115 protein-coding genes and 1 other annotated feature (1 of these 116 running past the window's edge) are annotated in these 115,343 nt (G+C 37.2%); of the genes, 87 read left to right on the plus strand and 28 right to left on the minus strand.

The window, feature by feature from the left end:
• Positions 1 to 362: 362 nt before the first annotated feature.
• Together NYE61_RS00005 and NYE61_RS00010 are read left to right on the plus strand one after the other, a co-directional pair.
• Positions 363 to 773 (plus strand): YwpF-like family protein, encoded by a 411-nt coding sequence (locus NYE61_RS00005; protein ID WP_095308407.1) that lies wholly within the window; start codon positions 363 to 365, stop codon positions 771 to 773.
• Between the two features lie 46 nt (positions 774 to 819).
• The gene (locus NYE61_RS00010; protein ID WP_303448247.1) at positions 820 to 2,178 is read left to right on the plus strand and encodes a TrkH family potassium uptake protein; all 1,359 of its coding nucleotides are present in this window, start codon (positions 820 to 822) and stop codon (positions 2,176 to 2,178) included.
• 121 nt (positions 2,179 to 2,299) lie between these two features.
• On the opposite strand, the gene NYE61_RS00015 is transcribed toward NYE61_RS00010, so the two are convergent.
• From NYE61_RS00015 to lepB, 4 genes are all read right to left on the minus strand, one after another.
• Positions 2,300 to 2,437, minus strand: coding sequence for a YjcZ family sporulation protein (locus NYE61_RS00015; RefSeq protein ID WP_095308408.1), 138 nt, complete (start codon positions 2,435 to 2,437; stop codon positions 2,300 to 2,302).
• A gap of 137 nt (positions 2,438 to 2,574) precedes the next feature.
• Complete coding sequence (locus NYE61_RS00020; protein ID WP_095308409.1) at positions 2,575 to 3,714, minus strand: trypsin-like peptidase domain-containing protein; 1,140 nt, start codon at positions 3,712 to 3,714, stop codon at positions 2,575 to 2,577.
• A 77-nt stretch (positions 3,715 to 3,791) separates the two neighbouring features.
• Positions 3,792 to 4,952: a zinc-ribbon domain-containing protein gene (locus NYE61_RS00025; protein WP_303448239.1), complete on the minus strand. Its 1,161-nt coding sequence runs from the start codon at positions 4,950 to 4,952 to the stop codon at positions 3,792 to 3,794.
• A 424-nt stretch (positions 4,953 to 5,376) separates the two neighbouring features.
• Entirely contained in the window at positions 5,377 to 5,901 is a 525-nt protein-coding gene (lepB, locus tag NYE61_RS00030; protein WP_095308412.1) for a signal peptidase I, read from the minus strand.
• 271 nt (positions 5,902 to 6,172) lie between these two features.
• Here lepB and NYE61_RS00035 point away from each other — a divergent pair, with 271 nt between their 5' ends.
• Positions 6,173 to 6,349: an aspartyl-phosphate phosphatase Spo0E family protein gene (locus NYE61_RS00035; protein ID WP_095308413.1), complete on the plus strand. Its 177-nt coding sequence runs from the start codon at positions 6,173 to 6,175 to the stop codon at positions 6,347 to 6,349.
• A gap of 38 nt (positions 6,350 to 6,387) precedes the next feature.
• Here the strand turns inward: NYE61_RS00035 and NYE61_RS00040 are convergent, their stop codons facing one another.
• Positions 6,388 to 7,551, minus strand: coding sequence for an aminotransferase A (locus tag NYE61_RS00040; RefSeq protein ID WP_303448238.1), 1,164 nt, complete (start codon positions 7,549 to 7,551; stop codon positions 6,388 to 6,390).
• A 150-nt stretch (positions 7,552 to 7,701) separates the two neighbouring features.
• Here NYE61_RS00040 and NYE61_RS00045 point away from each other — a divergent pair, with 150 nt between their 5' ends.
• Positions 7,702 to 7,863: an FbpB family small basic protein gene (locus tag NYE61_RS00045; RefSeq protein WP_095308415.1), complete on the plus strand. Its 162-nt coding sequence runs from the start codon at positions 7,702 to 7,704 to the stop codon at positions 7,861 to 7,863.
• A 330-nt stretch (positions 7,864 to 8,193) separates the two neighbouring features.
• Here the strand turns inward: NYE61_RS00045 and NYE61_RS00050 are convergent, their stop codons facing one another.
• The gene (locus NYE61_RS00050; RefSeq protein ID WP_303448237.1) at positions 8,194 to 9,105 is read right to left on the minus strand and encodes an EamA family transporter; all 912 of its coding nucleotides are present in this window, start codon (positions 9,103 to 9,105) and stop codon (positions 8,194 to 8,196) included.
• Positions 9,106 to 9,235: 130 nt separating this feature from the next.
• Here NYE61_RS00050 and NYE61_RS00055 point away from each other — a divergent pair, with 130 nt between their 5' ends.
• Positions 9,236 to 9,559, plus strand: coding sequence for a hypothetical protein (locus tag NYE61_RS00055; protein ID WP_303448236.1), 324 nt, complete (start codon positions 9,236 to 9,238; stop codon positions 9,557 to 9,559).
• 176 nt (positions 9,560 to 9,735) lie between these two features.
• On the opposite strand, the gene NYE61_RS00060 is transcribed toward NYE61_RS00055, so the two are convergent.
• The 6 genes from NYE61_RS00060 to NYE61_RS00085 form a co-directional block, all read right to left on the minus strand.
• Complete coding sequence (locus NYE61_RS00060) at positions 9,736 to 9,936, minus strand: hypothetical protein (RefSeq protein ID WP_095308419.1); 201 nt, start codon at positions 9,934 to 9,936, stop codon at positions 9,736 to 9,738.
• A 67-nt stretch (positions 9,937 to 10,003) separates the two neighbouring features.
• Positions 10,004 to 10,477, minus strand: coding sequence for a YkyB family protein (locus NYE61_RS00065; protein ID WP_095308420.1), 474 nt, complete (start codon positions 10,475 to 10,477; stop codon positions 10,004 to 10,006).
• A gap of 195 nt (positions 10,478 to 10,672) precedes the next feature.
• Complete coding sequence (locus NYE61_RS00070) at positions 10,673 to 11,242, minus strand: SCO family protein (protein ID WP_095308422.1); 570 nt, start codon at positions 11,240 to 11,242, stop codon at positions 10,673 to 10,675.
• A 293-nt stretch (positions 11,243 to 11,535) separates the two neighbouring features.
• Positions 11,536 to 12,393: a metallophosphoesterase gene (locus NYE61_RS00075; RefSeq protein WP_095308423.1), complete on the minus strand. Its 858-nt coding sequence runs from the start codon at positions 12,391 to 12,393 to the stop codon at positions 11,536 to 11,538.
• A gap of 523 nt (positions 12,394 to 12,916) precedes the next feature.
• A complete protein-coding gene (locus NYE61_RS00080; protein WP_251659084.1) occupies positions 12,917 to 13,144 on the minus strand; it encodes a hypothetical protein in 228 nt (75 codons plus the stop codon).
• A 91-nt stretch (positions 13,145 to 13,235) separates the two neighbouring features.
• Positions 13,236 to 13,355, minus strand: coding sequence for a hypothetical protein (locus NYE61_RS00085; RefSeq protein WP_240033750.1), 120 nt, complete (start codon positions 13,353 to 13,355; stop codon positions 13,236 to 13,238).
• A 351-nt stretch (positions 13,356 to 13,706) separates the two neighbouring features.
• On the opposite strand from NYE61_RS00085, the gene cbpB reads away from it, so the two are divergent.
• The 8 genes from cbpB to NYE61_RS00125 all read left to right on the plus strand — a co-directional run bounded on the left by cbpB (position 13,707) and on the right by NYE61_RS00125 (position 21,819).
• Positions 13,707 to 14,156, plus strand: coding sequence for a cyclic-di-AMP-binding protein CbpB (gene cbpB, locus NYE61_RS00090; protein ID WP_095308425.1), 450 nt, complete (start codon positions 13,707 to 13,709; stop codon positions 14,154 to 14,156).
• A gap of 130 nt (positions 14,157 to 14,286) precedes the next feature.
• Positions 14,287 to 15,003, plus strand: a complete 717-nt coding sequence (gene dapD, locus NYE61_RS00095; protein ID WP_303448234.1) for a 2,3,4,5-tetrahydropyridine-2,6-dicarboxylate N-acetyltransferase — start codon at positions 14,287 to 14,289, stop codon at positions 15,001 to 15,003.
• A 13-nt stretch (positions 15,004 to 15,016) separates the two neighbouring features.
• On the plus strand, positions 15,017 to 16,138 hold the full coding sequence (locus tag NYE61_RS00100; protein WP_303448233.1) for an N-acetyldiaminopimelate deacetylase: 1,122 nt from the start codon (positions 15,017 to 15,019) through the stop codon (positions 16,136 to 16,138).
• A gap of 66 nt (positions 16,139 to 16,204) precedes the next feature.
• A complete protein-coding gene (locus NYE61_RS00105) occupies positions 16,205 to 16,450 on the plus strand; it encodes a YkuS family protein (RefSeq protein ID WP_095308427.1) in 246 nt (81 codons plus the stop codon).
• Between the two features lie 323 nt (positions 16,451 to 16,773).
• Entirely contained in the window at positions 16,774 to 17,220 is a 447-nt protein-coding gene (locus NYE61_RS00110; RefSeq protein WP_095308428.1) for a TlpA disulfide reductase family protein, read from the plus strand.
• Positions 17,221 to 17,468: 248 nt separating this feature from the next.
• Entirely contained in the window at positions 17,469 to 19,217 is a 1,749-nt protein-coding gene (locus tag NYE61_RS00115) for an ABC transporter ATP-binding protein (protein WP_118888984.1), read from the plus strand.
• A 16-nt stretch (positions 19,218 to 19,233) separates the two neighbouring features.
• Positions 19,234 to 21,060, plus strand: coding sequence for an ABC transporter ATP-binding protein (locus NYE61_RS00120; protein ID WP_303448232.1), 1,827 nt, complete (start codon positions 19,234 to 19,236; stop codon positions 21,058 to 21,060).
• 93 nt (positions 21,061 to 21,153) lie between these two features.
• Entirely contained in the window at positions 21,154 to 21,819 is a 666-nt protein-coding gene (locus NYE61_RS00125) for a TrkA family potassium uptake protein (RefSeq protein WP_095308432.1), read from the plus strand.
• A 195-nt stretch (positions 21,820 to 22,014) separates the two neighbouring features.
• On the opposite strand, the gene rnjA is transcribed toward NYE61_RS00125, so the two are convergent.
• The 3 genes from rnjA to def all read right to left on the minus strand — a co-directional run bounded on the left by rnjA (position 22,015) and on the right by def (position 25,079).
• Complete coding sequence (gene rnjA / locus NYE61_RS00130) at positions 22,015 to 23,682, minus strand: ribonuclease J1 (protein WP_118888982.1); 1,668 nt, start codon at positions 23,680 to 23,682, stop codon at positions 22,015 to 22,017.
• 3 nt (positions 23,683 to 23,685) lie between these two features.
• Complete coding sequence (locus NYE61_RS00135) at positions 23,686 to 23,895, minus strand: DNA-directed RNA polymerase subunit epsilon (RefSeq protein ID WP_095308434.1); 210 nt, start codon at positions 23,893 to 23,895, stop codon at positions 23,686 to 23,688.
• Between the two features lie 632 nt (positions 23,896 to 24,527).
• Entirely contained in the window at positions 24,528 to 25,079 is a 552-nt protein-coding gene (gene def, locus NYE61_RS00140; protein WP_095308451.1) for a peptide deformylase, read from the minus strand.
• Positions 25,080 to 25,517: 438 nt separating this feature from the next.
• Here def and NYE61_RS00145 point away from each other — a divergent pair, with 438 nt between their 5' ends.
• From NYE61_RS00145 to lpdA, 5 genes are all read left to right on the plus strand, one after another.
• A complete protein-coding gene (locus tag NYE61_RS00145; RefSeq protein ID WP_303448231.1) occupies positions 25,518 to 26,180 on the plus strand; it encodes a YkyA family protein in 663 nt (220 codons plus the stop codon).
• An 824-nt stretch (positions 26,181 to 27,004) separates the two neighbouring features.
• A complete protein-coding gene (gene pdhA / locus NYE61_RS00150) occupies positions 27,005 to 28,048 on the plus strand; it encodes a pyruvate dehydrogenase (acetyl-transferring) E1 component subunit alpha (RefSeq protein WP_240033754.1) in 1,044 nt (347 codons plus the stop codon).
• A gap of 3 nt (positions 28,049 to 28,051) precedes the next feature.
• Positions 28,052 to 29,029 carry an alpha-ketoacid dehydrogenase subunit beta gene (locus NYE61_RS00155; RefSeq protein ID WP_095308437.1) on the plus strand — a complete coding sequence of 326 codons (978 nt, stop codon included), beginning with the start codon at positions 28,052 to 28,054 and terminating at the stop codon, positions 29,027 to 29,029.
• A gap of 23 nt (positions 29,030 to 29,052) precedes the next feature.
• Complete coding sequence (locus NYE61_RS00160) at positions 29,053 to 30,324, plus strand: dihydrolipoamide acetyltransferase family protein (protein WP_251659077.1); 1,272 nt, start codon at positions 29,053 to 29,055, stop codon at positions 30,322 to 30,324.
• Between the two features lie 3 nt (positions 30,325 to 30,327).
• A complete protein-coding gene (gene lpdA, locus NYE61_RS00165; protein ID WP_095308439.1) occupies positions 30,328 to 31,734 on the plus strand; it encodes a dihydrolipoyl dehydrogenase in 1,407 nt (468 codons plus the stop codon).
• 36 nt (positions 31,735 to 31,770) lie between these two features.
• Here lpdA and NYE61_RS00170 read toward each other — a convergent pair whose 3' ends face one another.
• A complete protein-coding gene (locus NYE61_RS00170) occupies positions 31,771 to 32,142 on the minus strand; it encodes a hypothetical protein (RefSeq protein ID WP_303448230.1) in 372 nt (123 codons plus the stop codon).
• Positions 32,143 to 32,469: 327 nt separating this feature from the next.
• On the opposite strand from NYE61_RS00170, the gene NYE61_RS00175 reads away from it, so the two are divergent.
• The 3 genes from NYE61_RS00175 (at position 32,470) to NYE61_RS00185 (ending at position 34,166) form a co-directional block, all read left to right on the plus strand.
• Positions 32,470 to 33,342, plus strand: coding sequence for a polysaccharide deacetylase family protein (locus NYE61_RS00175; RefSeq protein WP_303448229.1), 873 nt, complete (start codon positions 32,470 to 32,472; stop codon positions 33,340 to 33,342).
• A gap of 261 nt (positions 33,343 to 33,603) precedes the next feature.
• A complete protein-coding gene (locus NYE61_RS00180; RefSeq protein WP_095308443.1) occupies positions 33,604 to 33,708 on the plus strand; it encodes a GapA-binding peptide SR1P in 105 nt (34 codons plus the stop codon).
• A gap of 191 nt (positions 33,709 to 33,899) precedes the next feature.
• Positions 33,900 to 34,166 carry a UPF0223 family protein gene (locus NYE61_RS00185; protein ID WP_118888977.1) on the plus strand — a complete coding sequence of 89 codons (267 nt, stop codon included), beginning with the start codon at positions 33,900 to 33,902 and terminating at the stop codon, positions 34,164 to 34,166.
• 97 nt (positions 34,167 to 34,263) lie between these two features.
• On the opposite strand, the gene NYE61_RS00190 is transcribed toward NYE61_RS00185, so the two are convergent.
• On the minus strand, positions 34,264 to 34,884 hold the full coding sequence (locus tag NYE61_RS00190) for a DUF1054 domain-containing protein (protein ID WP_118888976.1): 621 nt from the start codon (positions 34,882 to 34,884) through the stop codon (positions 34,264 to 34,266).
• A gap of 332 nt (positions 34,885 to 35,216) precedes the next feature.
• Here NYE61_RS00190 and NYE61_RS00195 point away from each other — a divergent pair, with 332 nt between their 5' ends.
• Both NYE61_RS00195 and NYE61_RS00200 read left to right on the plus strand, forming a co-directional pair.
• On the plus strand, positions 35,217 to 35,414 hold the full coding sequence (locus tag NYE61_RS00195; RefSeq protein WP_095308446.1) for a hypothetical protein: 198 nt from the start codon (positions 35,217 to 35,219) through the stop codon (positions 35,412 to 35,414).
• A gap of 132 nt (positions 35,415 to 35,546) precedes the next feature.
• Entirely contained in the window at positions 35,547 to 36,353 is an 807-nt protein-coding gene (locus tag NYE61_RS00200) for an inositol monophosphatase family protein (protein WP_095308447.1), read from the plus strand.
• A gap of 11 nt (positions 36,354 to 36,364) precedes the next feature.
• On the opposite strand, the gene NYE61_RS00205 is transcribed toward NYE61_RS00200, so the two are convergent.
• The gene (locus NYE61_RS00205) at positions 36,365 to 36,535 is read right to left on the minus strand and encodes a DUF5325 family protein (protein ID WP_303448228.1); all 171 of its coding nucleotides are present in this window, start codon (positions 36,533 to 36,535) and stop codon (positions 36,365 to 36,367) included.
• A 155-nt stretch (positions 36,536 to 36,690) separates the two neighbouring features.
• Here NYE61_RS00205 and NYE61_RS00210 point away from each other — a divergent pair, with 155 nt between their 5' ends.
• A complete protein-coding gene (locus tag NYE61_RS00210) occupies positions 36,691 to 37,035 on the plus strand; it encodes a YlaH-like family protein (protein WP_251659071.1) in 345 nt (114 codons plus the stop codon).
• Positions 37,036 to 37,099: 64 nt separating this feature from the next.
• On the opposite strand, the gene NYE61_RS00215 is transcribed toward NYE61_RS00210, so the two are convergent.
• Positions 37,100 to 37,303: a YlaI family protein gene (locus NYE61_RS00215; protein ID WP_095308453.1), complete on the minus strand. Its 204-nt coding sequence runs from the start codon at positions 37,301 to 37,303 to the stop codon at positions 37,100 to 37,102.
• A gap of 167 nt (positions 37,304 to 37,470) precedes the next feature.
• Between NYE61_RS00215 and NYE61_RS00220 the strand changes: the two genes are divergently transcribed.
• Complete coding sequence (locus tag NYE61_RS00220) at positions 37,471 to 37,782, plus strand: hypothetical protein (RefSeq protein ID WP_095308455.1); 312 nt, start codon at positions 37,471 to 37,473, stop codon at positions 37,780 to 37,782.
• A gap of 32 nt (positions 37,783 to 37,814) precedes the next feature.
• Here NYE61_RS00220 and NYE61_RS00225 read toward each other — a convergent pair whose 3' ends face one another.
• Positions 37,815 to 38,417 (minus strand): YhcN/YlaJ family sporulation lipoprotein, encoded by a 603-nt coding sequence (locus tag NYE61_RS00225; RefSeq protein ID WP_095308456.1) that lies wholly within the window; start codon positions 38,415 to 38,417, stop codon positions 37,815 to 37,817.
• A gap of 196 nt (positions 38,418 to 38,613) precedes the next feature.
• On the minus strand, positions 38,614 to 39,105 hold the full coding sequence (locus tag NYE61_RS00230) for a hypothetical protein (protein WP_095308457.1): 492 nt from the start codon (positions 39,103 to 39,105) through the stop codon (positions 38,614 to 38,616).
• 168 nt (positions 39,106 to 39,273) lie between these two features.
• Between NYE61_RS00230 and NYE61_RS00235 the strand changes: the two genes are divergently transcribed.
• The 3 genes from NYE61_RS00235 (at position 39,274) to pyc (ending at position 44,587) form a co-directional block, all read left to right on the plus strand.
• Entirely contained in the window at positions 39,274 to 39,555 is a 282-nt protein-coding gene (locus NYE61_RS00235; protein WP_095308458.1) for a YlaN family protein, read from the plus strand.
• Positions 39,556 to 39,971: 416 nt separating this feature from the next.
• Positions 39,972 to 41,156 (plus strand): putative lipid II flippase FtsW, encoded by a 1,185-nt coding sequence (ftsW, locus tag NYE61_RS00240; protein ID WP_095308459.1) that lies wholly within the window; start codon positions 39,972 to 39,974, stop codon positions 41,154 to 41,156.
• The gene (gene pyc, locus NYE61_RS00245; RefSeq protein WP_095308460.1) at positions 41,144 to 44,587 is read left to right on the plus strand and encodes a pyruvate carboxylase; all 3,444 of its coding nucleotides are present in this window, start codon (positions 41,144 to 41,146) and stop codon (positions 44,585 to 44,587) included. The genes ftsW and pyc overlap by 13 nt, the downstream gene beginning before the upstream one ends.
• Positions 44,588 to 44,733: 146 nt before the next feature.
• Here pyc and NYE61_RS00250 read toward each other — a convergent pair whose 3' ends face one another.
• On the minus strand, positions 44,734 to 45,663 hold the full coding sequence (locus NYE61_RS00250) for a heme A synthase (protein WP_095308462.1): 930 nt from the start codon (positions 45,661 to 45,663) through the stop codon (positions 44,734 to 44,736).
• A 722-nt stretch (positions 45,664 to 46,385) separates the two neighbouring features.
• On the opposite strand from NYE61_RS00250, the gene cyoE reads away from it, so the two are divergent.
• The 7 genes from cyoE to NYE61_RS00285 all read left to right on the plus strand — a co-directional run bounded on the left by cyoE (position 46,386) and on the right by NYE61_RS00285 (position 53,208).
• The gene (gene cyoE / locus NYE61_RS00255; protein ID WP_095308463.1) at positions 46,386 to 47,327 is read left to right on the plus strand and encodes a heme o synthase; all 942 of its coding nucleotides are present in this window, start codon (positions 46,386 to 46,388) and stop codon (positions 47,325 to 47,327) included.
• 61 nt (positions 47,328 to 47,388) lie between these two features.
• On the plus strand, positions 47,389 to 48,441 hold the full coding sequence (gene coxB / locus NYE61_RS00260; RefSeq protein WP_095308464.1) for a cytochrome c oxidase subunit II: 1,053 nt from the start codon (positions 47,389 to 47,391) through the stop codon (positions 48,439 to 48,441).
• Positions 48,442 to 48,486: 45 nt separating this feature from the next.
• Positions 48,487 to 50,340 (plus strand): cytochrome c oxidase subunit I, encoded by a 1,854-nt coding sequence (gene ctaD / locus NYE61_RS00265; protein ID WP_095308465.1) that lies wholly within the window; start codon positions 48,487 to 48,489, stop codon positions 50,338 to 50,340.
• A 1-nt stretch (position 50,341) separates the two neighbouring features.
• Positions 50,342 to 50,965, plus strand: a complete 624-nt coding sequence (locus tag NYE61_RS00270) for a cytochrome (ubi)quinol oxidase subunit III (protein WP_095308466.1) — start codon at positions 50,342 to 50,344, stop codon at positions 50,963 to 50,965.
• A 3-nt stretch (positions 50,966 to 50,968) separates the two neighbouring features.
• On the plus strand, positions 50,969 to 51,289 hold the full coding sequence (gene ctaF, locus NYE61_RS00275; protein WP_095308467.1) for a cytochrome c oxidase subunit IVB: 321 nt from the start codon (positions 50,969 to 50,971) through the stop codon (positions 51,287 to 51,289).
• A gap of 476 nt (positions 51,290 to 51,765) precedes the next feature.
• A complete protein-coding gene (gene ctaG / locus NYE61_RS00280; protein WP_095308469.1) occupies positions 51,766 to 52,662 on the plus strand; it encodes a cytochrome c oxidase assembly factor CtaG in 897 nt (298 codons plus the stop codon).
• A gap of 90 nt (positions 52,663 to 52,752) precedes the next feature.
• Entirely contained in the window at positions 52,753 to 53,208 is a 456-nt protein-coding gene (locus tag NYE61_RS00285) for a DUF420 domain-containing protein (RefSeq protein WP_095308470.1), read from the plus strand.
• A gap of 71 nt (positions 53,209 to 53,279) precedes the next feature.
• Here NYE61_RS00285 and NYE61_RS00290 read toward each other — a convergent pair whose 3' ends face one another.
• Positions 53,280 to 53,645, minus strand: coding sequence for a YugN family protein (locus NYE61_RS00290; RefSeq protein WP_095308471.1), 366 nt, complete (start codon positions 53,643 to 53,645; stop codon positions 53,280 to 53,282).
• A gap of 309 nt (positions 53,646 to 53,954) precedes the next feature.
• Here NYE61_RS00290 and NYE61_RS00295 point away from each other — a divergent pair, with 309 nt between their 5' ends.
• The 7 genes from NYE61_RS00295 (at position 53,955) to coaD (ending at position 58,569) form a co-directional block, all read left to right on the plus strand.
• Positions 53,955 to 55,028, plus strand: coding sequence for a CAP domain-containing protein (locus tag NYE61_RS00295; protein WP_095308472.1), 1,074 nt, complete (start codon positions 53,955 to 53,957; stop codon positions 55,026 to 55,028).
• Between the two features lie 435 nt (positions 55,029 to 55,463).
• Entirely contained in the window at positions 55,464 to 55,853 is a 390-nt protein-coding gene (gene ylbD / locus NYE61_RS00300; RefSeq protein WP_095308473.1) for a spore coat protein YlbD, read from the plus strand.
• A gap of 11 nt (positions 55,854 to 55,864) precedes the next feature.
• Positions 55,865 to 56,098, plus strand: a complete 234-nt coding sequence (locus NYE61_RS00305) for a YlbE-like family protein (RefSeq protein ID WP_095308474.1) — start codon at positions 55,865 to 55,867, stop codon at positions 56,096 to 56,098.
• A 60-nt stretch (positions 56,099 to 56,158) separates the two neighbouring features.
• Positions 56,159 to 56,596 (plus strand): YlbF family regulator, encoded by a 438-nt coding sequence (locus tag NYE61_RS00310; protein ID WP_095308475.1) that lies wholly within the window; start codon positions 56,159 to 56,161, stop codon positions 56,594 to 56,596.
• 98 nt (positions 56,597 to 56,694) lie between these two features.
• On the plus strand, positions 56,695 to 56,970 hold the full coding sequence (locus tag NYE61_RS00315) for a DUF2129 domain-containing protein (protein ID WP_095308477.1): 276 nt from the start codon (positions 56,695 to 56,697) through the stop codon (positions 56,968 to 56,970).
• Between the two features lie 362 nt (positions 56,971 to 57,332).
• Positions 57,333 to 57,884 (plus strand): 16S rRNA (guanine(966)-N(2))-methyltransferase RsmD, encoded by a 552-nt coding sequence (gene rsmD, locus NYE61_RS00320; RefSeq protein WP_095308478.1) that lies wholly within the window; start codon positions 57,333 to 57,335, stop codon positions 57,882 to 57,884.
• Positions 57,885 to 58,083: 199 nt separating this feature from the next.
• Positions 58,084 to 58,569, plus strand: coding sequence for a pantetheine-phosphate adenylyltransferase (gene coaD, locus NYE61_RS00325; RefSeq protein ID WP_095308479.1), 486 nt, complete (start codon positions 58,084 to 58,086; stop codon positions 58,567 to 58,569).
• Positions 58,570 to 58,635: 66 nt separating this feature from the next.
• On the opposite strand, the gene ylbJ is transcribed toward coaD, so the two are convergent.
• The gene (ylbJ, locus tag NYE61_RS00330; protein ID WP_095308480.1) at positions 58,636 to 59,847 is read right to left on the minus strand and encodes a sporulation integral membrane protein YlbJ; all 1,212 of its coding nucleotides are present in this window, start codon (positions 59,845 to 59,847) and stop codon (positions 58,636 to 58,638) included.
• Positions 59,848 to 60,036: 189 nt separating this feature from the next.
• Between ylbJ and NYE61_RS00335 the strand changes: the two genes are divergently transcribed.
• On the plus strand, positions 60,037 to 61,056 hold the full coding sequence (locus NYE61_RS00335; protein WP_303448227.1) for a SepM family pheromone-processing serine protease: 1,020 nt from the start codon (positions 60,037 to 60,039) through the stop codon (positions 61,054 to 61,056).
• A 112-nt stretch (positions 61,057 to 61,168) separates the two neighbouring features.
• Here NYE61_RS00335 and NYE61_RS00340 read toward each other — a convergent pair whose 3' ends face one another.
• Complete coding sequence (locus NYE61_RS00340) at positions 61,169 to 62,395, minus strand: nucleotidyltransferase (protein ID WP_339316568.1); 1,227 nt, start codon at positions 62,393 to 62,395, stop codon at positions 61,169 to 61,171.
• A 168-nt stretch (positions 62,396 to 62,563) separates the two neighbouring features.
• Here NYE61_RS00340 and NYE61_RS00345 point away from each other — a divergent pair, with 168 nt between their 5' ends.
• The 3 genes from NYE61_RS00345 (at position 62,564) to NYE61_RS00355 (ending at position 64,202) form a co-directional block, all read left to right on the plus strand.
• Positions 62,564 to 63,094 carry a YceD family protein gene (locus NYE61_RS00345; protein ID WP_095308484.1) on the plus strand — a complete coding sequence of 177 codons (531 nt, stop codon included), beginning with the start codon at positions 62,564 to 62,566 and terminating at the stop codon, positions 63,092 to 63,094.
• 44 nt (positions 63,095 to 63,138) lie between these two features.
• Positions 63,139 to 63,312 (plus strand): 50S ribosomal protein L32, encoded by a 174-nt coding sequence (rpmF, locus tag NYE61_RS00350; protein ID WP_095308485.1) that lies wholly within the window; start codon positions 63,139 to 63,141, stop codon positions 63,310 to 63,312.
• A 404-nt stretch (positions 63,313 to 63,716) separates the two neighbouring features.
• The gene (locus NYE61_RS00355; protein ID WP_339316571.1) at positions 63,717 to 64,202 is read left to right on the plus strand and encodes an RsfA family transcriptional regulator; all 486 of its coding nucleotides are present in this window, start codon (positions 63,717 to 63,719) and stop codon (positions 64,200 to 64,202) included.
• Between the two features lie 100 nt (positions 64,203 to 64,302).
• Here NYE61_RS00355 and NYE61_RS00360 read toward each other — a convergent pair whose 3' ends face one another.
• Positions 64,303 to 64,788, minus strand: a complete 486-nt coding sequence (locus NYE61_RS00360; RefSeq protein ID WP_095308487.1) for an N-acetyltransferase — start codon at positions 64,786 to 64,788, stop codon at positions 64,303 to 64,305.
• 281 nt (positions 64,789 to 65,069) lie between these two features.
• Here NYE61_RS00360 and NYE61_RS00365 point away from each other — a divergent pair, with 281 nt between their 5' ends.
• From NYE61_RS00365 to pyrE, 37 genes are all read left to right on the plus strand, one after another.
• Positions 65,070 to 65,450 (plus strand): DUF3397 domain-containing protein, encoded by a 381-nt coding sequence (locus NYE61_RS00365; RefSeq protein ID WP_095308488.1) that lies wholly within the window; start codon positions 65,070 to 65,072, stop codon positions 65,448 to 65,450.
• Positions 65,451 to 65,543: 93 nt separating this feature from the next.
• Positions 65,544 to 67,163, plus strand: coding sequence for a bacillithiol biosynthesis cysteine-adding enzyme BshC (gene bshC, locus NYE61_RS00370; protein ID WP_339316573.1), 1,620 nt, complete (start codon positions 65,544 to 65,546; stop codon positions 67,161 to 67,163).
• Positions 67,164 to 67,373: 210 nt separating this feature from the next.
• Positions 67,374 to 67,805, plus strand: a complete 432-nt coding sequence (gene mraZ / locus NYE61_RS00375; RefSeq protein WP_095308491.1) for a division/cell wall cluster transcriptional repressor MraZ — start codon at positions 67,374 to 67,376, stop codon at positions 67,803 to 67,805.
• A gap of 110 nt (positions 67,806 to 67,915) precedes the next feature.
• Complete coding sequence (rsmH, locus tag NYE61_RS00380) at positions 67,916 to 68,893, plus strand: 16S rRNA (cytosine(1402)-N(4))-methyltransferase RsmH (protein ID WP_187393135.1); 978 nt, start codon at positions 67,916 to 67,918, stop codon at positions 68,891 to 68,893.
• A complete protein-coding gene (gene ftsL / locus NYE61_RS00385) occupies positions 68,893 to 69,273 on the plus strand; it encodes a cell division protein FtsL (protein WP_095308493.1) in 381 nt (126 codons plus the stop codon). The genes rsmH and ftsL overlap by 1 nt, the downstream gene beginning before the upstream one ends.
• A gap of 16 nt (positions 69,274 to 69,289) precedes the next feature.
• Positions 69,290 to 71,539: a penicillin-binding protein gene (locus NYE61_RS00390; RefSeq protein WP_095308494.1), complete on the plus strand. Its 2,250-nt coding sequence runs from the start codon at positions 69,290 to 69,292 to the stop codon at positions 71,537 to 71,539.
• 101 nt (positions 71,540 to 71,640) lie between these two features.
• Positions 71,641 to 73,575 carry a stage V sporulation protein D gene (locus tag NYE61_RS00395; protein WP_251658673.1) on the plus strand — a complete coding sequence of 645 codons (1,935 nt, stop codon included), beginning with the start codon at positions 71,641 to 71,643 and terminating at the stop codon, positions 73,573 to 73,575.
• Between the two features lie 152 nt (positions 73,576 to 73,727).
• On the plus strand, positions 73,728 to 75,203 hold the full coding sequence (locus NYE61_RS00400) for a UDP-N-acetylmuramoyl-L-alanyl-D-glutamate--2,6-diaminopimelate ligase (protein ID WP_095308497.1): 1,476 nt from the start codon (positions 73,728 to 73,730) through the stop codon (positions 75,201 to 75,203).
• Positions 75,203 to 76,573 carry a UDP-N-acetylmuramoyl-tripeptide--D-alanyl-D-alanine ligase gene (gene murF, locus NYE61_RS00405; protein ID WP_095308498.1) on the plus strand — a complete coding sequence of 457 codons (1,371 nt, stop codon included), beginning with the start codon at positions 75,203 to 75,205 and terminating at the stop codon, positions 76,571 to 76,573. The genes NYE61_RS00400 and murF overlap by 1 nt, the downstream gene beginning before the upstream one ends.
• 109 nt (positions 76,574 to 76,682) lie before the next feature.
• Positions 76,683 to 77,666, plus strand: a complete 984-nt coding sequence (gene mraY / locus NYE61_RS00410) for a phospho-N-acetylmuramoyl-pentapeptide-transferase (protein ID WP_095308499.1) — start codon at positions 76,683 to 76,685, stop codon at positions 77,664 to 77,666.
• Positions 77,666 to 79,015: a UDP-N-acetylmuramoyl-L-alanine--D-glutamate ligase gene (gene murD / locus NYE61_RS00415; protein WP_303448225.1), complete on the plus strand. Its 1,350-nt coding sequence runs from the start codon at positions 77,666 to 77,668 to the stop codon at positions 79,013 to 79,015. Before mraY ends, murD begins: the two co-directional genes overlap by 1 nt.
• A gap of 139 nt (positions 79,016 to 79,154) precedes the next feature.
• Complete coding sequence (gene spoVE, locus NYE61_RS00420) at positions 79,155 to 80,267, plus strand: stage V sporulation protein E (RefSeq protein WP_240033748.1); 1,113 nt, start codon at positions 79,155 to 79,157, stop codon at positions 80,265 to 80,267.
• 197 nt (positions 80,268 to 80,464) lie between these two features.
• On the plus strand, positions 80,465 to 81,277 hold the full coding sequence (locus NYE61_RS00425) for a cell division protein FtsQ/DivIB (RefSeq protein ID WP_303448224.1): 813 nt from the start codon (positions 80,465 to 80,467) through the stop codon (positions 81,275 to 81,277).
• 399 nt (positions 81,278 to 81,676) lie between these two features.
• Positions 81,677 to 82,960, plus strand: a complete 1,284-nt coding sequence (gene ftsA, locus NYE61_RS00430) for a cell division protein FtsA (RefSeq protein WP_095308503.1) — start codon at positions 81,677 to 81,679, stop codon at positions 82,958 to 82,960.
• A gap of 190 nt (positions 82,961 to 83,150) precedes the next feature.
• A complete protein-coding gene (ftsZ, locus tag NYE61_RS00435; RefSeq protein ID WP_095308505.1) occupies positions 83,151 to 84,305 on the plus strand; it encodes a cell division protein FtsZ in 1,155 nt (384 codons plus the stop codon).
• A 979-nt stretch (positions 84,306 to 85,284) separates the two neighbouring features.
• On the plus strand, positions 85,285 to 86,205 hold the full coding sequence (spoIIGA, locus tag NYE61_RS00440) for a sigma-E processing peptidase SpoIIGA (RefSeq protein WP_095308506.1): 921 nt from the start codon (positions 85,285 to 85,287) through the stop codon (positions 86,203 to 86,205).
• A 13-nt stretch (positions 86,206 to 86,218) separates the two neighbouring features.
• Positions 86,219 to 86,938 carry an RNA polymerase sporulation sigma factor SigE gene (gene sigE, locus NYE61_RS00445; RefSeq protein ID WP_095308507.1) on the plus strand — a complete coding sequence of 240 codons (720 nt, stop codon included), beginning with the start codon at positions 86,219 to 86,221 and terminating at the stop codon, positions 86,936 to 86,938.
• Positions 86,939 to 87,061: 123 nt separating this feature from the next.
• Positions 87,062 to 87,844 carry an RNA polymerase sporulation sigma factor SigG gene (gene sigG / locus NYE61_RS00450; protein ID WP_095308508.1) on the plus strand — a complete coding sequence of 261 codons (783 nt, stop codon included), beginning with the start codon at positions 87,062 to 87,064 and terminating at the stop codon, positions 87,842 to 87,844.
• Between the two features lie 365 nt (positions 87,845 to 88,209).
• The gene (locus NYE61_RS00455) at positions 88,210 to 88,473 is read left to right on the plus strand and encodes a YlmC/YmxH family sporulation protein (protein WP_095308509.1); all 264 of its coding nucleotides are present in this window, start codon (positions 88,210 to 88,212) and stop codon (positions 88,471 to 88,473) included.
• A gap of 162 nt (positions 88,474 to 88,635) precedes the next feature.
• Positions 88,636 to 89,445: a peptidoglycan editing factor PgeF gene (gene pgeF, locus NYE61_RS00460; protein ID WP_303448223.1), complete on the plus strand. Its 810-nt coding sequence runs from the start codon at positions 88,636 to 88,638 to the stop codon at positions 89,443 to 89,445.
• A 27-nt stretch (positions 89,446 to 89,472) separates the two neighbouring features.
• Positions 89,473 to 90,144 (plus strand): YggS family pyridoxal phosphate-dependent enzyme, encoded by a 672-nt coding sequence (locus NYE61_RS00465; protein ID WP_187393136.1) that lies wholly within the window; start codon positions 89,473 to 89,475, stop codon positions 90,142 to 90,144.
• A 28-nt stretch (positions 90,145 to 90,172) separates the two neighbouring features.
• On the plus strand, positions 90,173 to 90,604 hold the full coding sequence (locus NYE61_RS00470; RefSeq protein WP_095308513.1) for a cell division protein SepF: 432 nt from the start codon (positions 90,173 to 90,175) through the stop codon (positions 90,602 to 90,604).
• A 6-nt stretch (positions 90,605 to 90,610) separates the two neighbouring features.
• The gene (locus NYE61_RS00475) at positions 90,611 to 90,877 is read left to right on the plus strand and encodes a YggT family protein (protein ID WP_095308514.1); all 267 of its coding nucleotides are present in this window, start codon (positions 90,611 to 90,613) and stop codon (positions 90,875 to 90,877) included.
• A 62-nt stretch (positions 90,878 to 90,939) separates the two neighbouring features.
• On the plus strand, positions 90,940 to 91,716 hold the full coding sequence (locus NYE61_RS00480) for a YlmH/Sll1252 family protein (RefSeq protein WP_095308515.1): 777 nt from the start codon (positions 90,940 to 90,942) through the stop codon (positions 91,714 to 91,716).
• A 109-nt stretch (positions 91,717 to 91,825) separates the two neighbouring features.
• On the plus strand, positions 91,826 to 92,329 hold the full coding sequence (locus NYE61_RS00485) for a DivIVA domain-containing protein (protein WP_095308516.1): 504 nt from the start codon (positions 91,826 to 91,828) through the stop codon (positions 92,327 to 92,329).
• Between the two features lie 57 nt (positions 92,330 to 92,386).
• Positions 92,387 to 92,606, plus strand: a binding site (T-box leader).
• A gap of 68 nt (positions 92,607 to 92,674) precedes the next feature.
• Positions 92,675 to 95,431 carry an isoleucine--tRNA ligase gene (gene ileS, locus NYE61_RS00490; RefSeq protein ID WP_095308517.1) on the plus strand — a complete coding sequence of 919 codons (2,757 nt, stop codon included), beginning with the start codon at positions 92,675 to 92,677 and terminating at the stop codon, positions 95,429 to 95,431.
• 143 nt (positions 95,432 to 95,574) lie between these two features.
• On the plus strand, positions 95,575 to 96,045 hold the full coding sequence (lspA, locus tag NYE61_RS00495) for a signal peptidase II (protein ID WP_095308518.1): 471 nt from the start codon (positions 95,575 to 95,577) through the stop codon (positions 96,043 to 96,045).
• Positions 96,042 to 96,953 (plus strand): RluA family pseudouridine synthase, encoded by a 912-nt coding sequence (locus NYE61_RS00500; protein ID WP_095308520.1) that lies wholly within the window; start codon positions 96,042 to 96,044, stop codon positions 96,951 to 96,953. Before lspA ends, NYE61_RS00500 begins: the two co-directional genes overlap by 4 nt.
• A gap of 259 nt (positions 96,954 to 97,212) precedes the next feature.
• Positions 97,213 to 97,755, plus strand: a complete 543-nt coding sequence (pyrR, locus tag NYE61_RS00505) for a bifunctional pyr operon transcriptional regulator/uracil phosphoribosyltransferase PyrR (RefSeq protein ID WP_118888956.1) — start codon at positions 97,213 to 97,215, stop codon at positions 97,753 to 97,755.
• Positions 97,756 to 97,988: 233 nt separating this feature from the next.
• Positions 97,989 to 98,915, plus strand: coding sequence for an aspartate carbamoyltransferase catalytic subunit (locus tag NYE61_RS00510; RefSeq protein ID WP_095308522.1), 927 nt, complete (start codon positions 97,989 to 97,991; stop codon positions 98,913 to 98,915).
• The gene (locus tag NYE61_RS00515) at positions 98,872 to 100,155 is read left to right on the plus strand and encodes a dihydroorotase (RefSeq protein ID WP_095308523.1); all 1,284 of its coding nucleotides are present in this window, start codon (positions 98,872 to 98,874) and stop codon (positions 100,153 to 100,155) included. Before NYE61_RS00510 ends, NYE61_RS00515 begins: the two co-directional genes overlap by 44 nt.
• On the plus strand, positions 100,148 to 101,248 hold the full coding sequence (locus tag NYE61_RS00520; RefSeq protein WP_251658689.1) for a carbamoyl phosphate synthase small subunit: 1,101 nt from the start codon (positions 100,148 to 100,150) through the stop codon (positions 101,246 to 101,248). Before NYE61_RS00515 ends, NYE61_RS00520 begins: the two co-directional genes overlap by 8 nt.
• Positions 101,241 to 104,444 carry a carbamoyl-phosphate synthase large subunit gene (carB, locus tag NYE61_RS00525; protein ID WP_095308525.1) on the plus strand — a complete coding sequence of 1,068 codons (3,204 nt, stop codon included), beginning with the start codon at positions 101,241 to 101,243 and terminating at the stop codon, positions 104,442 to 104,444. Before NYE61_RS00520 ends, carB begins: the two co-directional genes overlap by 8 nt.
• Positions 104,444 to 105,193 carry a dihydroorotate dehydrogenase electron transfer subunit gene (locus NYE61_RS00530; protein ID WP_275669470.1) on the plus strand — a complete coding sequence of 250 codons (750 nt, stop codon included), beginning with the start codon at positions 104,444 to 104,446 and terminating at the stop codon, positions 105,191 to 105,193. The genes carB and NYE61_RS00530 overlap by 1 nt, the downstream gene beginning before the upstream one ends.
• Positions 105,190 to 106,107: a dihydroorotate dehydrogenase gene (locus tag NYE61_RS00535; protein WP_095308528.1), complete on the plus strand. Its 918-nt coding sequence runs from the start codon at positions 105,190 to 105,192 to the stop codon at positions 106,105 to 106,107. The genes NYE61_RS00530 and NYE61_RS00535 overlap by 4 nt, the downstream gene beginning before the upstream one ends.
• The gene (gene pyrF, locus NYE61_RS00540) at positions 106,104 to 106,817 is read left to right on the plus strand and encodes an orotidine-5'-phosphate decarboxylase (protein WP_095308529.1); all 714 of its coding nucleotides are present in this window, start codon (positions 106,104 to 106,106) and stop codon (positions 106,815 to 106,817) included. Before NYE61_RS00535 ends, pyrF begins: the two co-directional genes overlap by 4 nt.
• Positions 106,801 to 107,415 carry an orotate phosphoribosyltransferase gene (pyrE, locus tag NYE61_RS00545; protein ID WP_251658697.1) on the plus strand — a complete coding sequence of 205 codons (615 nt, stop codon included), beginning with the start codon at positions 106,801 to 106,803 and terminating at the stop codon, positions 107,413 to 107,415. The genes pyrF and pyrE overlap by 17 nt, the downstream gene beginning before the upstream one ends.
• Before the next feature lie 386 nt (positions 107,416 to 107,801).
• Here pyrE and NYE61_RS00550 read toward each other — a convergent pair whose 3' ends face one another.
• The gene (locus NYE61_RS00550) at positions 107,802 to 108,566 is read right to left on the minus strand and encodes a class I SAM-dependent methyltransferase (RefSeq protein WP_187393137.1); all 765 of its coding nucleotides are present in this window, start codon (positions 108,564 to 108,566) and stop codon (positions 107,802 to 107,804) included.
• A gap of 123 nt (positions 108,567 to 108,689) precedes the next feature.
• Here NYE61_RS00550 and NYE61_RS00555 point away from each other — a divergent pair, with 123 nt between their 5' ends.
• Both NYE61_RS00555 and NYE61_RS00560 read left to right on the plus strand, forming a co-directional pair.
• A complete protein-coding gene (locus tag NYE61_RS00555; RefSeq protein ID WP_095308532.1) occupies positions 108,690 to 109,553 on the plus strand; it encodes a LysR family transcriptional regulator in 864 nt (287 codons plus the stop codon).
• 105 nt (positions 109,554 to 109,658) lie between these two features.
• Positions 109,659 to 110,081 (plus strand): organic hydroperoxide resistance protein, encoded by a 423-nt coding sequence (locus NYE61_RS00560; protein WP_095308533.1) that lies wholly within the window; start codon positions 109,659 to 109,661, stop codon positions 110,079 to 110,081.
• Positions 110,082 to 110,222: 141 nt separating this feature from the next.
• Here NYE61_RS00560 and NYE61_RS00565 read toward each other — a convergent pair whose 3' ends face one another.
• The gene (locus NYE61_RS00565; RefSeq protein ID WP_251658703.1) at positions 110,223 to 111,935 is read right to left on the minus strand and encodes an NFACT RNA binding domain-containing protein; all 1,713 of its coding nucleotides are present in this window, start codon (positions 111,933 to 111,935) and stop codon (positions 110,223 to 110,225) included.
• A 93-nt stretch (positions 111,936 to 112,028) separates the two neighbouring features.
• Here NYE61_RS00565 and NYE61_RS00570 point away from each other — a divergent pair, with 93 nt between their 5' ends.
• Positions 112,029 to 114,683, plus strand: coding sequence for a cation-translocating P-type ATPase (locus NYE61_RS00570; protein ID WP_118888948.1), 2,655 nt, complete (start codon positions 112,029 to 112,031; stop codon positions 114,681 to 114,683).
• 426 nt (positions 114,684 to 115,109) lie between these two features.
• Positions 115,110 to 115,343: the beginning of a YicC/YloC family endoribonuclease gene (locus NYE61_RS00575; protein WP_339316594.1), read on the plus strand. It continues 633 nt past the right edge of the window; the window shows 234 of its 867 coding nt (coding positions 1–234); it begins with the start codon at positions 115,110 to 115,112; the stop codon falls past the right edge of the window.

A 115,343-nucleotide genomic window follows, 5' to 3' on the forward strand; every position in this document is an offset into this window, starting at 1 on the left:
CGGTACTAGCGGAGGAAACACACGTAGACTTCTGCGGGATACGTGACCAGAGTGAGACTTCGTAGAACGATAGTTCAAGAATGCTCACGGGTCACCCGCGAAAAGCGGAGTGTGTTTCCGGAGCGGGTATACGCACAACCCATAATTGCACATTACTCCGCAGTTTCTTTCAAATATAAACTTACAATCCATATACTGTTCTATTCGTAATCCATTCGTTAAGTCAAGGTTTAATGGTTAGCTATGTTGTTTGTAGTAAGGTTTGACTATACTTTAGAAAAATTTCATGGATACATACTAATTTTTGTTTTTTTTTGATACACTCTATTTAATGAATTAGAAGCAGGAAGAAGGGGAGTAAGGTGAAGACATTTAAGTTGAAGCGTTTAGAAGTTGTTGACCATGATGATGAAGAGATCGAACAAACGAATATTAAGCTGCTTGATGGTCTTATTATCAACAGAGAAGATGATAAAGGACAGTGGTTGATTGAAGCTTACACGGATACATCATATCTTAATTACTTCAATAAGCTTCATGGGGAGCAGGGGGAAATAATGGTTCAAGCAACGATTACAAAAGAAAGCAATGAACCTGCTACGTTTATCACGACTATTCTTGGAATAAATGAGATTGGAGACAAGATCAATGTGTTGTTTATCGGTACCATTATCGACCGAAGAAAACACATAATTGAAGACTTGCTAACAGACCTAATTGAGCAAGGTTATCAGGGAAGGGAATTACTTGTAAAATTTAAAGAACTGGCTTAGTGTTCTTTGATTCTATTTTTTAGCAGCTAGGAGAAAAATTATGAAAATGCATCATTCGAAGTATCGGATATTAAATCGCTTATCACCGGTACAAATGTTATTATTGTTCTACTTTATTGCCGTATTGCTATCCACATTTACACTGGCATTACCGTTTACACATCAAGATGGAGTAGAGATAGCCTTTGTTGATTTGTTATTTACATCGGTAAGTGCAATTAGTGTTACTGGATTAAGTACAATATCGATTGTCGATTCGTTAAGTACACTCGGAGTTATTGTGCTTGCAATGATTATGCAATTAGGTGCAGTCGGTATTATGTCTATCGGCACATTGATTTGGCTCGTTCTAGGAAAACGAATCGGCCTTAAAGAGAGAAGTTTAATTATGACGGATCAGAACCAGTCAAGTTTTCAGGGTATGGTACGTTTAATCAAACAAATAATTTATGTATTACTTGTCATTGAATTTATTGGTTTTCTTATTTTGGGGACGTATTTTCTACGATATTTTCCAACAGCAAGTGAAGCATATTTGCATGGCTTTTTCGGCACAATTAGTGCTATTTCCAATGCGGGTTTTGATATTACTGGTCAATCATTGATTCCGTACGACCATGACTATTTCGTGCAATTTATTTATATGTTGTTAATTATCCTTGGAGCGATTGGTTTCCCGGTCTGGATAGAAGTAAAGGAATACGTATTTTTTAAAAAGGGCAGGCGAAATTTCTTTCGGTTCAGTTTGTTTACAAAGCTAACAACGTTCACATTTTTCACCTTAATTGGAGTAGGGGCATTAGGTATTTTTTTACTGGATATAAATCATTTCTTTGTGGGGAAATCATGGCATGAATCGTTATTCTACGCTTTATTCCAATCAGTAACAACTAGGAGTGGCGGTCTATCAACTATGGATGTAAGCTTACTTTCAGAATCAAACCATTTATTTCTTTCGTTCTTGATGTTTATCGGGGCCTCACCGAGCAGTGCGGGTGGAGGAATTCGAACAACAACATTTGCTTTAGCGTTAATTTTCATCATTACTTATATTCGTGGTGGAAGGAGTGTACGAATATTCAATCGGGAAATTTATGAGGGAGATATGTCTAAAGCCGTAACAGTTACATTAGTTGCATTTATTTTTGTGTTTAGCTCGATTTTACTCATGTCAATTGTTGAACCATTTTCATTAGATCAAATTCTTTTTGAGGTAACATCTGCCTTTGGAACAGTTGGATTGTCACTAGGAATTACAGGAGAATTGAGTACGTTTAGCAAAATACTTCTTATGTTGCTTATGTTTATTGGGAGAGTTGGAATTATAACCTTTCTACTCATGTTTACAAAAAAGAAAAAGAAAGAGAAATACAGTTATCCTAAAGAAAGAGTTATTATTGGATAAATAATGACAAAAAAATGTTGTCAATGAGGTTAAGGTATTCAGCATTCAACTACTTCCATTTAAATAAAAATAAAAGTGGCTTGTGCTATATGTTGGTTAGCACAAGCCATTTTTTTAATGATTAGCAGTAAAACGCAGCTCCTACAATAATCAATAGTATAAAAAGCACAACGATTAGTGCGAAGTTGCTTCCGTAGCCACCACCGCAGCCGTAGTTGTAGCCTCCTCCACAGTCGTATCCGCCATATCCAAAGCCCATGCTTTTTCACCTCCCGATTGTACAGTATTACTTTATGCAATTAGGGAAATTGTGTATAGACGTTTGCACTAATTTTTAGAATTATCGTTCGCCATGTTTAAGGCCAAAATCTACAAAGTCCTTTACATATAACTATTCTATTCAGCTTGTTCCTTGTAACTGAGAATTTTTAATTGATCATTTTCATATCCTATAATAAACTCATATGGTTTCGTTTCTTTTTTGGTTTTCTGCTTATTCGGCACATTCCGTTCTATAGTTATATCGACCACTGTCTTGATTCGATTGTTCTCAATAATGGTGCTATCCACTTCAGAAAAATCAAGTGATACGATGTTAATATACCTGTTTCTGAATTCCTGATAGGAGGAATCCAATTGGAGTGAACTTCCAAGCAGAGTATATGCTCCAACATAGTCGCGGATAGATATATTCTCTAAAAAGTATTCGGTTAAGTACACTGCTCCATCAAGTACTTGCTCGGAATCAGAAGAACGAATAAGGTCTGTAATACTTGAGAATTCAAGCTGTTCGTTCTGTGCTTCATTTGACCATTGTGTGATCTGGTCCAGCACCTCGACGATTGGAATGCTAAAACCAATTGTACCGTCTTGTGTTCCTACAGAATTAATACCAATAATTTCACCAGTTTCTCGTTTGATTAATGGACCACCGCTATTCCCCTGAGAAATTTGTGCTGAAATTTGGTAAACATTTGAGTAATTATATCCGTCCACATTAAAATGACGATCACTACCAGAAATAATACCAAGTGTTACTGTATTCTGAAAGCCATGCGGGCTCCCAAGCGCAATTACTTCATCGCCAATTTCAGCTATGTGTTCTGTTGCAATAGAAAGGGGAGTCCGACTGGCTAACTGTGGTACTCGAATAACAGCAACATCAATATCTTCACCGATTCCTACGACAGCAGCAGGATATATTTGGGCGTTGGCGGTACGAACGTAAATTGCATCCGCATCTTTAATAACATGTGCATTGGTAATAATGTCACCTTTTTCATTATATAGAAAACCGGAACCAGTAAAGGTACTTTGCTCATTCTGACCTTCAATTTGTATGACCGTTTTTTCGGCTTCATGAATAATCGATTTTAAATCGATTGCCGCCAGATCCTGTGTAATTTTGGTTACCATCGGATTATTTATTGGAATTTCTTGTGCTTTCCAGTTACTATGAAAATTAAAGATTACAATCGTGCCGATGATTAATATGATGACCGATGTAATAATAGGCAGGTGTCGCCTGCTTCGCATAGATGTTCACCTCGTTGATGGTACTATTATAGAGCTTGTATTTAATCCTTTTTTTTGAACTCGTTTTTTGCTTCGAATTATTCTGTATACCATGTAATTTTACTTATCTTTATTTCAAGATTGCTCGGTTTTTTATCTAAATCATAATGTGTGAATTCAAATTTACCAGTTTCATCGGGATAGAGGACATCTGGAAATGTAACAACCTCGTTTGTCAGAATTTCCGAGCCATCTTTTTCTTTGATTGTGTATTCAATAACCACCGAGTGTACCGGCACAGTGGCAACGCTCTTTACCTTGCCTTGAACAAAGATGTTGTCTTGCTTATCCTTTTTTATACTTGCAGAAACGAGCTGAATCGCATCATTTTCATTTAACTCATTTTCCTGTGCAGCACTATTCATTGCTTGCTCAATACGTTGCTGAACAGCTGTTTCAAATGCAGTTTTCTCTTTTCCAATCGTTATTTGAAGACTATCAAGCTTTTCTGATTCTGGTGCATATTTTAATCCGTCTTCTACTAACAATAGTGCATCATTAAACTGTTTTTGGTTCAGTTGTTCACTTGCTTTTGTGAAGGAATAATCAATGATCTGGTTACGTATTGTCTGTGTAAGCTCGTCCGCCCCCTCGTGATTAATAGCTTCTGCATCCCAAAGCATAATCTTTAAGTCATCGATAGTAGGATCTTGCTCTAAGTTATGTGTGAGCTCTGCGATTTTTAAATGGCTGCGGACAGTTTCTATTTGGTTAATCATTTGGTCAACTGCTAAGCCATTATAATTATTTAAAAGCGCAGATGCATCATGTATGATGGTGTTGGCTTCTTGGAAACGTTTTTCCTCTTGTAAGTGTTTTGCATCATTTAACGATTCCTCAATCTGTATGGCAATATCAGAGAACTTAAGTGATGTTTCTGCTTGTTCAAAATTATGGTGAACATCGATCGATTTTGAGAAAAGCTTTTGTGCTTCTTCATAGTTCCCTTCTGTGAATTGCTGTTCCCCTTGTGCATATAGCTCTTTAGCATCAGCAGTTTGATTTTTTAAAATTAAGTGATATACCCCTGAAAAGGAGGTAATAAGAAAAGCAACGATTATTGGAACAAGCCAGAATTTATTGAATTTCTTTTTATTAAAAATTCGGCTTTCTATATCATTTGGTAACGGTCTACCACATTTAATACAATATTGTTCCTTTTCCTTTACGTTGGTGCCGCAATAAGGGCAGTGGAACATGATAAGCCACCTCCAGCTTTAACTGCACATATACCGTGCTTCGTGTTGTCTAAGAAATGACAAGCTTGGTAACCGTTAAAAACATTGCCTGACAAGGTTTTTGTTTTATAAAATAGTACCATTGAATGTTTTGTTTTAATATAAAGCTAATTAAATTGCTTGAGATTTCCTTATATGATTTTATCATATTTTGCTTTATTTAGGGTGAGGATATTGGTATGATAGAGGAAGTTTAAGATATATTATTGTAAAGTTAGCAGTTAGGTAAAATGAAAGGGGTGCCACATCGATGGAAATTTTATTTGGTGTAGTTTGTTTTGGAATTCTCGCGCTTAACATAGGATACTGTTTGCTGGATAATGAAAAGTAATAGGAAAAGGGGCAGCGAAGAGCCGCCCCTTTAAAAAAGGATACGTATGATTTTTTATTTCGTTAATGCCCATTCACTGAATGGATATATAATTAATTCGGATCTCCCAATTATTTCCTCAGCTTGAATAAATCCGAGCCCATTTCGACTATCCTTACTAATTGCCCGATTATCACCCATAACAAAATAGCTGTTCTGTGGGATGGTAAGTGGTCCGATATTTCCGGTTTTATAAAGTGCATCATCCGTTAAAAAGGTTTGGACATATTTCTTACCGTCGATAATAAGATCGCTTCCGTTTATTTCAATGGTCTCACCAGGCAACCCAATAATTCTTTTTACATAATTTTTAGTCGGCCTTTGAATGATGACAACATCTCCGCGGTCTGGTTCACCTAAAATATAAATTATCTTATTAAAAATTACTCTTTCTCCATCTTCTAAGGTTGGATCCATACTTTCCCCCTCTACAATAGAGGTCGCAAAGATAAAGGTTCTAAGGAAAAGAGCGATTAAAATGGCTATAATGATAGCTTTCGTCCATTCGAGCCATTCGTTTTTCTTTTTGACTTCCGACATAGAAGTCACCCCTCCTGTACAAGTTTCAATATTAATAGTACCACAGACATAGGAAGTAATCGAACTTTAACTTATGTAAGGGTTTTACTGTACAAAGAAATAATCGGAGTTTTGTTCTAATTATTTGGTAATTTTGATTATAAATAGTATACTAAATTATAATAAGAACGTTTGTTTTGTTTTCGGGAGAGGAAAATTTTTTGGGTTGTTATCTTATTGCTGAAAATGATTGAAAATTAGATTTAGTTAAGAATGGAGAATGTTATTTTAAATGGAATCTACTGAAAATATTCTTAGTCGTATTGAATTTTTGCGTAAAAAAATGACTGATGTAGCTTTAAAAAAGGGATTTACTGATAATGAATCTGTCTACATCAGTCAAGAACTTGATCGGTTATTAAACCTTTATGAAAAAGTAAAACAAGAAACAACATCAACGAAAAGCTAATATCTATGTGGGTGGATATTTTATATAGCTTTTGCTATTTACAGTAACTGCTCGTGTTGTAAAAAGGATTCAATTCGGTTCAGTCCTTCTGTTAAGGTATCCAGATTATATGCATATGATAATCGCATGTATCCTTCTCCCAATGAAGAGAAACTATCGCCGGGAACTAAAGCCACTTTCCCTTTTTGGACGAGAGCGATTCCGAGTTCAAACGAACTCATTTCCTTAATTGGGAATTTAGGGAAAAAGTAAAAGGCTCCATCGGGATTGCTTACGGTTAAACCCATTCGATTTAAACGTTCATATACATAGTCTCTTCTTTTTTTATATGCTTCCCGCATGAACTGAACGCTGTTTGAATTACGTGTTAGAGCTTCTAATGCTGCATACTGACTAATAGATGAGGCACATGAAACATTATATTGATGAACTTTTAAGATATGTTCACTTATCCAGGCAGGAGCTAAAACGTAGCCGATACGAAAACCTGTCATGGAATGTGATTTGGATAAACCATTAATAACGATTGTTTTATTTTTTACTGATGGAAAACTTGCAATCGAAACATGCTCTCTATCAAAAAGTAATTCACTGTATATCTCATCTGCTAGAATAAAGATGTCTTTATCCTTTAATGCATCGGTTAAGTCTCGTAATTCTGCTTTTGTAAAAGATGCCCCTGTAGGGTTTGAGGGATATGGCAGGACAACGCATTTAGTTTTTGGTGTAATCTTTTCGGCTAATGCTTGTTTGGTTAGTTTAAAATTAGAACCAGTTGTATCGACAAATACAGCTTTGGCTCCTGCCAGTGTAATTAATGGTTCGTAACCGGGATAGATTGGTCCAGGTAAAATGACTTCATCTCCCGGAGAAAGAATCGTGCGAAATGTAATATCAATTGCTTGTGAAGCACCGGTAGTTACAATAATCTCTGAAGCTGGATTATAACTGATTCCATAATTTGTTTCATTGAATGAAGCGATAGTCTTTCTTAATTCGATAATACCAGCATTATATGTATACGTCGTTTTATTTTGGAATATTGCATCTGATGCTGCTGTTTTTACATAATCTGGTGTGTGGAAGTCGGGTTGACCAATTGTGAGTTGGACTACATCCTTTTCGTCGGCAACCATTTGAAAAAATCGTCGGATACCTGATATTTGGATATTTTTAACATTACTATTGATTAAAGATTGCATGGAAATTACCGCCTTTTCTTGTAAAATAATATAATATGACAAAATTTTGAAGAAGTGTGACAATTTTTTAATAAAATGTTCAAATAATTTCGATTTATAACGATTAATTTGAGGTATAATATAGTTAGAACATTATAAGGAGTGTAACAGATGAGACCTAGAGCATTAAATTTTGAACAACTAGTTAAGCAAAATAAGCAAGATCTATTAAATGACGAAGAGAGAATTACACAAATAGAGATGCGTTTAGAGAAAAGGCAAGAAGCAAATGTAAAAGCTCTCCGAAATAAGGATCTTGAAATGAATCGTTAAGGAGTTACATAGAGCAGGATGTGAAAACATTCCTGCTTTTGTGTATATATGAGGATGTTCAAAAAAGTCCGGGAAAAATGACACGGCGAGAGCAGAAGACATTCAACTAAGACCGACATGTATAAAATGTCAAAGTCACCACAATCTGTGTAAACTCGTTGTTTTTTTTTTTTCATTCATCACATGTTAAAGGATGCAATGAACTTTTGTAAAAACGTCTATATCATGTAGAAGCCCGGTACTCAAAACTTCTTGAATTTTTGGTTCCTTTTATCCTCTTTTTTGAAAAGGTACTATATGATATTTTGAATAAAATTATTTCACTAACCGTTAAAGGATAGATTTGCTCTTTTGTTTATAGACTCGTTTGTTTCTCCCGTAGAGCTGGACGATCAGCACAGCTCCAATAATACAGCTCATACCTAGCATTTGTACAAATGTAAAGGTCTCTAGAAAAATAAATATACCAATTAGTGTTGCTACAACTGGTTCGATAGTTGATAAGATAGAAGCTTTTGAGGCTTCTGTATACTGTAAGCCATACGTATAGAGTATGTATGCCAATGCAGTTGGCAAAATGCCGAGCCCTATTGCATAGAATAAAGCTGTTGCATCGAGCAGCAATGAGAACTTTTCCTGATATGGAAAAAAGGGTAGAAGTGTCACTGCAGCAACAATAAATGTAAATGACGTTACTTGTAAACTGGAATACTTTTGTAAGGAATATTTGCTGAAAATACTGTATAGTGCATATCCCAAACCAGAACCAAGACCAAATAATATACTTGCGAAGTCAAGGTTATTCAAATTTCCTGGTGATAAGCCAACCACTAAACACGTTCCCAATAAAGTCATAAAAAGGGCAATAATTTTGATGCGTGTGAAAGGCTCTTTAAATAAGAAAAAGGAAATAATTGTTACAAAAGTTGGTCCAGTATATAACAGAGCTGTAGCTATCGGTATAGTAGACAATTCAATGGCAGTAAACATACAGTAATTAAAAAATATTATACTGCATACTCCAGTCCCGATGAAATATTTAACGTCGCTATAATGCTTTAACTTCAGATTGCTCGGTGAAAGGCTAAGCATGTATATAATTAATATAATAGCTGAAGACCATACTCGTAAAGTAACAACTTCCATTGGAGTGAAACCAAAAGCGTAAAGATGTTTCACAAACCAGCCAATTGTTCCCCAGAGTGCAGCACCCAAAATAATAAATAATATAGGTTTATTCAATCCATATTCCCTCCTTGTTCTCATCGTATTTATCTTAGAGTATAGCAAAAGAATGAAACGAATAAAGTATATGAAATAAAAACATTGGAAAGAATGGTTAAATAAACAGTTTCGGAGGGATGGGAGCGGATTGAAGCACATTGAACTAATGTCATTTATCCATATTGGTAATGTTGGTTTTGATGCGAATTATGTTTATTTATTTTGTGGCCTTGTAAGTATACTGATTCTATATTTTTGTGTGAAATCACTTATTATATGGGTAGTTCAAATGAAATTTGATAGACTTCTTATCTACACTATCAGTAGCTTATTTGTCATAGCTATCGTTTCTGGAATAGACTTAATAGTCGGGAATGAGATGGATGTGGCAAAAATTGCACTTCAAAGCATATCCTTATTTGGATTCCTCTTATCAATCGCGATATTGATTAAGCATTTTATCATAAATTAACATAGATAAGTTTAAATCCAACTAAATAGAAAAAGGTGAACTAAAGTGCAAGCGGTCTGATTGATGATATATCAATTTGAACGTGGCTGTTTGGTAGACGGCACGTATAGAAACATCCTATATAATTTCCATAAAAAAAGCACATGCAGTTTAGACTGCAATGTGCTTTAACCATTTTATTCTCGTAATCGATGGATTGCTTCCAGCCACTCATATACGGGCTGGAAATATTCGTTAGGTGCTTTTAACCTTGGTGGGGCTACATTCATTACTAACTCTTTCTCTGTTTCGGAGAGCTTCTCAAACGCGTCCTTCAAGGTGTGTGTTTGATCCGCGTAGCGTTGCAATTCATAAACAAAATTTTGAAGCTCTTGCATGGTAAACTCCTCCTTTGATTGTGTGATACCCTTAAGTCAATAAGGAATAAACATACAGGAGTTGGAGTTACGAATTACGACGTGAACTAGTTGGAGGCCATTCCATTTTTCCTAGTGCGGAAGGAGTATAGTAGGATGAAGTGTAACGTTTTTGCCTATGCTGCTCTTTCTTTTCCGGTTTCCAATCAATAAATCGGTAGACAATCCGTTTCGCTTGAGATAATGACATCTTTGATTGGGGGTTCCGATAGTTTTGGTCAAGGGAACCAAGATGTTTTAGCTGTTTGAAGTCTTCCTTTGATGGAGGTACATGGAAAAAATAATCATCTACTTTCACAAGTAATGTTGAATGTTGATTACTGCGCTTTGGATGATCTGAAAAATGTAGACCTATTTTTTCAGCTCTATTTTCGTCCAATAATTTATTGATTGTTGCTTTTTTAATTTGATATAAATGCTTTGGTTCAGGTGCTGTTTTTGCATGGCGATTAATAGTGAAAAGCGCTTGAGCCAAGTCTTGCAGTGGTATGTCCTGCTTCATTATTTTTCTCCTTTCCATCGTTCAATCCTAAACCTATCGTACCCCAAAGCTTGTCCGGTGGCAAATAAATATTATTTTTTATATTTGGGTGAGATGCATTATTCACTTAGCTGCATAGCCAACAATTTCCTGTGGGAAAATTAAAAAAAGAAGAGTGGCAGGTCTACTTCCGCTCTTCAGATTTTGAAACGTAAACTATTGAACTTTCTTTAAATCATTAACAATTAAATCTATTTCATTTGATTCTGTACCGCTATAGTATTTGATTACTTCGCCTTCAGGACTTACAAGGAAAAATCGGGTTCCGTGATATACTTGATCAGATCCTTCAGGGGGAGCTTCTACAAGGTTTCGAAAAGAATTGACAGAAAGTTCTTTGATTGTATTGAAATCATATCCAGTAAGAAAGTACCAATTAGTGAAATCCGCATCATAGCTCTTACCATATGCCTTCAGCACATCAGGTGAATCAAAATCAGGATCAACGCTAAACGACACAAGCTTCGCATCAATTCCTTCATCTTCAAGTTTTGTTTGTAATGCAGCCATGTTTGCGGTCATTGGCAGGCATACTGTTGTGCAATTTGTAAAAATGAAATCAGCAATCCACCATTCACCTTTTAGATTCTCAAGGCTTAATGTTTCATTGTCTTGGGTTGTAAACTCAAAGTCTGTAACCATTTCGGAGATGTTTGAATCGATTGCATATCCTCCGCAAGCTGATAAAAGGATACTAAGTCCTAAAAGTATAAATAAATGCTTCATTAGAATCTCCTTTCCAAATCTAATCTATAATTGAAAGACCTTTTTTAAGATAACCCTTGCAATATTTAAAGTAAGTATAACATTGCCTGTTAAATTCGCTGCACATTCCGATGAATTCTTTATGACAATTTCAGGCATTATGGAATGTCACTCACACATCCATGGATGACGAAAAGAAGTACGTAAAGATGGGGGGCATTCCATAAAATTCTACTTCTGCTCAAAAACCAGGCGGTCATACCACTATATATTCAGCAGGGATATTAGGAACTTTCTTGAATGAAGTTCTTAGATTATATGTGCTGATTTTGAAGTGTGTAAACATGCAATTCCGGCTTGCAAAGGAAGCGATATGGTAATCTTGTTGTTCCAATTCCACTGTTTACGAATAGTTTAAATTTATCGTCGTTTAAGTAATATTTACCTTGAACATATTTTTCTGCAAGCAAGGGTGTATATAAATCTCCAATAAACGGAAATCGCACCTGACCACCGTGACTATGGCCAGAGAGTTGGACATCAATAGGGAATTCGGCTGCAGTATCCGCGTAATCAGGTTCATGTGCAAGCAGTAGAGTGAAAAGGTTGGGATTTGCTTCATTTAAAGCTTCAGTTAAATCGGGATTTCCGAGCATGACATCATCGACACCTGCAAGCGTGAAATGGGAGTTATCCTTTGTAATAATAGCATGAGAGTTTTGGAGTAAATTGAAACCTGATTGTTCCATCACTTCATAAACAATATCCGTCCCGTAGCCGCCATGATCATGATTTCCATATATCCAATACTTGCCGTAGGTTGCTTGCATCGATAAAAGAATGTTGTTTAGCTCTTGTCCCCAATGATAATTATTAGGTTCGTCAACTAGGTCACCAGTAAAAACAATCAAATCGGGGTTTAGTGCATTTATTTTCCTCGCAAGTTCTTTAAGCTGATTTAATGAGTAATGAAATCCAATATGTGTATCCGAAAACTGAATTACTTTGAAATTATTAAAAATGGGATCTATTTTAGGGGAAGAAATGGTTTCTTCGGTAACTTTTAATAAGTGTGTTTCAATTTCTTTAGAATAATAGTAGGTGCCACCGCTAAGACCAATGAAAGTAAGCAAGCTTCCAATGGATCTTTTAATAAAAGTACGTCGATTCATCTTTGTCATACCTTTCTTGAATCATTAAACAGATGGTAAAATTATAGCACGAATGTATGGTAGTATAAATATAAAAGAATCTTTAGTACTAATATCGTTTCAATTCGACTAATTGACATTATTCAGCCATTTACTTATAATTAATTTGTATGGAATTTTCTAAAAATGAAAGACGCATCAACTGTTTTTGGGTTAATGCGTTTAACTATTAGCTTATTTTTCCTCAAAACTTGGCGGATGCTTTCCGGATATATCATGAGCATAAAATTTAATTGAATTGTTAATTGTACCGAAACGGCTACGACCACGAAGCGCTAAAGCGGCAGCGAGACTTCCTTCAACTCATGACAATCTGAAGAAGACTTGCCGGCTGGCTAAAACTCATAAATACACCAATTCCATGGGTAATTGCATTTACAATTTCTTCATTTTTACTGAATTTGTGTATTTTCATTAGCTACCCCTTTATTGTTAGGCATATATATAGTAGTAAACATCCGTTATTCCGTTATTTATTACACAGTCAAACATAGGAATCACAGCTATTGTGGAAATGAGAACCTTTCCCTTCAATCTGGATCGTACTGTGATTAATATTAAATTGTGTTTTAATTTTCTCATTAGCGGTTTGTAATATTTGATCACGATCAACGGTCTTATTGACAATAAGATGGCAGCTCATGGATGGAAATTCAGATGCAATGGACCAAACGTGGATATCATGAACATCTCCAACCCCGTCTAATTCCATTAAATTATTTTTAATGATTCAACATCAATACTAGCTGGTTTACCTTCCGATAAAATATGCAAAGACTGTCACGTCACCCATAAAACTACAATTAAATAGCTGCGAGAACACTTGCAATCGGTTCTGCAATATTCCATCCAAATAGTATAATCAGTAACCCAGCAGTAAGTGCTCCAACGGATCCGAGTAAATCACCAAGTACGTGAAGCAAAGCACTGCGAATATTTAAGTTTCCTTTGATTCACCACGCATCAGTAGCCAAGCGACAAAAATGTTAACGCTCGCTCAACCCGATAAATGCAACAATCATTATGCTTCCGCTCATGTGATGGTATTCCGAAATATTATACCTCCAATGTTGTATGTACTTGACTAACCTCATTGTATATGAACATATGTTCATGTTGTGAAATAAGTGCACAATTTTTGCAACTAAACTTGTTATAAGATGTATCCAAATTTTAGTTATGTTAATATAGATGTGGTGGCAAGTCCGAAATTACAGGCATTCGAAATGAAGTTACAAATAAATAGTATAGATTTATAAAGGGGCGTATGTTTTATGAGTATTATTCAAGATAAGGAATTTGCTAATATCTCGGTGGATGAATTACTAATTCCATCAGAGAAAGTTGCCCATGTACAATTAAATAATCCGTTAGAGCATGCATTGTTAGTATTGGTGAAATCTGGTTATTCTGCTGTTCCAGTGCTTGATGCATCGTATAAATTTGTTGGAATCATTGGAAAAACAGTTATCTTAAATCAAATATTAGGCATGGAACGATTTGAAATTGAAAAGCTTAGCGAAATGCGTGTTAAAGAAGTGATGAGTAGTGATATACCAACTCTTACAAGGGAACATACACTCTTAGACGGATTAAATGCAGTTATTGATCACGCCTTTGTCTGCTTAGTGGACCAAGACGGTTATTTCGATGGTATTTTAACGAGAAGAGCTATTTTAAAACAGCTGAAAAAAGATATCTATACGAGCTCGTATAAAAAATAAACTTTTTTCCCAGCACCTCAAAAGTTAGTTTCTATATCTAACTTTTGAGGTTTTTTTGTCTAAAATTATTGCGATGAGAAAACCACTCTGTTAAAGTATAAAATAGCTTTTTATCAGGAGGAGAAAAAACATGAACATGATGGATGCAAATGAAATAATCAGTTTTATCTCAAATAGTAAGAAAAGTACACCAGTTAAGGTTTACATCAAAGGAAATTTAAGTGACCTCGATATGGATGATTCAATTCAAGCATTTTTAGAGAATCAAACTGGAGTTTTATTCGGGGAATGGAGCAGCATTCAGATGTTCTTGGAACAGAATAAATCCTCAATTGCAGATTATGTCATTGAAAATGATCGCAGAAATTCAGCGATTCCATTATTAGATCTTAAAGGAATTAATGCGCGTATTGAACCGGGTGCAATTATACGTGACCAAGTTGATATTGGTGACGGTGTGGTTATTATGATGGGAGCTTCCATTAATATAGGAGCTGTTATTGGTGAGGGCACAATGATTGATATGAACGCTGTACTTGGTGGACGAGCTACTGTAGGCAAAAACTGTCATATCGGTGCTGGGACAGTACTTGCTGGAGTTATTGAACCCCCTTCAGCTAAACCAGTTATTGTGGAAGATGATGTTGTAATAGGAGCAAATGTTGTCGTATTAGAAGGAGTTTCAATTGGAAAGGGTGCTATCGTAGCTGCTGGAGCAATTGTAACAAAGGATGTTGCTCCATATACACTAGTCGGTGGTACTCCCGCTAAAGTATTAAAAGAAATTGATGAGCAAACGAAATCAAAAACAGAAATTAAACAGGAGCTTCGTAAACTAGATAATTAAGTAGGCGATGGTAATGAATTTACAGGAATTGCAAGAGATCAGAAGAGATCTGCATCAAATTCCAGAATTAGGTTTTCTAGAATTTAAAACACAGCAATATATATTGAAAAAAATCGAAGCAATGCACAATGAACGAGTTTTCGTTAAGACTTGGAAAACTGGAATACTTGTTAAAATAGCTGGTAATGCACCAAAGAAAATGATTGGTTTCCGTTGTGATATGGATGGTCTGCCAATTGTGGAGTCCACAGAGTTAGCATTCCAATCAACGCACACGGGAAAAATGCATGCTTGTGGTCACGATTTTCATATGACAATTGCACTTGGTGCAATGAAGCGCATTATCGATCAAAAAATCGACGACGATGTAGTGTTTATTTTTCAGCCGGCAGAGGAGGGGCCAGGAGGAGCGTTCCCAATGCTTCAATCTGTTGAGTTCCAGCAATGGAAGCCAGATGTTATCTTTGCATTACATATTGCTCCAGACCTTCCAGTTGGAACAGTGTCAACAAAATCCGGACTTCTTTTTGCTAATACAAGTGAATTGTTTATAGATTTTAAAGGCCTTGGTGGACATGCTGCATATCCACATCTGGCAAAAGACATGACAGTAGCTGCTAGCAATTTTGTAATCCAAATACAGCAAATTATTTCACGAGGATTAGATCCACTGGATCCTGCGGTTATTACGGTTGGGAAAATGGAAAGTGGCTTTGTTCAGAATGCGGTGGCGGAAACAGCGAGACTTGAAGGAACAATTCGAACATTAAATCCAAAATCACTTCTTATTATTAAGGAAAAGCTTGAAAAACTGAAACGAGGATTTGAAATGAGTTATGATTGTGAAATAACAATTGATTATGGAGCAAACTATTATCAAGTCTATAATGAAAAGAAGTATGTCGATGAATTTTATGAAACGATGAAACGAATTGGTATAACGTATCATGAGGCTAAAGAAGCGATGACTGGCGAGGATTTTGGAGATATGTTAAAAGTGATTCCAGGTTTTATGTTCTGGCTTGGGGTTAACTCTCCATATGGACTGCATCATGCAAAACTTAGCCCTGACGAAGCTGCATTAGAAGTTGGAGTGAAGGCAGTCGTACATACGGTTCAAACTCTCTCGAATTAATTGGTATATTGTTTACAACTTTGTAGATACTACAATTGTAAATGGATGCTTTAGGAGGGATTACGTATGGCAAGAATTGCTGTAGAAGAGAACTTAACCGATATTAAAACGGCATTAATGGAAATGGGACATGAAATTATTGACCTACGTACAGAAAGAGATGCGGCACATTGTGATTGCTGTGTAATTTCTGGTCAGGACAAAGATGTCATGGGTATGCAAACGACAAGTATAGCTGGACCAGTCATTAACGCGCAAGGTCAGACTTCTGAAGATGTTTGTCAAGCGGTCAATGAAAAGTTGAGCCAATAAATAAACGACTAATGATGTGAGTAATTAAGTGCGACAATCAACTATCATCTGGAAGGTGATAGTTGGTTGTCGCTTTTTTATGTGAATGGCACAGTCGATTTATACTTATCATATATAAATTAAAGAGCTATAAAAAAGATTTTCAAACATATTTGTGCTTTTTCGGAAAGTCTGAAACTTTCCTGTTTGCACAGTACAATTAAGGCATCCGTATAGGAGGTTTGTACGCTGAATTATAAAAGTTTCTAAGGAAGCAAAGAACACTTGCATAAGAAAGTCCTTTAACGTATGTCAATTTTTCTAAATTTAAGGAGGTTTCTCGATTGAGATTAAGAGATCATATGCCTGAATTAGGGGAGAGTATGTGGATTAATAGTAGTGGTGTAAGGAGGGAGGACATAATTGGTGAGATACCAACACTGATATATTTTTGGTCGATAAGCTGCGGATCTTGTAAAAAATCGATCCCTTCCATAAATCAAATCCGTGATGAGTTAAAAGGGAAGTTAAACGTAATAAGTGTCCATACACCACTTTCAGAGTCCGATAATGACCTTTCAAAAATAAGAGCAGCAGTAGTGGAGAAGAATATTACAGATCCAGTGCTTGTGGATATGGATGAACGTCTATCAGATTCGTTTAATTTTCGTTATGTTCCTGCTTATTATGTGTTTGATAAAGCTGGAATGCTTCGGCACGCACAATCTGGATCGGGAGGAATTGCACTACTGCGCAGAAGGTTGGAAAGAGTGTTAAAGGAGAATAGCTGATTCAGAGAAAAGTACACCTTGACAATTGCTCTGGTGTGCTTTTTCTTTTGGTGAAAAAAGTGAAATACTTCTATTGTAATAAGTGCAACTAAGACATTCACTTAAAAGCTTTTCGAACGGTACGTTTTCTTGGAATAGAAAGCATAATAAAAATTTTAAAAATATTTAACAAAAAATGTAGCAATTTATTTCGGAAACCGTTATATTAGTAAATACGGTAAAACAACTTAGAGGGGAGTGGAAATATTATGGAGACATTTAAAAAACTGAAACGCTTTTATTGGCCATACAAGAAATACTTTTTCTGGTCTTTATTCTTTTTAATTTTTGTAACAGCTATCACTGTTGTTTATCCCATAATTTTGCAAATTACGATCGATGAAGTGGTTAGACAATCAAGATATGAATTAATACCAGTGATTGGCATTTCTTTTCTTGGCTTAATGATAGTAAAAGGGGTTTCTATATTTTTCTTTCAGTACTTAGGAGACCTTTTCGGAATGACATCGGTTTATAAACTAAGAGAAGCTTTATATGATAAGCTTCAACGATTAGCATTTAAATATTATGACAATGCTAAAACAGGTGACATTATGTCGAGATTAACGGCTGATGTGGAAGGATTTCGCTTCTTTCTTTCTGTGGGGTTTGCAGAGCTTATTCGTGTTGTGTTGCTTATTCTGATTAGTTTGGGCATTATGTTCTATTACTCTGTTCCACTCGCACTCGTCACGATGGCTGCTATTCCTTTTCTTGCTATCGTTGTATTTAAGTTTGATAAACGGGTACATCCGGCATTTCGAGAAATCAGAAAATCCTTTGGCAGGCTTAACACCCGTGTGCAGGAAAACATTAGTGGAATGAATACAGTTAAATCCTTATCAAGAGAGGACTTTGAAATTGGAAGGTTTTCAACGAATAATGATAACTATCGGCAAAACTATTTGAAAACCTCTTCGCTTTGGGCAAAGTATTTTCCCTTTATGGAATTCATCGGTAATGTTTGTGTCGTAGCATTATTGGCGTACGGTGGATATCTGGTGATGCAAGGAAGTTTAATGTTGGGTGAGCTCGTTGCGTTTTTTAGTTTAGTATGGTATATTCTCGGACCATTAATGAATCTAGGTTTTATCGTGAATCAGTTTTCACAGGCGAAAGCTTCCGGTGAAAGGCTTATTGAGATCCTGGATGCAAATGAAGATATTGTTGAAAAAGAAAATGCGGTTGTTGAGCCACTCAAAGGTCATGTTACGTTTCATGACGTTACATTAAATTACATTGAAGGTGATGATGCTGCACTTTCTCATATCAGCTTCGATGCACCGCCTGGAAAGGTAATTGGACTAATTGGTGCAACTGGGTCCGGTAAAACAAGTATAACACAGCTTATTACTCGTTTTTATGAGCCGCAGCATGGTGAGGTATTAGTTGATGGAAGACCTGTAGCAGACTATAAATTGAAAAACCTCAGGAAACATATTGGTTTCGTATTACAAGAACCGTTTTTATTCTCTACCTCGATTCGCGAAAATATTGCATATGGAAATCCAGATGTAACAGGGGAGCAAATCATAGATGCTGCTAAACGTGCGCAGGCACATGATTTTATAATGGAAATGCCAGATGGCTATGAAACAATGCTTGGTGAACGAGGCATGGGGTTATCTGGTGGGCAAAAACAACGGATAGCAATTGCCAGAGCGATTTGTATCAATCCAAGTATTCTAGTTTTAGATGATGCCACATCCGCAGTAGATATGGAAACAGAATTTAAAATTCAGCAAGCATTGAGAGAGGTAATGAAAGGGCGAACAACGTTTATTATTGCTCACCGCATTTCTTCTTTAAAATATGCAGATGAAATTATAGTGTTGGAAGATGGTAAAGTTGTGGAGCGTGGTACACATGAATTTCTTGTGAAGAATCATGGTCCATATGAACGTATTTATAATATCCAATATCAGGACAGGGAAGAGATCATGAATGCTGTTCATTAACAGGGGGTGACGTTTTATGGGAAACACTGAAACAAAGAGAGAAAGCCGGCACTTAAAACGGTTTTATTATACCGTCGATCAGACAATTGAAAAACCATTTAACTGGCAGCAGATGGGAAGGTTACTGCAATTTTTAAAACCATATGCGAAAACCTACCTTCCCGCAGCAATCATCGCAATGCTTATTTCAACGATAATTAGGCTTGCGATACCTATTCTGATTGGGAAAGTAGCTATTGACATCGCACTTGAAGAAAATAATGTGTCTTTACTAATCCAGCTTGTTGTTGGTATAGCTATCATGTACTTGATTAGTTATGTAGCGAATACGCTGCGGATTAAATGGGTGAATATTCTTGGTCAAAATGTGATTTACGATCTAAGACACACATTATTTTCGCATGTACAGCGATTATCACATCGATTTTTTGATAGCCGATCAGCTGGATCTATTCTGGTTCGAATATTGAATGATATTAATTCCTTGCAAGAGTTGTTTACGAATGGAATTATCAATTTATTAATGGATGCTTTTATGTTGGTTGGAATCATTGTAATACTATTTGTACTAAGTCCTCCACTTGCATTTGCAGTAATTATTGTTATTCCATTAATGTTTTTTATCTCAACGAGGCTGCGAAGAAAGATTCGTCGTTCGTGGCAAGAAGTACGTCAGCATCAATCACGTATGAATTCGCATTTAAATGAAGGGCTACAAGGAATGCGAATTACACAATCCTTCTCTCAGGAAAAAGAAAATGCAGAATTTTTTGATGGGGTAAATAAAGGCTATTTCAACAGTTTTAAAGATGCGGCGAAAAAAAGTGCAATGTTTCGACCGCTAGTAGAGATCTGTGATGCTATCGGAACGATTATATTAATCGCGTTTGGATCATATTTAATTTTGAGTGAGGTTATCGAGATTGGTACATTCGTTTCTTTCGCATTTTTCCTTGGAATGTTCTGGGAGCCTATTTCAAGGCTTGGTCAAATGTATAACCAGTTATTAATGGCGATGGCATCATCCGAGCGTATTTTTGAATTCTTAGATGAACAGCCCAACGTAGAAGAGAAACAAGATGCCTACGCCTTAAAAAAGATGAAAGGTCAAATTGAATTTGACCGTGTTGGTTTTTCTTATAATGAAGAACGGATAGCCTTGCATGAAATTTCACTTGAGATGAAGGCGGGGCAAACAGTTGCGCTGGTCGGCCATACAGGAAGCGGAAAATCAACAATAGCAAATTTGATTAGTCGATTTTATGATCCGACAACAGGTGCTGTTAAAGTTGATGGACATGATTTAAGAGAAGTAAAGCTAGATAGTTTAAGGCAGAAGATTAGTGTTGTATTACAGGATACTTTTATTTTTTCTGGAACGATTATGGAAAATATTCGCTTTGGGCGTCCAGCGGCATCGGATGAGGAGGTCATAGAAGCTGCAAAAGTTGTCGGTGCTGATGATTTTATACAGCGGCTCGCATATGGCTACCAAACAGAGGTAGAAGAGCGCGGGAATATTCTTTCTGCAGGTGAAAGGCAGCTACTTTCCTTTGCGAGGGCATTACTGGCTGACCCAACTATTATTATTCTTGATGAAGCAACAGCTAGTATTGACACTGAATCCGAAGTGAAAATTCAACAAGCATTACGAAAGCTGCTAAAAGGAAGAACTTCGATAATTATTGCTCATCGCTTATCAACGATTCGAGAGGCAGACAATATTTTTGTATTGGAGCAAGGTCGAATATTAGAGCAGGGGAGCCACCAGGAATTAATGGATAAACAGGGAAAGTATTTTGAACTTGTGAAGTCACAATTTACCATGCTTGATGCTATATAAAACAGATTTAGGAGCAACTTTCAACATGAAAGTTGCTCCTAAACTTTTGCAGGCGTATATTAGATACAGAGAATTATTTTTGGAGGGTTAGAAATGGTAAAGGACTATGCTGTTATAGGGCTTGGTAGATTTGGTGGTAGTATTTGTCGGGAACTCTCTAAAGAGGGGAAGCAAGTTCTGGCAATTGATAACGATGAAAACCGAGTTAATGAATATAAAAAGATTGCATATCATTCGGTTATTGCAGATACAACAGACGAAGATACGTTAAAGGATATTGGGATTCAAAACTTTGATCACGTTATAGTAGCGATTGGAGAGAACATTCAAGCGAGTATTTTGACCGCTGTTATTCTTGTTGACCTTGGAATAAAGAAAATAACTGTGAAAGCTAAAAATGATTATCACGAAAAGATCTTAGATAAAATTGGTGTGCATCATATTGTGCATCCTGAGCGTGATATGGGGCGGAAAATTGCGCACAGTATTATTTCACATAACATATTGGATTACCTTGAATTATCAGATGAACATAGTATTGTAGAGGTGAAGGCTGGAGAAAAAATGATTGGTAAATCCTTGATTGATCTAGATGTTCGGGCGAAATATGGCTGCAATATTGTAGCTATTAAACAAGGCAGATCAATTAATGTTTCGCCGAGTGCGGAAGATGCATTACAGGAAAATGATGTTTTAATCGTGATTGGGGCCGATGAAGATATTTCGAGGTTTGAAAGGAATCTTGTTATCGATGATTAAAAAAGACATGGAAGAAAATTCTTCCATGTCTTTTTAGAGGTTGTTCAAAAGTCCGGTGAAAATGACACATCGAATTTCTTCGTTGGCTTGCTTTTCTGTTCCTCACGTATTAAATCCATACGTTCCGGTACTCAAAGCTACGCCGCCTCGAACTTCTCGGTCCTTTTCATCCTCCTTTTGAACACGTACTTATACTTAAACTTCCATGATAATAGGTAAAATCATAGGTCGACGTTTTGTTTTTTCATAAAGGAATGGAGCAATTGTATCTGTAATCTCATTTTTAATTTCAGACCATTGCGTTGTTCTTCTTTCCATCACTTTATTTAAATGAGAAGATACAAGCTTTTGTGCTTCGTTAATCAAGTCTTCGGATTCTCTCATGTATACAAAGCCCCGAGAAATAATATCCGGACCTGAAGCGATTTTAAATTCTTTCATGTTGATACTTACGACTACTATTACGAGTCCTTCTTCAGAAAGAATTCTACGGTCTCGTAACACAATATTGCCAATATCACCAATACCACTACCATCAACATAAATCGAACCAGAAGGGATCTTGCCGGATATGGAAGCCTGGTCTTTACTCAGTGCAAGAACATCCCCATTATCCATAATAAATGAATGATCAGGTTCTACGCCACAAGATTCGGCTAGTTTGATATGTTCTTTTAGCATACGGTATTCCCCGTGAATCGGCATAAAGAATTTTGGTTTAATCAAGCGAAGCATTAATTTTTGCTCTTCTTGACTCCCATGACCAGATGTATGAATATTGCTTAGTTTACCGTGAATAACATCTGCACCGGCACGATACAATTTATTAATTGTTTTGCTAACACTAACGGTATTGCCAGGGATTGGTGAGGAAGAAAATACAACCGTGTCACCAGGTATAATTTGGATTTGTCTATGTGTACCATTAGCGATTCGAGATAGAGCTGCCATCGATTCGCCTTGAGAGCCTGTACAAAGAATCGTTACTTCATTTGCTGGGAATCGGTTAATTTGATTTCCTTCAATAAATGTCTCTTTAGGCGCTTGGATGTACCCTAACTCTAAACCGATATTGATGGCGGACTCCATACTACGTCCAAACACAGCTACTTTACGGTTGTGCCTGACAGCTGCTTCTACTACTTGCTGTAAACGATAAATATTCGATGCAAATGTAGCGAATATCAGTCTTCCATCAACACGGCTGAAGATATCGTGAATGCTTTGACCAACAACTCGTTCTGACATTGTAAATCCTGGAACTTCACTATTTGTGCTATCGGATAAAAGGCAGAGTACACCTTCCTTGCCGATTTCAGCCATTTTTGTAAGATTAGCTGGTTCACCAACAGGAGTAAAGTCGAATTTGAAGTCACCAGTATGAACAATATTTCCTGGTGGGGTTTTTACGACAATTCCATATGAATCAGGGATACTGTGTGTTGTACGGAAAAAACTGACGGAAGTTTTACGGAATTTAATAACATCATCTTCTTGTATTGTAATTAATTTAGCACTTCTTAATAAGCCGTGCTCATCCAATTTATTGCGAATTAATCCGATTGCTAGTGGTCCTGCATAAATAGGCACATTTACTTCACGCAAGAGAAAAGGAATTCCACCAATATGGTCTTCGTGACCGTGAGTTACGAATAAACCTTTTATTTTATCCTGATTTTGTACGATGTACGTATAGTCAGGGATAACATAGTCGATTCCTAATAATTCATCCTCTGGGAATTTAATCCCAGCATCGATAAGAATGATTTCATCCTGGAATTGGACAGCGTACGTGTTTTTTCCGATTTCACCTAGTCCACCTAAGGCAAAAACGGCTGTTTGATCATTTTTGACAAATTTCATAACTTACACGTTCTCCAACTGAAGTTTTCCAGTTTCTTTCTCGTAATTTAGATGTGCCTCATCTAGTTCTTGGATATATTCGATGTTATATTTCCGATCTTTTAATTTCTTTCTTACCTCTCTAATTGAATCCGCTTCAACGTAGGTGCTTTCTGTGCGTTCGCGAACAGGAACTTCACTAGGATCCTTTTGATATAAAACTTTAAAAATCATTTCATCTCTCCTAACATATTTCTATATTTTTTTGTTCAACTAATAGGAGCTATGCCTGTAATAGGCGATAACCCATTTTAAATTGGATGTTATTACCTTTCCGTAAAAACTTTCGCCTGGCATGTTTCCGTCGCAATACCAGTTTATCGTTAAATATCATTCGTTGGTGTGATTGGTTGCATCCTTGGTAGTCTTATTTAAAAGTCGTAGGTACACGTCCTTCTTTGCCTAAAAAGTCTCTCCACCGTTTCTTCAGCTTATCTTTTAGGCGCTTTAGCATGAGGACACACGTCTCCTTTCAGATATCTAGAAAAAGCAACAAAACATTCTACCGTCCAATCCTCTTATATACAGTATAGTACGAAATGAGGAAGATTTAAATAAAAATACATCATTTTTAAAAAAATAATCAAAAAGTCTAGCAAGTTTTAGTTGTAATTTTATCTTTTACATGGAATGAAATCTTATACATTTTGGTAAAGTACTTCATCTGCAGCAAAGCGTAAGTGCCCGGTTGAAGGTGAGTGGAGAGTAAGGTCTGGAGCTGAACGGGTCATGCTGTTTAATAGCTATCCACAGCAATCATCCCGGTGTAAGAAAAAAGGTGTCCATAAAAACAGACACCTTGCTAATTATTCGATTGCGGTGGAATTATCAGGTATTGAGAATGGATTATTTGGATTGATACGATCGTAAAACATAATTCCATTAAGATGGTCGATTTCATGTTGAAATACGACAGCAGGGTATCCTTTTAATCGTAGCTTTATTGGTTTTCCGTCCATGTCGGTTGCTTTCACTGTGATTCTTGCATGTCTTGGAACATAACCTTCAACAGCCCGATCCACCGAAAGGCAGCCTTCTCCACCAGCTAAATAGGATTGTTCAACGGAATGACTGATGATTTTGGGGTTTACTAAACCGTAGCTATATAATTTTCCGTTAAAATCTTCAAAATGAATGGCAATGAGTTTTTTTTCGATACCAAGTTGAGGAGCAGCAAGCCCAACTCCAGCTCTTAAATCGTATTTTTTCGCGATTTCCTCGTCTTGACTATTCTTTAAAAACTGCAACATATCTTTTAATAGTTGTTTTTCATCATCATTAATCGGCATGTCCACTTCAGCAGCAATTTTTTTTAGAGAGGGGTGACCTTCACGGACAATATCTTTCATTGTTAGCATAATCAATTCATTACTCCTTACTGGTTATATTTTATGTAATAGAGGGTATAAAAATATTGATCCTCTTTTTTAATCCAATACCATACCATTGTATTATACTAACATAACTTCAATGAATAAATCATAATTTTAAATTTATATCTGATCAAGTTAGTACGTATTAGAAAATTGGACGAGGTTGTAATCCGGCATCACATTAAATTATATGTTGCAAAAGGTTCGAGACGTCGTAGCCCCTTGTACCGGCTTGCTCAGGATGTGTTCGGTGTTCGACATAGGACGTGCCGGTACATAGTCGAAGATCTCATGCTCTCGAATCGTCATTGTTACCGGAATTTTTGAACAATCTCTTAAAAAAGTCACCACTGTATGTAAGATTAGATTATGTTATACTTTAAAAATACTTAATGATAACTAGAAAACATAGGAGGAAGAAACGTGCATTTTAAGAAATTATTATTACTGATCTTATCAATTAGCTTGATGGTGTTGTTCACTGCATGTAACAGTCAATCAACTGAGGAGCAGATACATAATCATCTTGAAGAAGCAGTTACACTTGAAGAAGAATTTGAAAAACAACAAAGTGAAATTACGGACTTAGAATTAAAAGAACAAGAAATTTATAATCAAATTATTGATTTAGGTATGGATGACTTCGAAACAATTAAGGAATTATCAAATCAAGCATTAGAAATAATTGAGCAACGAAAAGAAAAAATAGGACTAGAGAAAGATAGTATTGTAAGTTCAAAAGAAGAATTCAATGAGATTGAAGCGTTGCTTGATGACATTGAAAATCAAGAGCTAAAAGATATTACAGAGTCAATGTATGAAGTAATGAATAATCGTTATTCCGCTTATGAAGATCTTAATGGTGCTTACACGGAATCTTTAAAATTAGAACAAGAGCTATATGAGTTACTTCAGCAAGAAGATCTTGAGCAAGATAGATTAACAGATCAAATTAATTCAATTAATGAAAGCTATGAACAAGTGCTTCATTCCAATGAAGCATTTAATAACTACACAGTTGAATACAATGAATTTAAGAAAGAATTTTATGAAACGGCAGATATAGCAGTTTCATTTGAGGAATAAAATTTAAAAACAGACCTATAAACAAGCAGTTTGGGTCTGTTTTTTCATGCAAATTTTATGCTTATGGTAGCTGCACTTGAAAAAGTGACTGTTGGATAGTATATATAAACTGTGGATTAGTGTATTTAAATGGATTGTGCGTCTACTCGATCCGGAAATATACTTCGCTAGTATATGGAATTAATAAAAACGATATCGATGCGCTCCCGGACGGCGATTATTGCACATACTTGAAGAAAACAGCCGAGAAGTTAGTTCGCAGTTTCTTTCAACTTTACTATTGCAAAAAACATAACAAGGAATAGTGATTGAATTGTTCTAAGGCAATTTTACGTTCGCGGAATCTTGATACTTGTGATTGCAAATACAGCTTTTCCCGATATGTAAGGCTTTAGAGTTCGTAATGAACTGCTTCGACAAACTTAAACTTAATAATAGATACAGTTTAATAGTACAGTTCGAAAGCTATATTATAACAGTTAGATCTTGTTGTTCATCAAATACCTCCGCTTAAAATGTAAATCCTTTCATTTGCTTGAAATGTATAAGCAAACCTGTTGACCGAATATAAAAAATGGGTTACGATCTAGTAGCAAGCTGGATTGTATCAATAAACTTTACATAATTTATGTAACAGGTTATTATTTATTATGGGTTGTGATTATTTATGACCTTAATAGGGTACATCATTAATATATAATTTTTTGTAGAGATTTACCTTATTCTGGGTACGCTAGGAAAGACAATAATATTAAGGGTATAAAGAAAGGAAGAGGTGAACCATTTTGAAATATGTACTTGATAATGTTGAAAGTCAGTTCGAAATGTTCCAGATTCTAAATGAAGATGGGAAAATTGTGAATAAAAATAGTATGCCAGATCTATCGGATGAGGAATTGAAAGAGCTTATGCGTCGTATGGTTTATACACGTATCCTTGATCAGCGCTCAATTGCCCTAAACCGTCAAGGTCGCTTAGGTTTCTATGCTCCAACAGCAGGTCAGGAAGCTTCACAACTAGGAAGTCAATTTGCGCTGGAAAAAGAGGACTTTATTTTACCTGGTTATCGTGATGTTCCACAGTTAATTTGGCAAGGTCTACCATTATATCAAGCCTTTTTATTCTCGAAAGGACATTTTCACGGAAACCAATTCCCAGATGATTTACACGCACTAAGCCCACAAATTATTATTGGTGCACAATATGTTCAAGCGGCTGGTGTTGCTTTAGGAATCAAAAAGCGCGGCAAGAAAAATGTTGCGATCACATACACAGGTGATGGTGGTACTTCGCAGGGTGATTTCTATGAAGGAATTAACTTTGCAGGTGCATATAAAGCGCCAGCAATTTTCATTGTACAAAATAACCGCTTTGCTATTTCTGTTCCAGTAGAGAAACAAACAAATGCGAAGACATTAGCACAAAAGTCTGTTGCAGCTGGTATTGAAGGAATTCAAGTTGATGGTATGGACGTGTTAGCAGTTTACGCAGCAACGCAAGCAGCCCGCGAACGTGCAATCAATGGCGATGGACCTACTTTAATTGAGACACTAACATACCGCTTCGGTCCTCATACAATGTCTGGTGATGATCCAACCCGTTATCGTACAGAAGACATGGATAACGAATGGGAAAAAAGAGATCCACTTGTTCGCTTCCGCAAGTTCTTAGAAAGCAAAAAGCTATGGACGGAAGAAGATGAAAACAAAGTAATTGAAGAAGCAAAAGAAGATATTAAGCAGGCGATTAAACAAGCGGAACAACAACCAAAACAAAAGGTTACAGATTTAATCGGTAATATGTTTGAAGAACTTCCATCTAACCTACAGGAGCAAATGGAAATTTATAAAGAGAAGGAGTCGAAGTAAATCATGGCACAAATGACAATGATTCAAGCAATTACAGATGCAATGCGCGTTGAATTAAAAAATGATGAAAACGTGCTTGTGTTTGGTGAAGATGTTGGTCAAAACGGTGGAGTATTCCGCGCTACAGAAGGTTTGCAGGATGAATTCGGTGAAGACCGTGTATTCGACACTCCTCTTGCAGAATCAGGAATTGGTGGTCTGGCGATTGGGCTTGCATTACAAGGTTATCGCCCGGTTCCGGAGATTCAATTCTTTGGTTTCGTATATGAAGTAATTGATTCTATTAGTGGACAAATGGCTCGTATGCGTTACCGTTCTGGTGGACATCATACAGCACCAATTACAGTTCGTGCTCCATTTGGTGGAGGTGTGCACACACCTGAAATGCACGCTGATTCTCTCGAAGGATTAATGGCACAGCAACCAGGTCTTAAGGTTGTTATTCCATCAACTCCATATGAAGCAAAAGGATTGTTAATCTCAGCAATTCGCGATAATGATCCAGTTATTTTCTTAGAGCATATGAAGCTTTACCGTTCTTTCCGTGGTGAGGTTCCGGAAGGGGAATACACTGTAGAAATTGGGAAAGCAGATGTGAAAAAAGAAGGAAATGACGTTACATTAATTGCTTACGGTGCAATGGTACATGCATGTCTTAAAGCAGCAGAAGAACTTGAAAAAGACGGAATCAGCGCAGAAGTAATCGATTTACGTACTGTATCACCAATTGACTATGATACGGTTTTAGAATCTGTGAAGAAAACAAGCCGTGCAGTTGTTGTGCAAGAAGCACAACGTCAAGCAGGGGTAGCAGCGAATGTAGTTGCTGAAATTCAGGAAAGAGCAATTTTGCATCTTGAAGCACCTGTATTACGAGTAGCGGCAGCAGATACGGTTTATCCGTTCTCGGACGCTGAAGAGGTTTGGTTACCAAACCATCAAGATATTATTGAAAAAGTAAACACTGTAATTAATTTTTAAATAGAAGACAGGAGGTAAGATGTATGGCATTTGAATTTAAATTCCCAGATATCGGGGAAGGTATTGCTGAAGGCGAAATTGTAAAATGGTTCGTTAAAGATGGCGATGAAATAAAAGAGGACGACGTACTATGCGAAGTTCAAAATGATAAAGCTGTTGTTGAGATTCCTTCACCAGTAGAAGGAACAATCAAAAAGATACATGTTGCAGAAGGTGAGGTAGCAAATGTAGGAAACGTATTTGTTACCATTGATGCTGAAGGTTATGAGTCTGATGATAGTGGTCAGGAAGAAGCGGCAGCTGACAAACAAGCAACAGAGGAGCCTGCAAAGGAAGCTCCAAAAGATGCTAAAGAAGAACCTGCAGAAACAGAAGGTAAACGAGTTATTGCAATGCCTTCTGTAAGAAAATACGCTAGAGAAAACAACGTAACTATTGAAGCAGTTAGTGGCACTGGTAAAAATGGTCGTATCCTAAAAGCTGATATTGACAGCTTCCTAAGTGGTGACCAACCGGCAACACAAACGGAACAAACAACTGAAGAAGCAGTTGATACGCAAGCTGCAAAACCAGCTGCAGTTCCAACTGGCAGCTACCCAGAAACTCGCGAGAAGATGACAAATATCCGTAAATCAATCGCGAAAGCAATGGTTAACTCTAAATCAAAAGCACCACATGTAACGTTGATGGATGAAATCGATGTAACAGAGCTTGTTGCACACCGTAAGAAGTTTAAAGCAGTTGCAGCTGAACAAGAAATTAAATTAACGTACTTACCATATGTTGTGAAAGCACTTGTGTCGGCGTCTAAAAAATTCCCAATTCTAAACTCATGGATTGACGATTCAACAGACGAGATTGTTCAAAAGCATTACTATAATATCGGTATCGCTGCTGATACAGACAAAGGATTACTTGTACCTGTTGTAAAAGATGCTGATAAGAAATCCATCTTTGAAATTTCAGCTGAGATAAATGAATTGGCAGGAAAAGCTCGTGATGGTAAACTAAAACCAGATGAGATGAAAGGGGCTTCTAACACAATTTCAAACATTGGTTCAGCAGGTGGGCAATGGTTTACACCAGTATTGAATTACCCTGAAGCTGTAATTCTTGGAATTGGTCGTATTGCCGAGAAGCCAATTGTTCGTGATGGGGAGGTTGTCGTTGCTCCAGTTCTTGCTTTATCTCTAAGCTTTGATCATCGTATCGTTGATGGTGCAACTGCACAGCTAGCTTTAAACCAAATTAAACGATTACTAAATGATCCACAATTAATTATGATGGAGGCGTAGGTAATGGTAGTAGGAGATTTTCCGGTAGAAGTAGATACACTGGTTGTTGGAGCAGGTCCTGGTGGTTATGTTGCTGCTATCCGTGCTGCACAATTAGGACAAAAAGTGACGATTGTTGATAAAGGTGCTTTAGGGGGAGTTTGTCTAAATGTTGGATGTATTCCATCAAAAGCATTGATTCAAGCGGGTCATTTGGCAGAAAGTGCAAAAGGCTCTGAAGAACTAGGAATCAAATCAGAAGGTGTGACAATTGACTTTTCCAAGGTTCAAGAGTGGAAAGGCAGCGTTGTTAACAAATTAACATCTGGTGTTGAAGGCCTTCTTAAAGGGAATAAAGTAGACATCGTAAAAGGGGAAGCATATTTCGTAGATAAAAACACTGCGAAAGTTATGGACGATAAGTCTTCTCAAACATATAAATTCAAACATTGTATCGTTGCAACTGGTTCATCACCAATTGAAATTCCAACATTCAAATTTTCAGATCGTGTACTCGATTCAACAGGAGCTTTGAACTTGAAAGAAGTTCCTAAGAAATTAGTGGTTATTGGTGCTGGATATGTTGGAAGTGAGCTAGGTTCTGCTTATGCAAACTTCGGAACAGAAGTTACTTTCCTTGAGGGTGCAAAAGATATCCTAAGTGGATTTGAAAAGCAAATGACACAGCTTGTTAAAAAGCGCTTGAAGAATAAAGGTGCTACAATCATCACTGAAGCGATGGCTAAAGGTGTTGAAGAGTCAGCTGACGGTGTGAAAGTTACGTATGAAGCTAAAGGAAAAGAAGAAACAATTGAAGCAGATTACGTACTTGTAACGGTTGGCCGTCGTCCGAACACAAGTGAAATCGGCTTAGAACAAGCTGGAATTGAGCTTGATGAAAAAGGACTTGTTAAAATCGATAAACAATGTCGTTCTTCTGTAGACAATATATTCGCCATCGGTGATATTGTTGCAGGTCCTCCGCTTGCTCATAAAGCATCCTATGAAGGAAAAATTGCTGCTGAAGTAATTGCTGGAGAAAAATCTGAAATCGATTATCTTGGTGTGCCAGCCGTAGCATTTACAGATCCAGAACTTGCAACTGTTGGAATGACAGAAAAAGACGCAAAAGATGCTGGTTATGATGTGAAAGTAGGGAAATTCCCATTTGCTGCAAATGGTCGTGCGTTGTCCTTAAACAATAGTGACGGATTCTTGAAATTAATCAGCCGTAAAGAAGATGGCTTAGTAATTGGTGGCCAAATTGCTGGTCCAAATGCGAGTGATATGATTTCGGAAATCGGACTTGCTATTGAAGCAGGAATGACTGTTGAAGATATCGCATTAACTATCCATGCTCATCCAACGTTAGGTGAGATTACAATGGAAGCTGCAGAAGTGGCACTTGGAACTCCAATTCATATGTTATAAGATATTGAATATGAACGTTATTAAAAAGGATGCCTTTTAGTTTAAGGCATCCTTTTTATCTTCTTCTAAAGTGACCTCTAGCTGCTCCATAATTTCATCTTTGGGCATGTTGCGAGATAGCTGTGCAACCGTCTGACCATTTTTTTGAATGATAAGAGTAGTACCTTTTGTGTCTAAGGGTATATCCATTTCTGTGGGATCGATTTCAACCATTTTTGCATCTGCAAATTCATAAGGGTATTCTGCTTTTAAATCAATAATGGCATCAATGTATATTTCATCAATTTCTTCAATTGATTCTTCTGGGATAATCATGACATTATATTCCGTCGGATTAAACGAAATAGCCTCAACGACTTCGTCTTTAGACTGACAACCTGTAAGTAAAATTAGTAGGGTAGAAATCATCAATAAGAACTTGTTCATCAACTTTTATTCACTTCCTCATTGTGAATTTATCTCATGACAATGTAAAGATAGTTTATCAAATGAATAGTGCACTTTAGATAATGTTATCGAACTGTTATTAAAATGAAAATCTATTGTCGGAAATTGTAAACATGAAGCAACATTGTTTGGGGTATATAATAGAAGTGGATTATATTGGTATATCGTGAAGTCATTTCCTATTTGGTTTGTACAGGAATATTTTTCGATCGGAAATGACAGTTGTTTCACGAATGCTTTATACTAAATCTAGTAATCTATTCTTACAGCTAGGAGGAGGTTCTACATATGAAACGTATTACATTCTTTATCCTTGTTATTGGTTTTGCAATTCTATCAGCCTGTGCAAGCGATACAGAAACGACGAGTCAGGGAAAATCACCATCTGCAAATGGAGAAAATGAAGAGCAGAATCAGACAGCAGAGAACGAAAAACAAGGTGAGGATGAGGTGAAGGAAGAAGAATCTGAAGAAGAGAAGGCTACGGACGAGCCTTCTATTGAAGCCCAGTATACAATTTCGGAAAATTGGTCAGTAATTCCAATAGAAGCAGAAACGAATGAAGATGTTGTCTTGTTGACAATTGATGATGCGCCTGATAAGTATGCTGTTGAAATGGCCAAAACATTAAAAGAATTAGATGCTGGGGCGATCTTCTTTGTAAATGGACATTTTATTGATACACCTGAAGAAGAGGAAATGCTCAAAGAAATTCATGAAATGGGCTTTATGATTGGAAATCATACGTTTACACATGCAACATTACCAGAGATATCTGAAGAAGAACAGAAAGAGGAGATTATAAGTCTAAGTGATCGTATAGAAGAGATTATTGGTGAACGTCCGTTATTCTTCCGAGCCCCGCACGGTGCTAATACAGAATATTCAATTCAAGTTGCCGAAGAAGACGGTATGACAGTAATGAACTGGACGTACGGCTATGATTATTTCGAGCCTTATATGAATGCGGAAAAGCTTACGGAAGCAATGATTTCAGGAGAAGGGCCAGAGGTGGATGTACCGTATTCATTATTGAAACCGGGAGCGAATTTACTCATGCATGATCGGGAATGGACAGCTCAAAGCTTACCGAGCATTGTCGAAGGCTTAAGAGAAAAAGGGTACGAGATAGTTGACCCAACACTTATCGAAACAAAATGAAGGGTAATTAATAAACCAGTTACAAACCTTACTGAATTCAATCATGAGAAGTTCAGATTTAACGTATAATGGACACAACCATAAGCCTTCATACATATGGTTGTGTTTTTTTTTTTATGAATTTTAGAAGGAATAGCAATAAGTCCTCTTATTCAATGGGATATCTCTAAATATGTTATACTAATTAACTATTGACTCTTATAATGTGTCATATTATAATATGAATATGTTATCAATAAAGTTGGAAAAGGGGATGACTTAATGGGTACAATAATTTGTCAAGATTGCCAACAAGTTATTGAAGATTACGAAGATGAAAAAGTAACAACTCTTTACGGTACATGTCCTACTTGTGATAAAAAATAATACAATTATAGGCTAAGCTACATTATATAGTGTAGCTTATTTTTTTGCATATACAGGGAAACGGTAAACGAACAGGTTAATTAATTCCCGTTTACCAAATAGAAGTAGATATGTATTATAATAAGTATCACGGAAAAACTTATTGATATAGGTCTATATGCACATAAGGTATAATGAGGTGAATAAGAATAATGAGTTATGAGTACCCGATAGATGAGACGTGGTCAACGGAAGAGATCATAGATGTTGTGAATTTTTATTCACTTGTGGAAAAAGCTTACGAAAAAAAAGTAAGTCGCGAAGAAATTCTATTGCTGTATCGTAGATTTAAACAGATCGTACCTTCAAAAAGCGAGGAAAAGAAGCTGTTTACAGCATTCGCAGACTCATCAGGCTATTCGTGTTACCATACTGTCAAAAAAGCGAGAGATTCAGCCGACGACTTTATTAAAATGTAATAATGCTGGTATTACCGTTTAGAAAAGCAAAGACCTTATTCACATACAGGTGAATAAGGTCTTTTTTTCTTAAGGTTTTTGTAACGGGTAAGATCAGCTAGTTACGAGATTGTAGTGCTAATTGATAAAATGGGAGTAAGGTATGAAAGGTTCGTTTCGCTGTATCGACTAAATCTCCTCCATTTGCAGCTAAATCACTTTCAGATGGAACATGAATTCCGATTAAAAACTCCGCTTTTTTTACATCTCTAAAGCGTTCGAGATGTTTCATCTCCAAATCCTGAAGCGTTATGGAATCTTTGCTCATATGATCTAAAGAAACAACGAAATTGTCTGGAAGCTGTTTAATTTTATCAAATGCTGAAATAAACGATTTCGCAATTTCTTGTTTATTTGGTAATTCGTAAATTAGTGCTAGCCACATAAATAGATGATCATCAAACAAACCTATTTGAAAGTGTGGGTGTTTTTTGTATCCTCGTTTATTATCTGCTATTGCCAGCCAGGTATCCTTTGGGGGATTTACGGTTCTCCTTGCGTGTTTAGCAATATGTAAATACATTTCATTTCCTAATTGTGCTGCTACATAGTCAGCGAGTTCAGATCCGATTTCTTGGAACTTCGGCTGAATTCTTGTTTGGATTGCTTCCATTCTTTCATCAAGACCATCTATCGTAAATGTTTCAAAATCTTCACGTCTAAATCCTTGAAAAGTCAAAAGTTTCATTCCTTCCTTCATGCATGTTATTTATAATAATTATTATTAAATATAGAAGGTTGTAAGTCAAGTTATACATACTTATTGATTCTGTAACAGAAAACATTGGCAATATGGTGTGAAAGCTTTAAATGTTAAGTTTCAACCCTCTGTGATCAGGCTTTAAAGAGAACTGAAATTCTCAGTTATGTTTAAAAAGGCTAAAAACGGGAAATGATAATAAAAATAATCATTAATTTCAGAAAAGCTATGAACAATATAATTTCCAAGTCATAAAATAAAGAAAACACATGAAACTGATAAAACAAGCTCTGAGAAAGGAAGTGGCGAAGTTGAAATATGTTATGGAAGCGTTAAGGAGAAAAGAGGCTGAAGAGCGACTGCCTGTTATCCGAATGGAGATTGATTATGAGCTGGTAACGCTTTATGATGCGATGCAAGCTAATGATAAAGTTTCAATTATTAAAGCTAAGGAACGTCTAGAGGATTTAAGGAAACAGATGTTACAAATTGAAAATGAGCACGCTTAATAACTGACCTCAATATGTATTGGAAGCATTAGGAAATACTCGAATACATATTGGGGTCATTCATATACAATGACGGGGTCCCTTCATTTTGTTACAATTGGAATTATAATCATAATAGTGGAGGGCGTACATATGGATAAAGCGATTCGCAATGACATATATGATCAAGCTGTAAAATGGGTGTTGGAAGCAGGGACGATCATTCGAGATGAAATGAATGCTCCATTGAACATTGAAACGAAATCAAATCCAAATGATCTTGTTACGGTATTGGACAAACGTATAGAAGCGTTCTTTGTTCAGAACATAAAGGAAAAATATAGCAATCATTTTATTATTGGAGAAGAGGGCTATGGTGATTCCGTTACATCTCTTGATGGAACAATTTGGATTATTGATCCAATTGACGGCACCATGAATTTTGTTCATCAAAGAAGAAACTTTGCAATATCTGTTGGCGTATATCAAGATGGTATTGGTGAAATCGGAATTATTTATGATGTGATGTCAGATGTGCTGTACCATGCGAAAAAGGGCGAAGGAGCTTACAAAAATAATCAGCAGTTACCTCAGCTTACTTCAGATGTTAAATTAACAAATGCAATTATAGGAATGAACCATTTTTGGTTGTGTGAGAATAGACTTATAGATGAAAAAACGATGCAGAATTTTGTGAAGAAGGTACGAGGCACGAGAACGTATGGATCTGCTGCATTAGAGTTTGCTTATACGGCAGAAGGAATTGAAAACGGATATTTATCCATCGGACTCGCGCCGTGGGATGTAGCAGCTGGTATTGTCATTGTGAATGAAGTTGGCGGTGTGACGAGTGATATAGATGGAAATGAAGTGAATATGCTTGAAAAAACATCGATACTTACTTGTAATCCGATCTTGAAGGACGAAATAATAACCTTTATCCGAAATGGAAGAAAGTGACGGGATTTTCGTCACTTTCTTTTTTTCTTTAATGATAAACCATAACCGAAAATTGCAAATCCGAGTATTAGGAATAATAAAATAAACCAAATATTGCGGAAAGCGATAGCGAGTCCAACAAGAAAGAACATCGCAACAACAAGAATAGCTAATAAAAGCATAGGAACATTAATATTCTTCATTTAAGCACCTCTATTTCAATAAATAGTATATATGAAAAAAACGTTTTCTTCAAAAAAAGTTAGACTGATAGAGAATACTATTTTTCGTGGCTGTACAAATATAAATTAAAATATGACCTTACGCTTGTTAGTGGCAGGAATATAAAAGATTTAGTATGATAATAGAAGAGCTTAGTGAATATTGGGGGATACATATGGATGGCTTTAGGTTTGTATTTGATTTTGTAGTAGAAAAAAATGGTGTAGAGAATATATTTTGGATATTTTATGTAATGAATTTTATTCTTTGTGCAATTGCTTATGAACTTGGGTTTGCTCGTAAATTGCCACCGCTAAAAAAGCTTTTTGTTTATATTTTATTGTTAATTGGAACCTATATATTAACAATATTTACTACTGTAATGCGTATGCCAACAATTGAAAGCCTTATCGTTATTATTTTTATATTGGCAGTATATAGAATTAGACTTCATTACCAGAGAAAAGCAGATAATAAATAAAAAACGCCAATTTTGGCGTTTTTTTATTAGAGGAAACGATAAACTTTAAAAAATTGGAAATAGACTACAAGTACTGGTCCACTTTTTTATTTTCGCGATAAAGTCTAAAATTTCCTGTAGAAAGTCTTTCGTTAGTTTTAACCTCAATTCGGCCATAGCAACTATTACACAGATACATATATATTCTTCTGTTTCTTAGTCGTTTTGCTTGAAGGCAATAATCTTCAATTTCTTCCACTTTATCACAAAGAGAGCACTTTACTTGCATTCTTTCACCTCTTACTTCAAAAAATAATCTGTATTTAAAAACTTCTTGTAAGTAGTATATCACAAGATATTCACTTTAGTAGGAGATCTTTTATGTTTGATAAGAACTATTCGGGGGAAGATAAGTATAAACTTAACAATATCTATTTAAAATGAAAGGAAGATTTCATGAAAAAAAGATATGTATTATCAGCAGTAGGAGCACTAGGTGCAGGAGTAGCAGGTTACTATTTAAAGGATGAACAAAATCGTAATAAAATTAAAGAGGCTGCAAACGTTGTTGCATCGAAGTTTAAACAAAATTCGCATTCGGATGACCATGATCATACATTTGAAAGCTCAGGTGTACCGGATCAATTAGAGGAGAAAGATTTAGAACAGCTAGAAAATTCCAAAATGGTATCAGAAGGATCACAGTTTGGTGTACAGTATTACAATGAAAAGAAAGAAGAAAACACTTCACGTAACCAAGAAATATAAGGTAACCCAGGCTTCTATAAGAAGCCTGGGTTTTATTCTGCACGATTGTCATGGTGATTAGATTGTTCACCTTCGATATCATCCAGCTTTTGTTGCTCTTCATCAGATAATATTTCTTTGTTTTGGTCTGGTTCGGCAGGTGGGTTGTTCATGATTGGAAATTCAGGCATATAGCGACCTACAATCGCTGCAAGTTCATCTACAAAGCCTTGAACAGGATGGCCTTGTGCCATTTTGTCTCCCATTCCCCTAATCCTCTCCATAACATCAGCATCGGCTACTACGATAGCTGTTTTTCCATATGGATCATGATAGAGTGCTTCGGAAACAGAATATTTAATTGTTCCTACCCGTGATCGATCAAGATCTTTATCAACATCAATCCCAACCACAGTGTAAGGACCAGCGACAATTGCAGCAGCATCATCCACACTTGGAACATCGCTAGCTACATTGGCTAGATGATTTGCAATTTCGGTATTGCTTAAATCTTCAAGTTTTGTTGGGTCTGAGTTTTTAACTTGGACTAATTGATTGTTTTCTTGTTCTTCTGCCAATGGGGGATCCTCCTGTTGTCCACATGCTGCCAGGAGTATAATTCCAACCAAAAATAATAATGTAAAATGCGGCTTCATTCAGCATTCCTCCTAATTATAGTAGCTGATGCCCTTATTTTGGTTAGAATAAATGAAAATATACAGTGAAGGATATAATTATATTGGTTGGCAGGAAAGTAAGTATAAAACTTTCTTACTGCGTATATGCAACATCGCAAGAAATTGGCGAATACGATTTTTTCTAATGAAAAAAATCTGCAATGCATGCAGATTTTTAGTGAATGATAATTTGTTTTATATTGGTTATTGGCTTGTCTTTATTTGATCCATCTTGGTAGAAAAAGTGAACAGGACCATTTTCTTTAATTGGTTTTCCGTCAATCGCAAAAAGAAAGTAGCCATTTTCGAGGTCAGCTATTGATATTTCCGTTTCTACCTCATCTGATACTAAAATAGCGTGCGTTGCACTGGCTTTAACTTCTGCATTTTTTATGAAATCATGCAATGGCATGACATAGGAATTTTTTAAAATTGTTTCTCCTTCTAATTTTGAGATACTCCTGTTTACAGGAGGACGATTCATTTTAACATCAAAAACTTCTCGGTTGAATCGTTGAGATGCTAATTCTAAATCATCAACTTCTTCCGAATTCCTGCCCTTGTCGGAAAAAGCGTCGCTCAGCAATATTTTTCTATCATCGAAAATCCATACGGTAGGATCTAAAGTGATGGAATAGAAAACGTTTCCCATAATCGGTACAATCATTATTTCACCCCTAATTCTGTATCTTCATCAAGAATAGCAGACATAAACAAATATTTCACCTGTAAAGAATTATTTTTTATAAAAATTTTACGCTTTTGTTTGCATTTTCTTGTAGCTAACGCTAATATAATATACAAAGAAGTCTTTCTAACGGAGGGGATTTTATTGATGCCAGAGGCGACTATTGATCACCGTGAAAAAGCCCATGCCCTTCTTAAGGCTGACGCTGACAACATATTACGACTAATTGAAGTTCAAATAGAGAATTTAACGATGCCACAATGTCCAGTCTACGAAGATGTTTTGGACACGCAAATGTTTGGTCTCTCGAGGGAAATTGATTTTGCTGTGCGTCTAGACTTAATCAGCGAGAACGAAGGAAGAGCACTTCTTGAAAATCTTGAGAAGAAGCTTAATATATTGCATGAAGCTTCACAAAATTCGGTTTGATTAAGCAGTCCATTGTATTGGCTTAATGATGTGATGTGACAAAGCAAAACTTTGCCAGTAAGTAAGCGGCAAGGTTTTTTTGTTTAATTGTAAGGAATATAAAGGAATTTAAATAGGAATTTATAGGTGAATTTGAAAAAATAATAACAATTTAGAAGACGCGACTTACAAAAATGTGTTATAGTTATTTAAATTTCTTTTCATCGATACTTAAAGTTCGTGTTTGAAAAAAGAGGATAAAAGGACCGAGAAGTTCGAGGCGGCGCAAGACCTGGAATCCGCAGGGTTTGTTGACTCGACTTTCGACACAGGAAGTGTCAGAAGTTAGTTAGTCGATGTTCCTCCGATCTTGATGTGTCATTTTTACCGAACTTTTTGAACAACCTCTTAAAAAACATATGGTTGGGAGAAGTAGGATGCTTAAGAGATTAAAAGACTACGATTTTACCTTAATGATTACACCAATACTATTAGCTGGGTTTGGAATTGTTATGATTTATAGCGCGAGTATGGTGACAGCTGTTGTGGAAGGAAATGAAAGTACCCATTATTTAATACGTCAATCGATTTGGTTTGTAGTCGGAATGATAGGTTTTATCATCTGTAGTATATTTCCATACAAATACTATCAGAAGCTAATGAAGTTTATTATTTTGTTTATTGTAATCTTGCTTGTTGCTGTGCTTATTTTCGGAAATTCCGTAAATAACGCGAAATCATGGTTCCAGATTGGTCCAGCTAGTATGCAGCCGGCTGAATTTGCGAAGCTCGGTCTGATTATGTATTTGGCTTCCATCTATTCGAAGAAACAAGCATACATAAGTCAGTTTAATACAGGTGTATTACCACCGCTCATACTTACCGGGATTATTTTAGGATTAATTGTTCTTCAACCAGATATCGGAACCGCATCGATTATTTTCTTGATTGCTTGTACTGTTATATTTAGTTCAGGAATACGATTAAAGCACTTATCAATCTTAATCGCTATCGGTGTTGGATTAGCTATATTAGCAGTGCCTTTTTTAGTGACTGATGAAAGGTTGTCTCGATTTACAGGAGCTTACCAGCCTTTTGCAACACCAGATTCTGATGGGTATCAATTAATCCAATCCTATGTAGCAATTGGTGTTGGGGGATTAACTGGGGAAGGACTAGGTCAAAGCGTACAAAAGTTAGGCTATCTGGTGGAAGCTCATACGGATTTCATTATGGCGATTGTAGCAGAAGAGCTAGGTTTTATTGGCGTACTTATTGTGTTAGGAATGCTAGCAATCATTGTATTGCGTGGTATTTTTATAGCTAGAAAATGCAATGATAGTTTCGGAGCATTACTAGCATTAGGAATTTCTTCCATGGTTGGAATTCAAACATTTATTAACCTTGGATCTATTAGTGGACTGCTACCGATTACCGGTGTACCACTTCCGTTTGTTAGTTATGGAGGCTCATCACTTCTCATCATGTTAATCTCAATGGGAATTCTTAACAATATTGCAAGTGCTGTTAAGAAGCAAGAAATTGATGGAACAAAAGAGAAGTCGAATGTAGAAAGAAAAACGATTAATTATAACAGGAGTGATAGAAGATGGCAGAATTAAAACAGATCAAAAAAGTACTGGTTGCTAACCGAGGAGAGATTGCAATTCGGGTGTTTCGGGCTTGCACAGAACTAAACATCCGTACTGTAGCGGTTTATTCGAATGAAGATTCCGCGTCCTTTCATCGTTTTAAAGCAGATGAAGCATATTTAATCGGTAAAGGAAAAAAGCCAATCGATGCTTACTTAGATATTGAAGGAATTATTGATCTTGCAAAAGAAGTACAAGTTGATGCGATTCATCCTGGCTATGGTTTTTTATCGGAAAATATTAACTTTGCAAGACGTTGTGAAGAAGAGGGAATTATCTTTATTGGACCTACTAGCGAACATTTAAACATGTTTGGAGATAAAGTAAAAGCAAGAGAGCAAGCGGAGATAGCGAATCTACCGATTATTCCTGGTAGTGGCGGTGCTATAGCAACTGTCCGAGATGTTGAAGCTTTTGGAGAGGAACACGGATATCCAATTATCATTAAAGCATCATTAGGCGGTGGTGGACGTGGTATGCGAATTGTTCGTGATGCAAATGAAGTCCGCGAGGCATACGATCGTGCTAAGTCCGAAGCAAAAGCTGCTTTTGGGAATGATGAAATATATGTAGAGAAATTCATTGAAAATCCTAAACATATCGAAGTACAAATCCTTGGAGATCAGCATGGAAATATTGTTCATCTTCATGAAAGAGATTGTTCTGTACAGCGCAGACATCAAAAAGTAATCGAAGTTGCGCCAAGTTTGTCTCTTTCAGATGACTTACGAGAACGCATTTGTAATGCTGCAGTTGACTTGATGAAAAATGTAGGTTACATAAATGCTGGAACTGTTGAATTCCTTGTTACGAATGATGATTTTTATTTTATTGAAGTTAACCCCCGTGTACAGGTAGAACATACTATCACAGAAATGATTACTGGTATTGACGTTGTTCAAACACAAATTAAAGTGGCAGACGGATACAGCCTGCATGATGAATCTGTTGGAGTACCAGCACAAGAAGAAATTACAATTCACGGTTATGCAATCCAGTCCAGGATTACGACAGAGGATCCACTGAATAACTTTATGCCAGATACGGGTAGAATTAATGCATACCGTAGTGGTGGAGGTTTTGGTGTACGGCTAGATGCTGGAAATGCCTATCAAGGTGCAGTCATATCACCGCATTATGATTCTTTACTAGTTAAAGTTTCAACGTGGGCATTGACCTTTGAGCAAGCTGCAATTAAAATGGTGCGAAATTTAAAGGAATTCCGAATTCGTGGTATTAAAACGAATATCCATTTCTTGGAAAATGTAATTTTGCATGAGAAATTCATGTCTGGTCAATATGACACAACATTTATTGATAATACACCAGAGCTATTCGTCTTTCCGAAACGTAAAGACCGTGGCACAAAGATGCTTACCTATATTGCGAATACAACGCTCAATGGGGCAGAGGGGATTACGAAAAAGAAAAAGCCTGAATTTTCGCCATTACTTATTCCAGAAGTAGATTCTCATCAAGAAATCCCTGCTGGAACGAAACAAATTTTAGATGAAAAAGGCCCAGAAGGGTTAGCACAGTGGTTGAAGGATCAGAAGGAAGTATTATTAACAGATACTACATTCCGTGATGCCCACCAATCACTACTTGCAACAAGGATTAGAACGACGGACTTGCTGCATATTGCTGAACCGACTGCGCGTTTATTACCAAATCTCTTTTCTGTCGAGATGTGGGGCGGAGCTACGTTCGATGTAGCATATCGTTTCCTAAAAGAAGATCCATGGACTAGACTGCTCGCTCTACGTGAGAAAATGCCAAATGTACTATTCCAAATGCTATTACGTTCGAGCAATGCTGTAGGGTATAAAAACTATCCAGATAATTTAATTCGCGAATTTGTAGAGAAGAGTTCCAATGCAGGTATTGATGTTTTCCGTATTTTCGATAGCTTGAATTGGGTTGAGGGAATGAAGCTGGCAATTGAATCGGTTCGTGAAAATAACAAAATTGCAGAGGCGACAATTTGTTATACTGGCGATATACTCGATAAAGGTCGGGAAAAATATGATATTAATTACTACAAAAACATGGCGAAAGAGCTGGAACAATCTGGAGCCCATATTTTAGGGATTAAAGATATGGCTGGATTGTTAAAACCAGAAGCAGCCTATCAGTTGATATCTAGCCTTAAAGAAACGATCGATCTTCCAATCCATCTTCATACACATGATACGAGTGGAAACGGTGTTTATACGTATGCTAGAGCAATCGATGCAGGAGTAGATGTGGTCGATGTTGCTACTGGTTCGATGTCGGGATTAACTTCACAACCTAGTGCGCAGACACTTTATCATGCACTAGAAGGAAGCGCACGCGGGCCACAGGTTGATATTAATGCATATGAAGAAATATCACATTATTGGGAAGGCATTAGAGAATACTATCAGGATTTTGAAAGTGGAATGAAAGCACCACATACAGAAATTTATTTCCATGAAATGCCTGGAGGTCAATACAGTAATCTAAAACAGCAAGCGAAGGCTGTTGGACTTGGAAATCGTTGGAATGAAGTCAAAACAATGTTCCGCAAAGTTAATGACATGTTTGGAGACATTGTAAAAGTAACACCATCTTCAAAAGTAATTGGTGATATGACATTATTTATGGTACAGAACAATTTATCCGAAGCAGATATTTATGAAAAAGGACATTCAATTGATTTCCCGGATTCTGTTATTGAGTTTGCGCAAGGGTATATTGGTCAGCCATATCAAGGCTTCCCAGAAAAATTGCAGGAGATTATTCTTAAGGGGAGAAAAGCAATTACGGTTCGACCTGGGGAATTATTAGAATCAATTGATTTTGAGGGCTTAAGAGACGAACTATTTAAATCATTGGATCGACAAGTAACTAGCTTTGATCTGATTGCCTATGCATTATATCCAAAAGTGTTTATGGATTATCATAATTTCTGTGAAAACTATGGTGATATGTCTGTGTTAGATACACCTACGTTCTTCTACGGAATGAACTTAGGTGAAGAAATTGAAGTAGAGATAGAAAAGGGAAAAACCTTAATTGTGAAACTTGTTTCTATTTCTGAACCTAAAGATGATGGTACACGAGTTTTCTATTTTGAATTAAATGGACAATCGCGTGAAATCAGAGTAAGAGATAACGGTGTTGAGTCCTTGCTTTCAACAAGACCAAAAGTCGATAAATCAAATGAAAAGCAAATTGGTGCGACAATGCCAGGAACTGTACTTGCAGTTAATTGTTCAAAGGGAGATTCAGTTGAAAAAGGTGAACACATTTTAACAACGGAGGCAATGAAAATGGAAACAACTATTCAAGCTCCGTATGCAGGTGTCATCAAGGCGATTCATGTAGATGCTGGAGAATCAATTGAAGTGAATGATTTGTTAATTGAGTTTGAATAATATTTGAATGGTAGTGTGTCTCTGATTTAATGAAATTATTATAATCGGAGACTCTCCACTAGCTTTTAATTGTTTTATAGACCCTTTGATGCAATTCAGCAGAAAAGATCTCAAATGTTACTAGAAAAAAGAAAAAACAGGGATGGCTATTTAGCCATTCCTGTTTTTTCTTTTTTAGCACTTCTATTAGAAAGTAGGATGAAATAACTAAGCATTCCAAAGTAGCAGGAGATTACTAATGCGTGCATAAGTGCTACGCCAAGATTAAGTAAAGTAAATATAATCAATGCTCCAAATAGAACCTGCAGGAAAATCAAAAAGAAAGTAATAATCCATCCCCAATACATTACATTGTTGAAACGGTAGTTTTTAATCATATTAAGCATCAGGATAAACGTCCAGATAAATAGTATCCCTGCTGCAAATCGGTGTCCCATTTGTACCCACTGATTAAAATCATAATCAGAAAACGAGAGGGGGGAGGTGTTCGTACAAAATGGCCAGTCACCACAAACAAGATTTGATTCAGTATGCCGTACTAGTGCACCTGTATACACAACAATCATTGTATAAATGGATAGTGCGTAAATATGCAAACGATGACTTTTTTTAATGAATAGCGACTCGGTATGTAATTTCTTATCTAATTCAAAAATTAGCAGCATGAGCAGAAAGACTGCTGCAAACGATACTAAAGATATTCCAAAATGGGCAGCGAGAACAAAATCTGACTGTCCCCAAACAACAGCTGCTGCACCAATTAAAGCTTGCAGGACAATAAAGAAAACAGAAGAAAATGCTAGGAATTTTACTTCTCGAACATGACCAATTTTAATCCAAGATAAAATTGCAAGCGTTAATACAACGATCCCAGCTACTCCAGAAACAGCTCGATGGCTTAATTCAATTACCATTTCAAAAGTGAATTCAGAGGGTATTAATTCACCTTCACAAAGCGGCCAGCTATCTCCACAACCATCCGCTGATCCGGTCTTTGTAACTAATGCTCCTCCTAATAGAAGAAAAAGCATTAAAATTGTTGCAATTAATGATAAGGTTCGTAAAAATTTAATCATACACTCAACAGCCTCACTTCTAATGATTAAAAACTATAATAGGATGTTCAAAAAGTCTGGTAAAAATGACATATTGAGAGCAGGAGACCTTCGACTACGCACCAACACGTTCTGTGTCGAACATCAAAGTCACCATAACACACGCGAGAAGCTCGATGGCGATGGCTTCTACTTAAAAACGCCCACGTCCTGGGGCGACACAGAAGTCAACACATCCTAAGTAAGCCCGATATTGGGGAACTAAGCCGCCTTGAACTTCTTGGTCCTTCATTTTCACCTTTTTAATGCGCACTATAAAAACTTTCAATAGATTAATCATAATAGCAGATTAACTTTTATTGCAACGAAATTAGCTTAGAAACTACTAATTATACGCACAATTGTAATAGTATCATGTTTTACATACGTTTTCACTATGCAAATAAGAAAAAAGCTTGCATTAATTTACGTTGTTTGCTAGAAATAGTATAGGGATGTTCGCTATCATCCTAAAAAAATGAGGTTATACATATTTTCAAGTGGTAGTAACGATCCATGAAAAATTCACTTAATTGTCACATATACATTGAAATTATGTTGTAAACTATTTAGTGAATTGATAAGTTAATTAGATTGTAATTTAATTCCGTGATACAATAAGACTTAGAATCAGAATTCATGGAATGAAGAAGACTTCTGGTTATTTAACGTGTCTTTTTGTCGGGGTTAAAGGGGGGAAATTAATGAATAAAGCGGAAACATCGTATTCTGAAATAATCGGCGATGCAGCATTGACCAACAAGGAAAAAATTGGAGTGTTTCTTAATGAAATAAAAGCGCTTATAAAAATAGGCATTGTAAACTCGAATATGATTACTGTCTTTGCCGGTTTTTGGTTAGCAGTTCATTTTTCGAACTCTTCCTTTATATCCCATTGGGGAACTTTTTTACTCACAATGGTTGGTAGTGTGCTCGTTATTGCTGGTGGCTGTATTATCAATAATTGGTATGATGCAGACATTGATCCTAAAATGAATAGAACTAAGAAACGACCGACAGTTACTGGATTTATATCTTTGAAAACAGCGTTAATTGCTGGGCTTGTAACGACTGCGGTAGGATTAATTATGTTATTGTTTACAACACTATTAGCTGCACTTTTTGCTTTTATAGGATGGTTTGTTTATGTCGTATTGTATACAATGTGGTCAAAGCGTCGTTATACATTAAACACGGCAATCGGAAGTATTTCAGGTGCTATGCCGCCACTAATCGGTTGGGCAGCATTTGATCCTTCGCTGCATATTGTTCCTATTGTTATGTTTTTAATTATGTTTATCTGGCAAACACCGCATTTTCTTGCTTTAGCAATGAAAAAAACCGAAGATTACCGAGCGGCTGGAATACCAATGTTACCTGTCGTGCACGGTTTTGAATTTACAAAACGCCAAATTGTAGTTTATACTGCCTGTCTACTTCCCCTACCATTTTTACTTGCATCACTGGGAACGACTTTTGTTGTTATTGCGGTATTACTTAATATTGGTTGGCTTGTATTAGGGTTTAGAGGCTTCTTTATGAAGGATGATTTGAAATGGGCGAATATCATGTTTATCTATTCTTTAAACTATTTAATTATTTTATTCCCGTTAATGATTATTGTGACATTGCCTATATTTAACTAAACGTTTGTCCTTAAATAAATATATATAAGGAAACAACAAGAAGAAAGAGAGGTATTAATACATGAAAGGTTGGATGGGAAAAACTAAGGCACTATTACTATTTACAATGTTGTCTCTATTTTTGACCGCGTGTGGGAAAGAAAATTTAACTGCACTTGTGCCAAAAGGGTATGGAGCAGAAAGCTCGATGAATTTAATTATTCTCACAACATTAATTATGGTTGGAGTTTTTGTCGTTGTTATGATTATCTACGTTATTGCTTTAGTCCGTTTCCGAAGAAAGAAAGGGCAGGAAGATTTCATTCCAAAGCAAGTAGAAGGGAATCACACATTGGAAACGGTTTGGACAATCATACCGATAGTGCTAGTTTTAATTATGGGTGTACCAACTGTTATTGCTACGTTTGATTTAGCAGATACGTCCAATGCAAGTGAAAACATCAATATTGAGGTTACAGGGAATCAATATTGGTGGCATTTTAATTACGATGGCGAAGAAATCGTAACAAGTCAGGATTTGTATATTCCTACTGGTGAGAGAGTATACCTGAACATGCAGTCCTCAGATGTTATTCACTCGTTTTGGGTACCATCTATTTCAGGGAAAATGGATGTTAGTCCTGAAAACGTAAATACAATGTACATTGAAGCTTTTGAAGAAGGCGTTTACTGGGGGAAATGTGCTGAGCTTTGCGGGCCATCGCACTCATTAATGGACTTTAAAGTAATTGCAGTTAGTCCGGAAGAATATGACCAATGGCTATCTGATATGCAAGCTGTTGATCCTGAGCAAGAGCCGCAGGATACTGTAGCACAAGAAGGTAAAGAATTGTTTGAAGCAAATAACTGTATGGCATGTCATGCTATCGGATCTTCACCTGCTGCAACTGGACCTAATTTAACAAACTTTGGGGACCGTACCACTATTGCTGGTATTTTGGAACCAACAAAAGAAAACCTAATTGATTGGATCATGGATCCTGAGTCAATTAAGCCTGGAAATAAAATGACAGGTGCATATCCGAGCGTTTCAGAAGAAGAGGCAAATAGTATTGCTGAATATTTACTGCAATTAAAACCTTCAGAAATAACACCTGAAAGTGCTGGGAACTAAAAAATATATAATTGGGATGAAAGACACAAAAGGGAGGTTTAAGCTTTGAGTAATGCAGCTACTCAAAAGAGAGCTTTTAGTGCTGTACTATGGGATTACTTGACCACCGTTGACCACAAAAAAGTTGGGATTCTGTACTTAATGGGTGGTGGATTCTTTTTCCTACTAGGTGGACTAGAAGCTCTTATAATTCGAATTCAGTTAATTAAACCTGAGAATGATTTTATTACTGCAGGTTTGTATAATGAAATGATCACGATGCACGGAACAACCATGATATTCCTTGCAGCCACACCATTATTATTTGGTCTTATGAACTATATCATGCCACTGCAAATCGGGGCACGCGACGTTGCTTTTCCATTTTTAAACGCACTCGGATTTTGGTTGTTCTTTTCCGGTGGTATTCTATTAAACTGTAGTTGGTTTTTAGGAGGAGCACCTGATGCAGGTTGGACTGCATATGCACCATTATCGATTCAATCACCGGGACATGGGACAGACTTTTATGTTATGGGATTACAGCTATCTGGTGCTGGAACATTAATGAGTGGTATTAATTTCCTTGTGACCATCGTTGCGATGCGTGCGCCAGGGATGACTTATATGCGTATGCCATTATTTACATGGACTACTTTTGTAACGAGTGTCCTAACCTTGTTCGCATTTCCTGCATTAACTGTTGGATTGTTCCTACTAATGTTTGACCGTATGTTTGGTTCTGCGTTCTTTGATGTAGCTCTTGGTGGGAACTCCGTAATTTGGCAGCACCTTTTCTGGATATTCGGTCACCCAGAAGTATATATACTGATTTTACCTGTATTTGGGGTGTTTAGTGAGGTTTTACCTACATTCTCTAAGAAGCGATTGTTTGGTTATTCTGCAATGGTATTTGCAACCTTTTTGATTGCGTTTTTAGGATTTATGGTTTGGGCACACCATATGTTTACAGTAGGTTTAGGACCAGTAGCTAACTCCATATTCGCTGTTGCAACGATGGCGATTGCTGTTCCAACAGGTATTAAAATATTTAACTGGTTATTTACGATGTGGGGCGGAAGTATTGTTATTAATTCAGCAATGCTTTGGGCACTGGCATTTATTCCTTCATTTACAATTGGTGGTATGACAGGGGTTATGCTTGGGTCAAACGTTGCGGATTATCAGTACCATGATTCCTACTTCGTTGTTGCTCACTTCCACTATGTAATCGTTGGTGGTGTGGTGTTTGGTCTATTTGCAGCTTGTCACTACTGGTGGCCAAAAATGTTCGGAAGAATTTTACATGAAGGTATGGGTAAATTAGCTTTCTGGACATTCTTTATTGGATTCCATTTAACATTTTTCATCCAGCATTTCCTAGGATTAATGGGTATGCCACGTCGTTATTGGGTATTCCTGGAAAACCAAGGGCTCGATACTGGGAATTTGATTAGTACGATTGGCGCCTTCTTTATGACAATTGGAACAATAGTTTTTCTTATTAATATTGTTTATACTGCTGTTAAAGGTGAAAAAGCACCTGCAGATCCGTGGGATGCTCGTACATTAGAGTGGACAATTCCTTCACCACCGCCGTTTTATAATTTTAAACAAATGCCTTTAGTAAGAGGCCTTGATCCATTGTGGATTGAGAAAACAGAAGGAAATGGAAAAATGACTCCTGCAGAGCCATTGGATGAAATTCATATGCCTAACGGATCTATTCTTCCTTTAATTATGACAGCTGGTTTCTTTATCGCATCTTTCGGTTTCATTTATCAAACTGATCATAAAGCTTGGTTAATAGCATTGTATGCTGGTATGGCTATTGCGATTGGTTGTATGGTAATCCGTTCCTTGAAAGATGATCTTGGATTCCATATTTCCAAAGAAGAACTAGAAAGGGAGGCTGACTGAGATGAGTCATGATCATTCCTTAAACCCGAAAACGATGCCAGAAGATCCTTCAAAAGCAACAATGGAAGGAAAACATAAATTTCTAGGTTTATGGTTCTTCCTTGGCGGAGAAACAGTTCTTTTTGCTTGCTTTTTTGGAACGTACCTAGCTTTAAGAAATTCAACGGCTGGTGGTCCAACATCACAAGATTTATTCGGATTAGATTTAGTATTCTTAATGACTGTTCTGTTATTAACAAGCTCACTTACAAGTGTATATGCTATATACCATATGAAGAATAATGATTTTAAAAAGATGATGCTTTGGTTAGGAATTACAGCATTATTAGGTATTGGCTTCTTAGCTTGTGAGATCTATGAGTTTGCACACTATATTCATGATTATGGATTTACATTCCGTTCATCAGCATTTGGGTCAGCATTCTATACATTAGTTGGTTTCCACGGAGGTCACGTTATTTTCGGACTAAGTTGGCTAATTACGCTAATGGTACGAAATGCTAAAAGAGGATTAAATCTTTATAATGCTCCAAAATTCAATACATTTGCATTGTATTGGCACTTTATTGACGTTGTATGGGTATTCATCTTTACAGTAGTATATCTAATGGGGATGGTGAGTTAATTTATGACGGAAAATACAAGTACCAACAAAATTAATTCGTACCAAAAAGAAAAAAATCGAGAAGAGATGCGAAAGCAAATTATTACTTTCGCATTGATGATTTTCTTTACAATGATTGCCTTCTTCGCAGTTGCCATGGGAATCAGCTCAATGTTTGTTATCCCGCTAATACTTATATTGGCAATTGTCCAAGTTGGGTTCCAATTCTATTACTTCATGCATATGAAAGATAAAGGACATGAATTTCCAGCGTTATTAATTTTCGGTGGAATATGGGTTACGTTCTTAGTTGGAGTTACGTTTGTAACCATTATTTGGTGGTAAGACAACTTTGGAATCTGAATAGAAAAAGATCGGGATGTACATATCCCGATCTTTTTTTGGCAGATAAAGACGGGGATATAACAAAAGTGTTTAATGTAAAGAAGAACAATACACAAACTTAGCGAAGTATATTTCCAGTGCGCGTTATTGCAATAAACAGGTTCGATTTTTTATATCATAACAATACTTTTGTCCCATTCTCTATTTGCATAAGTGCAACTAAGCTATTAATAAAAAGCATGTAAGAAGCACATGTATAGTTAAAGTTACAAAAAACGTTCTCATAAGAATACCTTTAACAAATGGCAAATTTTCTAAGCAGAAAAGTAGCTAAGCTTAGCTGTCTATATTAGAGGACTCATTTGGAATCCATAATGAATGCTGACTTCTCTAACAAATTTGTCACAATAAGGAAAGAATTTATTTGTTTTATACGTTATAATAAAAAGATAATCCACTATATGGAGTGATTAATGATGTGGTTAGAATTACAGATTTTTGGTTTCCGTGCACTGTGGAGTCCCTATTATTTTCTTTTTATCGTTGGTCTTGCTATTTTATACTATTTCATTACAGGAGCTTACCGTCATAAATTTGGTGGGGAAGCTAAACCAACTGGTAAGCAACAACTTCTCTTTTATCTCTCTCTTGTGTTGTTATATATTGTTAAAGGGTCACCTATTGACTTACTTTCACATATTACCTTAACAGCACATATGATTCAAATGGCTATTTACTTACTCGTTGTGCCTATTTTTTTGTTAAAAGGAATCCCAGAATGGATTTGGAGAAAGGTTGTTAATACGCCGGTTATTAAACCTGTGTTCACATTTTTTACGAAGCCACTTATTTCATTGTTGTTATTTAACGTGTTATTCTCTTTTTATCATATGCCAGTAGTTTTCAATCTTGCAAAAGAGTCACAAATTATGCATACATCGACATCGTTGATTTTGTTTATTTCAGCTATTATTGTCTGGTTCCCGTTATTATCTCCGATCAAGGAAATGGACAAGCTGCATCCGTTGATGAAAATGGCTTATATTATTGGAAATAGTGTTTTAATAACACCAGCTTGTGTGCTGATTATCTTTGCACCGGAACCACTTTTTGCTGCTTATTCACAAAACGGTTCATGGCTTCAAGCTTTGGCTTTATGTGTTCCTGGTGATGTACTTCAAGGCTTAGCGCCAGCTCTTTCAGGACCAGAAATGTTTACTAGCATGGGCACAGTGGAGGATCAACAACTGGGCGGCATTATTATGAAAATCATGCAAGAAATTACGTATGGAATCGTATTAGGAACGATATTCTTTAGATGGTTTTCTAAAGAAAGTCAAACTGTTGACCCACTTCCAACGTCTGCAGAATAAGAGAGAAGGATAAAACTTTATCACATGTTATGAAGGCAAGTGGACCATATTGAATAAAGTTTCACTTTATCTAGAAAGGATTCGTGAGTTATGCCATTTTTACCAACGCTAAGTACTTTTTTTATCGTTCTAAGCGCAGTCCTAGTTGCGATTGGATGGATATTAATTGTTAAAGGGAAGAAGAAAGCACATAAGAAGGTTATGCTTTTAGCTGCACTTAGTGCGATTCTATTTTTTATTATTTACATGTCTCGAACAATTTTCGATGGAAACACGAGCTTTGGCGGACCGGAGAATATTAAAATTTATTATACGCTCTTCCTTATTTTCCATATTATTTTAGCAACAACTGGTGCAGTGTTTGGAATTGTAACGATTGTATTAGCATTAAAACGAAATATAGCTAAACATCAAAAAATAGGACCTGTAACGAGCATTATTTGGTTCTTCACTGCTATTACTGGTGTTGCGGTTTACTTATTATTGTATGTTATTTATGATGGTGGCGAAACAACAAGTCTGATTAAGGCTATATTGGGCTTTTAGTACAAGAAACCAGCTGTTTGGTCTAAACAGCTGGTTTCTTGTAGCTTTAACAAAGCTTTTAATTTATTGTTTTACTTTTTATGATGCTGAATTTCCTCAGCAACCTTTGCAACAAGTGTGTGTGCTCTTTCCACTAGACTTTCTGGGAAATTTTCCGCTTCACCATATTCGACACCATGTGGGTAGTAATGCTTGCCGAGCAGTGGTGTTAATAATTTAATAACAGCGTCTCCTCTATCAACATCACCTTCGATAGCATATCCTTGAATACGAATGTAATATGTAACGTTCTTTTCTTGTGACCCAATTTTGTAATCATAAGTAACTCGCTCATAGTCCCATTGTCCTGCACGTATAAATGCATGTTTACCAGTTAAATGATCTAGAGGTCTTAAATCTACAATTGAATCTTCTATGCCCGTATTTTCCAATCTCATTTTTTTCACCTCATATATTAGTCCTCATTGTATAATGATAGTACGAAAACGCTTAATATGCAATTAAAAACCAATTATTATCTATTGAATAGGTATATAATTGCGATAATAAATATAATAATAGGGTAAAGAGAATATAAATCCCCCCACACTTGTTTTCTATGAAATGTGTAGTGGATACATCTGGACCACCCAACTTCTAAGAAAGCGAATGGGAGTTTCCCTCGCTTCGTTTTAGATAGGTCCTCTCTTCTGGTCACGATAGTATGAAGTATAAGATGATACTAATAAAGAAAGGGGGAGTCACCAATGCGAATAATTCAAAGCTTATTTTTTTTAACGTTGCTTGGAATCGCTGTTTTTTATTTTTTGGATCGAACGGAAACTTCACCGGAAGAAGTGGTTCAACAAGTCACAAAAATTGTTAAAGAAAAGAGACATGTATTAGATACAAAAGTTTCTCCGAGTGAAGAAGACACATCAGTCGTCCCATTAGAGGGAAATATATTTCAATGGATAGGTCAAACGAGTGAAGCGCTTGAAGAGAGCTTTGGCGTCCCAGTTCGGATTGATAAAAGTGCCTATGATTACGAATGGTTGGTTTATACGAATTCGACGAACCAGTATGTACAATTTGGAGTAGAAGATAATGTAGTTAAAACCATTTTTGCGACAGGAGAAGGGTTGGATATAAATCCTGTTTATATTGGGCAACCGTATGGGGAGGTTGACCAGGAGTTCAGCTTTTCGGAAGAAGTTTCATATAATAATGGAGTATCATCTTATAAATTTAGAATTTCGAAGGAGGATATACAAGTAAGACCACTTGTAAAATTAAATGATAACACATTTATTCAGCTTTATTTTGATACATTCACTGATAAGCTATCATCACTTCGAGTTTTAACTGCAGATACAATATTAAAGCAACGTCCATATGAAATTGAGTATAGAGGGAAGCTCCCAGACGATCCGATCTTTACGGAAGATGAATGGGAAGAGATTGAAAAGGGAATGGAGCAACAAATTTATGATATTACCAATATAATAAGGCATCGGCATGGCAAGGATAAGTTAGATTGGGAAGAAAGTGTAAGCAATGTAGCATTTCTTCATAGTAAAGACATGGAAGAAAATAATTATTTTTCACATTATAGTTTAAATGGGGATGGACTAAAAGAACGGTTAGAAGCAGGAGAAGTTTTTTATACTGCAGCTGGAGAAAATATTGCTGCTCAATATCCAGATGCACCAGCGGCGATGGAAGGGTGGTTAAATAGCGAAGGGCACCGTGAAGCTTTGTTAAGCAATGATTATACCCACATCGGTGTCGGTGTGCATCGGCTTTATTACACGCAGAATTTCCTCGGTAAACCATTATAATTACAGCTTTTATAACCTGTCAACATGAACAAGAAATCAACATATATAATAGTTGAAAGAAACTGCGGAGTAATGTGCAATTATGGGTTGTGCGTATACCTGCTCGCTGACTACTAGTATAGTATATCGAAACAGAAACGTTGCTCTAACCAGTCGGGTGAGCGTAGGGCGGTGACTCCAGTGGGAACAGCACGTGTCTGAAGACTCATCGGAAGCGATTTTCTTCCGAAGAGGCTGAAGCCGTGCCCACGGAAAGCATACGCCCGGAGCGATCCCGGATGGCGATTATTGCACGAACTTGAAGAAAACAGCTAGTAAGTTAGTTCGCAGTTTATATATAATCCGTACAGTTTTTGTTTTACATTTTCACATATGAGTGACCTGTGCATAAATTAGTTAGTACAAATGACTATTTATTTTGCAAGGGGTGATCACATGGAAGATTTACATCCGTCGGTAGTTTCTTTTAAAAACTTTATCAATTCGCATCCAGCCCTAATAAAGGAAATTAGAAAAAGTGGCAGATCGTGGCAGGAGTATTATGAAAAGTGGGCATTGTTAGGGGAAGATGATTCGTATTGGGATAAATATAAAGTGGATAAGCATGAAGAAAATGTGAACGAAGAAAAGGAAAGTGTAAAAAATACGGAGCTCGTCAGTCAGCTAATGAAATATACATCTAATTTGGATGTGAATAAAATGCAAGGTCAAGTTGAACAGTTAAGTAAAGCAGTTACAGCTATCCAAGAAATGGTTTCGCAATTTAAAAAGACACAGAAAAATAATCAGCCCGAAAAGGATTCATTTAAATGGGTCCAAGACTGAGGTGACTTTTAATGGATCAACAAAGTATCCAGTATTTAAAAGCAAATCCAAAGTTAGCGACCTTTGTGCGATATAATCCAGTATGGTACCGTTATTTATCAAGGGAACCAGAAAGAATAAAAGAGATGGAAAAGGAAGCTAAAATTTTCTATGGTAAGACACTGCCACAGCAAATAAGTACACTAAATGATCGTATACAAATGATTAGTATGTTGACTGAAGTTGCAAAAGCAATGAAAGATTAGAATCTATTTTATTTTCAACTGTCCAATTAAATGATACTATATAGTAGTGGGGGTGTAATAATGATAGCTACATTGGAATATGTGGATATACTTGACCGTTCTGAGCAACTTGGCAAAATGGTTATGGCGTCTGATACGATGGAAGCCTATAAGCAAACCCGTGCTGCACTTCATGAGGATGAGGATGCTCAAAAGCTGATAAAGGCTTTTTTAGATATGAAGGACCAATACGAGGATGTCCAGCGGTTTGGTCGCTATCACCCAGATTACTATGATATCATGAAAAATATCCGTGTTGTAAAAAGAGAAATGGATATGCATGATAAAGTAGCAGCATTTAAAATGGCTGAGCGGAATCTCCAGATCTTATTGGATGAAATTAGCCAGTATGTTGCTGAGAGTGTTAGCAAGCAAATTAAAGCTCCAAAAGATGGTGCTGCACTTACAGATAGTGGCTGTGGTTGTGGCAGTGGTGGAGCATGTGGGTGTGCTTCTTAGCCAATTATGTTCGTCCTTAGGTTATTAACCCCTAAGGGCGGACAAAAATATAGCATAAATGATCAAATTCAGAACTAAGCGGATAGTGGGGTTTTCGAGTGAGGACAAATAGACAAGGTATTGTTGTCTGGTTTCAGCATATGAAGAATATTAAGCAACTAAAGCGATATGGGAATTTGGTATATGCTTCCAAACGATTAAAATATGCTGTAATTTATATTAACCAGGATGAGATGGAAAAGGTAGAAGCGAAAATATTAAAGCAACCATTTGTTTCAAAGATAGAAAGATCGTATAAACCATTTGTCCGTACAGATTATGAAAATGCGAAACCGGACAAAGCAAAACAATATGATTATAAGATGGGAATCTAAATAAGCCTTCTTGGAATAATTATTTCCTAGCAAGGCTTTTTTGATGTTTTGAAGCCAACGTAATATAAAAAGAAAAACCTGCAGAAGATATTTCTGCAGGTCCCTTTGTTTTTCGTCCTGAAAAACAAAAAGGCAAAGGGAGAGGAGAAACCGGAGCAAGAACTTATGGGGAAGTGTAAGTCTACTCCGTTTGAAACAACCAAGCTAATAACTAGTTGTTCATAATGCTAGTATGTACCATGAAATTAATTATATACATTTATTATCATCAGATGAACTTGACCACTTATGAGATCATTGTTTTCTAATGTTTTATTTTATGGTAGGATATATGTCGAATAGCATCAAATTGAGGTGAATTCATGCGAGTTATTGCAGGTGATTTTAAAGGCAGGCAATTAAAAGCGGTTCCAGGCAAATCAACGCGACCAACAACGGATAAAGTGAAAGAAGCTGTATTTCAAATGATAGGTCCTTTTTTCGAGGGTGGGAGGGTACTTGATTTGTTTGCAGGTAGTGGATCGCTCGGAATTGAAGCGCTAAGCCGTGGAATGGATTATGGTATATTTGTTGATAAGCATCCAAAGGCAATACATACGATTCAAGAAAATATCCAAACATTGAAATTGGATCAATATGCTGAAGTATTTCGAGCAGATGCACATCGTGCAATTAAAGCAGCAGCTAAAAGAGAGTTGAAATTTGATCTTATTTTAATGGATCCACCGTATGGAAAAGTGGATTATGTAAAACTTATAGACGAAATGATGGAGCTGGACTTACTTAATACTGGTGGTACAATTTATTGTGAACATGATCCAACAGAGAAACTCCCAAATGAACAGACGGGTTTAAGTTTGGTGAAGCAAGAAAATTATGGAGGCACGATTGGAATAACAATTTATCGCACATAAATGGGCTGTAGTAACCTATCCCGGAAATCTGAGTATCGAGAGGGATCTTGTTTCATATACCTATTGATGCCAACATCTCATACTTTCCTGATTATGTTCAGGATCTTGGTTCATATCCTTGTGGTACTAGCATTCCTTGGAGAAAAGGAAATCTAAGAATTAATCCACTTTATAAATCGAAATAGGAAGGAAGTTATCGATGGGAAAGTTAGCAATTTGTCCAGGCACCTTTGATCCGATTACAAATGGACATTTGGATATTATTAGCCGAGGAGCGAAGGTATTTGATCAAGTTATTGTAGCTGTATTTAATAATCAAGCTAAATCACCACTCTTCACGGTAGAAGAAAGAATTCATTTATTAAAGGAATCCATCAAGGACATTCCAAATGTCACCGTAGATGCTTCAGACCATCTGCTAATGGATTACGCGCAGGAGAAAAATGCACATGCTGTTATCCGCGGGCTTCGTGCCGTGAGTGATTTTGAATATGAAATGCAAATTACATCCATGAATAGGAAGCTAAATGAAAATATTGAAACATTCTTCATGATGACGAATAATCAGTACTCTTTCCTTAGCTCAAGCATGGTAAAGGAAATAGCTAAGTATAATGGGAATATTAGCGGACTAGTACCTGAATTTGTAGAGCAAGCACTGAAGGAAAAATATAATCATATTTAAAAAAAGAGAAAAACCAGCTCCGTAAGCATCTGCTTTTTAGGAGCTGGTTTTTATATTCATGAAGCATTATTTGAAACTTCTCCGATAGAGAATAAACACAGATAGTGCTAGACATACAATGGTAACAACAGGTCCCACATCTTTCAGATAATAAAGAATTATCACCCAAATATTTTCTGTTAAGTCGAGATGTGAAACGGGTATTTCATTCAAATCAATTGTCTGCCTGTCTAAATATAGCGGTTTGTAGAGAATGATCGTTAATATAACGGCAAAACAACCATGTAAAATTCTTGCAAAAAAATATGGAAGATAGCGAATATCTGTTTTTGCGAGGATACTAGCTACTTGTGCATGAATCGAAAGCCCGTTAAAACCGAGAATAAAGCTAATAATTATTGCTTGCTGTAAAAGGGTGTCTGTCATCGTTTGGGAGATCATATTTGCTCCAATAGTAATTTCAAATAAACCTGAAAAAATTGGAAGTGCCAAGTCCGTAGGGAAATCGATGATTATTAAAAGCTGCTCCCAAATTGTGGCGATAGCAGATGAAATACCAACTAAAAATAACAGTTTTATTAGTACTGAAAAAAGAATGATGAATCCCCCAACCATGACCAATGTTTTAATGGAATTCAATACAGCATCGCCAAGAATCTCACCAAGCGGTTTATTCGCTTTTACACGTGATTCGTGCATTTCCCGAAAAGCTTTTATTAGGGAAACTTTCTGTTTGCTCGTTTTTTTGCGATCTGTTGCTTCTTCCTTTCTTCCATAGAAACGCATGCAAATTCCAACCATTGCATTACTTGTATAATGACATACTGCTAAAAGTGCTCCTAGCTTTAAATCATGGAAAAAACCAGCGGAAATTGCACCGAAAATAAATAGTGGGCTGGAATTATTAGTGAATGAAACGAGTCGTTCCGCTTCAATTTTCGACAATTGCTTCTCTTCACGTAAACGTGCTGTTATCTTCGCCCCTGTAGGATAGCCGCTTGCCATACCCATCATCCAGCCAAAGCTTCCAGAACCAGGAACGTTGAATAAGGGACGCATAATTGGTTCAAATAATATTCCAAAAAACTTTACAACCCCAAATGCTAGCAATAATTCAGCTGTAATAAAAAATGGTAGCAGGGAAGGAAATACTACTTCCCACCACATATTTAATCCACGAATGCCTGCTTCCAATGATTGATCAGGAAAGCGGATTAAAGCAATAGTCAAAAAAATTGAAAAACTTGAATAGATAAAGGTTTTAAGTAATTGTCCCAATCGAAAGCCTCCTACGAAATGAACCTAGCTCTGTACAACTTATTTCGTTAGTAGTAGAATTATTCTAGCTTGTACTAAAACATCGTTGGAAAAGTACGGGTCTATACAATATACGCTCATACATCAGATAAATATTCCATAGACATGTTAAAGAAATGTTTGGAAGGAAGAAAGGGGCTTTAAGCTGCAATGAGAATGACAAAAAGAAATATATTATTTTTTATTATCATAATTGCTCTTGTTTACTTTCTTGGTACATATCAATTACCATACTATATTCAAAAACCCGGTGGAGCGAATACGTTGAATCCTATTGTCGAGGTTGCGGATGGTTTTGAGAGTGAAGGAGACATGCACCTTGTGACGGTAAGTGGCCTCCAAGCAACACCGATTCAGTATGTACTGGCAAAAATATTCTCGTATCATGATATTTTACCATTGGATCAAGTTTTTCCTGAGGGAATTTCACAAGATGATTATATGCATGCTCAGCTGCAGGTAATGGAGAGCTCGCAGGAGGCTGCAACAGTAGTAGCCTATGAAGCTGCTGGTGAAGAAATAACAATCGATTATCAAGGTGTCTATGTTGTTTCCGTTGTTGATGGTATGCCAGCAGAAGGAAAGCTTGAAACAGGTGACCGTATTATTGGAATTGACGGTCAGGAAGTTCGCGAATCAGCAGACTTAATTCAGTATGTAGATGATAAAAAATCTGGAGATACTGTTCTAATCGAATTTGTTCGTGAGGAAGAGGCGATGGAGGCTGAGATCATGCTTGAGGAATTCAGTGACTTAGACAATCGAGTGGGAATTGGAATTAGTCTTGTTACGGATCGCGATGTAACAGTTGACCGCGATATTCAGTTTACAAGTGGAAATATTGGTGGACCGAGTGCAGGATTAATGTTCACGCTGGAGATTTATGACCAATTAACAGAAGAAGATATTACAAAAGGGCATGAAATCGCTGGTACTGGAGAAATCGATTATGATGGTAATGTACTCCGGATTGGTGGGATTGATAAGAAAATAGTCGCTGCAGATAAAGAGGGAATCGATATCTTCTTTGCACCGAATGAAAATGGAGCAGCGAACTCTAATTATGAAATTGCAAAGAAAACAGCAGAAGAAATCGGAACTGATATGCAAGTTATCCCTGTCGATACTTTTGAAGATGCATTACGTTTTTTAGAGGAAATGAAAGAATAACCTGGTTATGAAACAAATCGAAGTAAACTGAGAATGATTTTAAGAATAGCTAAACAAAAATAGATCTTGCAAAAGATCTATTTTTGTTTCATTACCGCTGATTGTATTTTCATTAAAGTATGATAGGTGCTTGCAGCTCCTGTTTAAACAGCTTTTGTCTGCTTTTGGGTGGCAGAATGCTGTAATAGGTATTACTTACTTTCTCTTCGATAGATAATATATTATGTTGATTTCTACCTATGCTTGACACGATTGGAACATTCATTTGCTTCTTTTGTTGATTTAAATAATTCCTCCCATTATTGGTTAACCCGATTACACGAACATACGGTACGGAGGAGTCTTGTGAGATCATCTCAATCTCAGTTTTTTTTGTATTCGTTAAAATATGCACAAACATTCGTTGAATTCTCGTCCATGTATAACGCTTCGTTTTAATAGCTTCCACCCAATTTTGAAAGGAACTAGCTATCTTAGCTGTAGCTTTAATTCTATTTTCAATCCCCTCATCAACACCTTGTATAGTTGCGAGCTCTTCTTTCGACATGGTCATTACTCGATAGTGTAATAGCGGGAAGTATTTCTCCCAATCATGCCAATGAGAAGCCGTAAGTACATATTGCTGAAGCTGATTGACTGTTTCCCCTGGAAGGCTATCGGTAATCTTAGATGTCAATGTATGTTGTTTCATTAGCTCTTTTCGAATGCTTGTTGCACTAGCAATCGTGCCAGTTATGTTTTCATCATGAAATGCATTTGCTTTCCTCTTAATGGTTAATGGCTCAATTGGTAGCTTGTTTTCCATAATTGCTTTTACATAGCTATACCCGAGAATATTATTTGGTTTTGATAAATCCATACTCGAATCTGTCAGCCCAATCTCTTTATAAGCATATGTACTAGCTTCTGGAAAAGAGTTTCCTGCATCTAAATAATATTTTAGTGTATGATTAAAAATTGATGATTTCGCTTTAAATGTATGGTAGCTTGATAAAAAGCTATTTATTGAGCCGGATTCACTTCCGAAACAAACACTGTTTACACCGAATTCATAGAGTGTTTTAACAGCCCCGGCGGCAAAAATATCACTATGCTGTACAGCGTAAACATAAGGGAGTTCGAGCACAACATCGATGCCAGTATTTAGTGCTGCTTTTGTACGGTGGAACTTATCAATTATCGCAGGCTCACCCCGCTGCAAAAACGATCCGCTCATCACGGCAACTACACAGTCAGCAGCTGTTGTTTTTTTAGCTTCCTCCAAATGATAGACATGACCATTATGGAATGGATTGTATTCTACGATTAGACCACATGCATTCATTTCCTCAACTCCCATGGGCTTAATGGTATATATTGTAACAAAAGATAGTCATTCGCGCATCTTCCATGCTATAATGATTAGTAAAATTGCTAACGGGAAGAATACATATATGTGTAAAGAAAAAATGTTGACAAAAGCTCATTTTTCTTTTAAAATAACTCTTGTTGCCTAGAGGTGATAATATTGAAATTTACATTAAGTCAAATCAGAAAAAATGCTGTCGATAAGCCATTTGAGTTTGATGAACTTGTGAATGTCCATGAACTACAAACAATGAACAATGATATACGTAAAATCAATGATGTTCGTGTCCATGGGAAAGCAGACATTCATGGAAATCAATTCTTTTTCTCTTTTCTGATTGAAGGGGAAATGGTATTACCATGCGCTAGAACCTTGGTTGATGTACCATATCCATTTACAGTTAAAGCAAATGAAGTGTTTTCAACTTCTTCTTATGATGGCAGCGATGAAGAAGAACATGATATTCATCTTATAGATGGAGAAGTGCTTGACTTAACTCCGATTATCAAGGAAAATATTTTATTGGAAGTTCCATATCGAGTATTTTCCGAAGAAGCAAATCCAGAAGAAGGTGCTCCTTCTAAAGGAAATGGTTGGGAATTTGTTTCAGAAGTGAAAACAGAAAAGACAATAGATCCCCGTTTGAAAAAATTGGAGTCTTTGCTTAAAAATAATAAGAAAGAAAAATAAGAATTACATTCAAGTTTTACTTTCATTTGAAGGAGGTGTAAGTCATGGCAGTACCTAAACAAAGAACGTCTAAAAAAGTTAAAAATCAACGTCGTACTCATAAAAAATTACACGTACCTGGCATGGTAGAATGTTCTAATTGTGGTGAATTAACAAAACCACACCATGTTTGTAAATCTTGTGGTCACTATGATGGAAAAGAAGTAGTGAGCAACTAATATCAGGATGTATAAAAAACAGATCACATTTTTAAGTGGTCTGTTTTTTCTTTTTTTGAAGGAATATGCGACATAATGCGCAATTTTGGTTAGAGCGTATATCCGCTCCTGATATATTCTTCGTTAATACTGGCTTACTACCTATAACTAACATAGATGATTGAAATACTATCGTTACTCTAAACAGCTCGGAACGATCCTGGACGGCGGGAGCTGCTCGAACTTAACAAACAGAAGTTAGTTCGTAATTTATATTATTGTATAAAAAAAGACTACAATTTTTAGCAGGAGTTGTTCTGATGGAATGTGCTTGCTGTGAAAAATTTTCAGTTTGAAACAAGAATCCTATTCTAGTACCCCTATTTTTTGCATACATTGATAGCAAACGTGTTAGGAGGGGTGTTATGAACGATACAAGGCAGGATGCATGGGCAAAGGATGAGGATATTATCCTTGCTGAAACAGTATTACGCTTTATTCGAGAAGGTAGAACGCAGCTCGAAGCATTTAAAGAGGTTGCAGCCCAGCTTTCTCGTACATCAGCAGCATGTGGATTCCGCTGGAATGCTACTATTCGCAAACAATATCAAAATGCCATTCAGTTGGCTAAAGAAGAACGAAAAAGCGGGTTAAGGAAAGGGACGCCTAGTGCTAATCATAATGAATCTGCAGAACGATATACGATAGAGTCTGCTATACTTTTACTCGAGAAAATGAAAACTAATTTTGAAGATGCTGAGAAAGCGGAATTAGACAAAACGTATCAACAAAAATTAAAGGATATAGAAAAAGAAAACGAAAAGCTGAAAAATCAATTATCACGTTATGATAACGCATGGCAGGAAATGAATAAGCTATGGACTTGGGTAAGAGAAAGTAAGCAAAATTAATTCAAGATGAATGTAGAAAGTGAAACCATGATCTAATTATACTTTCATAAATAGTAAAAAAAACCTGAATGGAGCCGATCCATTCAGGTCTTGCTTTTCATTAATTGGGGTTGATTTCCTTTTCTTGAACACCTTCAGGAAGCCAGATTAGTGGGTTTTCTCCTAAATCTCTTTCCATTTCATAATGGGCTTTTACAAATCCCATCTTTTCCCAGAAACCATGGGAATTTATCCGTGGACTTGTTTTGATCGGTAGTTTAGACTCTTTTGCAAAATCAACCATTAATTTTCCAATCCCTCTACCTTGGTAATCTGGTAGAACTTCAAGCTTCCATATTGTTAAATAGTCCTGTTGTGGTGAAAAGTAATAATCGTATTTTTTATTAACCTCGTATAAACTCATTCTTGCAATTAGATTATCACCATAGTAAATTCCAAAAAATGGAGACTTACTATCGTTTTCAATGATGTTATTTTGTAAGTCTTCCATCATCGTTAATTCTTGATTTCCATATTCTTTAAATCGCTTAAATTTTTCGAGTGTCTTATAATTGACTAAAAGATTTTCGACTTTTAAATGATCCATTAGCTTTCTCCCCTATCTAAAGTTAGTACCTATTTTCCCAATGTTCCTACCTGGAACATTGCGGAAGCGTTTACCTCATGTGAGTCAAGTGTCTGTATAAATACAGTATAATACAAAAATGATAATTTTTAAATAAATTGTAAACCTATGAATGTATAATCACAAAATAACTAGAAATTTTAATCCATCTTGTATGCTTATCTGTTACAATAAAAAATAAGTTTATGGGGATGGTATTTAAAATAATTGAAGGATAATAGAAAAGGAGAAAACAAAAGCACATGCTTGATTATTTCATTTATAGTATTGCGTTTTTTATTACAATTCCACTTGTTGCAACTATACTCATTTATATAATTTCCATAAAAAAACATGGAAACAAATTGCGAGCCTTGCATCAAGCTGTTAATTGGACAACTTGTTTTTATATTATCGCAGTCTCGATTATGCTAAAACTAATTGTTGGAAGCAGCTTTGTGGGCTGGATGGTTGTTTTATTTTTGATTGCTCTTGGGAGTGTAATTATATTCCAATGGAAAAGCCAGACTGAGATAGTTTTTCGGAAGGCGATAAAGATCATATGGCGATTGGCTTTCTTGTTGTATTTTACAATGTACATATTACTAACATTTATCGGGGTCATCCAGCGGTTAATAGGTTAAATGATGAAGTATAAACAGATTAGGTGAAATGGATGCAGTTTTTATGTACAATACAATTTGTACATAATGATATATAGAAGGAGAACGGAATCCATGCGAATCAACCCTATACAACTGAAGACTCAAAGTCAGCTGATAACGGATTACCGTAATAATGCAGGTACTATTATGGATTTCTTTGATTATCTACCTCATGATAATTACTATCAGCGAGTCAGAGATCTACATGAACGTACTTTTGAGCGGAAACACTTAACGGATGTATTATTTACGATGAATAAGGAGTGGGGCGCACCAGCGTCAACTTTGAATAATATTGAAAGGTTAAAAGAAACGGATAGTGTTGTGGTGATAGGAGGACAACAGGCGGGCCTCTTAACAGGACCAATGTACACAATAAATAAGATTGTCTCTATTATCCAACTCGCCGGGCAGCAGGAGGAAAAGTTAGGGATTCCGGTAATTCCTGTTTTCTGGATTGCTGGGGAAGATCATGATTTTGAAGAAATTAATCATGTTTATTTACCTGATGCCAACAATATGAAAAAATATAAAATCCGTCATCGTTTAATGGATAAACGCTCTGTATCGAATATATCCATTAATCGATCCGCTCTCGTTGAATGGGTAGATGAATTGTTTGAGCAGTTGAAAGAGACCAAGTTTACGAAACGAATTTATGCTACTATTCATGAAGCTATTGAGTTATCAGACACCTATACAGACTTTTTTGCTCGAGTGATTTTTCATCTATTTAATGAAGATGGACTTGTCGTTGTTGATTCTGGCAGTGCTAAGACAAGACAGCTGGAAACAGAACATTTCAAGAAAATGATAAGGCATCAGGAGGAGATCAGTTTGGAGGTGTTTAATGTTTCTGAACGACTTGCTAAAGATGGATATGCTATATCTTTAGAGCTAAGTGAGGCGGTCGGCCATTTGTTTTACCATAAAGATCAGGAACGAATACTCCTTTTTAGAAATGATGAAGGGGAATGGGTTGGAAAACAGAATGAAGTGTGTTTTCAAACAAATGAATTAATTTCTATTGCTGAAAACTACCCAGAACGGTTAAGTAATAATGTGGTAACCCGCCCATTGATGCAGGAGTTACTATTTCCAACATTAGCATTTGTTGGCGGACCAGGTGAAATTGGTTATTGGGCTGCATTACAACCTGCATTTCATGCTTTGAATATCAAAATGCCGCCAGTTGTTCCTAGACTTTCGTTCACTATTGTTGAAGACAAAGTGAAGAAAGCATTGGAAAAATTTGATATTGATATAGCTGATGCTATCAATAAAGGTGTTCGCGTTACAAAGGAAAAATGGCTGCAATCAAAAAGTAATCCTCCAGTTGAAGATTTATCCATTCAAATGAAGGAAGTTATTGAGACAGCGCATCAGCCGCTAAGGAAATTAGCTAAGAGTATTCGAGCTGATATTGGCGATTTGAGTGAAAAGAACTTAGAATATCTATATCGCGATATTGACTTTTTAACAGAACGGATCGTGAAAGTTTTAGAAGAAAAGTATGAAAAAGAATTACGAACCTTTGATGAAATAGAAAGGACGTTACACCCGCAGGGGGGATTACAGGAACGGGTTTGGAATCCGTTGCCATGGATCAATACCTATGGGATAGAGTTTATTTCAGAGCTAACATATCGACCTTATGATTTTGAGAAAGGTCATTATATTATTTATATTTAATTGTTTTAGGGAAACTTTCACCACTATCCCCCACCATTTTATAAAACAATAAGAAGAAGCTGTCAAACGTTGATATGACAGCTTTTTCTTATTGTTTTTATCTGGTAAAAAAGACCTATTTTAATAAGAGGTAGATATTTTTTATTAAATAAAGTGGAGGATAGTGGAGGGATGTGGTAATATAAAAAATATGAAAGTGGGGCGGACTAGATGTTCATGGGCGAATACCTACATAGCATTGATACAAAAGGTAGAATTATTGTCCCTTCCAAGTTTCGTGAAAATCTCGGAGCTAGCTTCGTGGTGACGCGCGGATTGGATAAGTGTCTATTCGCATACCCTATGGAAGAATGGAAAATTTTAGAAGAAAAATTAAAGAAACTCCCACTTACTAAAAAGGATGCCAGAGCGTTTACTCGTTTTTTCTTTTCCGGAGCTGTTGAATGTGAAGTGGATAAGCAGGGAAGAATAAATATTCCTCCAACGCTTCGCAAGTATGCAAACCTGGAAAAAGATTGTAACGTTATCGGCGTATCAAACCGTGTAGAGTTCTGGGCAAGTGACAGCTGGGAAGAATATGTTACAGATTCTGAGGAATCCTTTGGAGAGATTGCCGAAAATCTAATGGATTTTGATCTTTAATAATACGAAAGCGTAGGCGCAGGGCGCTGGAGCTGGACGTAATCTTCTTGGAAAAGCTTTTTCACAGAGCGGCTGGACATTAGTCGTAAATCAATAAAGTGGGTGTAAGTATGTTTGAACATTATAGTGTTTTAAGAGAAGAAACGATAAAGGGATTGGCGATTAATCCGAACGGTACATATGTAGATTGTACGGTAGGTGGTGGTGGTCACTCGCTAGAAATCGCCAAGAGACTGAGTGAAGATGGATTACTAATTGCATTTGACCAGGATCTTGATGCCTTAGAAGCTGCGAAATCAAGGTTGAAAGCATATGAGGATAGAATATTGTTTGTTCATTCCAATTTTCGAGGATTGGAAAAGGAACTGACAAACAGACAAATAACGTATGTAGATGGAATTTTATTTGACCTTGGTGTTTCCTCACCCCAGCTAGATAGAGGGGAAAGAGGATTCAGCTATCATCACGATGCCGAGCTGGATATGCGTATGAACCAGACAGAAGAGCTGACAGCTTATGAAATTGTTAATACGTGGCCTTATAGTCAGTTGGTCTCTATTTTTTTCAATTACGGAGAAGAGAAATTTTCAAAACAAATTGCAAGGAAAATTGAGGCCTACCGTGAGAAAGAGGAAATAAGAACAACTCATCAATTGGTAGAAATTATTAAAGAAGGTATCCCCGCAGCAGCAAGACGTAAAGGTGGACATCCTGCAAAGCGGATTTTCCAAGCGTTGCGTATCGCAGTAAATGATGAATTGGCGGCATTTAATGATGCACTGCACCAAGCTGCAAAAATGGTGGGTGTAGAAGGCAGAATTGCGGTTATTACTTTCCATTCGCTTGAAGATAGACTTTGTAAACAAGCATTTAAGAAATGGAGCACGGAAAAGGATACACCAAGGAATTTACCAATAATTCCAGCAGAACATCAAGCGCCATTTAAATTAATTACAAGAAAACCAGTTATGCCAGGGGATTATGAATTAGATGAAAATCGAAGATCGCGTTCGGCAAAATTACGTGTTGTTGAGAAAGTAACTGAATGGAGAAATGAATTTACTTATGAAGAAGGGTGGAAGAAATAATGAGTGCTAACGGAGCCCGTAATTGGCAGCAAATCAATCCACAGTATACTCCAAACACAGAAAAAGAAAAGAAAGTTTCTGTTAAAGTAAAAAATAATGGATGGATAACTAAAGGTGAGAAAGTTATATACTCCTTTATTGGGGCGTGTCTCGTCATTTCCGGTATTTATATGGTGTCATTTTCTTCGACAACTGATACAATAAATAGGGAACTTCAGCAGCTTGAACAAACCGTTAATACGCAACAGGTAACAAATGATGGTCTCATGTTTGAAGTGAAGGAATTGTCAAGACCGGAACGAATTATCGAGATTGCAGACAAAAATGGATTGAAAATCCAAAATGCGGAAGTAAAGCAAGCGCAGACGTTTAACAACTAAGCAAGGGGCTTGACATATGAATAAAAACAAGACAACGCATTTGATGGCGGGAGTATTCATCATTATCTTTGTCGCTGTTTTCTTAATTCTAACTGGACGGTTTATATACATCCAGGCAACAGGCGAAATAAATGGTGTTTCATTGGAGGAATGGGCCGAACAGAAACGGACCTCATCCTTTACACTAAGTGCTGAAAGAGGAAAGATTTACGATAACAATGGAATGGTACTTGCGTACGATAGACCAACTTATCGAATGTATGCAATTATTGATGAAACGTATTCTGAAAAGTCAGAGGCGCCCCTGCATGTAGAAGATCCACAAAAAACTGCAGAAATATTGGCGCCTCTTTTAGATGTAGAGGTAAGTGATATACTAGATCCTTTGAAAAGAGGGCTTGAGAATAATAGATTCCAAGTAGAGTTTGGTAAAATCGGAAAAGAGATTCCGCAAAAGAAAAAAGATGAGATTGAAGAATTAAATATTCCAGGTATTCAATTTGAAGAGGAAGCCTTAAGGTACTACCCTAATGGAATGTTTGCATCTCATATCATTGGCTTTGCTCGGGAAACTGAGGTTGAAACAGAAGAAGGAATACGAGATGAAATTGTTGGGATAGCTGGTATGGAAAATGAAATGAATGAACTTCTTGGTGGAAAACAAGGTTATATTTCTTATCAGCGGGATAGATACAATAAAAAGTTATTGGATCCCAAGGAAATCATTCACCTACCTGAGGACGGCGATGATGTTTATTTAACAATCGACCAAAAAATTCAAACTTTAATGGAAGAAGCATTATCTCAGGTTGATGAGCAATACAATCCTAAGAAAATGACTGCTATTGTTATGGATCCGAAAACAGGAAAGGTGTTAGCGATGAGTAGTCGCCCAAGCTATGATCCTAACAATCCAACAAATGTTGAGAACTGGTATAACGATGTTATTTCCACTCCATTTGAACCTGGCTCTACGATTAAAATGTTTACTTGGGCAGCAGCGATTGAAGAAGGGGTTTATAATGGTGCAGAAAAGTTTAAATCAGGAAGCTATCAGCCAAATGAAAAGATTAACAAGATTAATGACCACAATGGTGGGAAAGGCTGGGGACCGATTTCCTACGATGAAGGCTTCCAACGTTCTTCCAATGTTGCAGCTGCAAAGCTTGCATGGGAAAAACTAGGTGCTGATACATTTTTAGAGTATTTACACGCTTTTGATTTTGACGAAGAAACAGGTATTGATTTGCCGGGAGAGGTAAGTGGACAGATTTTGTACAATTGGCCATTGGAAAAAATTACAACTGCTTTTGGTCAAGGAAGTACAACAACACCAATCCAGCAAATGAAGGCAGCGACAGCAATTGCAAACGGCGGAAAGATGCTTCAGCCTTATGTCATCGATAAAATTGTTGACTCATCAACTGGTGAAACGATAGAACAGAAGGAACCAAGAGTGGTTGGTGAGCCAATATCAGAAGGAACTTCACAGCAAGTGCTAGAATTACTAGATTCGGTCGTTAATGGGGAAAATGGTACTGGAAAATCATATCAGCTAGATGATTATACAGTTGGCGGAAAAAGTGGTACAGCTGAAATACCGAACCCTGATGGACCTGGTTATTTAACAGGAAGAGAAAACTACGTCTTTTCATTTCTTGGTATGGCTCCAATTGAGGATCCGCAGCTAATGATGTATGTTTCTGTACAGCAGCCTGAGTTAGAACCAACGGAAGCTAGGTCTGCTCCAGTTTCGTTTATTTTTAAAAATGTAATGGAAAATAGCTTGCACTATTTAAATATCGATCCAAGTAACGAAGAAAAAGATGTCGTCCAACAACTAACCGTTCCTAAAGTAGTTGGCGGGAATTCTTCAGAAATAGTTGCGGAACTGAAAGATAAAGGGTTAGAAGTCTCCCTGGTAGGGGACGGAGAATCCATTGTTTCTGCAAGTGTGGAGGAAGGAGAAACGGTATTTCCAAGTGAGCGTGTTATTCTAGTTACAGATGAACCTGTGATGCCCGATATTACCGGATGGTCTCTAAGAGATGTAATGAAATTAGCTGAATTAATGCAATTAAAGACAGAGACATTTGGTAATGGATATGTAGTGACTCAGAACATACCTAAAGGAACTCCGCTTAAAAAGAATGATTACTTAGGAATTGAATTATTACCTCCAAATGAGGAGCAAGATGAAGAAACAAATAATAATGAAGAGGGTACGGAGGGAATATCAGACGAGTCCACGTCTCAAGAAGAGTAAATTTAGTCTTCGAATAACAGTTATGTAGTTAAACAGTGTTCTATTCAGTTTTTTTTACTCATATAGTGATTACAAACCAGCCTGGGAAAAGGGGATGGAGAATGAAACGTGTATCCACTGTTACAGTAAAAAAACGAATCGTCACTGTTTTTCTTTTGGGACTTCTTCTATTGGCGATTATTATTATTCGATTAGGGTATGTGCAATTTGTTATGGGTGAACGATTAACCGGACAAGCACACGACCTTTGGACGCGGGATATTAGTTTTCAAGCAGAACGTGGCTACATATTGGATGCAGAAGGAGATATTTTAGCTGAGAATGTTACTGCACCTTCGGTAATCGCGATTCCGCGACAAGTAGAGGAACCAGAAGATGCTGCAGGAAAGTTAGCAAAAATATTGGGCATGCCAGAGGAAAAGGTTTTAGAAAATTTAACGAAAAATGAATCGAGTGTAAGCTTTCGACCGGAAGGAATTAAAATTTCGGAAGAACAAGAAACAGCAATACGGGAATTGAATATGAAAGGTATATACTTGGCAAAGGATTCAAAACGACATTATCCATATGGAGATGACTTATCTCATGTTCTCGGTTTTACAGGGATTGATAATCAAGGACTAATGGGACTGGAGTTGTCGTATGAAGATAAACTTGCTGGCGAGCCTGGAAGCCTCTCTTTCTATTCGGATGCGAAAGGACGAAGGCTGGATAATTTAGCGGATGTTTATAAACCTCCAACAGATGGCTTGAATTTAAAGACAACAATTAATTCCAAGGTACAAGCTATTATGGAGCGAGAACTAGATGCAGCTGTTTTAAAATATAATCCAGATGGAGCGTTGGCAATAGCTGTTAATCCGAAAACCGGCGGTGTTCTCGGCATGACAACCCGTCCAAATTTCCATCCGGAAAATTATCAGGATGTAGATGCATCGATATTTGGTAGGAATTTACCGATTTGGAGTACGTATGAGCCTGGTTCGACTTTTAAAATAATAACACTTGCTGCAGCATTAGAGGAAAAAGTGGTTGACCTTGAAGAAGACACATATCATGATACTGGGCATATAACGGTAGGTGGCGCAAAAATCCGCTGCTGGAAAAGTGGAGGACATGGACATCAAAGCTATTTAGAAGTTGTTCAAAATTCATGTAACCCGGGATTCGTAAATCTCGGCCAACTCCTAGGAACAGAAAAATTGTTTTCGTATATTGATGCGTTTGGATTTGGAAAGAAAACGGGAATAGACTTACAAGGAGAAGGCAATGGGATACTCTTTAATCCTGAAAATGTAGGTCCTGTCGAATTAGCCACTACTTCATTCGGGCAAGGGGTTTCTGTTACACCGATCCAGCAGGTGATGGCAGTTGCTGCTGCGATTAATGGTGGCTATCTATATGAACCATATATAGCGGAAGAATGGATAGATCCGGTCACAGGTGAAACCGTTGAAAAGGTAGAGCCGAATATGAAACAGCGTGTGATTTCAAGCGGTACTTCTGATGAAGTTCGCAGTGCACTAGAAAGTGTAGTTGCACAAGGAACAGGCCGGCCTGCATATGTAGATGGTTATCGTGTTGGTGGAAAAACGGGAACGGCGCAAAAGGTTGGTCCAAATGGTGGCTATTTAGAAAATAATTACATTGTTTCGTTTATTGGGTTTGCGCCAGCGGATGATCCGGAGATTGTTGTCTATGTAGCAGTAGATAATCCGAAAAACACCATCCAGTTTGGTGGTGTCGTCGCTGCGCCGATTGTAGGTACAATCATCGGGGACAGTTTAAGAGCAATGGAAGTTAAGCCAAGAGATGACGGTTTGGAAAAAGACTATCTATGGCCGGAACAGCCAAAAGTCGAAGTTCCAGATATGATAGGACAAACGAAACAGGAGCTGGCCGAATATTTACTTGATTTGACGATTGAGACTAATGGAGAAGGTGAATATATTGCGGACCAGTCTCCAAAACCAGGTACAAAACTGGAACCAGGATCTACCGTCAGAATTTATTTATCTGATGAAAAACATCGTTAATTGGACGGAAATTTGCTATAATAAGGGAAGTAAAAATCAGTAAATGCTTCTAAATTAAGACAACTATATAAAAGAGGGTGGAGAGCACCCTCTTAAAAAATACAATTATGTAGAATACATATGTTGGATATAAAATAGATAGGGTGTTTGCTATGAATTTAGATGAATTACTACATGTGTTACCTTTTTATAAAACAACATCGATGATTGATGAAATAAAAGTCGATGGTATTGAAATGGACTCACGAGAAGTAAAACAAGGAAGTGTTTTTGTTTGTATTCCTGGATTCACAGTTGATGGTCATGATTTTATAGACGATGCAGTAAAACAAGGAGCCGTTGCGCTAATTGTTGAAAAACTTGTTGAAGCTCCTGTTCCAGTTATTTTGGTAGACGATACGAATCGGGCGTTATCCATGCTCGCAGGTAAGTTCTTTAATTACCCAACATCAAAACTGCCATTAATCGGAGTTACTGGTACGAATGGTAAAACTACAGTTACGTATTTGTTGGAAGAGATTTTTAAACAACAGATGAAAAAAACTGGCGTTATTGGAACGATTCAGCTGAAAATTGGAGAGGAATCATATTCGATCTCGAATACAACTCCAGATGCTCTAAGCCTGCAACGAACATTCCACAAGATGCTTGGAGAAAATGTAGATCAGGCTATTATGGAAGTTTCTTCCCACGCATTGGATATGGGGAGAGTATACGGGTGTGATTATGATATTGCCGTATTCACCAATTTATCCCAAGATCACTTAGATTATCATTCCGATTTACAAGATTATCTTCGAGCTAAAAGCTTATTGTTTTCACAGTTAGGAAATAGCTATGATGAAAAGAAACGGAAATTTGCTATTTTAAATTCCGATGATGCGGCAAGTGATTTATTAAAACGCAGTACTGCGCAGCATGTAATGACATACGGTTGTAATAATAAAGCTACTGTTATGGCTAACGGAATTCAGCTTGACGCTGCAGGAACATCCTTTACGTTAACCTCACCGGTTGGAGATATTGAAATCTCAAGTCGTTTAATTGGTATGTTTAATGTGTATAATATGCTAGCTGCAAGTACAGCGGCAATAGCTGCTAATGTATCATTAACGACTATTAAAACGGCACTTGAGCAGCTAGAAGGTGTAAATGGTCGTTTTGAGCCAGTTGTAGAAGGTCAGCGTTATGCAGTCATTGTTGATTATGCGCATACACCTGATTCGTTGGAAAATGTGTTGCAAACTGCAAGGGAATTTGCGAAGAATAATGTATATGTGGTCGTTGGATGTGGTGGAGATCGAGATCGTACGAAACGTCCGCTAATGGCATCAATTGCAGTAAAATATGCAGATCATGCATTTTTTACATCTGATAATCCAAGAACAGAAGACCCACAGTCGATTTTAGATGATATGACAGCTGAGTTAGAGGAAAGTAGTAGTTATGACGTAATCGTTGATCGGAAAGCAGCGATTTCTCAGGCTATCGGGCAAGCTACTTCAGAGGATATAATACTTATCGCAGGAAAAGGACATGAAACATATCAAATCATTGGACATACGAAATATGATTTTGATGATCGAGAAGTAGCGAGAAAAGCAATTCGCAATAAGGAGAAATATTGATGTTATTTACTACAAATTGGTTAGCTAAACAATTCCCCACTAATCAAGGGGGAATACAAGACAATATAACTATAAAACAAGTAACGACAGATAGCAGAGCAAAGGGGGAAGGTCTATTATTTGTTCCGCTTGTTGGAGAGAACTTTGATGGACATGAATTTGTCAAACAAGCAATTGACAATGGTGCCTGTGCTATTATTTGGGATGAAAGCAAGCATTTGCCAGATGACATCCTGCCAAACCTTCCAATTTACTTTGTAAAAGACACCCTGAGTGCACTTCAGGATTTAGCGTCTGCTTACAGGACTGAGATTGATCCGATTGTAATCGGAATAACAGGCTCTAATGGTAAAACAACAACGAAGGATCTGACTTCCGCTGTTGTAAAAACGACTTATCGAACTCATGCTACGAAAGGAAATTTCAACAATCATATTGGATTACCATTAACAATTTTATCAATGGATCGAAATACCGAAGCATTAATTGTAGAAATGGGTATGAGTAACTTCCAGGAAATTGATTTATTAACACGTATAGCTAGACCAGATGTTGCAATAATTACAAATATCGGTGAGTCACATATAGAATTCTTGGGATCACGTGAAGGTATTGCTAAAGCGAAGCTGGAGATTGTAAATGGTTTGGATGAAGATGGAGTACTAATTATCGATGGTGATGAACCGTTGCTCCGTGAGAAACACATAAACCAGAAAAAAATTGCGTGTGGCTTTGGTGCAGAAAATGATTATAAAATTTCAGAGGTTAAGATACATACAACGGGAACAGAATTCACGCTTTCCGATGGCATGACTTATCAAGTTCCACTTTTTGGCAAGCACCATACAAAAAATGCTGTATTTGCGCTTGCTATAGGCAAGCTTTTAAACATTCATGCAGAAAAAAGCAAGCAAGCTTTGCAAAACCTTGAGCTAACTGGAATGCGGTTTGAACTACTAAAAGGCATAAATGATGTATCCATCATCAATGATGCTTATAATGCATCCGCAACTTCAATGAAGGCAGCTATTGAAGTAGTGAAACAAATGAATGGATTTGAGGAGAAGGTGTTAGTGCTCGGTGATATTCTTGAGCTAGGAGATCGTGCAAGAGAATTTCATGAGTCGGTTGCCGAAGTAATTGAAGCACCTATCACTGTGCTCTTTACATATGGAGTCCATGCTGAATGGATTCAAGCAGCAGTTCAAGCGAAGAGCCTTAATCTAAAATATACTCATTTTGCATCGAAGGAAGATTTAGTTCAGGCACTTAACCCCTATTTAACAAAACATTCACTAATATTATTTAAAGCATCACGAGGGTTAAAATTTGAAGAAATGATCGAAGCTATTACTACTGATGAGAATTAGATTACTACAAGGCAAGATAAAATTTTACTAAAAGTACAACCTAAAAAATAAATGAAACGTATTGATTCATCCAATCTATTTGGACGGTTATGTATGAGGAGGAAAGAAAGTGAATTTAACTGTTTTATTAATCACATTAGCGATTGCATTTCTCATTACCGTTCTTTTATCTCCAATATTGATTCCATTTTTAAGAAGATTAAAGTTTGGGCAAAGCATTAGAGAAGAAGGACCAAAATCACATTTGAAAAAAACGGGTACCCCTACAATGGGCGGTATTATGATTATATTTAGTGTTATTATTACGTCAATTATAATGGCTGCAAGAGTAGATGAATCTGGAATTGGTTATGAATTATGGCTACTCGTTTTTGTTATCTTTGGATATGGGTTACTCGGGTTTCTCGACGACTTTATAAAAGTAGCGATGAAACGAAATCTTGGTTTAACATCATTGCAAAAGTTACTTGGGCAAATTGTTATTGCACTTGTATTTTACTTTATTTTACGTAGTCAAGGATTTTCAACAGCGGTTCAAATACCGGGAACGGATATTCAGTGGGAACTAGGCTGGGGCTATGCACTATTAATCATATTCATGCTTGTCGGTGCTTCTAACGCTGTAAACTTAACGGATGGTTTAGATGGACTGCTAGCTGGTACAGCTGCTATTGCGTTTGGAGCATTTGCAATCCTTGCTTGGTATGGTACTGGTCAAAACGAACCAGCCATCTTTGCATTGGCTGTGGTTGGGGCATTACTTGGATTTCTGGTATTTAATGCACACCCAGCAAAGGTGTTTATGGGAGATACAGGGTCACTCGCGCTTGGAGGAGCGATTGCAGCTATTTCTATTTTGTTGAAAATGGAAATTCTGTTAGTAATTATTGGTGGCGTCTTTGTTATCGAAACACTTTCTGTAATTATTCAGGTTATTTCATTTAAGACAACAGGAAAACGTGTATTTAAAATGAGTCCATTACATCACCATTATGAACTGCTCGGCTGGTCAGAATGGCGGGTTGTGACGACATTTTGGCTAGTAGGACTTTTATTTGCCGCACTCGGCATTTATATTGAGGTGGGCTTATAATGAAGAGATTAACAGAATTCCCTTATTCTAACATTGTAGTTTTAGGACTTGCAAGAAGTGGAACAGCAGCAGCTGAAGCCCTTTTAGCAAATGATAAAACTATTCGAGTTCATGATAAGCAAGCAACAGAGCAGGATGAGACTGTTATACGACTGAAAGAGATGGGTGCTGAAGTTATAATAGGCTCCCATCCTATTTCCATTTTAGATGGAATGGATCTTGTTATTAAGAATCCAGGTATATCCTATGATAATCCGATTGTTGCAGAAGCAATAAGACGAGATATTCCCATTATTACGGAAATTGAATTAGCTTATTATTTATTTGACGGTCCAATAATTGGAGTGACAGGCTCGAATGGGAAAACAACAACCACTACTTTGGTAACGGATATGCTTAAGAAAAGCGAACGGCCAGTTAGAGTGGCTGGTAACATTGGGATTGTTGCTACAGAAGCAGTGCAATCCATGCAAGATGATGAAGCTCTTGTGCTTGAATTATCGTCTTTTCAACTACAAGGGACTGAAAAATTCAGACCAACAACAGCAATCTTATTAAATATATTTGAAGCACATTTGGATTACCATAAAACGTTGTCCAATTATAAGCAGGCAAAGTTTAATATCTTTAGAAATCAGACGAAGGATGACTACCTCATTTATAATGCTGAGGATAAAGCTATTGCAGAGGAAGTAAAGGACGCACGTGCAAAACTCATTCCTTTTTCCGTTCACCAAAAGCTTGAAGCTGGTGCATGGATCGATGACAAGTATGTTTATTTTAAAAATGAAAAAATCATCGAATTGAAAGAAATTGTTTTGGTCGGAGAGCATAATTTGCAAAATATATTAGCTGCAATTGCTGCTGCAAAGTTAAATGGAGCAACAAATGAAGGTATTTATCGTGTATTAACGACGTTTTCCGGAGTAGAGCATCGTTTACAATTTGTTGAAAATATTAATGGACGATTATTTTACAACGATTCAAAAGCAACAAATATTTTGGCGACTCAAAAAGCATTAGATTCATTTAAACAACCGACGATTCTTTTAGCAGGTGGACTTGATCGGGGGAATGAATTTACCGATTTGAAGCCACACCTGAAACATGTTAGAGCTATGGTTGTATTTGGCCAAACTGCAAGCAAGTTAAAAGAGTTAGCCGCTGAAGTTGGGATAGAAAAAGTAATTGAATCTGAGAATGTCGAAGATGCAGTCCATGCAGCACATTCGATTTCAGAGGAAAATGAAGTTATTCTTTTGTCACCAGCGTGTGCAAGCTGGGATCAATATCGAACATTTGAAGAAAGAGGAGACATGTTTGTACAAGCCGTGCATAAGCTAATGTAGGGGCAAACACAAAAAATGATTCGGTTGGTCATAAACATTGAACAGAAGTAAGATATCTATACCGAGAGTCTTAATTATTAAAACGATATAGAGCATACTACAAATGCCCCTGATCCAAAATTGGAAAAGGGGTGTTTTTTTGTTAAATAAATTACTAAAGGAGCAAAAAAGGCCAGATCTGCCTTTGCTTTTTATAATCGTTATTTTATTAGTCGTTGGGATTGTCATGGTTTACAGTTCATCCTACGTATGGTCTGATTACAAATTTAATGATTCCTTTTACTATTTAAAAAGACAGCTTCTCTTTGCTGGTGCAGGAGTGGTTGCGATGTTTTTTTTCATGGTCATTCCGTATTATACGTGGAAAAAATATGCAAATTTAATACTGCTATTTTGTTTTATATTATTACTGCTTGTCTTAATCCCTGGAGTAGGGTTGGTTCGAGGTGGAGCACAGAGCTGGATAGGGGTGGGTGCATTTAGTATTCAACCATCCGAATTTATGAAGCTCGGGCTAATCATTTTTCTTGCTGCGATCCTTTCTGCAAATCAAAAATATATAACTTCTTTTAAAAAAGGCTTTCTTCCATGTATTTTACTTGTTTTTACTGCTTTTGGTCTAATTATGCTACAACCAGACCTTGGAACAGGAATGGTTCTTGTCCTTACATGTATGATTATGATTTTTGCTGCTGGTGCAAGGTTAACACATTTTTTTGGTCTTGCTGCAATTGGAATGCTCGGTTTTGTAGGCTTGATTGCATCTGCACCATATCGAATTAGTCGAATTACGGCATTTCTAAATCCGTGGGAGGATCCACTTGGGGATGGTTTTCAAATTATCCAGTCCTTATATGCGATTGGACCAGGTGGTTTAATGGGATTAGGATTAGGGAATAGCTTGCAGAAGTATTTTTATTTACCTGAGCCACAAACTGATTTTATTTTTGCTATATTAGGTGAAGAACTTGGATTTATTGGCGGAACTGTTATCATTGTTCTATTTTTCCTGCTTTTATGGAGGGGAATTAAAATTTCACTCGAAGCACCAGATCTATTTGGACGTTTTCTAGCACTTGGAATTGCAGGAATGCTTGCAGTACAAGCGATGATTAATATAAGTGTTGTGATTGGTCTGATTCCAGTTACAGGGATTACATTACCATTTCTAAGCTATGGTGGTTCATCTTTAACATTGACTTTATGCTCTGTTGGCGTTTTGCTAAATATTAGTATATATTCTAAGATTTAAGGTGAAGTTCTTTTCAGTTCCTTGCTTGGAAAAAATTCACAGCCCTGTAACTGGAAAAACTTGATAAAGTATGGTAAGTACACTACATCTTCCGCTATGTTTTATGATATAATTCATGTAACAGATAAAAACGGCTTTAAGATTTGCCGTTTTATTCTTTTGCTAACGTAAATAAATGTAAAAAGGAAGAAATGGGGATGAGTAAAAAGAATATTGTTTCGATTGAGGATCGTATTCCAAAATTGAAACAAGCACGTAAGAAAAAAGCAAACCGTCGACTTATATTTTATCTTTCAATCTTTTTTTTCTTGATATCTATCATCGTATATTTACAATCACCATTGAGCCATATTAAAACAATTGCCGTGAATGGAAATACGTATGTAACAGATGAAGAGATTATCGAAAGTAGCAATTTAACGACTGATACAAATATATGGACAATTAACCGAGCAGAAACTGAACAATTAATAAATAAGAACCCTATATTAGAGTCTGTAAAAGTAAGTAGAAAATTACCATGTACAATTGATATTCATGTAAAAGAACAGCAAATCATTGGATATATTCGTAACGAAACAGCGTATAAACCAGTATTAGGTAATGGTGAAATTCTAAATGTTACGAATGGGACGTTCAATGGCGAAGCTCCGCTAATTTATGGGTTTGATGATGAGGAATATCTACATAGAATGGCAGAGGAGCTAAAGGAACTCCCTGGTAGCATCAGGAATGTTATTTCGGAAATCCATTGGATCCCAACTGATGAAAATAAAAATACGGTGCTTTTATACATGAATGATGGTTACCTTGTAAAAGGAACGATTCGCGACTTTGCTGAAAAAATGGAAGTTTATCCGTCAATTGTTGCACAGCTTGATCCAGAGGAAAAAGGGATCATTCATATTGGAGTCGGTATCTACTTTGAGTCTTTTAATCAGGAAGAGGACGAAGATATGACAGAAATAGAAGGAATTCCAGACAATGAGGAATCAACAGAATCCGAATAAATAAATGTTGTGGTAGGAAAGTCATATAAATAGTTGTGTTTACGAAAGATATATAAGATACTCATAAAAGGTTGTTCAAAAGCCTAGGGAAAAGGACATATCGACCTTCGATGCATAAGCCGTACTCGTATTGGTCTTGCAGTGGGGCCAAAACTCCCCAGGAATTATGACTTTAGTAGACTTGGGTCTTTTCTTTCTCTTTTGAACACATTTTTTTAGAGGAATTTAGTTTTTTTAAAGCGTTAAGAAGGGATATTGCCACCTTTTGTGGAATAACCTATATATGTTTTATTTTTTTACTGATTTCCTATAAAATAGTAGATTATACAATAGATAAAAAAGGAAGTTCATAGAAACGACAGTAATACTGGAAGTTTCTGATTCTGGAGGTGCCTTTCGTTGAATAATAGTGAAATATTAGTAAGTCTTGATATAGGTACAACAGCGATTAAAGTCATTATTGGAGAAGTTTTGAACGATTCATTGAATATAATCGGGGTTGGGACCGCTAAATCAAATGGTATGAAAAAAGGTGCAGTTGTTGATATCGATCAAACGGTTCATTCAATCCGAAACGCGGTAGAACAAGCTGAGCGCATGGTAGGGATGCAGATTGAAAGTGTTGTCGTTGGTATAAACGGAAGTCATGTTCAATTACAGCCTTGTCATGGGGTAGTAGCAGTTCAAAGCGAAAACCGTGAAATTGGTGATGAGGATGTGACAAGAGTCATCGACGGAGCACAGGTAATCTCAATTCCACCAGAACGTGAAATTATTGATGTTATTCCAAAACAATTTATTGTAGATGGTTTGGATGAAATCACGGATCCGCGTGGTATGATTGGCGTTCGGTTGGAAATGGAAGGTACAATTATTACATGCTCAAAGACAGTACTACATAATATTTTAAAATGTGTAGAACGTGCTAACTTGCAAGTGTCCGATATTTGCCTTCAGCCACTTGCAGCCGGAACGATTGCTCTTTCAAAAGATGAAAAGAATATGGGGGTTGCTCTAATTGATGTGGGTGGTGGCTGTACTACCGTTTCAGTTTTTGGTAACGACCATCTAATTTCAACAAGTGTTATTAGCTTAGGTGGAGATAATATTACGAAGGATTTGTCTATCGGTCTAAGGACATCTACAGAAGAAGCAGAAGATATTAAACTGAATTATGGACATGCATTTTATGATCATGCTTCTGAAGAAGAAACATTTGAAGTTTCAATCATTGGAAGCAACACAAGAGAAACCTATAATCAGCTGCAAATTTCTGATATGATTGAAGCAAGACTGGAAGAAATTTATGCTTATGTAGAAAGAGAAATTAGAAAAATGGGTTACGGCGAGCTTCCAGGTGGGTATGTATTGACTGGTGGAACGAGTTCGATGCCAGGAAGTCTTGAGCTTGCTGAGGACTTATTCCGATCAAATGTACGCGTTGCTATCCCAGATTACATAGGTGTAAGAGAAGCACAATATACAGCAGGTATTGGAATATTGCAGTTCGCTTATCATAATGCGAAGATACAAGGAAAAGATTTGTATCCATCTGTAGTTGAAGATACAACAGAACCGAAACCAAAAAGACCGCAAAAACAGCCAAAGGTCAAAAAAGAAACGAAAGAGAATAAGAAAAAAGACTCTAGTTTTGCTAATTTATTTAAGTATTTCTTTGATTAAGAATAACTGATGTGAATTCAAAAGGTAATGGAACTTTTTGACAGATAAAAAATATAAAACTTTTATTATTTGCATAAGTGCAACGAAGTCATTTGCCTAAAAGCCTGGCAAACGCCAAGTTTTCTAAAAAGATCACATTGAAATTAGCTTCTGGTATTCTTGTAATTTTGCACATTAGGAGGAAAGAAATATGTTAGAGTTTGATACAAATATGGAGGAATTAGCGACAATTAAAGTTATCGGTGTAGGTGGCGGTGGAAATAATGCTGTGAACCGAATGATTGAGCATGGTGTTGAAGGTGTAGAATTTATAGCGGTAAATACTGATGCTCAGGCTTTGAATTTGTCTAAAGCAGAAACAACAATACAAATAGGTGGTAAACTGACACGTGGTCTTGGAGCAGGTGCAAATCCGGAAGTTGGAAAGAAAGCTGCCGAAGAGAGCAAAGAACAGCTGGAAGAAGTATTGCAAGGTGCTGATATGGTATTTGTAACTGCTGGAATGGGTGGTGGCACTGGAACTGGTGCTGCTCCTGTAATTGCACAAGTTGCTAAAGATCTTGGAGCATTAACTGTAGGTGTTGTAACACGTCCATTCTCTTTTGAAGGAAGAAGACGCTCTACCCAAGCAATTTCTGGAATTGATACACTTAAAGGAAGTGTTGATACATTAATCGTAATTCCAAATGATCGCTTACTTGAAATTGTAGACAAAAACACACCAATGCTTGAAGCATTCCGTGAAGCAGATAATGTGTTACGACAAGGTGTACAAGGTATCTCAGATTTAATTGCGAAGCCAGGTCTAATTAACGTTGATTTTGCTGATGTTAAAACAATTATGTTTGATAAAGGTTCTGCACTCATGGGAATTGGTATTGCAACTGGTGAAACACGTGCAACAGAAGCTGCGAAAAAAGCAATTTCATCTCCACTACTGGAGACTTCTATTGATGGTGCACATGGTATCCTAATGAATATTACTGGCGGTACGAACTTAAGCCTTTATGAAGTTCAAGAAGCTGCAGATTTAGTTACTTCAGCAGCAGATAAAGAAGTGAACGTTATCTTTGGATCCGTTATTAATGAGAATCTAAATGATGAAATTGTTGTTACAGTAATTGCAACAGGTTTTGATGAGACTGTACAACCAAAAGCAGAAATTAAGCAAAAACAGCATCGTCCTATGGCTAGTCATAACCAGCATGCTGCCACGAGGGAAGAACCTGTTCAAAGAGAGCAGCGCGAGCAGCGTGAGCAACAACAGCCACAGCCTCGTGTTAGACAAGAGGACGACGAGCTTGATATTCCTACATTTTTAAGAAATCGAAACCGTAATCGATAAAAAATAACTTGTACGAAGACATAATAGAGCAGATGAGCTACATTCATCTGCTCTATTTTCAATTCCATAACCTCTATTCACCACCCGGCATAGCTTCCTCCAAAACAATCCTTAACATTGCCCTCGAGGCGTGATGAACATATTCTCTATTTTACAATTAATATAAACTTCTAATTAATGCGCATTGAGAGATTGTGCGAATACCCGCTCCGGAAACACACTACGCTTTTCGCGGGTGACCCGTGAGCCTCTTCGAACTCTGTTCTTCAGAGTCTCACTCTGGCCACGTATCCCGCAGAAGTCTACGTGTGTTTCCTCCGCTAGTGCTGGTTCACTGGCTATACTAACATGGTTTATCAAAATAAAAATGTTGTTCTAACCAGTCCGGGTGAGCGTAGGGCGGTGACTCCTGTGGGAACAGCACGTGTCTGAAGACTCGCAGGAAGTGGTTTTCTTCCGGAGAGGCTGAAGCCGTGCCCACGGAAAGCATCCGCCCGGAGCGATCCCGGACGGCGATTGTTCCACAGATTAAGCAAATATTCACTAGTTCGGATTTTCTTTCAAATGTGATGAAGCATCTAGAATAGTGTTAGTTTACGTTAGCGCAGCAGATCACAAAGCGTAAATATGTGAAGGCTTTGTATTTATATAGGAAGAATTATACAATTCCAGTTATATTGGTTTAGCGCTATTTTTATGCATGTTGATTTTAGAAGTATTTGACATAAAACGCAAAAATCGATAGACAGACAATCCGTATGAATATACGTTAGCTTTAAAAGAGACAAATTATTCCCGACAAACTTATAGACAAATAGTGAAAATTAGCTTTTATACGCACACAAGAAGTGACAGACTTTGCTTCCGCACTCTACTATACTCGTTAGTAATTCCTCAAATCTGGGGTTTCGATTATCTATGAAAATACCTCCTGAAAATAAATATTCCGAAAATGATTTGCCGGGAAGGAAGAGAGAAATTGACCATTTATCTTGATGCCGTCTGGGCATTGAATTTTTTTCTGGATTTAATGCTGTTAATGCTTACAAAAGCTTTAGCAAGGGATGCAGTAGGGAAAATACGAATCATTTTTGGGGCATTTATCGCTTCATTAATTGTACCCATTACGCTATTTTTTCCAGACTCCTTTATAAATGGGGTACTGGGTAAATTAATTTATTCATTCTTTATTATCTTATGTACCTTCGGATATGCAGGTTTTTATCGCATGATGAAATTATTATTATTATTTTACTTTACATCATTTGCAATTGGAGGTGGATTGACAGGGATATACTTTATGCTTGCAAACCCTGTGTCAATTACAGGCAATGGAATTTTAACATTTAATAAAGGATATGGTGATCCAGTTAGCTGGCTGTTTATCTTAATCGGATTCCCAATCGTATGGTATTTTACAAAGCACCGTATGGACGAGCATGCAAGTGAGAAAATTCGTTATGACCAATTATGCGAAGTGACCATTCAAATGAATAACAATTCATTTATGACCAAAGGGTTTATTGATAGCGGTAATCAGCTAGTTGATCCACTAACGAAAAGGGCAGTAGTTATTTGTGATGAAATATTTTTGAAGCAGTGGTTTTCTGAAGAAGAATGGAAGCAATTAGAGGAAGTGCATCATCATTTAGCACTTGATCAAGTTCCAGAAAAATGGCAGCACAAAGTACAAATGATTCCGTATCAAGGTGTTGAAGGAAAAAGTGGTTTCCTCTTAGCGATTCGGCCAGATCACATTGAAATACATTATGGGAGTCAAAAGCTTACAACAAGCAATTTACTAATCGGTATTCAGTTTGGCGTATTAGTTAGGGATCAAAGCTATCATTGTTTATTGCATCCGCAAATCATTAAATTAGCTACTATACAAACAGCATAAGGGAGTGGAGAGTATGGCTCTATGGAAAATCAAACTGAAATTGCGCTGGTACAAATTATTAATTAAATTAGGATTAAAGTCATCAGAAGTCTACTATATTGGTGGAAGTGAAGCATTGCCTCCTCCCCTTTCGAAACAGGAAGAACAAGAATTATTAATCCTATTACCGAAAGGCGACAAGGCAGCGAGAGCGATGCTGATTGAGCGTAACCTTCGCCTTGTCGTCTATATTGCACGTAAATTTGAAAATACAGGTATCAATATTGAGGACTTAATTAGCATAGGTACAATTGGCTTAATAAAAGCGGTAAATACATTCAATCCAGAAAAGAAAATTAAGTTAGCAACCTATGCATCAAGATGTATTGAAAACGAGATTCTTATGTACTTGCGTAGAAATAATAAACTTAAATCGGAAGTCTCATTTGATGAACCATTAAATATCGATTGGGATGGGAATGAGCTTCTATTGTCCGATGTTCTCGGTACGGATGAAGATATAATTACAAAAAACCTCGAATCAAATGTGGATAAAACTTTGTTGAAAAGTGCATTATCAAAATTAAATGCCCGTGAAAAACAAATCATGGAGCTGCGTTTTGGATTAATTGGTCAAGAGGAAAAGACCCAGAAGGATGTTGCGGATATGCTTGGAATTTCTCAATCCTATATTTCACGTTTAGAAAAAAAGATTATTCGCAGATTGAAAAAAGAATTTAATAAAATGGTGTAGCCATATTTTATAAGGTTTTCATCAACATTTTACAGTCTTTCTAAAATCTGTACGTGCATAAAAACCCTCTGCCGGGGAGATACTGTCCTTGAACAGCATCACCGACTGGGAGGGTTGACTTAAATGACTAGACATAAAGTTGAGATATGTGGTGTTGATACATCCAAACTACCTGTACTTAAAAATGAAGAAATGAAAAAGCTATTTGTAAGAATGCAGCAGGAAGGAGATATTTCTGCTCGAGAAGAACTTGTTAATGGGAATTTAAGGCTTGTATTAAGTGTGATACAGCGATTCAATAATCGGGGAGAATATGTAGATGATTTATTTCAAGTTGGCTGTATTGGACTAATGAAATCAATCGATAATTTTGATTTATCACATAACGTAAGATTCTCCACGTATGCTGTTCCGATGATTATTGGAGAAATAAGACGATACCTCAGGGATAATAATCCAATCCGAGTATCTAGGTCCTTACGTGATATTGCATACAAAGCACTGCAGGTGAGAGAAAAATTAATTAGTAAGACATCAAAAGAGCCTACTCCTGCAGAAATTGCCGCTGAAATGGGAATTCCACATTCCGATATTGTGTTTGCTCTTGATGCGATTCAAGATCCTGTATCATTATTCGAACCAATCTACAATGATGGTGGTGATCCAATATTTGTTGTCGATCAGATTAGTGATGATAAAGACAAGGATTCAACCTGGGTTGATAAAATTTCATTAAAAGAAGGGATGCACCAATTAAATGAACGTGAAAAAATGATATTGAATAAACGATTCTTTCAAGGGAAAACGCAAATGGAAGTTGCTGATGAAATTGGCATCTCACAAGCACAAGTATCTCGTTTAGAGAAAGCTGCAATCAGTCAAATGAATAAGCAAATGTTTGAATAAAGATTTAAATAAATCATGCAAAATCAGGAAGGACAGGTTTTTCACCTGTCTTTCCTGATTTTTTCTGTGTAAAGATGAAATAAATTGATGTGTTCGCATATAGTTTAATAAGTACGTGTTCAAAAAGAGGAGGACGAAAAGGACCGAGCAGTATAAGGCGTCGATGCATTGAGCGGACGTTCTTGCGGACAGTAAAAGCGATTTTCTTCTGCAATGAGTGTAAAAGCAAGCCAACGATCTTCTCGCTTGTTGTTTTGACTTCGATATTGGACACAGTACGTGTCGGTACTTAATCGATGGTCTACTGCTCTCGAAGTGTCATTTTCAACGGACTATTTTGACAACTAATAAGGCAGGTGAGGACAATGATTAAATTATCAGAATTACAGTTGAAAGAAATTATAATAATTGATGATGGTAGAAGGTTTGGCCATATTACAGATTTAGAAATTGACGGTAATACAGGGAAAATTATTGCAATTGTCGTGGAAACGAAGGACAAAAAGAGTGGAATGTTAAGAAAGGCGGACGAATTATTGATTTCCTGGGATCATATTGTTCGAATTGGTTCCGATGTGATTCTTGTCAATGATGTCCAGGGACCAAGTTTATATGGTACGGTAAAATAGAGATTGCATGAAAAAGCTTAGTTGAAAGCCAAAATATGATAAAATAAGACAAGTCTATTTTTGCAGTAAAGAAAATATAAAAATTTCTTTACTGCAGAAGTGCACTGTAGCATTAGCCAAGAGGATTGGTGAATGCCAAGTTTTCTAATCAGGAGGATTATAATGAATGAAGTCTTTAAAGAGAAAGATAACGCATATCTCAACATAGAAAAGTGGCAAACAGAACACCCTGGACTTGTCGTGGGCTTTACTACTAGAAACGGTGGTGTAAGCGAGTACCCCTATCATACATTGAATTTTGGGTTCCATGTTGCTGATGAACAGAAGCATGTTATAAGTAACCGTGAACGATTAGCAGATAAGCTGAACTTTTCACTGCAAAACTGGGTGTCAGGGGAACAAATACATCGAACGGAGATTGCACATGTTACGGATCAAGATAAGGGGAAAGGTTCAACTTCTTATACAAGCTCCATTAAAGGCACGGATGGGCTCTTAACCAACCAAAAAGGAGTATTATGTACAGCTTTCTTTGCAGATTGTGTACCCTTATTTTTCTTCGATCCGATAACGGAATATATTGGAATTGCCCACGCTGGCTGGAAGGGATCTGTTAACCGAATTGCTGAGAAGATGGTGGAAGCTTTTGCAAAAGTTGGTGTGAAACCGGAAAACCTATTCGTAGCGATTGGTCCTTGTATTTCACAGCAGAATTATGAAGTAGATGAGCGGGTGATTCAATCGATTCGAGCAGGGGAGAGGGAAAATGCGGTACGTTCACTCGGCAAAAATCGATTTTTATTAGATTTAAAGCAATTAAATGTAGATATCCTTTTACAATCTGGGGTATTACGTCATAATATAGAGGTAACAAATTATTGCACTTATCGTGATGATGAATTATTTTTCTCTCATCGGAGAGACCATGGTAAGACTGGAAGAATGTTAGGGTTTATTGGATTTCAAGGGTGATTACATGATGGAGGAGTTATACGTATTATGGAAGTCGCAGCAAATTTGGCAGTCATTCAAGAGAAAATAGGACAAGCATGTAAAAATAGTGGGCGCAAACCTTCCGAAATAAACGTTATTGGGGTTACGAAATATGCTACAATAGAACGAACCGAGGAAGCAGTTGAAGCAGGAGTTAAAAATCTTGGCGAAAATCGAAATGAAGGTTTTTTAGAAAAGTATCATCACATTGCTGATAAAGTAACATGGCATTTTATTGGAACCTTGCAGTCACGAAAAGTAAAAGACATTATTGACAAAATTGATATGCTCCATGCTTTAGACAGGGCTTCACTTGCAAAAGAAATTAATAAACGAGCATCAGCACCTGTCGATTGCTTTATACAAGTAAATGTCAGTGGAGAAGCTTCCAAACATGGCTTGAGCGTAGAAGAGGTAATTCCTTTTATTGAGGAAATCGAGAAATACGAAAAAGTTCATGTAGTTGGATTAATGACAATGGCACCCCATATTGAAGACAAAGAGGAGATTCGGAAAGTATTTCGGGATTTAGCATTATTAAGAGACCGTATCAAAGCAAAGAAATTGCATCATGCACCATGTGAATTTCTTTCGATGGGGATGAGCAATGATTATGAAGTTGCGATTGAAGAGGGTGCAACCCATATCCGCATTGGCTCCCAATTAGTTGGTGAATGATCGCAAACTTAAGTAAAGAGGTGAGAGAATGAGTATTAAGAATAAGATTAAAAATTATTTCACCATGGATGACGAGTATGAGTACGAATATCAACAGGAAGAGATTACCCCAGAGAGTAAAGAAAGTACGAAGCAACAAACACAAAAGGTTGTAAGCTTAACTAGTATGCAGCAATCTACATCAAAAGTGGTATTATGTGAGCCAAGAACCTATAACGAAGCGCAGGAAATTGCAGATAACATTGTAAACAGACGTGCCGTTGTCATTAATTTACAACGCGTTGATCATCAACAAGCAAAACGTATTGTTGATTTTCTAAGTGGCACGGTATACGCTGTTAATGGTGATATTCAGAAGCTAGGCTCTGAAACATTTTTATGCACCCCGGACAATGTTGAAGTTTCAGGAACAATATCCGAAGCATTTGCCCAACAAGATGAATTTGAAAAAGGATGGTAGTAGTGGATGGTTGAATTATATACAATATTACATTATGCATTTGTATTCTATGGATATGCACTCATTGTGTATATTTTCATGTCATGGTTCCCAGGAGCAAGGGAATCATCCTTTGGTCAAATGTTGACCAAAATTTGTGAGCCTTACCTAGAGCAATTTCGTAAATTTATCCCACCAATTGGTATGATCGATATTTCGCCAATTGTTGGGATCCTTGTTCTTCATTTAGCTCGAGCAGGACTGCTTCAGTTTTTCCAAATGTTTTTATTTTAGAACGTATAGCGTTATTATGCTAAAAAGATTTTGACGAACAAAATGTTAAAGGAAGTAACAGGATGGATATTTACCAGCATTTTAGAAAAGAAGAACAGCCTTTTATTGATCAAGTATTGTCGTGGAAGGAACGCGTTGAGCAGACATTCCAGCCAAAGCTGACAGACTTTCTCGATCCACGCGAACAACAGTTAGTCGAAATGCTTGTCGGTTTGAATAATCCTGAATTAAAACTTGATAAGCATGGCGGAGGATTAAATACGGAACGAAAACGAATGGTAATTGCTCCTTTTTATGAGGAAATAGCAGAAGAATCTTTTCAGCTGACCTTATTGCAGACAACCTATCCAGATAAATTTATAACCATTGAACATCGGGATGTAATGGGCGCATTTTTATCAATGGGGATAAAGCGTACGAAGCTAGGAGATATTTATGCGGCAGACGGCCTCATTCAAATTGTACTGGCAGATGAAGTAAGTCCATATGTTACAGCAAATCTGAATGCAATAAAAAAAGCGACGGTTACATTTGGCGAGCAGCCGCTTACTCTTTTGAAAGAAAAACAAGAAAGATGGGTAGAAGCAGACAAAACAGTTTCTTCTTTAAGACTTGATGCTGTTATCAAGGAAATTTATCATATTTCAAGAAAAGATGCTTCAGCATTTATTGAAAAATTGCAGGTGAAAGTGAATCATAAGGTTGTTGACGATACTAAATTTCAACTGCAAGAGGGCGATATGATTTCATTGCGTGGAAAAGGCCGAAGCAAATTAACTGCTATAAATGGGATGACGAAAAAGGATAAATGGAAAATTAGTATTGCATCTTTAAAATAATTTATAGTTCTTGCAGGATTTCCTGTTTTTTTGTCGAATTGATTTAAATACAACTTTGAGAACATTCGATTTTACGTTAATATATTTATACCTTGAGGAGGTGGCCACTGTGCCATTAACACCATTAGATATTCATAATAAAGAATTTACGAGAAAAATCCGTGGTTATGATGAAGATGAAGTAAATGAGTTCTTGGATCAAGTGATTAAGGATTATGAAATGGTCATTCGAGAAAAGAAAGAGCTGGATGAGAAAGTGAACCAGCTGAATGAAAGACTCGGTCATTTTACAAATATTGAAGAAACCCTAAATAAGTCCATTCTTGTTGCACAAGAAACAGCAGAAGAAGTAAAAGGAAATGCAACAAAGGAATCCAGGCTTATTATAAAAGAGGCAGAAAAAAATGCTGACCGTATCATTAATGAAGCGTTAAGTAAATCGCGTCGTATTTCAATGGATGTCGAAGAATTGAAGAAGCAGGCTAAAGTTTTCCGCACAAGATTACGCATGCTTGTACAGGCTCAATTAGATATGCTTGGTACGGACGATTGGGAAGAATTATTTAAAACAGAGTTAGGCGAAGAACTCGAGTTGATTGAAAATGAATCATAGTTCTTGACGTTCTTAAAAATATTACATATAATTCATACAAGATATGTCAATTATAATAACAATACGTTGAAAGAGAAAGTATAAAAGGACGTTGCTGAAAAGCGAGCTAGGAGATGGTGTGAGCCTGGTACAGCACTCTTTTAGAAAATCACTCTTGAGTATCCATTGTGAAATTTAGTAGTGATGGACGGCTTATCCCCGTTACGGATGTCGAGTGAATTTAAAATATCAATTTTGAATTTATAAGGGTGGTACCGCGAGTCTTCTCGTCCCTTTTGGGATGAAGAAGGCTTTTTTGTATTCAAAAGCGCAAGCGCCATTAAATAACTTAAGGAGGAAGCATAAATGGATTATAAAGAAACATTATTAATGCCGAAAACAGAATTTCCTATGCGAGGAAATTTACCAAATAAAGAGCCAAAACGTCAAGAACAATGGGAAGAAGCAAATCTATACGAAAAGAGTCTTGAACGTACAAAAGAAAGACCGTTATTTGTTTTACATGACGGACCACCGTATGCAAATGGAGATCTTCATATCGGGCATGCATTGAATAAAATTTTGAAAGACTTTATTACCCGCTATAAATCCATGACGGGTTACCATGCCCCATATATTCCAGGATGGGATACACATGGACTGCCAATTGAAACAGCTTTAACGAAGAACAAGAAAGTCAAACGAAAAGAAATGAGTGTAGCTGAATTTAGACAGCTATGTGCAGAATATGCACTCGGACAAGTGGATAGTCAACGCACACAATTTAAACAGCTTGGTGTACGTGGTGACTGGGATAATCCATATATTACACTGACGAAAGACTATGAAGCTGCACAAATTAAAGTATTTGGGGAAATGGCAAAAAAAGGCTATATCTACAAAGGCTTAAAACCGGTTTATTGGTCTCCTTCTTCTGAATCGGCATTAGCAGAGGCAGAAATTGAGTATCAGGATAAGCGTTCAGCTTCTATTTATGTGGCGTTTGAAGTTCGTGATGGAAAAGACTTATTCGATGGTGGAGAGAAATTCATCATTTGGACGACAACACCATGGACCATTCCAGCTAACCTGGGAATTAGTTTGCATCCCGATCTAGAGTACAACGTAGTAGAAGCAAACGGTGAAAAGTATGTACTTGCACACGCTTTACTGGAAGATGTTGCTGAAGAACTAGGCTGGGAAAATGTAAAGGTCGTAAAATCATTTAAAGGTCAAGAAGCAGATCGTGTTGTAGCAAAACATCCTTTCTATAATCGTGACTCGCTCGTAATGCTTGGTGAACATGTAACGACTGATGCTGGAACTGGTTGTGTTCATACCGCTCCAGGACATGGGGAGGATGACTTCTATGTGTCAAAAAAATATGGCATTGAAGCATTTTGTCCAGTTGATGATAAAGGAGTATTTACGGAAGAAGCTCCTGGTTTTGAGGGTTTATTCTACGATGCTGCCAATAAAGTGGTTACCGAAAAACTGGAAGAAACAGGTTCACTATTAAAAATGAGCTTTATTACACATTCCTATCCACATGATTGGCGTACGAAAAAGCCGACAATTTTCCGTGCAACAGCTCAATGGTTTGCATCTATTAAAGACTTCCGTCAAGATATTCTTTCTGAAATTAAGGAAGTAAACTGGTATCCAAACTGGGGTGAAACGAGACTTTACAATATGGTGCGTGACCGTGAAGACTGGTGTATCTCAAGACAACGAGCATGGGGTGTTCCAATTCCTGTATTTTATGGTGAAGACGGTACACCGATTATTACAGACGAAACGGTTAATCATGTTTCTGAATTGTTTAAAGAACACGGATCAAACGTATGGTTTGAGCGTGAAGCGAAGGACTTGCTGCCAGAAGGATTTACATCAGAGTATAGCCCGAATGGTCAATTCACGAAGGAAACAGATATTATGGATGTTTGGTTTGATTCCGGCTCCTCTCATGAAGGAGTATTAATGAACCGTGATGATCATCGTAGACCAGCAGATATTTATCTTGAAGGAAGTGACCAATATCGTGGTTGGTTTAACTCCTCATTATCAACAGCAGTAGCAGTTACAGGGAAAGCACCTTATAAAACGATTATCAGTCATGGGTTTGTACTTGATGGTAACGGAAGAAAAATGAGTAAATCACTTGGAAATGTCATTGTGCCATCCAAAGTGCAAAAACAGCTTGGCTCTGATATTTTACGTTTATGGGTTGCTTCTGTTGATTATCAATCCGATGTACGTATTTCGAACGATATTTTGAAACAAACTTCAGAAGCATATCGTAAAATCCGTAATACATTCCGCTTCCTGCTTGCGAACCTTGCTGATTTTAATCCAGCAACAGATGCAGTAGCTGAACATGAATTGGAAGAAGTGGATCGTTACATGCTGCATCGCTTACAGAAATTGCTATCTGATGTGCGTGAAAGCTATGAGAAGTATGAGTATGCACCAATTTTCCACCAAATTCATAATTTCTGTGCAGTTGATCTAAGCTCGTTCTATCTAGACTTTGCAAAAGACGTTCTCTATATCGAGGCAGCTGACAATAAACGTCGTCGTAGTATTCAAACTGGCTATTATGAAGTATTGACAACATTGGTTAAGCTACTCACACCAATCATTCCACATACAACAGATGAAGTGTGGGAATATATCCCAGGGGCAGAAGCAGAGAGTGTACAATTGACAGATATTCCAGAACCAAGAGAAATTGCTGGAATGGACGCATTAGCTCCGAAGTGGAATCATTTTATGAATGTTCGTGATGATGTACTGAAAGCATTAGAAGAAGCACGAAATGATAAAGTTATCGGTAAATCATTAGAAGCAAAAATTACAATTGTTCCAAAAGATGAGGAAACAAAAGAAGTCTTAACAAATATGGAACATTTACATCAATTCTTAATCGTATCTGAAGCTGTTTTAAGCGAAAGCAATGCATCTGCAAAAGAATACAAGTTTGTTGATGTAGCTGTTGAAAAGCACCCTGGGGAAAAATGTGAACGTTGTTGGGTTGCTTCAGAAACAGTTGGCGAGGACCATGACCATCCGGAACTATGCTCGCGGTGTGCAGCAGTAGTAAAAGAGCATTATACCGAATAATGAAAAGCGTGTAATTCATAATAGCCCTCTTGAAATAAGGGGGCTATTATTATTGAAAAAGTGAAGAATAAAGTATACTATAAAAAAAGACTTGATAGAGGTTTTTAACTTCTTGTGAATACGGATGAAGCGGGGGATAAAAGATGATCTGGTATTATGTCATCGCGCTCTTTATTATCGGAATCGATCAACTAACAAAATGGATAATTGTAAGCACGATGGAACTTGGTGAGCGGATAACGGTAATCGAAAACTTCTTTTATATTACATCACATCGAAATTCAGGAGCAGCCTGGGGAATCTTACAAGGTCAAATGCTGTTTTTCTATATTGTAACAGCGGTCGTTGTAATCGGCATTATCTATTACATGCAAAAGTTTGCCAAAAACGATACATTACTAGCAATTGGCCTTAGCTTCGTTCTTGGTGGCGCAATCGGTAACTTTATTGATCGTTTATTCCATCAGGAAGTAGTTGATTTTGCTGATTTCTATATTTTTAATTATAATTTCCCTATTTTTAATGTTGCCGATTCTGCTTTAACTATCGGTGTTATTATCGTCATTATTGCAACGATTATGGATGAACGAAAGAAAGGAAAGGCCAAAAAATGACACAATTTCAACATGAAGTAACAGAGGAACAAAATAAAACAAGAGTCGATAAGCTGCTTGCTGCCATTAACCCAGAGCGATCTCGCTCGCAGATTCAGGGATGGATTAGTAAAGGGCATGTATTCGTAAATGAAGCGGAAGTAAAGGCAAATTATAAATGTCAAACAGGCGAAGTGTTAACATGGTCTATTCCAGAAGTTGAAGAGCTGAATATTCAAGGCGAGGATATTCCATTAGAGATTATTTATGAGGATTCTGATTTAATAGTAATTAATAAACCAAAAGGAATGGTTGTTCACCCTTCTGCAGGACATCAGACTGGTACATTAGTAAATGCACTCTTGCACCATTGTAAGGATTTATCCGGAATCAACAGTGTAGAAAGACCGGGAATTGTTCATCGTATTGATAAGGATACGAGTGGCCTGCTTGTCGTAGCGAAAAATGACCACACACACATGAAGTTATCAGAACAGCTAGCAACGAAGGAAGTAAAACGTAAATATGAAGCGATTGTCCATGGAGAGATCGGTCACGAATCCGGTATCATTGATGCACCAATAGGCAGAGATCCAAAAGACCGACAAAAAATGGGAATTGTTGATAGTGGTAAACCTGCAGTGACGCATTTTAAAGTTATCAAGCATTTTCCTGACTATACCCATGTAGAATGTCAGCTTGAAACAGGACGTACGCATCAAATCAGAGTACACATGAGGTATATCGGTTTTCCGCTTGTTGGTGATCCGAAATATGGCCAACGTAAAACACTAGATGCAGATGGTCAAGCTCTTCATGCGAAGACATTAGGCTTTACGCATCCACGAACAAATGAATGGATGGAGTTTGAAGTGGAAGCTCCAAAAGTCTTTCAAGAAGTCCTGGGAAAAATAAAGAATATGTATTGACAGATGATAATTAGTTTGTAATAATGAATGAAGATTAATAAAGGTGACCTTTAAATAATAGTCCTGTGAGGCTAAAAAGGAACGGTTTGTTCGTTAGGTATCGTATGTTCAAAACCCTTTTTTCCTACAGGAGAAGAGGGTTTTTATTTTTTATGCAGATAAGAAAGTATAAAACTTTCCTACCTGTATAAGTGCAACTAAGACATTCGCCTAAATGCTTTGCGAATGCCAAGTTTTCTAAGAAACGGGGTGCAAGTGATTGAATAAAAAAACAGAGATATTAGATACAGCTGCCATCAATAGGGCATTGACCAGAATGTCCCATGAAATATTGGAGAAGAATAAAGGCGGCGAAGATATAGTGCTTGTAGGTATAAAAACAAGAGGAGTTCCACTTGCTAAACGAGTTCACGATAAGATTAAGCAAATAGAAGCGATCGACGTTCCACTTGGTGAACTTGATATTACACTTTATCGTGATGATTTGGAAAAAGCGACAACAGATAATGAACCAGAAATTAAATCTGCAACGATTGATGTAGAGTTAACAGGAAAAAATGTTATTTTGATTGATGATGTCCTCTATACAGGACGCACAGTTCGCGCTGCAATGGATGCCGTAATGGATATTGGCAGACCGTCAAGAATCCAGCTTGGTGTACTTGTCGATCGGGGTCACCGAGAGTTGCCCATTCGCGCAGATTATGTTGGTAAGAATATTCCAACCTCTGATAAAGAGATTATAGTCGTTCAACTTGATGAAACGGATGAAGCAGAACATGTTTCGATCTATGAAAAATAAATAGTTACAACTTTTAAGCAAATCCAGAGAGATTTGAAAGGTTGTGTTAAGAAATGCGTGTATACACTACACGTCTACCTCTTTGCAGCCTTTTTGCAAAGAGGTTTTTTTATTGCTCTTGTAACTATTCAAATGGGAACCACTGTAGGTAACTGGAGACCCGTAATCACATCCATAAAGCATTCAAGTTCGACCCGAAATCCTAAAACGCTCACTTAAAAGGAGAGGATATGATGAGACATTTTATATCGGTTGATCAGCTAACAGAAAAGGATATTTATTCCATGATACAAAGAGCAGAGAGCTACCGAAACCAGAAGATGAAGGATTTGACTCGGCAATTGTTTACAGCCAATCTCTTTTTTGAACCTAGCACGAGAACAAAAATGAGTTTTATCGTAGCGCAACGAAAAATGGGATTTGAAGCACTTGATTTTCATGAGGACACATCAAGCGTACGAAAAGGAGAGTCGCTTTATGATACAGCAAAGACATTTGAAGCAATCGGAGCGAACCTTTTAGTTGTGCGCCATCCAGATGATAATTGGTATGAGGCGCTAGAAGGAAAGATTTCCATACCAATGATTAATGCAGGGGCTGGTAAGGCAGAGCATCCAACACAATGCATGCTCGACCTCTTGACGATTTATCAGGAATATGGACGGATCGAAGGATTGAAGATTGTAATCGTCGGGGACATCAAACATAGTCGAGTTGCTCACTCCAATGCAAAAGCACTTGCTAGATTGGGTGTAGAAGTATACTTATGTGCTGCTCCCGGATTTGAGGACCCAGAGCTTGAATTTCCTTATATTTCAATTGATGAAGCAGTAGAGATATGCGATGTTGTGATGCTTCTCCGAATTCAACATGAGCGACATGTGCAAAAAAATGAAACAAACAATTACTTGGATCTTTATGGATTAACAAAAGAAAGAGAAAAGAAGATGAAGGAGGAGGCAATTATTCTTCATCCAGCGCCGATTAATCGTGGAGTAGAAATTGATACCGATTTAGTAGAATGCAGACGCTCACGAATTTTTAAACAAATGGAAAATGGTGTCTATGTAAGAATGGCAATTATGTCACACGTATTAAATGAATGGGGGATTATGAATGAAAACTTTATTGAAAAACGCCAAAAAGTTAGCAGCTACTAATGAATTCGAAGTATGCGAAATTTTAATCGAAGGAAAACAAGTAAAAGAAATTGCACCTATTATTTCTGAAGAAGCAGACGAGATAATTGATTTACAAGGAAAGCTTGTTTTGCCAGGATTTATTGATGTCCATATTCATTTACGTGAACCAGGTGGAGAGCATAAGGAAACAATTTTGACAGGGACAGAAGCTGCAGCACGTGGAGGTTATACGACAGTATGTGCTATGCCAAATACAAATCCGGTGCCAGACAGTAAAGAAGCATTGGAAGCACTATGGGGAAAAATTAACACGGATGCGAAAGTTCGCGTTCTCCCTTATGCAGCAATAACAAAGGGACTAAAAGGGGAAGAACGAACAAATATTAAGGAATTACAGGAACTAGGCGCATTTGCTTTTACCGATGATGGAGTAGGCATTCAAACGGCTGACCAAATGCTTTCCGCCATGAAGGAAGCTGCAGCATGTGACGCAGCAATTGTCGCACACTGTGAGGATAATTCAATTGTGTATGGTGGTGTCACTCATGATGGAGAGGTTAGTGAACGGTTAAACCTACCAGGAATTCCTTCTTTAAGTGAATCGGTACAAATTGCAAGAGACGTACTGCTTGCAGAAGCTGCGAATTGTCATTATCACGTTTGTCATGTAAGTACAAAGGAATCTGTACGTGTAATCCGTGACGCAAAGCGAGCAGGTATCCATGTTACTGCGGAAGTCACACCACATCACCTACTATTAAATGAAGAAGACATTCGCGAAGCAGATACGAATTTCAAAATGAATCCCCCACTGCGTGCGAAAGAAGATCAGCAAGCACTAATCGATGGATTGCTTGATGGGACGATTGACTTTATCGCAACAGATCATGCACCACATGCAGCCGAAGAAAAAGCAAAAGGGTTTATCAAAGCTCCATTTGGAATCGTAGGACTTGAAACGGCATTCCCGCTTCTATATACACATTTAGTAGAGACAGGGAAGATTTCACTTCTGCAGCTAGTTAAATGGATGACGGCAAAGCCAGCAGACGTTTTTAACCTTCCGTATGGATCGTTTGAGGTTGGAAAGGTTGCAGATATTACAGTAGTTGACCTTGAAAAAGAAAATGTTATCGATAAAGACACGTTCTATTCGAAGGGAAAGAATACGCCATTCGACGGCTGGCGTGTTAAAGGTACCCCAGTCGTAACCATGGTAGAAGGTAAAGTAGTGTATAAGGAGGCAGTTCATGCGTAAAAGACAATTGGTTCTTGAAGACGGAACGATATTTATTGGTGAAGCGTTTGGAAGTGATTGTGAATCAAACGGAGAAGTTGTATTCAACACTGGAATGACTGGCTACCAAGAAGTAATAACGGATCCATCTTATTGTGGTCAAATTGTAACAATGACCTATCCAATTGTCGGAAACTACGGAATTAACAGGGATGATTTTGAAACAGTCACTCCTTTTATTAACGGATTAATTGTGAGAGAGGTGTGTGATGCACCGTCTAACTTTAGGCAGGAGGAGAACTTAGACCAATTTCTTAAAGCGCATGGTATTCCGGGAATCGCCGGGGTGGATACAAGAAAGCTGACCAAAATAATTCGAAAGCATGGAACAATGAAAGCTATTATTTCAAATGTAGATGTTTCATCAGAAGTGCTTATTGATCAAGCGAAAAATCTACTTCTCTCCACTGATCAGGTGAAAAAGACATCAACAGTTAAGCCGTATGTTGTTCCTGGACGTGGAAAGCGGATTATCATGGTTGATTTCGGTGCAAAACATGGAATCTTACGAGAATTAACGAAGCGTGACTGCCATATAACAGTAGTCCCTTATAATTACAGTGCAAAAGAAATTTTGCGGCTAAAGCCAGATGGATTAATGCTGACAAATGGTCCAGGAAATCCAAAGCTTGTTCCAGAAGCAATTGAAATGATTAAGGTTATTTTAGGCAAGGTTCCGATATTCGGTATTTGTCTCGGTCATCAGTTACTAGCACTGGCATGTGGTGCAGACACAGAGAAGATGACATTTGGCCACCGTGGATCGAATCATCCCGTGAAAGATTTAAAGAATGAAAGAACGTATCTTACTTCACAGAATCATAGTTATGCAGTTAAAGCTGAATCGTTGAAACATACAGCACTTGAGCTAACGCAATTAGCGTTGAATGACAATTCCGTAGAAGGTATTCGACACAGGAATTACCCTGCTTTTTCTGTACAATATCACCCAGAAGCATCACCAGGACCTGAGGATACAAATGATTTATTTGATGTATTTTTACAGATGGTTGAAGAGGCTCAAGTGAAACGGGGGGAAGAAGTATATGCCTAAAAATACAGCAATCCAAAAAATATTGGTTATCGGTTCTGGACCAATTGTAATTGGCCAGGCAGCGGAATTCGATTATTCTGGTACACAGGCTTGTCAAGCATTGAAGGAAGAAGGATATAGTGTTATTCTTGCAAACTCAAACCCGGCAACGATTATGACAGACCATACGGTAGCTGACAAGGTTTATATGGAGCCATTAACAGTTGAATTTTTGACAAAAATCATTCGCAAAGAACAGCCTGACGCATTACTGCCAACACTTGGCGGACAGACTGGACTGAATCTAGCGATGGCATTAGACCAAAGTGGTGTTCTTTCCCAGTACAATGTGGAGTTGTTAGGAACAACATTAGAGGCCATTCAAAAGGCAGAAGACCGTGAGAAATTTAGAGATTTAATGCACGCATTAAAAGAGCCTGTTCCAGAAAGCAAGATTGTCAATACGGTGGAACAAGCGCTTGTTTTTGCCGCAGAAATTGGTTATCCATTAATTGTTCGACCAGCGTATACACTTGGTGGTACTGGTGGCGGGATGTGCTATAACGAGCTGGAACTAAAAGAAATAACGAAGAATGGGTTAGCACTATCGCCTGCTGATCAATGTCTTATCGAACGAAATATCGCTGGTTTTAAAGAAATTGAATATGAAGTAATGCGAGATAAGAATGACCAGGCAATCGTCGTTTGTAACATGGAGAATGTAGACCCTGTCGGTATTCATACTGGGGATTCAATTGTTGTTGCACCATCACAAACATTAAGTGACCGTGAGTACCAAATGCTCCGAAATGCTTCGTTAAGAATTATCCGTGCACTGTCCATTGAAGGTGGTTGCAATGTGCAGCTCGCGCTTGATCCGGATAGCTTTAATTACTATATAATTGAGGTAAATCCTAGGGTAAGCAGATCATCTGCATTGGCTTCTAAAGCAACGGGTTATCCAATTGCAAAAGTAGCTGCCAAAATTGCTGTTGGGTATACACTTGATGAAATTATCAATCCGATAACTGGTACGACGTATGCATTATTTGAACCAGCACTAGATTACGTTGTAACGAAGTTTCCTAGATTCCCATTTGATAAATTTACAGCTGGTGACCGCAAATTAGGAACACAAATGAAAGCAACTGGAGAAGTGATGGCAATTGGACGTAATTTTGAAGAATCTTTATTAAAGGGTATCCGTTCTTTAGAGCTAGGAACTGAAGAACTCTGGTTGAAATCTCTAACGAATCTCTCCGAAACAGAACTCATAGAGCGTATGGAAAAGGCAGATGATGAACGGATTTTTGTTATCGCTGAAGCATTTCGCAGGGGAATGACGGTGGAACGAATTTTTCAGTTAACAAAGATCGATCGTTTCTTTCTTGTGAAATTCGAGAAGTTAGTAAAGCTTGAGCAAGAATTGCAGGAACAGCACTTTTCAAAAGAAATTTTGAAAAAGGCAAAACGTGTTGGTGTCTCTGATGCACAGATAGCAAGAATGTGGAACATATCAATAGATGAAATTTATACATATCGAATGAATGAGAATTTGAAGCCAGTTTATAAAATGGTGGATACTTGTGCAGCTGAATTTGAATCAGCAACGCCTTATTTTTACAGTACATACGAGGATGAAAATGAATCGATTGCATCAAATCGTAAAAAAATTCTAGTCCTTGGCTCTGGACCAATTCGAATTGGTCAAGGAATCGAATTCGATTATGCGACTGTTCATGCGGTGCTTGCGATTAAAGAAATGGGCTACGAAGCTATTATTATGAATAATAATCCAGAAACGGTTTCTACCGATTTTAGTATCTCTGACAAGCTTTATTTTGAACCATTGACACTTGAAGATGTTATGCATGTAGTGGACTTGGAGCAGCCAGAAGGAGTTATCGTACAATTTGGTGGTCAAACAGCAATTAATCTAGCTGCGGGATTAGAGCGAAGGGGCGTTGCTATTTTAGGTACTAGCTTGGAAGCAATTGATCGTGCAGAGGATCGTGATAAATTCGAAACATTACTAGATGAATTGAATTTACTAAGACCAATGGGCAAAGCTGTCCAGAAGCTGGAACAAGTTTTGGAGGTTGCAGACGAAATTGGCTATCCAGTACTTGTAAGACCTTCCTATGTGATTGGTGGAAGCAGGATGGAAATTGTTTATGATGACGAAGAGTTACAAGCCTATCTAAGAAAGACAAATCATTTAAACGCAGAGCACCCAATTTTAATCGATAAATACCTTACTGGTATTGAAGCTGAAGTTGATGCTATAAGTGATGGCGAAACAACGATTATACCTGGGATAATGGAACATATTGAACGTGCTGGTGTACATTCTGGTGATTCCATGGCAGTCTATCCACCACAACGGCTAAGTGATTCGGTAAAACAAAAATGTATGGCAGCTGCTGAACAGATTGCTAAAGCACTTCATGTAAAAGGATTGATTAATATTCAGTTCATTATTCGTGGAGAAGACGTATATATTCTTGAAGTCAACCCACGAGCAAGTAGAACAATTCCGTTCCTAAGCAAAATTACAGGTGTAACCATGGCAGCTATTGCAACAAAATGTATTTTAGGAGAAAAATTGAAAGCTTTAGGCTTTGAGACTGGCATTCTACCAGAAGATAGCAATGTATCTGTAAAAATCCCAGTATTTTCCTTTGAGAAACTCCGAAGTGTTGATACGTTCTTAGGACCTGAAATGAAATCAACCGGGGAAGCAATCGGTTATGATAAGACACTGGAAAAGGCATTGTATAAAGGATTAATTGCTGCAGGCTATACTGTCCCACAAGATGGTGGGGTCCTATTAACAGTGGCGGATAAGGATAAAGCAGAAATGCTGAAAGTCGCTGAACGTTTTCATCAACTTGGATTCGTGCTTTATGCAACAGAAGGCACGGCTGCATATGTAAGAGAAGCAGGAGATTTCCCAATTATTGAAGTAGCAAAAATTGGATCAATCGAACCAAATGTACTTTCGATTATGGAGAATGGGGATGTTCAATTTGTAGTAAATACACTTAATTCGGGTAAAAAGCCAAGGTCAGATGGTTTCTTAATTCGTAGGCAGACGGTTGAACATGGTATCGCCTGTTTAACAAATTTGGATACTGCAAATGCCATTTTAAATGTGATTGATTCAACAACATTTAGCGCAAAACCAATAGGAGAAAAAGAGGCTATAAGACAATGATACAAAAGGAAAAAATGATAATTAAATCTGTAACGAATATTGCACTGGATACAATTGAAATGGTACTTGAAAATACGTTTATTAGTAAAACTGCTATTCCGGGTCAGTTTTTGCATGCTTCAATTGAGGGACATACCTTGCGACGTCCTATTTCCATTGCGGATATCGATCGAGAAAAAGAAACAGTTACCATCTTATTTAAAATTTTAGGTAAAGGTACCGAAAAGCTTGCAACCTATCAAGCTGGTATGTCCTTTAATGTACTTGGTCCGAGTGGAAATGGGTTTCAGATTGAGGATAAACAAGGAACATATCTTTTAATAGGTGGTGGGATTGGCGTTCCTCCATTGTACTACCTTGGGAAAAAACTTGCAGAAAAGCAATGTCAGGTCATTTCAATTCTTGGATTCCAGACAAAAACAAATGTATTTTATGAGGAAAAGTTTAGAGCACTTGGAGAGACCTTTATTGTGACAAATGACGGTTCATATGGTGAAACAGGTTTTGTTACGGACATCATTGAAAGAGCTGGGGACTTTGATTCTTACTTTTCCTGTGGACCAGTTCCAATGCTTAAAGCAATTACGAAAAAACTTCCTACAAAACCTGGATTAATTTCCTTGGAAGAGCGGATGGGCTGTGGAGTTGGAGCATGTATGGCATGTGTTATTCCCACAAATGACGGGAAAAGCTATCAGAAAATCTGCAGTGATGGACCAGTATTTCATGCGCAGGAGGTATCCTTATGACAAATTTAGCAGTACATTTACCCGGTCTTGAGTTGAAAAACCCGATCATGCCTGCATCAGGATGCTTTGGATTCGGAAGAGAATATAGTACATTTTATGATTTAAGCAAGCTTGGTGCAGTTATCATGAAAGCAGCAACTGGAACAGAGCGTTTAGGCAACCCAACTCCCCGTGTTGCAGAAACAGCATCTGGCATGTTGAACGCAATTGGTTTGCAAAATCCTGGAGTGAAAAACATCATTGAAAATGAAGTTCCATTTCTTGCAGCATACGATACAAGTATCATTGCCAATATTGCTGGCAGTACGACAACTGAATATGAAGCAGTTGCTCGTGCATTTAACGAAACAGAGCTTGTACATGCTATTGAGTTAAACATTTCATGTCCGAACGTAAAAGAAGGCGGCATCCAGTTTGGAACGGATCCAGCAATGGCAGCGACGGTCACTGAAATTGTTAAAAATGCTAGCAATCTTCCGGTTTATGTGAAGCTCTCACCAAATGTTACTAATATAGTTGAGATGGCGAAAGCGGTAGAAGCAGCAGGTGCAGATGGTTTATCAATGATTAATACATTGACAGGAATGCAAATGCATTTGCAGTCAAGAAAACCATTGATTGCGAATAAAACAGGCGGTTTGTCTGGCCCAGCTATAAAACCAGTAGCAATTCGTATGATATATGAAGTGAGACAGCATGTTAATATTCCGATTATTGGAATGGGCGGCGTGACAAATGCAGAAGATGTGCTTGAATTTCTATTAGCAGGAGCAAGTGCTGTAGCTGTCGGTACAGCGAATTTTTCCAATCCGTATATATGTCCTGAAATTATTGATGCATTGCCAGCAACATTAGAGCGCTATGGATTTGATTCAGTGGAAGAAGTAATTGGAAAGGGGATTATACCCGTATGAAGGAGAAAATTTACTTAGCATTAGATTTTCCAAATTGGCAAGCTACAAAGCAATTTCTTGATAATAACCAGCTTTACGGCATACCTGTGAAAGTTGGAATGGAGCTATTCTACCATGAGGGCCCTGCTGTTATTAAGAAGCTTAAAGAACGGAACCATCCTATTTTTCTTGATCTGAAATTACATGATATACCAACGACGGTAATGCGTGCTATGAGAAATATCGCTAGTCTAGGGGTGGATATGGTTAATGTACATGCTCTTGGTGGAGGTGAAATGATTCGTTATGCAAAAGAAGGGCTTGTTAGTAGTAACAATGAGAAGATCCCAAAACTAATTGCTGTTACGATTTTAACCTCAATGGAGCAGCAAACACTGAATGAACAACTAAGAATTTCGGGTAATGTGGTTGATAATGCTGCTTATTTCGCAGCTGTTGCTCATGATAATGGTGCAGATGGTGTCGTCTGTTCTGTGCATGAAGCGATGTCAATCAAGGCATTATGTGGAGATACTTTTTTAACTGTAACGCCAGGCATTCGTTTGGCAGATTCAGATAAAAATGACCAGAAACGGATTGCAACTCCGAGCTTCGCCAAGGACAATGGTTCAGATTACATTGTCGTCGGCAGAAGTGTTACAAAGTCGTCGAATCCGTATGAAGCATATCAGCAAATAGTCGAGGAGTGGAAGCATGGCATTAAAGGATGAATTAACAAGGGAGCTATTAGAAATAAAAGCAGTACAAATTAATGCAAATGATTACTTTACATGGACATCGGGAATCAAGTCGCCGATTTATTGCGATAACCGTTTGACGATGTCTTACCCAGCTGTACGTAAAAAAATCGTAACTGCGTTCGCTGAAAAAATCGCTGCAATGGAGGAAAAACCGGATATTATTGCAGGCTGTGCAACTGCTGGAATCCCTCATGCAGCGTGGCTAGCTGAAAAATTAGACCTTCCAATGGTTTATGTACGTTCAAAGCCAAAAGGACATGGGAAGGGAAATCAAATTGAAGGAAAAATATCCAGGGGACAAAAAGTACTTGTTATTGAAGATTTAATTTCCACTGGCGGATCCTCCATCGAATCTGCTACAGCACTCCAAGCAGAAGGAGCCGACGTTCTAGCTGTCTTTGCAATCTTTACATATGGATTAAAAAAAGCAACAGATCAATTTGCAGCTGAAGCAATTACCTTTGATACGATAACAAACTTTGATGCGTTAATAGAAGCGCTTGTAGAAGACGGCAAGCTGACTACAACCAATAAATCTGAATTACTAGAGTGGCGTAATAGTTTATAGTGTTTGATTTAAGTTTATTATAAGAAAGAAACTACGAACTAACTTCTCGGCTGTTTTCTTCAAGTATGTGCAACAATCGCCGTCCGGGATCGCTCCGGGCGGATGCTTTCCGTGGGCACGGCTTCAGCCTCTCTGGAAGAAACCCACTTCCGGTGAGTCTTCAGACACATGCTATTCCCACTGGAGTCACCGCCCTGCGCTCACCCGGACTGGAAGCGCATCGATATCGTGTTTATTAATACCACAAGTAATAATTGGTGAGCATATACTAGCGAAGTATATTTCCGGAGCGGGCAGACGCACAATCCATTTAAATACACTAATCCACAGTTTATATAAAATATAAATAAAGCAATATTTATTTTGTTACAATCCTAGTTCATGTATTACTTTTCATACAATGCCATCCATTCATCAATTGCAAAGGATTGTATATCGCCTTCTGCATTAAATTTAAATTGATAATAATTCTGAATAGTTTCAGGTGCGTCATTAAGGTAGTGGGATACTTTTTCTATTTTGTCTGTAGAATCAAGAGTTCGGTGGACCCATTCAGCATATGGAAGAGTCTTTTTTCGCTTTGTTTCTTTTAACAGTTTTAATTTATTTCTTTCAAGCAACGACTTCCATTCGGGTATTTTTCGAGAACGAATATGGCTATCATCACGCATCTTTTCAAGGGCATTAATGAACGCATCATAGTGCTTATTTTCGGGTGCAATATTGTCGATGAAAAGAAATTTTCCCGAAGGTTTTAAAACGCGTTGTACTTCATCAATGAATTTCCCTGCGTCTGGAAAATGATGTGCAGCAATACGGCAGGTAACGATATCAAAATAATTATCGATAAATGGTAAATTTTCCGCGTCAGCAATAACATAATGCGTATTCGTTAAATCACTTAAATAATTGGCTGTATTTTCTAGCATTTCCTTTGTAATGTCAGTGGAAATTACTGTTTTAACATATGGTGATATAGTCTTTGTAACATGCCCTCCGCCTGTTGCAATATCTAATGCTACCATGTCTGACTTTAGCTCTAACCATTCCTTTAACAGCTCTAAATCGGTACCGCCAGCATGTGTACTGCTCGTTACATAGGCTTCTTTATTTTTGCCGAATATTTCCTGCACTTTAATTTTTTCTTTCATAATATTTCCCTCCTTCTATAAAGTTGAGATTATTCTTATATTTATTTTATGCTTATATGTGCGATAAGTAAAATACTGATATATAATCAATAGTAATCATAAAAAGTTATCAGGGGGTTTCTAATGAAAATCGATGACTATGAGTTACTATTGAAATTGAATGAAGTTGGAACAATTAGAGGGACAGCAAAGCTAATTCTTATTTCACAGCCAGCTGTAACACAGCGTTTAAAATTCATTGAAGCGCACTTTGGAGAGATGATTTTTATACGAACATCAAAACGGCTTATGCCAACACCGAGTGGTGAAATTATTTTAGAGCATGCGAAACAAGTTGTTGAAAGAGAAAGAGAGTTAAAGAATAAATTATCAGAGACAGGAAAAGATATCCAGGGAACATTGTCAATTGCTTGCTCCTCATTAATAAGTCAACGATTTCTCCCAGCCATTCTTGGGGAATTCACTGCTGCGTACCCGAAAGTGGCGATTGATCTTGTTACAGGAATTAGTGAGGATATAAAAAGGGATCATAAAAAATACCATGTTTGTATCATTCGTGGTGAAAAGTTGAAGGAAACAACATCCATAAGACTTTTTGATGATCCATTATATATGTTTGACACAGAACCCTTCCCTGATAATAAAATAAAAGAACGTCCGCTTATTTCGTTTAAAAGTGATGACAGTATGCATGAACTAGTAGATAATTGGCTTTATCATCACCAAGATCAAATCAAACCATTGAAAACAATGACCGTAGATCAAATTGAAACATGTAAGCAATTTATGAAGCAGGGGATTGGCATGGCGGTATTACCTAAAAGTGTATCCTCTTCATTGATGGATACATATCCGCATATCCCACTAGAGTTAGACGGAGAGGTTGTAGCACGTTATACGTGGCTTAGCTACCAAGAAGGAATCCGCAAGCTGCCACAAGTTGATAAATTTATAGCAGCACTTACGAATACGACTTTTCTCACATGATGGCGCTTAAATTCTGCCATTCGATCATGATTTTCCAGACGATGTTTAACAATGGTGTGGAAAAGGAATGGTATACGTAAATACGGGAAAGGGGAGTGAACGTTAATGAGCGATGTAATTTTCACTGCAAAAGCAACAGCAACAAATGGACGCGATGGTCATGTAAAATCAGATGATGGCTTAATCGATTTGGAACTAGTTAATCCCGCATCAAATAAAGATGATAAGCAAGGTTCAAATCCAGAGCAATTATTTGCAGCTGGTTATGCAGCTTGCTATGATGGAGCGTTAAATTTAGTTGCATCAAAGCAAAATCTAAAAATTGATTCAGAAACAACAGCAGAGGTAAGTTTTATGAAAGATGAAACAGATAATGGATATAAAATTGGTGTGACATTAAATATTGAAATCGAAGGATTAAATCCAGAGGAAGCCCAAGATTTAGCAGAACAAGCCCATCAGGCATGTCCATATTCAAAGGCTACAAGAGGAAATATTGAAGTGAAATTAAATCCACAAGTAGTATAATATTGTTGTTTATATTTAAAAACGCTTCGACGATAATAAGTGGTTGTAATTATTCCACGAAAGTTAAAGCTATAAAAAGCTGACTCTAATTCATTTTCGGAAATGATTTCGAGTCAGCTTTTGATTTTCTCGATTCTGTCACTATTTTTTTTTACTTAATTTGTCGACAGTATCTTTGGATGGTGTAACATAGATTGTTTTTTGGTTATCGTATGTGACATACCCTGGCTTGGCCCCATTAGGTTTTTTAACATGTCTTATTTTCGTATAATCGACCGGAACAGAGGATGAATTCTGCGACTTACTGAAATAGGCAGCTAGTTCAGCAGCTTCCAAAAGTGTTTGTTCACTATACTCTTTTGCTCGAATGATAACATGGGAACCTGGAATATCTTTTGTATGCAGCCAAGTATCATCTCGGTGGGCAAGCTTCATGGTGGCATATTCATTTTGCTTGTTATTTTTTCCTACGACAATTATAGTACCATCAGACGCCATATACGTTTCAGGTTCTGGTATTCTTGGTTTGTTTTTGTGTTTAGCGCTAAATTTTTGCTTTTTCAAGTATCCTTCTTCACGCAGTTCTTCACGTATTCCTTCTATATCTTCGACCCGTGCAACGTCTATCTGTTGCAGTAATTGATTAACATAATTTATTTCTTCTTCTGTACGGATGATTTCTTTTTCAACCACCCGTTTTGAGTTTTTAAGCTTCTGGTATGTCTTATAAAATCCTTGAGCATTTTCACTCGGTGATTTATTTGGGTTGAGCTCGATTGTTAGCTCTCTTTGATCCGGATCATAATAATCAATCACATTGATGCTCGGGTCTCCTTGCTTAACAAGGTGCATATGTGCAGTAAGTAGTTCTCCCATCTTTTGATAATGCTCTGCTTTTTCTGCCTTTTTAATTGTTTGCTGATGCTTTTTTAATTTACGTTCATTTTTGCTTTTTTCGTTTTTGATAAAACGATATAAGTCTTTCGCTTGTTGTTTAACTCGATCACGCTCTGCTTTTCCGGAAAAGAAAGAATCCAACATCTTATTAACTGATTGAAATTCGGTAGTCTCTCCATTGAAAGCAGAGATTGGAATAACGTGAAAATCTTCTTTGCCGGCTCGGTAAATTGCCGGTGTGTAATCATGATCAAGTAGCTGCTGCTGCACTTCCGCAAATTTTTCAATATAAACCTCATTAGACCCGAAATTGGTACGCGCTACAATTTCCTTTGTAATTAATGGGGAGAACCCTTCCAAGATTCCGACCATTTGCTGATCAATTTTTCCAGCATTGAAATCAAGTTTCCGTATCAATTGTTCTCCGTCAATTTCAAGTGGGTTTAATTTATTTTGTGAAGGAGGCAGTTTATAAACTTGCCCCGGTAAAATCGTACGATATCGATTTTGTGCCATGGAAATATGCTTGATGCTATCAATAATATGTCCTTTTTCTTTATCAACAATCATTACATTACTATGCTTTCCCATTAACTCAACTACGAGTAATTTATGACTTATATCTCCAATTTCATTCCGTGTTTTTAACGTGAAGGTTACAATACGTTCCATGCGAAATTGTTCAATTGCTTCAACAATGGCTCCTGAAAGATGTTTTCTTAAAACCATGCAAAACATTGGCGGCTCTTTTGGGTTCGTGTATGTATCTTCTGTTAAATGAAATCTTGCATAGGTGGGGTGAACAGAAAACAATAAGCTATGATTTTTTCCTTGGCTTCTAATCGTAAAAACTAACTCCGTCTGTGTTGGCTGATATATTTTATTGATTTTCCCATGTACTATTTCTTCTTGTAATTCTTCTGTTATTGCTCTCGTTACAATTCCATCGAATGGCATAACATCACCTCAAAAGCAATTATAGCATTTTTTTGGATGAGTATGCATAGATATGGAATTAGCTTGTACTATTTAAATGCCGGAGGAATGCAGATGAATTGGTATCAGTTAGATGCAGAAAAGGTAGAGGAGAAGCTTCATGTATCAGCAGACAGAGGGTTATCAGGAAAGCAGGCTAATGAGCGGAGAAAACAATATGGTGAAAATATTCTGGAAGCAAAGAAAAATACATCCAAATGGTTGATCTTCCTAAAGCAATTTCAGGATTTTATGGTCCTTGTTTTGCTCGCTGCTACGCTAATTGCTGGATTGCTTGGAGAATTTGTTGATGCTATTGCGATTATGGTTATCGTATTAGTCAATGGTTTTATCGGTTTTTTCCAGGAACAAAAGGCAGAAAATTCCCTGGAAAAGCTAAAAGAATTATCAGCTCCAATGGCAAATGTGCTGCGTAATGAGAGCTGGGAGAAAATATCCTCAAGAGAAGTAGTTGTAGGGGATATTGTTAAGGTAAATAGTGGAGACCGTATTCCTGCTGATATTCGTATTATTCGATCAAATGGGATGGAAACAGAGGAATCCGCACTAACTGGTGAGTCTCTTCCCGTTGCGAAACATGCAACAGCAATCATTAAAGATGATCTGGATGTACAGGATCAAGTCAATATGGGCTTTATGGGAACACTCATTACAAGAGGCTCAGGTGTAGGTATCGTTGTTGGAACTGGTATGAACACGGTGATGGGGCAAATTGCATCTTTGATGGCGAATACGAAAAAAATGATTACACCACTAGAAATGAAACTAGCAGAGCTCGGAAAGATATTAATCGTTGTCGCTATACTCCTTACTGTACTTGTTGTAGGCCTCGGAGTGATACAAGGACATCCAATGTATGAGATGTTTCTGGCAGGGGTTTCGTTAGCGGTTGCTGCGATACCAGAAGGTTTGCCGGCAATTGTGACAGTAGCCTTGTCACTAGGTGTGCAACGTATGATTCGTAAAAAAGCACTTGTAAGAAAATTATCAGCTGTAGAGACGCTTGGCTGTGCATCGGTGATTTGCTCAGATAAGACGGGAACAATGACTGAAAACCAAATGACTGTAAAAGAAATTTTCCTGAATGGGGAATACCTTTATGTTTCGGGAGATGGCTATCAGACTCAAGGTGACTTTTTCCTGCATCGTGAGAAAGTAGAGCCTTCATTGCCAAATTTAGAAACGATGCTTTCATATGGAATGCTTTGCAATAACGCTTCGATAGTAGTGAAAAAAGGGAAAAATTATATTGATGGAGATCCAACGGACGGTGCACTTCTTGTTGCGGCAAAAAAATTCGGACTGACAGATGAGCTTGGTAAAAAATTTCGGATCATTAAAGAGTTTCCATTTGATTCAGACCGAAAACGAATGAGTGTGGTCCTAGAAGACGAAAATCAAATGCGCTTTTTAATAACGAAAGGTGCACCGGATGTACTCTTACCTAGATCAGCCTTCTATATGGATAAAGATAGTCGAAAGCTATTAAATAAGGAAAACAAAGCACTTATTGAAGGTGCAATAAATGAGATGGCAAATAAGGCCTTACGAACAATTGCCATTGGTATAAGAAACATTTCAAATAATGTGTCACTAGATTCAGCTCTATTGGAAGATGAATTGACGCTTATTGGTTTATATGGTCTGATGGACCCTCCAAGAAAAGAAGTAAAGTCTGCAATTAGAGAGTGTAAGGAAGCTGGAATTAAAACAGTTATGATTACAGGTGATCATGTCAATACAGCTAGAGCAATTGCCGAAAACCTACAGCTGCTTCCGACAGATGGACTTGTCCTTGAAGGGCATCAGCTTAATCGAATGTCAACAGAGGAGCTTAGCAATGTAATCGAGGATACGTATGTCTTTGCTCGGGTTACACCAGAGCATAAGTTAAAGATTGTAAAAGCTTTTCAAGAAAAAGGACATATTGTTGCAATGACTGGAGATGGCGTTAATGATGCACCAGCAATTAAAGCAAGTGATATCGGGATTAGTATGGGTGTTACTGGTACAGATGTAACAAAGGAAGCGTCTTCCTTGATCTTAATGGATGATAATTTTGCTACAATCAAGTCCGCTATTCAAGAAGGAAGAAATATCTATGAAAACATTCGGAAATTTATTCGATATTTACTTGCTTCTAACGTAGGTGAAATACTTGTTATGCTATTTGCGATGTTACTAGGAATGCCTTTACCACTTATTCCGGTACAGATTCTATGGGTGAACTTAGTAACAGATGGTCTTCCGGCAATGGCCCTTGGGCTAGACCAAGCGGAAGAAGATGTGATGAAGCGTTCACCAAGGAATCCTAGGGAAGGTATTTTTTCAAGAGGTCTAGGCTATAAAATTATTAGCAGAGGGATTTTAATCGGGATTGTTACGTTGATTGGATTTATGATTACGTATCAAAATAATCCGGACAATTTAATGTTTGCTCAAACAACTGCTTTCTCAACTCTTGTTCTGGCACAGCTAATTCATGTGTTTGATTGCCGGAGTGAACATTCTGTATTTGCTCGAAATCCTTTTGAGAACATTTATCTTGTTTTTGCAGTAATTTCATCCTTGCTTTTATTATTAGTAGTCATATACTGGCCGCCTTTACAGCCGATTTTCCATACTGTCAGTCTATCATTGAGAGATTGGTTGCTAATTATCGGATTAAGTGCAATCCCAACCGTTTTATTCGGCTTCACAAAAAAATAAGCAACACCATTCTGCCTGATAATGTGCAAAACTAACATTTTCGGGCTTTTTATTGTTTGTTTTCATCGTAATTGTAGGGAACTGTGAATTAAAATCGCATTTGTGCAATATTTGCCGTCCGGGATTACAGCGGGTGGATGCGCACTTTAGGGCACGGCTTCAGCCTCTCCGGAAGAAAACCACTTCCAACGAGTCTTCAGACACATGGTCAAAGTTCGAAGAGGCTCACGGGTCACCAGCGGAAAGTGAAGGGTTTTCCGGAGCGGAGTAGCGCGCAATTCATTATTACGTGCTTTCGTTCGCTGTTTATATCTATTATGTCATGTGAAATTCGGAGAGATTGTCGAAATGAAATGGTATAATAGGTTTATAATTCTTGAGATTAACGTATAATAAAGGATGGATGTGATTGACATGCCGTTAAGCATGACGGGTTATGGAAGAAAAGTATTACATATCGAAAATACGATGGTTACAATTGAAATTCGCAGTGTGAACCATCGGTTTCTTGATATAGCAATCAAACTACCACGGACTTTTTTATTTTTAGAAGATAAACTAAAAAAAACCGTTCAATCTCAGTTTACTCGAGGGCGAATTGAGGTTTATATCAGCATTGAAGGAGATGGGTTTTCCAACCGAACGCTACAAGCAGATTGG

The organism is Oceanobacillus sp. FSL W7-1304 (genome assembly GCF_037969805.1).
In the GTDB taxonomy this organism is placed as follows: domain Bacteria; phylum Bacillota; class Bacilli; order Bacillales; family Amphibacillaceae; genus Oceanobacillus; species Oceanobacillus profundus.

Bases quoted from the DNA above. Each gene is read 5' to 3' on its own strand.
- NYE61_RS00010 (WP_303448247.1), top strand. From the start codon at position 820: ATGCATCATTCGAAGTATCGGATATTAAATCGCTTATCACCGGTACAA.
- NYE61_RS00015 (WP_095308408.1), bottom strand. From the start codon at position 2,437: ATGGGCTTTGGATATGGCGGATACGACTGTGGAGGAGGCTACAACTAC.
- NYE61_RS00020 (WP_095308409.1), bottom strand. From the start codon at position 3,714: ATGCGAAGCAGGCGACACCTGCCTATTATTACATCGGTCATCATATTA.
- NYE61_RS00025 (WP_303448239.1), bottom strand. From the start codon at position 4,952: ATGTTCCACTGCCCTTATTGCGGCACCAACGTAAAGGAAAAGGAACAA.
- lepB (WP_095308412.1), bottom strand. From the start codon at position 5,901: ATGTCGGAAGTCAAAAAGAAAAACGAATGGCTCGAATGGACGAAAGCT.
- NYE61_RS00035 (WP_095308413.1), top strand. From the start codon at position 6,173: ATGGAATCTACTGAAAATATTCTTAGTCGTATTGAATTTTTGCGTAAA.
- NYE61_RS00040 (WP_303448238.1), bottom strand. From the start codon at position 7,551: ATGCAATCTTTAATCAATAGTAATGTTAAAAATATCCAAATATCAGGT.
- NYE61_RS00045 (WP_095308415.1), top strand. From the start codon at position 7,702: ATGAGACCTAGAGCATTAAATTTTGAACAACTAGTTAAGCAAAATAAG.
- NYE61_RS00060 (WP_095308419.1), bottom strand. From the start codon at position 9,936: ATGCAAGAGCTTCAAAATTTTGTTTATGAATTGCAACGCTACGCGGAT.
- NYE61_RS00065 (WP_095308420.1), bottom strand. From the start codon at position 10,477: ATGAAGCAGGACATACCACTGCAAGACTTGGCTCAAGCGCTTTTCACT.
- NYE61_RS00070 (WP_095308422.1), bottom strand. From the start codon at position 11,242: ATGAAGCATTTATTTATACTTTTAGGACTTAGTATCCTTTTATCAGCT.
- NYE61_RS00075 (WP_095308423.1), bottom strand. From the start codon at position 12,393: ATGAATCGACGTACTTTTATTAAAAGATCCATTGGAAGCTTGCTTACT.
- NYE61_RS00080 (WP_251659084.1), bottom strand. From the start codon at position 13,144: ATGGAATTAGACGGGGTTGGAGATGTTCATGATATCCACGTTTGGTCC.
- cbpB (WP_095308425.1), top strand. From the start codon at position 13,707: ATGAGTATTATTCAAGATAAGGAATTTGCTAATATCTCGGTGGATGAA.
- dapD (WP_303448234.1), top strand. From the start codon at position 14,287: ATGAACATGATGGATGCAAATGAAATAATCAGTTTTATCTCAAATAGT.
- NYE61_RS00100 (WP_303448233.1), top strand. From the start codon at position 15,017: ATGAATTTACAGGAATTGCAAGAGATCAGAAGAGATCTGCATCAAATT.
- NYE61_RS00105 (WP_095308427.1), top strand. From the start codon at position 16,205: ATGGCAAGAATTGCTGTAGAAGAGAACTTAACCGATATTAAAACGGCA.
- NYE61_RS00115 (WP_118888984.1), top strand. From the start codon at position 17,469: ATGGAGACATTTAAAAAACTGAAACGCTTTTATTGGCCATACAAGAAA.
- NYE61_RS00120 (WP_303448232.1), top strand. From the start codon at position 19,234: ATGGGAAACACTGAAACAAAGAGAGAAAGCCGGCACTTAAAACGGTTT.
- NYE61_RS00125 (WP_095308432.1), top strand. From the start codon at position 21,154: ATGGTAAAGGACTATGCTGTTATAGGGCTTGGTAGATTTGGTGGTAGT.
- rnjA (WP_118888982.1), bottom strand. From the start codon at position 23,682: ATGAAATTTGTCAAAAATGATCAAACAGCCGTTTTTGCCTTAGGTGGA.
- NYE61_RS00135 (WP_095308434.1), bottom strand. From the start codon at position 23,895: ATGATTTTTAAAGTTTTATATCAAAAGGATCCTAGTGAAGTTCCTGTT.
- def (WP_095308451.1), bottom strand. From the start codon at position 25,079: ATGCTAACAATGAAAGATATTGTCCGTGAAGGTCACCCCTCTCTAAAA.
- pdhA (WP_240033754.1), top strand. From the start codon at position 27,005: ATGTTCCAGATTCTAAATGAAGATGGGAAAATTGTGAATAAAAATAGT.
- NYE61_RS00155 (WP_095308437.1), top strand. From the start codon at position 28,052: ATGGCACAAATGACAATGATTCAAGCAATTACAGATGCAATGCGCGTT.
- NYE61_RS00160 (WP_251659077.1), top strand. From the start codon at position 29,053: ATGGCATTTGAATTTAAATTCCCAGATATCGGGGAAGGTATTGCTGAA.
- lpdA (WP_095308439.1), top strand. From the start codon at position 30,328: ATGGTAGTAGGAGATTTTCCGGTAGAAGTAGATACACTGGTTGTTGGA.
- NYE61_RS00170 (WP_303448230.1), bottom strand. From the start codon at position 32,142: ATGATTTCTACCCTACTAATTTTACTTACAGGTTGTCAGTCTAAAGAC.
- NYE61_RS00175 (WP_303448229.1), top strand. From the start codon at position 32,470: ATGAAACGTATTACATTCTTTATCCTTGTTATTGGTTTTGCAATTCTA.
- NYE61_RS00180 (WP_095308443.1), top strand. From the start codon at position 33,604: ATGGGTACAATAATTTGTCAAGATTGCCAACAAGTTATTGAAGATTAC.
- NYE61_RS00185 (WP_118888977.1), top strand. From the start codon at position 33,900: ATGAGTTATGAGTACCCGATAGATGAGACGTGGTCAACGGAAGAGATC.
- NYE61_RS00200 (WP_095308447.1), top strand. From the start codon at position 35,547: ATGGATAAAGCGATTCGCAATGACATATATGATCAAGCTGTAAAATGG.
- NYE61_RS00205 (WP_303448228.1), bottom strand. From the start codon at position 36,535: ATGAAGAATATTAATGTTCCTATGCTTTTATTAGCTATTCTTGTTGTT.
- NYE61_RS00210 (WP_251659071.1), top strand. From the start codon at position 36,691: ATGATAATAGAAGAGCTTAGTGAATATTGGGGGATACATATGGATGGC.
- NYE61_RS00215 (WP_095308453.1), bottom strand. From the start codon at position 37,303: ATGCAAGTAAAGTGCTCTCTTTGTGATAAAGTGGAAGAAATTGAAGAT.
- NYE61_RS00220 (WP_095308455.1), top strand. From the start codon at position 37,471: ATGAAAAAAAGATATGTATTATCAGCAGTAGGAGCACTAGGTGCAGGA.
- NYE61_RS00225 (WP_095308456.1), bottom strand. From the start codon at position 38,417: ATGAAGCCGCATTTTACATTATTATTTTTGGTTGGAATTATACTCCTG.
- NYE61_RS00230 (WP_095308457.1), bottom strand. From the start codon at position 39,105: ATGATTGTACCGATTATGGGAAACGTTTTCTATTCCATCACTTTAGAT.
- NYE61_RS00235 (WP_095308458.1), top strand. From the start codon at position 39,274: ATGCCAGAGGCGACTATTGATCACCGTGAAAAAGCCCATGCCCTTCTT.
- ftsW (WP_095308459.1), top strand. From the start codon at position 39,972: ATGCTTAAGAGATTAAAAGACTACGATTTTACCTTAATGATTACACCA.
- pyc (WP_095308460.1), top strand. From the start codon at position 41,144: ATGGCAGAATTAAAACAGATCAAAAAAGTACTGGTTGCTAACCGAGGA.
- NYE61_RS00250 (WP_095308462.1), bottom strand. From the start codon at position 45,663: ATGATTAAATTTTTACGAACCTTATCATTAATTGCAACAATTTTAATG.
- cyoE (WP_095308463.1), top strand. From the start codon at position 46,386: ATGAATAAAGCGGAAACATCGTATTCTGAAATAATCGGCGATGCAGCA.
- coxB (WP_095308464.1), top strand. From the start codon at position 47,389: ATGAAAGGTTGGATGGGAAAAACTAAGGCACTATTACTATTTACAATG.
- NYE61_RS00270 (WP_095308466.1), top strand. From the start codon at position 50,342: ATGAGTCATGATCATTCCTTAAACCCGAAAACGATGCCAGAAGATCCT.
- ctaF (WP_095308467.1), top strand. From the start codon at position 50,969: ATGACGGAAAATACAAGTACCAACAAAATTAATTCGTACCAAAAAGAA.
- ctaG (WP_095308469.1), top strand. From the start codon at position 51,766: ATGTGGTTAGAATTACAGATTTTTGGTTTCCGTGCACTGTGGAGTCCC.
- NYE61_RS00285 (WP_095308470.1), top strand. From the start codon at position 52,753: ATGCCATTTTTACCAACGCTAAGTACTTTTTTTATCGTTCTAAGCGCA.
- NYE61_RS00290 (WP_095308471.1), bottom strand. From the start codon at position 53,645: ATGAGATTGGAAAATACGGGCATAGAAGATTCAATTGTAGATTTAAGA.
- NYE61_RS00295 (WP_095308472.1), top strand. From the start codon at position 53,955: ATGCGAATAATTCAAAGCTTATTTTTTTTAACGTTGCTTGGAATCGCT.
- ylbD (WP_095308473.1), top strand. From the start codon at position 55,464: ATGGAAGATTTACATCCGTCGGTAGTTTCTTTTAAAAACTTTATCAAT.
- NYE61_RS00305 (WP_095308474.1), top strand. From the start codon at position 55,865: ATGGATCAACAAAGTATCCAGTATTTAAAAGCAAATCCAAAGTTAGCG.
- NYE61_RS00310 (WP_095308475.1), top strand. From the start codon at position 56,159: ATGATAGCTACATTGGAATATGTGGATATACTTGACCGTTCTGAGCAA.
- rsmD (WP_095308478.1), top strand. From the start codon at position 57,333: ATGCGAGTTATTGCAGGTGATTTTAAAGGCAGGCAATTAAAAGCGGTT.
- coaD (WP_095308479.1), top strand. From the start codon at position 58,084: ATGGGAAAGTTAGCAATTTGTCCAGGCACCTTTGATCCGATTACAAAT.
- NYE61_RS00335 (WP_303448227.1), top strand. From the start codon at position 60,037: ATGAGAATGACAAAAAGAAATATATTATTTTTTATTATCATAATTGCT.
- NYE61_RS00340 (WP_339316568.1), bottom strand. From the start codon at position 62,395: ATGGGAGTTGAGGAAATGAATGCATGTGGTCTAATCGTAGAATACAAT.
- rpmF (WP_095308485.1), top strand. From the start codon at position 63,139: ATGGCAGTACCTAAACAAAGAACGTCTAAAAAAGTTAAAAATCAACGT.
- NYE61_RS00355 (WP_339316571.1), top strand. From the start codon at position 63,717: ATGAACGATACAAGGCAGGATGCATGGGCAAAGGATGAGGATATTATC.
- NYE61_RS00360 (WP_095308487.1), bottom strand. From the start codon at position 64,788: ATGGATCATTTAAAAGTCGAAAATCTTTTAGTCAATTATAAGACACTC.
- NYE61_RS00365 (WP_095308488.1), top strand. From the start codon at position 65,070: ATGCTTGATTATTTCATTTATAGTATTGCGTTTTTTATTACAATTCCA.
- bshC (WP_339316573.1), top strand. From the start codon at position 65,544: ATGCGAATCAACCCTATACAACTGAAGACTCAAAGTCAGCTGATAACG.
- mraZ (WP_095308491.1), top strand. From the start codon at position 67,374: ATGTTCATGGGCGAATACCTACATAGCATTGATACAAAAGGTAGAATT.
- rsmH (WP_187393135.1), top strand. From the start codon at position 67,916: ATGTTTGAACATTATAGTGTTTTAAGAGAAGAAACGATAAAGGGATTG.
- ftsL (WP_095308493.1), top strand. From the start codon at position 68,893: ATGAGTGCTAACGGAGCCCGTAATTGGCAGCAAATCAATCCACAGTAT.
- NYE61_RS00390 (WP_095308494.1), top strand. From the start codon at position 69,290: ATGAATAAAAACAAGACAACGCATTTGATGGCGGGAGTATTCATCATT.
- NYE61_RS00395 (WP_251658673.1), top strand. From the start codon at position 71,641: ATGAAACGTGTATCCACTGTTACAGTAAAAAAACGAATCGTCACTGTT.
- NYE61_RS00400 (WP_095308497.1), top strand. From the start codon at position 73,728: ATGAATTTAGATGAATTACTACATGTGTTACCTTTTTATAAAACAACA.
- murF (WP_095308498.1), top strand. From the start codon at position 75,203: ATGTTATTTACTACAAATTGGTTAGCTAAACAATTCCCCACTAATCAA.
- murD (WP_303448225.1), top strand. From the start codon at position 77,666: ATGAAGAGATTAACAGAATTCCCTTATTCTAACATTGTAGTTTTAGGA.
- NYE61_RS00425 (WP_303448224.1), top strand. From the start codon at position 80,465: ATGAGTAAAAAGAATATTGTTTCGATTGAGGATCGTATTCCAAAATTG.
- ftsZ (WP_095308505.1), top strand. From the start codon at position 83,151: ATGTTAGAGTTTGATACAAATATGGAGGAATTAGCGACAATTAAAGTT.
- sigE (WP_095308507.1), top strand. From the start codon at position 86,219: ATGGCTCTATGGAAAATCAAACTGAAATTGCGCTGGTACAAATTATTA.
- sigG (WP_095308508.1), top strand. From the start codon at position 87,062: ATGACTAGACATAAAGTTGAGATATGTGGTGTTGATACATCCAAACTA.
- NYE61_RS00455 (WP_095308509.1), top strand. From the start codon at position 88,210: ATGATTAAATTATCAGAATTACAGTTGAAAGAAATTATAATAATTGAT.
- pgeF (WP_303448223.1), top strand. From the start codon at position 88,636: ATGAATGAAGTCTTTAAAGAGAAAGATAACGCATATCTCAACATAGAA.
- NYE61_RS00465 (WP_187393136.1), top strand. From the start codon at position 89,473: ATGGAAGTCGCAGCAAATTTGGCAGTCATTCAAGAGAAAATAGGACAA.
- NYE61_RS00470 (WP_095308513.1), top strand. From the start codon at position 90,173: ATGAGTATTAAGAATAAGATTAAAAATTATTTCACCATGGATGACGAG.
- NYE61_RS00475 (WP_095308514.1), top strand. From the start codon at position 90,611: ATGGTTGAATTATATACAATATTACATTATGCATTTGTATTCTATGGA.
- NYE61_RS00480 (WP_095308515.1), top strand. From the start codon at position 90,940: ATGGATATTTACCAGCATTTTAGAAAAGAAGAACAGCCTTTTATTGAT.
- ileS (WP_095308517.1), top strand. From the start codon at position 92,675: ATGGATTATAAAGAAACATTATTAATGCCGAAAACAGAATTTCCTATG.
- lspA (WP_095308518.1), top strand. From the start codon at position 95,575: ATGATCTGGTATTATGTCATCGCGCTCTTTATTATCGGAATCGATCAA.
- NYE61_RS00500 (WP_095308520.1), top strand. From the start codon at position 96,042: ATGACACAATTTCAACATGAAGTAACAGAGGAACAAAATAAAACAAGA.
- NYE61_RS00510 (WP_095308522.1), top strand. From the start codon at position 97,989: ATGAGACATTTTATATCGGTTGATCAGCTAACAGAAAAGGATATTTAT.
- NYE61_RS00515 (WP_095308523.1), top strand. From the start codon at position 98,872: ATGAAAACTTTATTGAAAAACGCCAAAAAGTTAGCAGCTACTAATGAA.
- NYE61_RS00520 (WP_251658689.1), top strand. From the start codon at position 100,148: ATGCGTAAAAGACAATTGGTTCTTGAAGACGGAACGATATTTATTGGT.
- carB (WP_095308525.1), top strand. From the start codon at position 101,241: ATGCCTAAAAATACAGCAATCCAAAAAATATTGGTTATCGGTTCTGGA.
- NYE61_RS00535 (WP_095308528.1), top strand. From the start codon at position 105,190: ATGACAAATTTAGCAGTACATTTACCCGGTCTTGAGTTGAAAAACCCG.
- pyrF (WP_095308529.1), top strand. From the start codon at position 106,104: ATGAAGGAGAAAATTTACTTAGCATTAGATTTTCCAAATTGGCAAGCT.
- pyrE (WP_251658697.1), top strand. From the start codon at position 106,801: ATGGCATTAAAGGATGAATTAACAAGGGAGCTATTAGAAATAAAAGCA.
- NYE61_RS00550 (WP_187393137.1), bottom strand. From the start codon at position 108,566: ATGAAAGAAAAAATTAAAGTGCAGGAAATATTCGGCAAAAATAAAGAA.
- NYE61_RS00555 (WP_095308532.1), top strand. From the start codon at position 108,690: ATGAAAATCGATGACTATGAGTTACTATTGAAATTGAATGAAGTTGGA.
- NYE61_RS00560 (WP_095308533.1), top strand. From the start codon at position 109,659: ATGAGCGATGTAATTTTCACTGCAAAAGCAACAGCAACAAATGGACGC.
- NYE61_RS00565 (WP_251658703.1), bottom strand. From the start codon at position 111,935: ATGCCATTCGATGGAATTGTAACGAGAGCAATAACAGAAGAATTACAA.
- NYE61_RS00570 (WP_118888948.1), top strand. From the start codon at position 112,029: ATGAATTGGTATCAGTTAGATGCAGAAAAGGTAGAGGAGAAGCTTCAT.